The organism is Nitrospirillum guaranorum, assembly GCF_034653275.1.
Classification (GTDB): domain Bacteria; phylum Pseudomonadota; class Alphaproteobacteria; order Azospirillales; family Azospirillaceae; genus Nitrospirillum.
In genome coordinates this window covers 1,290,001-1,405,343 of sequence record NZ_JAYEES010000001.1, presented here as the reverse complement: position 1 = coordinate 1,405,343, position 115,343 = coordinate 1,290,001, and the positions used below count along the sequence as shown (strand labels likewise).

Here is a 115,343-nt window from a genome sequence, read left to right as displayed (position 1 = left end):
GCCTTGGCGGGGCGGGCCCCCTCCAATTCCTCCATCAGGGCGATGGGCTGCCAGTAGCGGCGCAGCAGCTTGCCCAGCGACGTGTCGGGGCCCGACCGGGTGATCAGCGCGTTCTGTTCGGGAGTCATGCGGTTGCTCCTGTTCTTCCTCGGTACCAGGTAGGGGAGCCAGGCGGCCCTATGTGGCGCCGCGCGCGGGGACTCCGCGCGCGGCTGGTTGTTGGCTGGATGAAAGCGGGACCCGTGCCAGTAATTCGCGGGGCCGCGTCGGGCGCTCGCGTGGTTTTCCATAGTATGCACCCAGCCCCGTACCGGGCCCGTTGCCTAATCGGCGGCGGGGCGGTGCCGAAACAAACCAGCCGGCGCGTTGTATAGGCCCCGCCGCTGACCTATGCTTTGACTGCTCGCTCTATTAGGGATGCCTCAGACCATGAGCCTGGAAACGCCTGTCACCGCCACGCGCACGTTGAAGAACATTGCGATTTTCTGTGGGTCGAATACTGGCCTGGGTGACGCGTTCAAGGATGCCGCCGCCCAATTGGGCGCCACGCTGGCGCGCCGGGGCATCGGCATCGTCTATGGCGGCACGCACAAGGGCCTGATGGGTATCCTGGCGGATGCCGCCCTGGCGCAGGGTGGGCACGTTCACGGCGTCATCACCCGCCGCCTGTTCGAGAAGGACCACCTGCATCCGACGCTCAGCCTGCATGAGATCGTGGACGGCATGCGGGCGCGGAAGGAGCGGATGCTGGCCCTGGCCGACGCCTGCATCGCCCTGCCGGGCGGCATCGGCACGACCGAGGAGTTCATGGAGGCCTGGACCCTGAACCAGCTGGGCGACATCGACAAGCCGGTGGGTCTGCTGAACGTCGGCGGCTATTTCGACGCTTTCATGGCTTTCGTCGACACCATGATCGCCCAGCGCTTCCTGCCGCCCGAGCACCGCGCCGGCATCGCCTTGGCACCCGACGCCGACGGCCTGATCGACCAGTTGGAGGTGTTCAGGAAGCCCACCGTGGCCAAGTGGCTGTAACCGGCAGCCTCTTCCCAGACGACCGGCATGAGGACCTCATGCCGGTGTAGGCTCCTACTGGAGCTTCGCTGGAGGTTGCGGGGATATCCACCCGCGTCAGCGCGTGGCAATCCACAGACTCTTCGTTTCCAGATGCTCGTCCAGATGGGTGCGGCCGTATTCGCGGCCGTAGCCGCTGGCCTTCATGCCGCCGGACGGCATGGCCGGGTCGATGGCGTTGTAGCAGTTGACCCAGACCGATCCGGCGCGCAACCGCCGGCCCAGGCGATGGGCCCGGCCCACGTCCCGCGTCCATACCCCCGCACCCAGGCCGTAGGGGGTGGCGTTGGCGCGGGCGACGACCTCATCCTCCGTGGTGAAGGGCAGGGTGGCCAGGATGGGGCCGAAAATCTCCTCCCGCACCGCGCGCATGTCGTCGCGCGCGTCCACCAGGACGGTGGGGGGAAGAAGAAGCCCTGGCCGTAGCCGGCGCCGTCCAGGCGGGCGCCGCCGCTGATGGCCGTGGCGCCGGCGGCGCGGGCGTCGTCCATATGGCCGCACACCCGCGCCAGCTGGCGGGCGGAGACCAGGGGGCCCAGGTCGGTTTCCGGGTCCATGCCGTCGCCGATACGCAAAGTTTGGGCGATGTGCGCCACCCGTTCCGCGAAGTCCCGGTGCACGGACTGTTCCACGAACAGGCGGGTGCCGGCGCTGCATACCTGGCCGGAATTGGCGAAGGCGGCGATGACGGCGGTGCGCGCCGCCGCGTCCAGGTCGGCGTCGGCGAAGACGATGTTGGGCGATTTGCCGCCCAGTTCCAGCGACAGCTTCTTCAGATTGGCGCCGGCCGCCGCCGCGATGGCGCGGCCGGTGGTGTCGGACCCGGTGAAGGCCAGCTTGTCGATGCCGGGATGGGCCGCCAGGGCGGCGCCCGCCTCCGCCCCCAACCCGGTGACGACGTTGAAGACGCCGGGCGGGACGCCGGCTTCCTCGCCCAGGCGGGCCAGCATCAGGGGCGCCAGCGACGCGTCCTCCGCCGGCTTCAGCACCAGGGTGCAGCCGGTCGCCAGCACCGGCCCCAGCTTCAGGATCGAGGCCCACAGCGGTCCGTTCCACGGGATGATGGCGCCGCAGACGCCGACAGGTTCGCGCAAGGTGCAGGCGAACATGTCGGGGTTGGACGTCTGGGCCGTCAGCCCCTCGATCCCCCGCGCCATGCCGGCGTAATAGCGCAGCAAATCCACCAGCAGGGCCACGCTGCCCCGCGTGTGCCGGATGGGGGAGCCCATGTCCAGCGTGTCGAGGCGGGCGAACTCCTCCGCGTCGCGTTCCAGCAACTCCGCCAGGCGCAGCAGCAGCCTCTGTCTGTCGGCGGGGGAGAAGCGGGGCCAGGCGCCGTCCTCGAACGCCGCGCGCGCCGCCGTGACGGCGGCATCCACGTCCATCGCCGTGCCGCGCGCGACGGTGGCCAGCAACTGGCCATTCGCGGGGTTGCGCGTCTCGAACGTCGCGCCGTCGCTTGCCGCCCGCCAATGACCGCCGATGAACAGGGCTTTGGGCTGGCCGTCCAGGAAGGGATGGGCCGGGAGGGGTTGGGCTAGGAGGGCGTCGGCCAGGAGGGGTTGGGGGGAGGAGGGCGTCATGCGCGGGGCCGGAAGCTGATGGGCTGCGCCCCTTCCCACAGGACCTTGCGGCCCAGGGCGGGCAGTTGCTCCTGACCCTCCACGATGGTCAGGAAGTGATTGCCGGCCAAGGGGCCCAGCTTGCTGGCGAAGGCGACCCCGCCATAGGCCAGCAGGATTTCCGTCTCGCTGTAGCCGCCGGGATAGAAGATGAACTGCCCCGGCGCCGGATGGCGGGTGGCGTTCTCCCACGGCAGGTCATAGGGCGTGTCACCCATGGGGATCCAGCAGCCCTCGCCGCTCCACCGCACGTGGATCAGCTTCTCGTCATAAGGCTGCATGGCCAGGAAACGGGCGCAGGTGACGGGCGCCAAATCTTCCTCCAGCCGGGCGGCGAAACGGAAACCGCCGGCGGTGATGTCGATCAGGGTCATGGGACGTCTCCTAGGGCTTGGAACTTGGTGCTTGAGACTGGGGGCTTGGGTCAGCGGGCGGCGGCCAGGCGATTGAAGCCCCGCTCCAGATCGGCGATCAGATCCTCGGGGTCTTCCAGGCCGACATGCAGGCGCAAGGATGGCCCCGGCGCCTCCCACGTCACGGCGGAGCGCAGGTCGGACGGATAGGTCGGCACCACCAGGCTTTCGTACCCGCCCCAGCTGTAACCCAGCTTGAACAGGTCCATGTGGTCCAGCATGGCGGCGAACTGCGCGTCCGTGCAGGCGTTCAGCACCACGCCAAACAGGCCGGAGGCACCGTCATAGTCGCGCGTCCAGATGGCGTGGCCGGGGTCGTCGGGCAGCGCCGGGTACATCACCCGTGCCACCTCGGGGCGCTGTCGCAGCCACAGGGCCACACGCAGCGCCGACTCCTGGTGCCGCTTCATGCGCAGCGCCAGGGTGCGCAGGCCGCGCAGGGCCATGTAGACGTCGTCCGGGCCGCCGCAATAGCCGGAGCCCGAGGCCGTCTTCTTCACGGGGATGAACGCTTCCTCCGTGCAGACGGCGATGCCCAGCATCAGGTCGGAATGGCCGGAGATGTACTTGGTGGCGGCGTTGACCGAGACGTCGACGCCATGTTCCAGCGGCCGGAAACAGACGGGCGAGGCCCAGGTGTTGTCCATGATGGTCTTGATACCCCGCGCCCGGCACAGCTTGGTGATGGCCGGAACGTCCGTCATCTCGAACGTCAGGGAACCGGGGGATTCCAGGTAGACCACCTTGGTGTTGGGCTGGAACAACGCCTCGATGCCCGCACCGATGGTGGGGCGGTAATAGGTGATCTCCACCCCGAACTTGCGTAGGAAATCCTCGCAGAAGGCGCGGGCCGGGCCGTACAGGCTGTCCACGATCAGCAGGTGGTCGCCCGCCGATAGGAAGGCGGTGAGCGCGGCGCAGATGGCGCCCAGCCCGCAGGAGGTGGTGACGGCGCGATAGCCGCCCTCCAGCAGGGTCACGGCGTCCTCGAAGGCGCGGGTCGTCTCCGTCCCCTCACGGCCATAGGTGAACCCGACATAGGCGCCCGAGGCCCGGTCCTTGCGGGTTTCCAGCAGCGCCTCGACGCTGTCGAACAGGACGGTGGAGCAATGATAGACGGGCGGGTTCACGACGCCGTGATTGGCCTTCGGGTCACGGCCCGCGTGCAGGATTTGCGTTTCGCGCCGAAAGCCGCTCAAATTGCTCATGTTTCAAGCTCTCCTTAAATCACCATGCCCTAAACGACCATACCGGCATCGACGACGATGTCCTGGCCCGTCATCATACGCCCGCCCGGGCCCAGAAGGTGCAGCATGGCGGCGGCGATGTCGTCCTCGCCGACCAGCCGCCCCAGCGCCGTGCCGGCGGTGAAGCGCTTCAGCGGCGCGTCCTCGGCCTCGCCATTGGTCGCGGCGGACTGGCGGAACAGCCGGCGCAGCCGTTCGCCGTCCACCCCGCCGGGCGATATCATGTTGATGGTGACGCCATGGGGGGCGGCGTCCAGGGCCGCGGATTTCACCAGGCCGCGCAACGCCCATTTTGAGGAAGCGTAGACGGAGAAGCCCGCGACGCCCTTGTGGCCATAGGTGCCGCCGATGACGATCACCTTGCCGCCACCGCGCGCCACCATGCCGGGCAGGGTGGCGGTCATGCCGTTCAGCACACCCAGGACGTTGGTGTCGAAGCAGTGGCGGTACGTCGCGGCGGACGTCTCCCACACCGGCTTGCGCGGCGAACTGACACCCGCGACGCAGACGGTGATGTCCAGGGGGCCCAGCCGCGCCTCCGCCTCGGCGGCGGCGGTCTTCATGGCCTGCTCGTCCGTCACGTCGGCGCTCAAGGCGCAGACCATGCCGCCCCGGGCCTGCAGTTTTTCGAACGCTTCGGCGCCGGCCTGCGGGTCGCGGCCGATGACGGCGACGGCGCAGCCGGCGTCCACCAGGGTGCGGGCCAGCGTCAGGCCCAGGCCCCGCGTCCCCCCGGTCACCAGCGCCACCTTGCCCGACAATGCCCGTTCCATGGCCCGTTCCATGCGTCCGCCCTTAAAACCCATGTTCCCCATGATGACTAATGCGCGGACCAGGCCGGCAAAAGTGATCATTTGGCCACGGCATCAGTAGAAAAAAGCACCGCCCCGGCCTCTTGCGTTGCCGTAATCATCAACAGCACCGCCCCGGCTGGCCAAGCCCGCGGTGCTATAAGACAGCTTGGCGGATAGGGAAATATGCACCACGACGTCCTGATCGTCGGCGCGGGCCACGGTGGGGCCCAGGCGGCCATCACCCTGCGCCAGCGCGGCTTCGCCGGAAGCATCGCCATCGTCGGGGATGAGCCGGAGCTGCCCTACGAACGCCCGCCGCTGTCCAAGGACTATTTGTCGGGCGCCAAGCCCTTTGAGCGCATCCTGATCCGTCCGGCCGCCTTCTGGGAGGCGCGGGGCGTCACCCTGCTGCGTGGCCGGCGGGTGGTGGCGGTGGACCCGGTGGCCCATACCGTGACCACGGCCGATGGCGGGGCTTTCGGCTATGGCCAGCTGATCTGGGCGGCTGGCGGCCGGGCCCGGCGGCTGGCCTGCGCCGGGGGTGACCTGGCCGGCGTCCACACCGTGCGCACCCGGGCGGATGCCGACGCGATGCGGGCGGCGCTGCCGGCGGTGGAGCAGGCGGTGGTGATCGGCGGCGGCTATGTCGGGCTGGAGGCGGCGGCCGTGCTGCGCGCGGCCGGCAAGCGCGTCGTCCTGCTGGAACAGGCGGACCGCGTGCTTTCCCGCGTGACGGGGGAGGCGTTGTCCCGATTTTATGAGGCGGAGCACCGGGCCCAGGGCGTGGATTTGCGCGTGGGCGCACAGGTGCGGGATATCGTCGGCGACGGGCGCCAGGCCACCGGCGTGCGCCTGGGGGACGGAACCGTGATTCCCGCGCAGATGGTGGTGGTGGGCGTCGGCATCGTCCCGTCGGTGGAACCGTTGCTGGCGGCGGGAGCCCAGGGGGGGGATGGTGGGGGTGACGGCGGCGGGGTCGCGGTCGATGCCTTCTGCCGGACCGCGCTGCCCGACATCCGCGCCATCGGGGATTGCGCGCTGCACGCCAACGCCTACGCCGGCGGCCGGCGCATCCGGCTGGAATCCGTGCAGAACGCCAATGACATGGCGATCACGGTAGCCAAGGCGTTGACTGGCGCCGCGGAGCCCTATCACGCCGTGCCGTGGTTCTGGTCCAACCAATATGACCTGAAGCTGCAGACGGTGGGCCTGTCGGCCGGCCATGACGTCGCTGTCCTGCGGGGCGAGCCGGCGGCGCGCGCCTTTTCCATCGTCTATTTCCGGTTCGGCCGCGTGGTGGCGCTGGATTGCGTCAACGCCGTCCGCGACTACACCCAGGGCCGCGCCCTGGTGGAAAGGGGTGCGCGCTGCGACCCCGCCGCCGTGGCCGACATCACAATTTCGCTGAAGGATCTGGCCGCCGCCGCGTGACCGGTTCCATTTCTCGCCTGAAGGATGAAGACACCATGCCGATCATCACCGTTGTCAGCCGGGACGGCACCGGCCGCGCCATCGAGATGGACGCGGGCATGACCTTGATGGAGGGCTTGCGCGATCATGGCTTTGACGAACTGCTGGCCATGTGCGGCGGCTGCTGTTCCTGCGCCACCTGTCATGTCTATGTCGAACCCCCGTCGCCGGCGACGGGGGAGGAGGATGACCTGCTGGCCCTGTCCGCCCACCGCCGCGACACGTCGCGTTTGTCCTGTCAGATCACGCTGACGCCCGATCACGACGGCCTGCGCGTGGAAATCCCACCAGAGGATTGATCGGTGATGTTCCTGCCGAACCAAATATTGCGGCGGCGGAATGTGGCAACAGTGATCATTCGGCCACGGCGCCGTCAGGAAAAAGCACCGCATTGCCTTGCCGTGTTGCCGTAATCATCATCACGGGCGGGCTGTTCGTCCTTGTGGATGCCGCAGCCTGATGGGGTGGGCTTGATAAATAGTCTCGGAGGTTGAAATGAGCAGAAGCGAACGCAGCGCGGACGATATCGCCGCCGCCAGCGCCATTTCGCTGGCTGAATTGCCCTTGATCGACTTCGCGCCCTTCCTGTCGGGTGACGCGGCCACGCGCCGCCGGGTGGCCGACCAGATCGCGCACGCCTGTGAGGAGATCGGCTTCTTCTATCTGGCGGGTCATGGGGTGCCGCAGGCGACGGTCGATGGCATCTTCAACCAGGCCGACGCCTTCTTCTCCCGCGACAAGGCGGACCGTCGCACGGCGATGGCGACACCGGAATGGTATCGCGGCTGGATACCGGCGCCGGAGGCCCAGCCGCTGTCGCGCAACACCCGCATGTTCGAGCAGTACCGCCTGCAGCATGAATGGCCGGCCGATCCGCGCGACATGCAGCACGCCGACATCTTCGACAAGCCCAACCGCTGGCCGGCCGACATGCCGGCCTTCCAGCGGGCCAGCGAAGACTATCTGGCGGCCATGCTGGCCTTCTCCCGCGAGTTGCTGCGCGCTTTCGCCCTGGGCCTGGGCGTCGCGGAGGATCGCTTCGACGATTGCTTCCGCCAGCCGGCCTCGCAGCTCAGCATGAACTACTATCCCCAACTGCCCCGCGACGCGCGGGACGATGTGTCCAACATGGTGGCCCATACGGACGAGGGGCCGTTCACCGTCCTGGCGCAGCAGGATATCGGCGGGCTGGAGGTGAAGCGGCGCGACGGCGTGTGGATCCAGGCGCCGCCGGTGCGGGGCGCGTTCACCATCAATGTCGGCGACATGATGATGTGGTGGTCCAACGGCCGCTTCCTGTCCAACTATCACCGCGTGCGCAATCGTGACGGCGCACGCCGCTTCTCCGTCCCGTACTTCGCCAACCCGGACCGCGACGTGATCGTGGCGCCGCTGCCCGAACTGCTGGCGGGTGCCGAGCCGAAGTACAAGCCCGTCCGCGTCGCCGACCATTTGGCCCGCTTCTATTCCACACTGTCCAAGAATCCCCATGACATCTACAACTGAGCACGGCCTGTCCATGCCCAAGGGCGCGCGCATCGGCGCCGACATAGGGGGCACCTTCACCGACATCGTGCTGGAGGTGGGCGACCGCCGGCATTCCACCAAGCTGCTGACCACCTATGACGCGCCGGAGCGCGCCTTGCTGGATGGCGTGCGGCTGCTGCTGGAGGAGGCGGGCGTCGCGCCGGCCGAGGTGTCGCTGGTGGTGCACGGCACCACGCTGGCGACCAACGCGCTGATCGAACGGCGGGGTGTGCCCACCGCGCTGCTGACCACCGAAGGCTTCCGCGATGTCCTGGCGCTGGGCAGCGAAAGCCGCTTCGACCAGTACGACATCGGTATGGAAAAGCCCCAGCCCCTGGTGCCGCGTCAACGCCGCGTCGGGGTGCCGGAACGCATGGATGCGCGCGGCCAAGTGTTGGTGCCGCTGGACGAGGGGGCCGTGCGCGAGGCCGCCGCCGTGTGGCGGACGCAGGGCATCCGCAGCGTGGCCATCGCCTTCCTGCACAGCTACGCCAACGATGGCCATGAGCGGCGGGCCGCCGAGATCCTGGCGGCGGAGATGCCGGGCGTCAGCCTGTCCCTGTCCTGCGAAGTCTCGCCCGAGATGCGGGAGTATGAGCGCTTCTCCACCACGGCCGCCAACGCCTATGTCCAGCCGCTGGTAGAGGCCTACCTGCGCCGCCTGGATGACAAGCTGAAGGCCATGGGCTTCACCTGCCCGCTGTACCTGATGCTGTCGTCCGGCGGCCTCACCACCGTCGACGCCGCCGCCCGCTATCCGGTGCGGCTGGTGGAAAGCGGCCCGGCGGGCGGCGCCATCTTCGCGGCCTCCGTCGCGGCGGAGCGGGGCGTGGGCCAGGTCGTGGCCCTGGATGTCGGCGGCACCACCGCCAAGATCTGCCTGATCAACGACGGCACACCCCAGACCTCGCAGATGTTCGAGGTCGGCCGCGCCCACCGCTTCCGCAAGGGTAGCGGCCTGCCCCTGCGCATCCCGGTGGTGGAGATGGTGGAGATCGGGGCTGGCGGCGGCTCCATCGCCTCGGTCGACAATGCCGGCCGCCTGGCGGTGGGGCCGCACAGCGCCGGCTCCGAACCGGGCCCCGCCGCCTATGGCCGCGGCGGCACCCGCCCCACGGTGACGGACGCCGACATCACCCTGGGCCGCATCGACCCCTCGCGCTTCGCCGGCGGCAAGGTGACGCTCAACGCCGGCGCCTCCCACGACGCCCTGGCGGCCCTGGGCATCTGGGACGGCAAAGCGGAGACGCTGGCCATCGGCGTCAGCGAGATCGTGGATGAGACCATGGCCAGCGCCGCCCGCGTCCACGCGGTGGAACAGGGCATGACCCTGGACGACCGCAGCCTGATCGCTTTCGGCGGCGCCGCGCCGCTGCATGCCGCGCGCTTCGCGGAAAAGCTGGGTATCCGTGAGGTCATCATCCCCTCCGGCGCCGGCGTGGGCTCCGCCATTGGTTTCCTGCGGGCGCCTGTTTCCTATGAGGTGGCACGCAGCCTGACCCAACTGCTGGACCGGCTGGACCTCGATCGGCTGAACAGCCTGCTGGACGGCATGGCGGCCGAGGCCCGAGCCCTGGTGGAGGCTGGCGCGCCGGGGGGAGCGCAAGTGGAACGGCGCACCTGCCTGGCCCGCTACAAAGGCCAGGGCTATGAGATCCCGTTCGAAATCCCCGCCCGCACCCTGGGTCTGGGGGACGTGGACCTGCTGCGCGCGGCGTTCGAGACGGCCTACCGCAGCCAATATGGCGGCGTGACCCTGGACCTGCCCATCGAGGCGCTGACCTGGCGCGTCACCGTGGGCTCGCCCGCGTGGAAGCCCCGGGCCAGCGCGGTGGTCACGGCCACCCGCGACCTGGTGGTCACCGAGCGGCGGTCGGTGATCGACCCCGACAGCGGTGCGGCGCTGCCCTTCGCCCTGGTGCGGCGCGAGGCCATGCGGCCGGGCGACCGGGTCAAGGGCCCGGCGCTGATCACCGAGCGCGAGACCACCACGGTCGTTTCGCCCCGTTTCGATGCCTGGATGGATGGCAACGGCTATCTGGTCCTGACCCGGCGTGAGGAAGGTTGATCGCCATGACGGCAGCGTTGAATGAACTGCGCACCCAGGTGATCTGGACCCGCCTGATCTCCATCGTGGAGGAACAGGCCCAGACCCTGATGCGCACGGCCTTTTCCACCACCGTGCGCGATGCCGGCGACCTGTCGGCCGCCTTGTTCGACCTTGAGGGCCGCCTGATCGCGGAGGCGGTGACGGGCACGCCCGGCCATGTCAACTCCATGGCGGCAGGCGTGCGCCATTTCCTGGCCAAGTTCCCGGTGCCGACGATGGCGGAGGGTGACCACTTTATCACCAACGACCCCTGGCTGACCGCTGGCCACCTGCACGACGTGACCGTGCTGTCGCCGGCCTTCCACCAGGGCCGTATCGTCGGCCTGTTCGGCGTCTGCTGCCACCAAGTGGACATCGGCGGGCTGGGGCAGGGGCCGGACGGCCGCTCCGTCTTCGAGGAAGGCTTGCAGATTCCGCTGATGAAGCTGGCCAGCCGGGGCGTGCTGAACCAGGATCTGCTGGACATCCTGTGCCTGAACGTGCGCACGCCCCTGCAGGTGCGCGGCGACGTGCTGTCCTACATCTCCAGCAACGAGTCGGCGTCCCGGCGGCTCAGCGCCATGCTGGCGGAATTCCGGCTGGCGGACCTGGCCGGCGTCGCCGACTACATCGTCGAACGGTCGCTGGCCGCCACCCGGGCGGAGATCGCCAAGCTGCCGCGGGGCAGCTGGACCAGCAGCCTGACCATCGACGGTTACGACCACCCCATCACGCTGCGCGCCCGCCTGACCATCGATGGCGAGCGCATCCTGGTGGACTACGAGGGTACGGACGCTTGCGTGCCGCGCGGCATCAACGTGGTGCTGAACTATTGCCGCGCCTATACCATCTTCGGCCTGCGTTGCGTCATCTCGCCGGAGGTGCCGAACAACTACGGCGCCCTGCTGCCGTTCGAGGTGGTGGCGCCAGAGGGCACCATCGTCAACGTCCAGCGGCCCTGGCCGGTGGCGGCGCGACACGTCATCGGCCAGATGCTGCCGGACCTGGTGTTCGGCTGCCTGTCGCAGGCCATACCGAACCGCGTCCCGGCGGAGGGCAGCTCCTGCCTGTGGAGTGTTCAGCTGCGCGGCCGCCAACCGGCGGATGAGGCCCATGCCGGCGACAGCTTCGACGCCATCTTCTTCAACAGCGGCGGCTCGGGCGCCCGGCCGCATCAGGATGGGCTGTCCGGCACCGCTTTCCCCAGCGGCGTGCGCGCCATGCCGGTGGAGATCACGGAAAACAGCGCCCCCATCGTCATCTGGCGCAAGGAGCTGCTGACCGATAGCGGCGGCATCGGGGAGCGCCGGGGCGGCCTGGGCCAGCGGGTGGAGGTCGCCATGCGCGACGGCAGCGCCTTCGAGGTGCTGGCCATGTTCGAGCGCGTGGACCATCCGGCCCAGGGCCGTGACGGCGGCGGCGGCGGCTCGCCCGGCTCGGTGCGGCTGGCGTCGGGCAAGGCGATGCAGGCCAAAGGCCTTCAGCAAATCCCGGCCGGCGACCGGCTGGTGCTGGACATTCCCGGCGGCGCCGGCCTGGGGGCGGCCACATCGCGCGCCGCGGATCTGGTGGTGCGCGATGTGGAGGAGGGCTTCGTCTCCGCCGAAGCGGCTGCTCGCCTTTACGGAAGCGGCAACGGCTGACCCTCGAAGGGCACCTGCTCCTCCTCCGGATAATAGTCGCCCAGCGTGGGCAGCGACCGGCAGTCGTTGAGTTCCCGGGCCATTTGCTCGGCGAACTTGGCGGCGGCCAGGGGCAGGGGGCGCCCTTTCAGCTGGCCCAGGACCAGCGGTCCATAGGTGCGGTCCAGGTCGCTGATGCGGCGCACGGCGTAGCGCGGGTCGTTGCGCCACAGGTCGGCGCCGATATCGATCTGGAAGGCGATCAGGTTGGACACCGCCACCAGGTCGCCCAGCAGGTCGAAGCTATTGGATTCCACGCCGATGGACAGCTTGGCTGAACTGGCCGCCAGGCGGTTCTCGATGATCTCGCGCCCGCCGAACGATGACTCAGGCATGGCCGTCTCGTATTCCGCGCACTCGCGCAGGCGCAGGATGTCCTTGGTCGCCAGCGGATGGTCGGCGCTCATGATGGCGACCAGGCCCTGGCCGATCGACATGATCGGGTGCAGTTCGGGGTGGCGCAGCGGGCGGAAGATCAGCACCAGGTCGATCTCGAACGCCGTCAACTGCCGCATGGCTGTCGAATGGTCCGTGACCGTGATCTTGAAACGCACGTTGGGGTGCTTCTTGCGGAAGGCGGCCACCTGGCGCAGCACGAAGCCGCGCGCCACCGCCTGGCTGCAGGCCAGCCTGACCTCGCCCCGCTGCAGGCCGGACAGCTCCTCGATCTCCGAATAGACGCGGCGCAGGTCCGCCGACTGCGAGCGGATCCAGCGGATCAGCACCTCACCCGCGGCTGTCAGGCGGACGCCGGAGGAATGGCGTTCGAAGATGGGGGCGCCCAGGTCGTGTTCCACATCCTGGATACGTCGCAGCAGGGCGGAGGGGGTGACGTTCAGGCGCTCCGCCGCCTGGCGTACCGATCCGATGCGGGCGACCTCGTTAATGTAGATCCAAATTCGCTGATTTCGCAGAGCCATGACGGGTCCCTGTTCGTTTTTGGGCTACGCCCCACCCCAGCTTTAGCACAACTGCGGCAACGGCATATCTTTAATGTCAACGGGGTGGGCACTGACCTTCCCATCTTGTTTTCCCACATTGACCTAAAAACTGCCAAATATCCATAGCCGCTACAAGTAGTATAGAGGAATGAAATGGATCTGTTCCTTAAGGGAAAAAAGATTCTTATCACGGGGGCTGGCAAGGGAATGGGGCCTGAAATCTGTCACTCTTTTGCGGAAGAGGGGGCGGATATTGCGATGCTCGGTAGGGATATGGGGCCTCTGAATATACTATCCGCCAAAATAGAAGCGCTGGGGGTGCGCGCGCTGGTGTTGTCGTGCGACGTCCTGGATGCCGGGCAGTGTGATGCCGCCGTTTCGGCAACGGTCGCGGCGTTCGGCCAAGTGGACGTTCTGGTCAACGTGGCGGGTGGCACCGGCCCGGTGGGCGCGACGGCCTGGGATACCACGCCCGAGGCGTTCGACGAGATCGTGCGCCTGAACATGACCGGCTGCTTCAACACCATGCGCGCCGTGCTGCCGGGCATGATCGCCCGCCGCTACGGCAAGATCGTCAATGTGGGCGGCACCTTCGGCCTGCGCGGCCGCGCCGGGCGCATGGCCTATTCCGCGTCCAAGTGGGGCCTGCGCGGCATCACCAAGTCCACGGCGATCGAGGCGGGGCCCCACAACATCAACGTGAACATCGTCGCCCCCGGCATGGTGGACGGCCCGCGCTTCCGCACCAAGGTCATGCCCGCCGTGGCCAAGGCGCGCGGCCTGACGGAGGAGGAGGTGATCGCGGAGCACGCGGCCGAATACGCCCTGCGCCGCATCAGCACCGCCCGGGACGTCGCCGCCGCCTGCCTGTTCCTGGCATCCGACGTGTCCAAGCAGATCACGGGCGTCGACCTGCCCGTCGATGGCGGCTGGGCCGCCCTCTGACACCCATCACCCCCCAAACTTACGCATCCTCGCGGGAAAAGCATCATGAAGGCAGACATCGTCATCAATGGCGCCACGCTGGTCACCGACAGCGCCCAGTTCCAGGCCTCCATCGCCATCAAGGACGGCGCCATCCTGTCCATCGGCGCGGCTGACAGCATGCCCGAGGCGGCGGAGGTGGTGGACGCGGCGGGAAAGTACATCCTGCCCGGCGCCATCGACGCCCATGTGCATTTCCGCGATCCTGGCTACACCCATAAGGAGACGTGGGAGACGGGGACGGCCAGCGCCGCCATGGGCGGTGTCACCACCGTGTTCGAGATGCCCAACACCAACCCGCCCACCGGCACGGTGGAAGCGTTGAACCTGAAGCTGAAGTCCGCCGAGCAAGCCTATGTGGACTTTGGCATCTATGGCCTGTTGGGGGAGGAGAACCTGGGCGAACTGGAGGCCCTGATCGAGGGTGGCGTCGCCGGCTTCAAGTGCTTCATGGGCAACACCTTCGGCAACCTGCCGTCGCCGCCCACCGGCGCCATCCTGGAAGGTTTCGAGATCGTCGCCAAGCATGGCTACCGCATCGCCCTGCATGCCGAGAACGCCTCCATCATGGCGCGGCGGTCCAAGAAGCTGAAGGAGGCCGGGCGCTGCGACCCGCTGGCCCACCTTGACGCCCGCCCGCCGGTGGTGGCGACGGAGGCCGTGTCCCGCGCCGCCATCCTGGCGGAATGGACGGGTGCGCGCATCCACATCCTGCATGTCTCTTCCGGTGACGAACTGCGGCCCCTGCGCGAGGCCAAGGCGCGGGGCGTGGACATCACGGCGGAAACTTGTCCCCACTACCTGCTGCTGGATGAACGCGCCTATACGGAGAAGAAATCGCTGATCCGGGTGAACCCGCCGGTGCGCGAGAAGACCCACCAGGACCAGCTGTGGGCCGCCGTGCAGGATGGCACCATCGACATGATCGCCACCGACCACGCCCCGCATTCGCACGAGGAAAAGCATAGGGACGACATCTGGACGACGGACTGCGGCTTCACCGGTGTGCAGACGCAGATGCCGCTGATGCTGACCCAGGTGGGGGCCGGTCGCCTGTCGCTGACCGACTATGTCCGCATGACCTCCCTGGCCCCGGCCAAGGCCTTCGGCCTTTACCCGCGCAAGGGCGCGCTGCTGCCGGGGTCGGACGCCGACCTGGTGGTCATCGACATGGAGCGCGAGACCCAGGTGGATTCGGCCAAGTTGAAGTCCAAGGGCTCCAGCACCCCCTTCCATGGCCACGCCGCGAAGGGTGCGCCGGTGCACACGCTGGTCCGTGGCCGCTTCGTCATGCGGGATGGCGCCCTGGTGACCGAGGCCAAGGGTCACGGCCGCAACGTTCGCCGCGTCCAGCAGATGCCGACGCCCAAGCCCCGCAATGTTGAAACCACGACCGCGGCCATCATCAGAAAGAAGCGCTGACCGCGCCCGGACAGTTACCTCTTTCCCGCCGCCCAGATTGCCCCTGGAAGACACAGGCGAACGCTGTCGCCGTGCCCTTTCAGGGGATGGCGTAATATGCCTTCATGAGCGCCTTGCGCTTGGCGATCATGTCTTCCTGCTCGGTGGAAAGCGGGGTGTCGGCGCAGACCAGCGGTGTGCGCCGGGCGGCGGGCGGCACCCGTGGTTCCCCCCTTGAACGACGAAGCGGCCGTTGACGAGCAGCAGTTGGACGTGTCGCTTCTGCGCGCGTCCCAGCAGCAGGGGCAGGGTGTCGGCCCTGGACGTGACGGCGTCATGGGAAAGGGCGGCGAAATCGACGCCCATGATGTCCGCCGGCGCGCCCGGCTCGATCAGGCCGCCGCCATCCTCGCCGACGATGGTGCGGCGGCCCGTCACCCACGCCCCCCTCAGGACGTCCGCCGGGGCAAGCGCGTCGCCTGACGTGGCGCCGGACAAGTGGTAGGCCAGGCGCAATTCGCGCAGCATGTCCTCGTCATCGTCCAGCGCCATACCGTCCAGCCCGAAGGCGAGGGGCGTTCCGGCCTGTTTCAACAGCCCCATGGGCGGCAGGCCGGACCGCAGGCGCAGGTTGGAGGAGGCGTTCACCACCACCGTGACGCCCCGGTCCGCCAGCAGGGCGCATTCGTCCGGTCGCAGCCAGACGCCGTGCGCCACCGTCAGATTGGGTGACAGAAGGCCGATGGCGTCGAAGTGGCGGATGATGCCATCAGGATGGCGCCGGTCCGCCCAGGTCCGCTGATAGCGCGTTTCCAGAAGGTGCATATGCACGCGGCGGCCGTCGTCCCTCGCCGCGCGGGCGATCGCCGCCAGCGTGGCGGGTTGCACCCATTGGGGGCCGACGGGGTGGTATTGCAGGGTGAACAGCGCGTGCTCGAAAGCGCGGGCCTGCTCCATCAGGGCCAGGTTGGTGGCGCAGTCGCGCATGCCGGCCTCCCGCGCGCGCAGGTGCGCGATCTCGTGCGCGTCCATGTGCGCCGCCAGGGGCTCCAGATCGCCGTAGACGAAAGGGTTGGCGTCGAAGAACGGCCAGCAGAAGGCGACCCTGACACCCACCTCCCGTGCCGCCCGCGACACCGCCTCGGCCTCCGCCAGCAGGGTTTGGCTGCTTTGGGTGTTATGGCAATGGTTGATGGCGCCGATGCCGGACAGCGCCATGCGGGAAAAGGCGATGACGGCGCACTGGTGGACGTCCAACGGCGGCTGGCGGGCCAGGTCGGGCAGCCAGGTCTCCAGCGGCTGGTCGGTGGCGCCAAAGGCCAGGGTGCCCAGGCCACGGCCATGGTCGTGGGCGTTGGCCAGGGCGGGCATCAGCAGCAGGCGGGATTTATCGGGCGTCAGCCGATCGGGGGGAATGGCCCGGACCTCGTGGATGCGGCCGTCGGCGGTGATGGTGATCTCATGCGGGCCTTCCGGCGCGTGATCGGCGGAGCGGATCACGCGCCCGGCCCGCAAGGTCACGGCATCGCGCTCTGGCATGGTCAACCCCTATGGTTTCCGGCCCTATCAATGCCCGGCTGTCGGTCCCGGCCCGCAGGGGCGGGGCGTTAAGCTTATCGGAACGAGTTTGCCCTATGGTTGCCCGTTGCGCAGCGCCGCTGTGCAGGCCCGGCAACGGCCGGTGATCGCACGGTTTTAGCAACGGGACGGTTCCGTTCTTGCAATGGCTTTGCGTGCCGTTTCCCCGGACGATGCTGATGACCAGGATTGAGAGCGCCGCCTAAAGGTTCACCAACCTCAAGAGTAAATGCGATAGACCCTAATCCCGGTACAGGCACTTGAAGTAACAAGCGTCAAACTGGTGATCGATGCGGGATGTTCGTCGATCATTGGTTGAAAATTAAAAATAAAAGGGAGCTTCAATGTTTCAGGTAAGGGGGACACTTATGTCTGTTTCCAATAAGCGAACCAATACGCCGCTGCGCAACGGCGCCGGCGCCGCCTTCCTTGCCCTGTCCTGCGCATCCATGGCGTTGGTGACCGGTCCTGGGATGGCCCAGGCTCAATCCCAGGCGCCCGCCGACGCGGACGGCTTGACCGAGATCATCGTGACCGCCCAGCGCCGCGGTGAAAGCATCAGCAAGGTGCCGCTGTCCGTCGCCTCCATCAGCCAGGATCAGATGGACAAGGAAGGCATCCGCAAGATCGACGACATCGCCCGCGTCACGCCGGCGTTGCGCTTCGCGCCCTCGGCCGGTGTCACGGCGAACAACGGCACCAACATCTACATCCGTGGCCTGGCCTCGGACGTTGGCTCCGCCACGACCGCCATTTACATCGATGACACGCCCATCCAGATCCGCAACGTCGGCTATTACGGCGGCAACCCCTATCCCAAGGTGTTCGATCTGGAGCGGGTGGAGGTTCTGCGCGGCCCGCAGGGCACACTGTTCGGCGCCGGTGCCGAAGGCGGTGCCGTGCGCTTCATCACGCCGCAGCCCAGCTTCGACAAGCTGGAGATCTATTCCCGGGCCGAGGTGGCCTCCACCTACAACGGCGCCGCCAGCTATGAGGCCGGTTCCGCGGTCGGCGGCCCGATTTCCGACACCCTGGCGATCCGTGCCAGCGCCTGGTACCAGCACAGCGGCGGCTACATCGACCAAGTGAAGCAGGGCACCAACACCGTCATCGACAAGGACGTCAATTTCAGCGACACGCGGGTCGCCCGCCTGGCGGTCGCCTGGCGGCCGATCGACGACCTGACCATCACGCCCAGCGTCTACTACCAGATGGAAAAGTCCAACGCGCGCAGCGACTACTGGGAAGGCTACGGCAACACCGGGGACGCGGACTACAAGACGGGCGTCGCCAATCTGGAACCGACGCGGGACCGCTTCACCATGCCGGCCCTGGCGATGAAGTACCGGTGGGATAACATCGACATCATCTCCAACACCTCTTACTTCGAGCGTCAGCAGAACCAGACGCTGGATTACGGCACCTATTTTTCCTTCCTGCGGTCGGGCAACCCCTTCGGCAGCTATTCCAACAAGGACCTGTCGAACACGGCCGATTACCTGACGCTGAAGCAGCGCAACCTGACGCAGGAACTGCGGGCGCAGTCTTATGATAACCAGTACGTGGACTGGACGGTGGGCGCCTACTACTCCCGCACCCGGCAGTACTTCACCAACTACACCGGCTCGGGCCGTTTTCCCGGCGTGCTGGTCAACGGCTATAAGCAGTACGACAACCGCTACAGCTACGTGAACCTGGTCTCCGCCAACGACCGCCAGTACGCCGGTTACGGCAGTGTCGACATCAAGCCGATGGAGGACCTGAAGGTCACCCTGGCGGTGCGCTACACCCTGGATGAGTTCAGCTTCACCGACACCAAGGACGGCCCCACCAACGCCGGTGTCCGCACCGTCAAGACGGTCGGGCAGAACGAGGGCGCCTGGACGCCCAAGGTTGGCGTGTCCTATCAGCTGGACACGGACCACATGCTCTACGCCTCCGCCACCGAGGGCTTCCGGCCAGGCGGCGCCCAGGCGGCGGTCGCCAGCGAATTCTGCGCCGGCGACCTGAAGACCCTGGGCCTGAGTTCCAGCCCCACCGGCTATGAGTCCGACAACCTCTGGTCCTACGAGGGCGGCAGCAAGAACAAGCTGCTCGGCGGCATGATGAGCCTGGACGCCAGCGGCTACCTGTTGAAGTGGAAGAACATCCAGCAGTCCATCCGCCTGCCGACTTGCAGCTTCTCCTACATCTCCAACCTGGGTGAGGCCACCGGCAAGGGTGTGGAACTGTCCGCCGCCATCCGGCCCGTGCACGGTCTGACCTTCGGGACGGAACTGGGCTATACCCACATCACCTATGACGAGAACATCTATGGCGGCAACAACCTTCTGCTGAAGGCGGCTGGCCAGCGTATCGGCGGGCCGCTGTGGTCGGGCCACGTCTATGGTGAAGGGGAGTTCCCGGTGAACGAGACCGTCGTCGGCTACCTGCGCGCCGACTACAGCTTCGCCAGCAAGAACATCCAGCAGAACATCCAGGGCACCTACGGCTATGACCCCGGCCTCTCCGCCCTGGGGGCCACCAACTACCTGTCCCTGCGGGCCGGGGCGCGGTTCTCAGGCCTGGACCTGTCAGTGTTCGTCGACAACGTCACCAACTCCACCGATGTGCTGGCGCGCAACCACGATGGTGTCGGCGGCACGCTGTACTACGATCAGAGCTATCGCCCCCGCACCATCGGCCTGACGGCGCAGTACCGCTACTGATGGGCATTGCCGCCGATCATGGGTGATCGGCGGCACCGTCCCACGGGCGGCGTGGGAACCGTTCCCATGCCGCCGGCCTGATCAATGTTCCCCTTATTCTTCCCGAGGCTAAAACTGGGGCGGCGGCATCCGCGATGGTGCCGCCGCCCTTTTTGTCGCTGGGGAACCCTTCAATCGTTGAAGGGAATGCCTGCTGTCGGCGCCTGCACAGGCCCTGGCGGGGTGATGTCCGCGCAGTTGCCCTTGGGTGTTTCCCCCCTCAGCAGGGCCTGGACGAAGGGCACGCTGTCGGTCAGCGATCCGTTGACGGCGCCGTTGTGGCTCAGGCCCGGATAGACATGCCATTGCACAGTGGTGCCGGCGTCGCACATGGCCTTGACGGCGTTGTACTGGCCGGCCGTTCCCGCCATGCCGTCGGCCAGGCCGGTGCCGGCGAAGATGGGTACGGTCATCTTCGCCACCGGCAGGACGAAGTTGGGCTCCATGTCCGCATCCAGCGGCGTCAGGTCCGGGACGAAGGTCTCTTCCCCCGTCAGGCCCTTTTCCTTGGACAGGGCGAACAGGTCGTGCAGGCAGGCGGTGCGCGCGGCGTCCAGCAGGGGGCGGCCCTTGGCCGTGACGAAATCGGCCGGGTCCAGTTCGGGATGCAGGGCGCGATCGATGCCGCCGATGCGCAGCATGGCGAAGCCCGGGTCCATCTGGCGCGGGTCGGTGTACTGCTCCGGCTTCTTCACATAGCCATCGCCCTGGGGGCCGGAGAAAGTGACCACGAGGCCGGTGGCGACAGTGCCCAGGACGTGCAGGTCCGGCGCATAATCGGGCGCCAGGTAGGTGGCCCCAAGGGCGGCGCCGGAGCCCTGGGATTGACCGGCGATCACCACCTGGTTACGCAGCAGGCCGGGTTTGGCCTTCAGGGCCGCGCGCACCGCGTCCAGGACGGACCGGCCTTCGGACTTCCACAGCAGGTAGGGGTGGACGCCCTTGGTGCCCAGCCCCTCATAGTCCGTGGCGACGACGGCGAAGCCTGCCTCCATCCAGCGCTGCAGATAGGCCACGTCCCGCGCCGGCTGGCCGCGCCAGGAAGGGGCGCAGACGTCGGCGAAGCCCGTGGTGCCGTGGGCCCAGGCCAGGACGGGCCAGCCGCCCCGGGGCGGTGCGCCAGCGGGCAGATAGACGATGCCGGAGACGGGCACGAGGCCGCGGCCCACGCCGCTGGTGGCGGTATACAGGAAGCGGAGCGCGGTCCCGGCCATCCTGGGCCGCGACAAGGCGGGCGGGAGCGCTTCCTCGCGCAGGGGTAGACCCGGTTGCGTGATCGCCGCGTCCCAGCGGTAAAAGGCCGAGACGCCGCCGTCGCCGTCGATGTTGGCGGCGCCATTCGCGGCCCCCCGTGCCAGGGTTGTTCCCGACATCAGGGCCAGGGAAAAGTATAGGAGCGCGCGCTTGGAAATCCTGAACATGCACTGTCCGATCTTTTTGTCGCGATGACGGAGGATCCACAGCCTATGGCCGCCGCCTCCATTCCACCCGTGTCCGTTTTCACCATGGCGCGTTGCCCAGCTGACAACGCCCCCCGCTGGATGTCGCCGGCTGGAATGTCCCCGGTTTGAACGTCCAGGTGTTGCGGTTTTTGTGAACGGGCCGGTGCTAATCCCGTACCCGGCTTGCCCGCGCGGCGCCGGGGGATCAGTGTTGAGCCCTCAAGGCAGGGTGGAGAACGGCACGATCATGGTGGTGACGGCGACGAAGCAGGGCGGATGGCTAACCATCCTGGTGGTGTACGGCATCGGCCTGGGCGCCATGTCGCTGGTCGGCATCCTGTCGCCGCTGGCGGTGCGCGTCACGGCCGACTTGCACGCCCCCGCCGCCGCCATCGGCCTGACCATCGCGCTATTCTCCCTGCCGGCCGCCGTCATGGCCATGGTGGGCGGCGGCATCGTCGATCGCGTCGGCCCGCGCCGGACCCTGGTGCTGGCCGCCCCGGTCTTGGCCCTGGCCGACGCCGTCGTCTTCCTGGCCCGCGACGTCTGGCTGCTGGACGTGGGCGTGCTGCTGGCCGGCGTCGGCTATGTGGGCGTGCTGAACGGCGGGGCCGCCATGCTGATGGGCAGCCTGGACGGTGCCATCCGCACCAAGGGCATGGCCCTGTGGTCGACCTATGCCCCGGTAGGATTCTCCGTGGGCCTGCTGGTCGCGGCCCCGTTCACCACCGCGGCCGATTGGCGGGTGGCGCCGGCGCTGCACGGCGCCTTCATGCTGTTGTGCTGCGCGGGCACGCTGATCCTGCCCCAGGTGCCGCCGCGCAAGGCGGAGGGCGTGCCGGTCCGGGGGCAAGTCACCCGCCTGTTCGCGGCCCTGCGGCGACGGGACGTTCTGCTGCTGGCGGTCAGCGCCGCCATGCCCAGCATGATCTCCTACGGCACCAGCCTGGTGGCCGCGACGTATCTGGCCAGGGTGCACGGCGTGTCTCTGGCGGCCTCCGCCAGCATCGTGGCGGTGGCCAAGATCGCCGCCGTGCTGCTGGGTGGCACCGTGACCGGCACGTTGCTGGCCCGCGACTTCCCGCCCCGGACCCTGTTCACCATCATGGTGGGCGTGGGGATGGCGGCGCAGTTCCTGCTGTTTTTCCCCGGCAGCCCGCTGACGCTGGCCGTGGTCGGGTTGATGGGCTGGTTGTTCACCTTCGGCGCCCTGTCGGGGGTGTGCATGGCGGCGATGCCGCTGGTCGCGGGCCAGGCGCTGGGCGGAGGCACGGTCGCGGGCACGGTCAACCAGTTCGTGTCGCTGGCTTCCTTCCTGACGCCCACCATTTACTTCGCGTCGTCGGCCTGGGGCGGCTATGTCGCCATCGCCCTGGCCGGGCTGGCGCTGGCCCTGGTGGCGCTGCCCGGCGTCGTGAGTGCGCGCCGGCTGGCGCCCGTGGTTTCCGCCTAAAATCAGACCGCCGTGTCGCCACCGTCCACCGGGATCATGGCCCCGGTGATGTAGGACGCGGCGGGGGAGATGAGGTAGCGGACCAGGGCGGCGGCCTCTTCCGCCCGGCCATGGCGGCGCAGGGGGATGCGGCCGTCCACCGCCTGGCGCCCGGCGTCGGCGTCCTCCTGTCCCGACCAGAAGGCCCGGGTCTGCGGTGTGTCCACCCAGCCGACCAGCGCCACGTTCACCCGGATGCCCCGGGGGCCCAACTCGGCCGCCAGACTGCGGACCAGCCCGGCCAGCCCCGCCTTGGTCGCCTGATAGGCATGGGTGAGCGGCTGCCCGCGCAGCGTGGCGGTGGAGGAGATGAAGACAATGCCGGGGTGGGCGGAGGCGCCCAGCAGGTCCAGGGCCGCCTGCGCCGCCAGGAAGGGCAGGCGCAGGTTGACGGCCGCCGCCTCGTCCCACATCGCCGATGTCCATTGGCCCACGGGGGCCGCCTGGACCAGCGAGGCGGCGACCACCACGGCGTCCAGCGCCCCTTGGTCCACGCGGACGGCGTCCACGGCGCGGGCGGGGGCTTCCGGATCAGCCGGATTCACGGGGATGTGCAAATTCCAGGGGCCGGCGGCGTCGGCGGGGCCGTCCGCCATGGCCACCCAGTCACCGGCGGCCTGGCATGCCCGCGCCACCGTCCGCCCCAGGCCGGCCGAACTGCCGATGATCAGGATGCGCGCCATGGTCCGTTTCCCGCTGGTGATGGTGTCGTACCACCCATACCCTGACCATGGTGGAAGCCCAGGGCCGCTTCGGCAACGGCCGGGGCAAAAAATAGCAACTCCTGGCAACACCCGCGCTGGATATGATCGGCCCCATGAACTTGATGTCACATCCTGATGCGACGGCCGGCGTGCCCGGTGCGTTCGATCCCGCCGACCCGGTGTCCGTGCGCCGGGCCATACGGGAGCGCCGCTTCACCGGGTTCACCAACCTGGTCGCGCGCACGGTGGTGCAGGGCAACCTCGTGGCGGTACCGGCGGCGCATGCCGACGCGTTCGAAGCCTACTGCCGCGCCAATCCGCAGGCGCTGCCCATCCTGGGTCGCAGCGCCCCGGGGACACGGAGCATCCCGTCCTTGGGCGCGGACATGGATATCGCCCGCGACACCGGCGGTTACATGATCTTCCGTGACGGGGACCTGGTGGACACGCCGGCCGACGCCAGCGCCGCCTGGCGCGACGATCTGGTGGCCTTCGTCCTGGGGTGTTCCTTCTCTTTCGAGGCGCTGCTGCAGCGTCACGGCGTCCGTCTGCGCCACCTGGATGAGGGCAACGTCTCGGCCATGTACGTGACTGACCGCGACACGGTGCCCGTAGGTCCGTTCGCCGGCAAGCTGGTGGTCTCCATGCGGGCCTTGCGGCCAGCCGATGCCATCAAGGCCACCATCCTGTCGGCCCGCCACCCCGATTTCCATGGCGCGCCCGTGTCCTTGGGCCTGCCCGCCGACCTGGGCATAGCGGACCTGGGGCGGAGCTATGGCGGCCACGGGCTGACCCGGCTGAACCCCGACGAGGTTCCGGTTTTCTGGGCCTGCGGCGCCACCGGGCAGATCGCCGCCCGCGCCGCCCGCCTGCCGATCTGCATCACGCACTACAAGGCGCACATGGTCGTCACCGACCTGCCTTTGCCGAAGGAAGATTGAGGATGAACGTCGATGAAATCGTCTCTCATTACGACACCCACGGCTACGCCGTCGTGCCGGGCCTGCTGGCCGGCCCCGTCCTGGATGAATTGCTGGAGCTGACCGCCCGGATCGAGGCGCGCGCGGCCGACAGCATCGCCGACGACGCCTGGTTCGATTTCGACCAGGACGCCGCCGGCAAGCGCACCATCCAACGCATCAAGAAGCCCAACCGTATCGATCCCTTCTACGCGCGCCTGGCCGGCCATCCCAAGATACTGGACGTGCTGAACCGATTGATCGGGACCAATATCCGGCTCAACCACACCAAGATGAACATGAAGGCGGCCAATGGCGGCGCGGCGCTGGAATGGCATCAGGACTGGGCTTTCGCGCCGCACACCAACATGTCTACCTGTGTGGCCTCCATCATGCTGGACGGCGCTTGGGCTGAGAACGGGGCCATGCAGGTCATTCCCGGCAGCCACAAGGGTCCCCTGCTGGACCACCATGACGAGGAAGGCTATTTCGCCGGCGCCGTGGATGTCAGTCAGATCGCGCTGGACAGGGCCGCCCTGCTGGCCGGCCCGCCGGGCACCGTCAGCTTCCACCATCCCATGACCTTGCATGGGTCCAGCGTGAACCGCTCCGGCAGGTCGCGGCGCATCCTGTTCTACGAATATGCGGCCACCGACGCCTTCCCCCTGTTCTACAAGGTGGATTGGGAGGAGTACGACAGCCGTATCGTCGCCGGCCCGTCCAGCAGCGAGGTGCGGTTCGAGCAGAACTACGTGAAGCTGCCGTTTCCGTCCCGTGCCGGCAGTTCCATCTACAAGATCCAGGCGGAATCCAACCGCCGCTATTTCGCGGAGGCCATGTAAGTGGCCACGCGGGAACGGCCTGTCGCCCTGGTCACCGGCGCCAGCGCCGGTACTGGCAGTGAGATTGCCCTGGCCCTGGGCCAAACCGGCTATGACGTCGCCATCGCCGGCCGCCGGACGGACGCGCTGGAGGAACTGGCCGGCCAACTGCGGGGGCAGGGGGGCGACGCCCTGGTCCTGACGGTGGACGTGCGCGACGCCGCGGCGCTGGACCAGGCGCTGACCGCCTTTCTGGAATGGTCGGACGGCCGGGTGGACGTGGTGGTCAACGCCGCCGGCACCACCGGCCCCCTGTCCCCACCCATCGGTGAGTTCAGCGTGGCGGACTTCGACAATGTCATCGCCACCAACCTCCGGGCGCCTTTCATCGTGCTGTCGCGCCTGCTGCCCGTCATGCGGGCGGCCAAGGGCGGGCGGGTCGTCAATATCGGCGGCAACCACGGGATGCGCGGCCGCGCCGGACGGTCCAGCTACAGCGCGTCCAAGTGGGGGCTGCGCGGCCTGTCGCGCAGTGCCGCGCTGGAGGCAGGGCCCGACGGCGTGACGGTGAACTATATCGCCCCCGGCCCCGTCGCCGTGCCCCGCATGAAAGCGGCTTGGCGCGCCCGGGCCGAGCAGGACGGCGTCACCGAGGATGAGGCGCTGACCCGCTACGTCGCCAACATGGGCATCCCCCTGGGCCGGCCCAGCGAGCCTTCAGACATCGTCGCCATGGTCATGTACCTGGTGGGCCCCGGCGGGCGGAACATCACCGGCCAGGAACTGGTGATCGATGGCGGGGCCACCCTTTAGCAGGCTGCGGAAAGACCCTTCCAGAGCGCAGGTCATGCCGACCCAAGAGGCTGTGAAGCGCGGGGGCGTCGGCGCCACTACGGACTGAAAGCGGAGTGGGATTGCCGGCCTCATCCATGCCGCCGCGTGCCAGGCCACCTTACACTTGGAAAGGCGCTTTCCACCGCCACGGGGGGCGCCGATGTGATGAGGCCTTTCGTGGCCTCAATTTTTCGCTTGGCACGCTTTTTGCCCAAACGTCACCGATGCGGAGCGAGACAGCCCCGCCGGGGACGTTGGAGGAAAAGCCGGAATGGCGAGCGAGACGTTTTACGAGGTGATGCGCCGACAGGGCATCACCCGGCGAAGCTTCACCAAATTTTGCAGCCTGACGGCGGCGGCGCTGGGCCTGGGGCCCTCATACGCCCAGGCCATCGAAACGGCCATGGAGACGAAGCCGCGCATCCCGGTGCTGTGGCTGCATGGCCTGGAATGCACCTGCTGTTCGGAAAGCTTCATCCGGTCGGCCCATCCCCTGGCCAAGGACGTCATCCTGTCGATGATCAGCCTCGACTATGACGACACCATCATGGCGGCGGCGGGTTTCCAGGCCGAATCCATCATCGATGAGACCATCGAGAAGTATAACGGCAACTTCATCCTGGCATGCGAGGGCAACCCGCCGCTGAACCAGGAGGGGATGAGCTGCATCATCGGCGGCAAGCCGTATCTGGAGCAGCTGAAGAAGGCGGCCGATCACTGCAAGGCCATCATCAGCTGGGGTAGCTGCGCCAGTTGGGGCTGCGTCCAGGCGGCCCGGCCCAACCCCACCCAGGCCACCCCCATCCACAAGGTCCCTGGCCTGCCGGCCAAGCCCATCATCAAGGTGCCGGGCTGCCCGCCCATCGCCGAAGTCATGACGGCCGTCATCGCCTACATCCTGACCTTCGACCGCTTCCCGGAACTGGACATGCAGGGCCGGCCCAAGATGTTCTATTCCCAGCGCATCCACGACAAATGCTATCGCCGCCCGCACTTCGACGCCGGCCAGTTCGTGGAAAGCTTCGATGACGAGGGGGCACGCCGCGGCTACTGCCTCTACAAGGTCGGCTGCAAGGGCCCGACCACCTACAACGCCTGCTCCACCGTGCGCTGGAACGGGGGCCTCAGCTTCCCCATTCAGGCCGGCCATCCCTGCATCGGCTGTTCCGAGGACGGCTTCTGGGACAAGGGCGGCTTTTATGAACGGCTGAGCGACGTCCACGGCTTCGGTATCGAGGCCAATGCCGACAAGATCGGCGGCACGGCCGCCGGCATCGTCGGCGCCGCCGCCGCGGTGCATGCCGCGGCCAGCGCGGTCAAGCGCGCCCGCTCCAACAGCGGCACGAACGATAAGAGAGAGGGACGGGAGTGATGCCCACGCTTGCGACACCCAACGGCTACCAGCTCGACACCAGCGGCAAGCGCGTCGTCGTCGACCCGGTCACCCGCATCGAGGGCCACATGCGCTGCGAGGTCAACCTCGACGGCGACAACGTCATCCGCAACGCCGTCTCCACCGGCACCATGTGGCGCGGGCTGGAGGTTATCTTGAAGGGGCGCGACCCGCGCGACGCCTGGGCCTTCACCCAGCGCATCTGCGGCGTCTGCACCGGCACCCACGCGCTGACCTCCGTCCGCGCGGTCGAAAACGCCCTGAACATCCAGATTCCGGAAAACGCCAACAGCATCCGCAACATCATGCAGCTGTCGCTGCAGGTGCATGACCATCTGGTCCATTTCTATCACCTCCACGCCCTGGACTGGGTGAACCCCGTCAATGCCCTGAAGGCGGACCCCAGGGCCACGTCGGAACTGCAGCAGGCGGTCTCTCCCCATCATCCCAACAGTTCCCCCGGCTATTTCCGCGACATCCAGACCCGCCTGCGCAAGTTCGTGGAATCCGGGCAGCTGGGGCCGTTCAAGAACGGCTACTGGACCAACCCGGCCTACAAGCTGCCGCCCGAAGCCGATCTCATGGCGGTGACCCATTACCTGGAGGCGCTGGACTTCCAGAAGGACATCATGCGTGTCCGCACCATCTTCGGCGGCAAGGACATCCATCCCAACTGGCTGGTGGGCGGCGTTCCCTGCGCCATCAACCTGGACGGCGACATGGCGGCGGGCGCGCCGGTGAACATGGCGTCGCTGAACTACGTTTCCTCCATCACCGATCGCTGCATCGAGTTCGTGGAGAACGTCTACATTCCCGACATCATCGCCATCGGCGGCTTCTACAAGGATTGGCTATACGGCGGCGGCCTGTCGAACAAGTCGGTGCTGGCCTATGGCGACATTCCCGACCGCGCCAACGACTACAGCCCCCGCAACCTGCTCATGCCGCACGGGGCCATCATCGACGGCAAGCTGTCGGAAGTGCACCCGGTCGACCTGACCGATCCCGAGCAGGTGCAGGAGTTCGTGCCCCACAGCTGGTACAAGTACCCGGATGAAAGCAAGGGCCTGCATCCCTGGGACGGCGTGACCGAACCCCATTACCAGCTGGGCCCCAACGCCAAGGGCACCAGCACCAACATCGTCCAGCTGGACGAAGGCGCCAAGTACAGCTGGATCAAGGCCCCGCGCTGGCGTGGGCACGCCATGGAGGTGGGGCCGCTGGCGCGCTACCTGGTCGGCTACATGCAGGGCAATGTCGAGATCAAGGACCAGGTCGACCGCACCCTGGCGGCGCTGAACGTGCCGCTGGACGCGCTGTTCTCCACCCTGGGGCGGACGGCGGCGCGCGCGCTGGAGGCCCAATGGGCGGCACGCAAGCAGCGCTATTTCCTGGACAAGCTGATCGCCACCATCAAGGCGGGCGACACCTCCACCGCCAACACGGCGAAGTTCGATCCCAAGACCTGGCCGTCCGAGGTCAAGGGCGTGGGTTTCACCGAGGCGCCGCGCGGTGCGCTGGCCCACTGGATCCGCATCAAGGACGGCAAGATCGACAATTACCAGTGCGTGGTGCCCACCACCTGGAACGGCAGCCCGCGCGACAACAAGGGCAATATCGGCGCCTTCGAGGCGTCGCTCATGAACACCAAGGTGGCCCGCGCGGAAGAGCCGGTGGAAATCCTGCGCACCCTGCACAGCTTCGATCCCTGCCTGGCCTGCTCCACCCATGTCATGGGGCCGGACGGGCAGGAATTGGCCGACGTCAAAGTCCGCTGAACCAAGGAGACTGATCCCATGAAGACGTTCATCACGAAATCGGTTCCCCGCGTCTCGGCGGCTGTCCTGGCGGCGGGCTTCATCGCCGCCCCGGCGTCGGCCCATCCCGGGCATGACGGGGGCTTCGCCGGCGGCATCCTCCATCCGCTGACGGGTCTGGACCATCTGGCGGCCATGGTGGCCGTGGGCCTGTGGGCGGCTACCCGGCCGGCGGCGCGCGCCTGGCAGGCGCCGGCGCTGTTCGTCGCCATGCTGGCGGTCGGTGCGCTGGCGGGCGTGGCCGGCGGCGCCTTCGCGCCCGTGGACACGATGGCCGCGCTGTCGGTGACCCTGCTGGGCCTGATGCTGATCGTGGCCCCCCTGCTGCCGGATGCCGCGGGCCTGGGCCTCATCGCCCTGTTCGCCCTGGTGCATGGCTATGCCCATGGCATGGAGGCGGGGGGCCGCCTGCTGGGCTACTTCGCCGGTTTCATGGTGGCGTCGGCCCTGTTGCACGCCGCCGGTTGGCGCCTGGGCGCCGGCCTGCTGGCCACCCGCTGGGGGCGCTTGGCCTCCGGCCTGACCTTGGGCGTCGCGGGCCTCGCGCTCGCCGCGCTGTAAGGGGGACGCGCCATGAGCGAGGCCTCCCTAGGAGCCCATAAGGCTGCAACCCATCAGGAGGAGGCGGTTTACGTCTATGAGGCGCCGGTGCGCTTGTGGCACTGGGCCAATGCCGCCGCCATCCTGGTGCTGTGCGTCACCGGCTATCTGATCGGCTCGCCCCCGCCGTCCATACATGGCGAGCCCAGTGCCCATTTCCTGTTCGGCTGGGTCCGCTTCCTGCACTTCTCGGCCGGGCAAATCCTGGTCGTCGGCTTCGTCTTCCGCTTCTACTGGTCCTTCATGGGCAATAATCATGCCCGCGAAATCTTCCGGCCGCCGGTGTGGCGCAAAAGCTTCTGGCTGGGCGTGATCCATGAGATCCGCTGGTACGCCATGCTGGAGCGCGAGCCCAAGAAGTACAGCGGGCATAACCCGCTGGCCATCTTGTCCATGCACATCCTGTTCGTGTGGGGCACGCTGTTCATGATCGTCACCGGCCTTGCCCTGTATGGCGAGGGCCAGGGGCCGGGCTGGATCCACCGGCTGTTCACCAGCTGGGTCATCCCGTTGTTCGGGCAGAGCCAGACGGTCCACACCTGGCACCACATGGCCATGTGGGTGATCGTGATCTTCGCCATCGTCCACATCTATGCCGCCGTGCGGGAGGACATCATGTCCCGCCAGTCCATCATCTCCTCCATGTTCTCCGGCTGGCGCACCTTCCGCGACGGCGGGCCGACCGACGAACACTGAGGTCCAGGCAAGTTTCCAGTCAGGAAAGGGGGCTTCGCGGCCCCCTTTTCCATTTGGAATAATGGCTTCCAATTAACCTTCCAATTGGAAAGCTTCTATCCAATGAGGCGACAGGGAAGGCCTGCCCACCCCCAGGGCTTCAGCCATTTCGGCGATGAACGGTGCGGTGGCATGCCCCTTGCTGAACACCTGCCCAACATCCGGCAAGTCGGATGACAGGGGAGTGAGAACGCGTGGAAGTGATGACCGCAAGCGGCCCCCGCGTGCTGGTGCTGGGTATCGGCAACCTGTTGTGGGCCGACGAAGGGTTCGGCGTGCGGGCGGTGGAGTATATGCACCGCCACTATGCCTTTCCCGCCCATGTCCGCCTGATCGATGGCGGCACCCAGGGCATCTACCTGGTCCAGGAAATCCGCGAGGCCGACATCCTCGTCGTCTTCGATGCCGTCGACTACGCCCTTCCACCCGGCACTCTGAAGCGGGTGGAGGGGGCGGAGGTGCCGAAGTTCCTGGGCGCCAAGAAAATCTCCCTGCATCAGACCGGCTTCCAGGAAGTGCTGGCCATGGCGGAGATGATGGGCGACGGCCCCACCCACCAATTGCTGATCGGCGTGCAGCCGGTCGAACTGGAGGACTTCGGTGGCAGCCTGCGGCCAGAGGTCAAGGCCCAGGTGGAGCCGGCCATCGCGCTGGCGCTGAACTATCTGGCGGGCTTCGGCGTCACCGCCGCTCCCCGCCCCGTGCCGCTGCCGGTGGAGCAGGGGATCGGATCGCTGGAAATGATGCTGGAACGCTATGAGGCGGAGCGTCCGGATGAGGCGGCGGCCTTCCGCGGCGGCGACGCGCGGGTGCTGGGCGCCGGCGGCTGGACCGGGCCGGCGGATTTCGAGGCGGAGATGCAGGCCCTGGTGGCCGGCCCCCTGGCGGGCGCGCCGGGGACGGGCGCCTGATGTGCATCGGCATTCCCATGCAGGTGGTGGAGGCTGGCGCCGGCCAGGCCCGCTGCCGCTCCGGCGCGGACATCCACTCCATCGACACCAGCCTGGTGGGCGACGTCGCCCCTGGCACCTGGCTCATGACCTTTCTGGGTGCCGCGCGGGAGGTGATGAGCGCGGAGGCTGCCCAGCGCTCCCTCGCGGCGCTGGCCGCCCTGGACGCGGTCATGCGCGGGGAGCCCGCCGACCTGGACGCCGCCTTCGCCGACCTGATCCGCCGCGAACCGCGATTACCCGACCATTTGCTACCCGACCATTTGCGCCCCACCCCGGAGCCTGAAGCATGAGCGATGCACGTGATGATTTTTCTCCCCTGCTGCGGTCCGTCATGGGCCGGCGCGGCTATCAGGTGGTGACGGAGGCGGAATTGGTGGAGGCCTGTGCCGGCCAGCCACTGGCCGTGCTGTTCCTGGCGGGTGACCACTGGCGGGTGGCGGAAAGCGACGACGTCGCCGCCATCCTGCCGGAACTGGACGACGCCATGGGCGGCCATGTCGTGCCGTTGATCGCCGCGCGGGCGGACGAACGCGCCCTGCAGCGCCGTTTCCGCTTCGCCCGCTACCCCACCCTGGTCTTCCTGCGCCTGGGCGACTATCTGGGCGCCATCGAGGGCATCCGCGACTGGGCGGATTACATGCGCGAGATCCCGGAAATCCTGGAGCGTGAACCCAGCGTTCCCCCGCCTTCCGCCTGCCCGCCGGCTGCGGCACCGACGCCGTGCATTGAGGAGAGAGCGATGACTGATCTTATGGCTCCCGGCGGTGGCGCCCAGGTTGGGCCCGGCAGCCAGCCCGCGGACTTCGACGGCGGCCGGCTGGATTACATGGTCATGCCCGATGGCATGGCCGTCTTCTCCGCCGCCAACGTGCCGGAGGCCGACGTCGCCCAGGCGGTGCCGCAGGGTGTTGCGGCGGGGAAGGCCATCCTGGCGGCCCTGGGCCGCGTGGTGGACGGCGCCGGCCCGCAGCAGGTGGATCTGACTTGCCTGGACGCCGCCAACCTGGCCTTCATCGACCAGTTGCTGGGCGAGGGCGAGGTTTCGGTGATGTTCGGCACCGATGTCCAGGTCCAGGAGTCCGTCCTGGCCGGGGTGTGGCGGGTGCGGGAAAGCGATGCCGCCGGCCGGCGCGTGCGCGACTATGTCGACTGCGGCCCTTTCCCCACCGGGCTGGTGGATCGCGCCTTCGACGGCGCGCGGGCCCAAGCCATCCTGCCGGAAACGGCGCGTCCCAACATCTTCAACGCGCCGCCGCTGGTCGCCGAGATCAACGAACATATCCCCGGCCTGGGTGCGGCGGACGGGTCGGGCCATGTCATCAACCTGTCCCTGCTGCCCCATACCGAGGAGGACCTGGCCTTCCTGGATGAGGCGCTGGGGCGCGGCGGTCTGGTCATCCTGTCGCGCGGCTACGGCAACTGCCGCATCCGGTCGACGGGGACGCGGGGCTGCTGGTGGACGCAGTACTTCAATTCCCAGGACACGCTGATCCTGAACAGTATCGAGATTTGCGGCCTTCCGCAGGTCGCCCTGGCGGCGGCGGAGGACCTGGCCGATTCCGCCGAGCGCTTGCGCGAGATCATGGAGATCTACCGGTGACGGATCATTTCTTCGCCGGATCGTTCGGGGGCGACGTCAGCAAGATCGGCCCCCAGACGAAGCTGGAGTGCAAGATTTGTTGGCATGTCTATGACCCGGCGGTGGGCGACACCTATTGGCAGGTGCCGCCGGGCACCGCCTTCGCGGATCTGCCGGAGCATTGGACCTGTCCCGAGTGCGACAGCGCCAAGGCCGGCTTCATGGTGATTGCTGACGAATGACCGACGCGCTCGCCCTCTCCACCCGCATCGAGGCCGCCTTCGCCCGCATCGCGGTGACGCGCATGGCCGGCGTGCCGGTCATGAACCCCGCGCTGTCAGTGGCCTTGCGGGGGCTGCATCGCCATTGCGGGCATTGGGTGGGCGTGCTGGTGACCCCCTGGTTCATGAACCTGCTGCTGGTGCCCGTGGCGGACGAAGCGCCCCGGCGGGTGGGGGAGAAGGCGGCCCTGGCGTTGCCGTCCGGCAGCTATGAGGCCATCTGGGGGCGCGAGGACGAACTGGGCGGGTATTGGAGCTGTTCCTTGTTCTCCCCCATGTTCGACTTCGTGGACCAGGAGACGGCGATCGCGACGGCCGACGCCGCCCTCATGGAGATCATGGCGATGCCCGAGGCGGGGACAGGTGATGACCCCGGCGATGACGGCATGGCCATGATCTGGGCGGGGAACCCTTCCGCCCCGCCGCCGGCCAGGCCCGAACCGTCCCCGCCGCTCAGCCGTCGGGCGCTGTTCCGCCTGGGTGAAGGGATGGGGCCATGACCCGGCCTGCCATCCTTTTGCGGTTACCCGGGGAGACCGGGGATGCGGTCACCCTGAGCTACACGCCGCGCGGGGACATCACCGGCCTGTTGGCGGCCGTGCCGGCGAAGCGGGTCCCGGCCGTGGTCCGGACGCTGTTCGCCGTGTGCGCCCATGCCCAGGGGCATGCGGCGGAGTTGGCGGTGGAGGCGGCCCTGGGCCTGGAGGCCGCGCCGGAAACCCTGGCGGAACGTGAAATCAAGACCTGGACGGAGGTGGTGCGGGAGCACGGCCTGCGCATCAGCCTGGATTGGGCCCGCCTGCTGGGGGAGGCGCCGGACCTGCCCCGTGCGCGCGCCTTCGTGGCGCTGTCCGCCACGGACGATCCCGCTGAGCTGATCACGGACGCGGTGACCGGTTTGTGCCCGGAAAGATGGTTGGCCATGACGTCCACGGGCGAATTGGCCCGCTGGGCGGGCGCAGGGCGCACGGTGGCGGCCCGCTTCATCGCCACCCTGTTCGACGCGGCTATGCTGACGTCGCTGGGGGCCGTCGATCCGGGTTCGCTGGCGGCGCGTCATGCGGGTCACCCCCTGTTGGCCCGTGCCCTGCCTGCCGGGTCGCTCATCGCGTACCACGTCGCCCGGCTCATCGATCTTTGCCGTGTGCCGGCGCGCCTGAATGCGTTGCGCACGGGTGACACCGCCCTTTTTCGCGGTCTGTCCACGGGGCCGGGCTTGGGAATGGCGTCGGTGCCCTGCGCCCGGGGCACCCTGGTCCATGAGGTCGGCGTGGTGGCCGGGCGGGTGGAGCGCTATCGTATCCTGTCGCCCACGGACCGCGTCTTCGCGCCGGGTGGGTGGGCCGAACGGCAGGTCCAGGGGCTGTGCGCCTGGCCCACCGCCGACCGCGCGCGGGGGGCGGAGGTGATGATGCTGGCGCTGGATCCTTGCGTCGACTATGCGGTCGAGGTGGCCTGATGCACGAGATGGCCATCTGCGAGAACATCCGCCTCCTGATCGAGGAACAGGCCCGCACTCAGCGCTTCAGCCGGGTGGACCGGGTGTGCCTGGAAATCGGTGCCTTGTCCGGCGTGGAGGTGGAGGCGTTGCGCTTCGGCTTCGATGTCGTCATGCGCGGCAGCGTGGCCGCCGACGCCCGGCTGGAGATCGTCGAGACGGCTGGTGCCGCCTGGTGCCTGCCCTGCGCCATGACCGTGTCCATCGGCCGGCGCTATGACCCTTGTCCCCGCTGCGGCTCGCACCAGGTGCAGGTGACGGGCGGGGAGGAAATGAAGATACGCGAACTGGAGGTGACGTGATGTGCACGGTCTGTGGATGCGGCGAGGGCCAGGTCAAGATCGAGGCCGATCCTCATGGACATGATCACCACCATGATCACGGGCACGACCATGATCATGGGCATGACCATCACCACGACCATGGCCACGCCCGCCATCACCATGATCACCATCATGGCCCGGATGGGGCGCTGGACTATGGTGCCGGGCCCGCGGGCACGGCCGTTCCGGGCATGAGCCAGGCGCGCCTGATCCAGTTGGAGGCCGACATCCTGGGCAAGAACAATGGCTATGCCGCCGCCAACCGCGCGCGGTTCGCCAAGGCCGGCATCCTGGCGCTGAACCTGGTGTCCAGCCCCGGGTCGGGCAAGACCACGCTGCTGTGCCGTACCCTGGCCCTGCTGGCGGGCGAGTTTCCCTGCGCGGTCATCGAGGGGGACCAGCAGACCAGCGCCGATGCCGATCGCATCCGGGCCACGGGCGCCCCCGCCATCCAGATCAACACCGGCAAGGGCTGTCACCTGGACGGGCACATGGTGGGCCATGCCGTGGATCACCTGAACCCGTCCGACGCCTCCGTGCTGTTCATCGAGAATGTCGGCAACCTGGTCTGCCCGGCGGCCTTCGACCTGGGGGAGGCGCACAAGGTGGCGATCCTGTCGGTGACGGAGGGGGAGGACAAGCCCCTGAAATACCCCGATATGTTCGCTGTCGCCGATCTGGTGCTGATCAACAAGACGGACCTGCTGCCCCATCTCGACTTCGACGTGGACCAGGCCATGGCCAACGCGCGCAAGGTCAATCACCGGGTGCGCCTGCTGCAGGTTTCGGCCCGCACGGGCGAAGGCATGGCGGCCTGGCTGGACTGGATCCGGGGCGCCCGCCTGATGGCGCTGTCCGGCCGGCCATCGCAGGCGGCGGAATAGGGGGCGGGATCATGTGCCTGGCCATACCCGCGCTGGTGACGGCGTTGCATGACGGCGCGATGGCGAGCGTCTCGGTCGGCGGCGTCGCCAAGCAGGTCTCCGTCGCCCTGTTGGAGGAAGTCGCGGTCGGTGACTACGTGCTGCTGCACGTCGGCTACGCCCTGCACCGCGTCAGTGAGGAAGAGGCGCGGCGCACCCTGGCCATGATGGCCGAGGCGGGGCTGCTGCAGGCCGAGGTGGCTGACATGGCGGGGCGGCCGGAAGGCGCGGGGGTGGGGGCATGAAATACGTCGACGAATTCCGCGACCGCGACCTGGCGCGCACCCTGGCCACCGCCATCGCCGCGGCGGCTGACCCGGCGCGCGATTACAACTTCATGGAATTTTGCGGCGGGCACACCCACGCCATCTTCCGCTATGGCGTGCAGGACTTGGTGCCGGCCAACGTGCGCTTCGTTCACGGCCCCGGCTGCCCCGTCTGCATCCTGCCGGCCCGCCGCCTGGACGACGCCATCGAGTTGGCGGAGCGGCACCGCGTCATCCTATGCAGCTACGGCGACATGCTGCGCGTGCCGGGCACCGGGCGCCGGTCGCTGCTGAAGGCCAAGGCTGACGGTGCCGACATCCGCATGGTCTATTCGACGCTAGACGCGCTGGACATCGCCCGGGCCAATCCGGGGCGCGAGGTGGTGTTCCTGGGGATCGGGTTCGAGACCACGACCCCGCCCAGCGCGGTGGCCATCGCCCAGGCCCAGGCGGAGGGCATCGCCAACTTTTCCGTCTTCTGCAACCACGTGCTGACCCCGCCGGCCATCCGCCACATCCTGGAGGCGCCGGAGATCGACCCCAGCCAGGCAGCCCGCCTGGATGGCTTCCTCGGCCCGTCGCACGTCAGCGCCGTCATCGGCTCCCGGCCCTATGAGTTCCTGGCCGCCCGCTATGCCAAGCCGGTGGTCATCGCGGGCTTTGAGCCGCTGGACGTGATGCAGTCGGTCCTGATGCTGATCCACCAGGTGAACCAGGGCCGCGTGGCGGTCGAGAACCAATACACCCGGGTGGTGACGCGGGACGGCAATGCCAAGGCGCAGGAACTGGTGGCCCGTATCTTTGAGCTGCGGCCCAGCTTCGAATGGCGCGGCCTGGGCAGCGTGCCGGACAGCGCGCTGGCCATCCGGGCGGAGTATGCCGCCTTCGACGCCGAGAAGCGCTTCACCCTCAGCGAAAAGCAGAGCCGCGAGACCAAGTCCTGCGAATGCCCGGCCATCCTGCGCGGCGTGAAAAAGCCGAAGGACTGCAAGCTGTTCGGCAAGGCCTGCACGCCGGAAACGCCCATGGGCGCCTGCATGGTCTCCTCCGAAGGGGCGTGCGCCGCCTATTGGACCTACCGGCGGCTGGAAACCCTGGCGGAGATGGCGGCCGAATGACCACCCCATCCCCCGATCTTTCCGGTGCCCCTGACCTTTCCGGAACCGTGGACATGAGCCACGGCGGTGGCGGCCGGGCCATGGCGCGCCTGATCCGCGATATCTTCCTGCGCCACCTGGCCAACCCCCTGCTGGACCAGGGGCATGACGCCACCTGCCTGGACCTGGGTTCCGGCCGTATCGCCGTGACGACCGACGCCCACGTCATCTCCCCCTTGTTCTTCCCCGGCGGCGACATCGGATCGCTGGCCGTGCACGGCACGCTGAACGATCTGGCCATGGCCGGCGCCCGCCCGGTGGCGCTGACCGCCGCCTTCATCATCGAGGAAGGCTTTGCGCTGGCGGACCTCGACCGCATCGCCGCCAGCATGGGGCGGGCGTCCCGCGATGCCGGCGTGCCCGTGGCGACCGGCGACACCAAGGTGGTGGAGCGTGGCAAGGGCGACGGCGTCTTCATCACCACCAGCGGTGTCGGCGTGGTGCCTTCGGCCGTCGACATCAGCCCGCGCCGCCTGCGCCCGGGACAGGCCATCCTGCTGTCGGGCCCCATCGGCGACCATGGCATCGCCATCCTGTCCAGGCGCCAGGGCCTGGAATTCGGTACCGAAATCAGGTCCGACAGCACCGCCCTCCACCGCATGGTGGCCGATATGATCGCGGCCGTCCCGGGCATCGCTATCCTGCGCGACCCCACCCGGGGCGGCCTCTCCGCCACGCTGAACGAGCTGACCAACGCCGCCGGCGTGGGCATGCTGCTGGATGAGCGGGCCATTCCGGTCCGGCCCGAGGTGGCGGCGGCCTGCGAACTGCTGGGCCTCGATCCCCTCAACGTCGCCAACGAGGGCAAGCTGGTCTGCGTCTGCGAGCCGGAGGATGCGGAGACCCTGCTGGCCGTGATGCGCAACCATGCGGAAGGCCGTGACGCGGCGCGGATCGGTCATGTTACCGTGGACCGGCCCGGTTTCGTCCGCATGACGACCGCCATCGGCGGCCAGCGCGTGGTCGATTGGCTGTCGGGCGAACAGCTGCCGCGCATCTGCTAGCGGAGAGGAGCGATGGCCGAGTCTTCCACCGATCTGCCCACCATCCTGATCGTCGATGACGAGCTGCGCTCCCTGGAATCGCTGCGGCGCATCCTGGAGGAGGATTTCGACGTGCTGACCGCCGCCAGCACCGTCGAGGCCGAGCGGCGCTTGGCCGACAATCTGGTGCAGGTGGTGCTGTGCGACCAGCGGATGCCGGACCGCACCGGCGTGGAGTTCCTGACGGAGGTGAAGGAGCGGTGGCCCGATGTGGTCCGCATGATCATCTCCGGCTACACGGACGCTCACGACATCATCGACGGCATCAACCAGGCGGGCATTTTCCAGTACATCACCAAACCCTGGCACCCCGAGAACCTGCTGTTGACGCTGAAGGGGGCCTGCCGCCTCTACACGTTGCAGCGGCAGAACGAGCTGCTGGCGGTCGAGATGAAAATGCTGCCGGCCGCCGCGTCCCGCGTGGTGGGGGAGCGGAAGGAGAAGCTGCGCCGCGCCTACAGCTTCGACGACGGCATCGTCCGCGCCAAGGGCAGCCCCATGGATGTGGTGTGCGGCAGCCTGGCCCAGGTGGCGCCCTTCGACGTGCCGGTCCTGCTGTTCGGTTCCTCCGGCACGGGCAAGGAGCTGGCGGCGCGCGCCCTGCATTATGGTTCCCTGCGCTGGAACCAGCCTTTCGTGGTGGAGAACTGCGGCGCCTTGCCCGACGAACTGCTGGAGAGCGAGCTGTTTGGGCATAAGAAGGGCGCGTTCACCGGCGCCATCGAGGACCATGTCGGCCTGTTCGAACGGGCGGACGGCGGCACCGTCTTCCTGGATGAGATCGGCGAGGTCTCCCCCGCCTTCCAGGTCAAGCTGCTGCGCGTGCTGCAGGAAGGGGAGATACGGCCGCTGGGCGGTTCCCGCACCCGCAAGGTGGACGTGCGGGTGATCGCCGCGACCAACAAGGATTTGGAGGAGGAGGTGCGGGCCAAGCGCTTCCGCGCCGACCTGTTCTACCGCCTGGCCGGGATGATCATCCGCTTGCCCGACCTGAAAGACCGCAAGGGCGACCTGCCGCTGCTGGTGGGGGCGCTGCTGGACCGGGCCATGGCGCAGATGGGCAAGCGTGTGCCCGGCATTTCGCCGGAGGCGCTGGACTGTCTGGCCCGCTACGACTGGCCTGGCAATGTCCGCGAACTGCAGAACGAGGTGCAGCGCCTGGTGGTACGCGGTACCGAGGGGCGGCGACTTGAGGCGGATTTGCTGTCCCCCCACATCCTGCGGGCGGAGCCGCAGGGGGCCGGGCCCCGCGAGGACGATTTCACCGATATCGCCGGCCTGGCCGGCGACCTGCGCGAGCGGGTCAGCGCCATGGAGGCGCGCATCATCCGCGAGACGCTGATCCGCCACCGCTGGAACAAGAGCCAGGCGGCGCGGGAACTGGGGCTGTCGCGCGTGGGGTTGCGCGCCAAGCTGGAACGCTATGGGCTGGAGAATGTCCACCCTTTGGCGCCCCCTGCGGCATCCAAGCGCATGGCGGGGGGCTGAGCCATGGGCAGCCACGACACGCTGCCATTCGGCGACGCGCCGCCCGACGCGGATGGCGAGGGCGAGCAGCTATGGATCGACGTCATCCGCCGCATGGATGTGGTCTACAGCGACCTTGTGGCCTCGCAAGTGGCGCTGGAGGAACAGAACCAGCGCCTGCAGCAGGCGCGCGACTTCATGCAGTCGGTCCTGGGGGCCATGAACGACGTGCTGATCGTCTGCGATGCCGCCGGCGCGGTGCTGCGGGTCAACGCCGCGCTGACCACGGCCTTGGGACGGGAGGAGGGCGACCTGTTGGCTGCCCCCCTGCTGGACCTGTTCGACCCCGCCGACCATGCCGATATCCGGGCCTGCCTCGCCAACGGGCAACCGATCGAGGACAAGAGCTGGCACCTGTTGGCCGCGGATGGCCAGCGGGCGGCCGTGTCCGTCAACGGCGCCCCCCGCCGCGACGCCCGGGGCCGGTACGCCGGCATGGTGCTGGCCGGCCGGCCCATCGGCGAACTGCTGCGCGCCTATCGGGACCTGGACAAGGCCCACCAGCGCCTGCGCCAGACGCAGCAACAGCTGCTGACCTCGGAAAAGATGGCGGCGCTGGGCCGGCTAGTGGCCGGGGTGGCGCACGAACTCAACAATCCCATCAGCTTCGTCTTCGGCAACATGTACGCGCTGAAGCGCTACGGCGCCGCCATCACCGGTTATCTGGCCGCCATCGACGCCGGCAAGCCGCCAGCGGAACTGGCGGCGCTGCGTGACAGCCTGCGCATCGACAAGGTGCTGGCCGACATCGGTCCCCTGGTGGACGGCACCCTGGAAGGGGCGGAGCGGGTGCGCGATATCGTGCAGGATCTGCGGCGCTTCTCCTCCAACCAGCGGGAGGAGCCGGAAGCGTTCAACCTGGTGCGCCTGATCCACACCGCCATCGACTGGGTGATCAAGGCCCAGCGCACCAAGCCGGAACTGCGGCTCGACCTGCCGCCGCAGGTGGAGATCGTGGGCCGCAAGGGGCAACTGCATCAGATTCTGGTCAATCTCATGCAGAACGCGGTGGACGCGGTGGAGGGGCGCGACGGGGCGCTCATCCGGATCGCGGCGGGGCAGCAGGATGGCTGGGTCGTGCTGACGGTCAGCGACAACGGCCCCGGCGTGCCGCCGGAAAACCAGAACAAGATCTTCGAGCCCTTCTTCACCACCAAGCCCATCGGCAGCGGCACGGGGCTGGGGCTGTATGTCAGTTACAACATGGCGGAAAAGTTGGGGGAAGCCTGAGTTATGCGGACGCGGAGGGGGGCGGCGCCACCTTCACCCTCAAGGTGCCGGTCGATGACCGCGGTATCTGACCCCGCCCGCCCGCTGCGGCTGTTGTGGCTGCAATCCGGCGGTTGCGGCGGCTGCACCCTGTCGCTCCTGGGGGCGGAGAAGCCGGATCTGCTGACCGCGCTGGCCGCAGCCAATGTCGAGTTGCTGTGGCACCCGTCCCTCAGCGAGGCGACGGGCGGCGAGGCGCGGGCCATCCTGGAGGCCGCGGCCGGGGATGGGCCGCCGGTGGATATCCTGTGCCTGGAGGGATCGGTCATCAACGGGCCCGCTGGGACCGGGCGCTTTCACCTGATGGCCGGGACGGGCAAGCCGATGCGCGACTGGATCGCCGCCATCGCCAGCCGCGCCGGCTATGTCGTGGCCGTGGGCAGCTGCGCCGCCTTCGGGGGCGTCACGGCCACCGGCGGCAACGAGGTGGAGGCATGCGGCCTGGCCTACGACGGCACCCGCGCCGGCGGCCTGCTGGGGGCGGACTTCCGGTCCGCCCGGGGCTTGCCGGTCATCAACATCGCCGGCTGTCCCATCCATCCCGGCTGGTTCACCGACACCCTGCTGCAGATCGGTGCGGGCACCTTGACCGCAACCGACCTGGATGAGTGGGAGCGCCCGCTGGCCTACACCGCCCATCTGGTCCACCACGGCTGTGCCCGCAATGAATTCTATGAGTTCAAGGCCAGTGCCGAGCAGCCGGGCGACCTGGGGTGCATGATGGAGAACCTGGGATGCAAGGGCACCCAGGCGCGGGCGGACTGCAACATCCGGCCGTGGAATGGCGGCGGCTCCTGCCTGGACGGCAACTACGCCTGCATCAATTGCACGGCGCCGGGGTTCGAGGAGCCGGGCCACGCCTTCGCCGTCACGCCCAAGGTGGCCGGCATACCCATCGGCCTGCCGACGGACATGCCCAAGGCCTGGTTCGTGGCGCTGGCCTCCCTGTCCAAGGCGGCGACGCCCAAGCGGCTGCGCGACAACGCCGCGCGGTCCACGCCTGGCCTTCTTCCCCATGACAAGCGCAAGGACAGCGCATGAGCCGCCTGATCGTCGGTCCGTTCAACCGCGTCGAGGGGGACCTGGAGGTGCGCCTCGACATCAGCGCCGGGGTGGTGGCCGGCGCCCGTGTCGTCTCCCCACTCTATCGCGGGTTCGAGGCCATGCTGGTGGGCAAGCCGGCGTTGGACGCGCTGGTTTACGCGCCGCGCATCTGCGGCATCTGTTCGGTGTCCCAGTCGCTGGCCGCGGCGCGCGCGCTGGCGGCGACCGGTTCCGTGCCGCTGCCCGCCAATGGCGGCATGGCCGTGAACCTGATTCATGCGGTCGAGAACGTCGCCGACCACCTGACGCACTTCTATCTGTTTTTCATGCCGGACTTCGCCCGCGCCGTTTACGCGGGCGAACCTTGGCATGCCGACGCGGCTGGGCGGTTCGCGGCGGTGAAGGGCGATGCCGCGCGGGACTTCCTGCCCGCCCGGACGGAATTGATGAACCTGCTGGGCATCCTGGCCGGTAAGTGGCCCCACACTCTGGCGATCCAGCCCGGAGGATCAACGCGCGCGGTATCACGGGCCGAACTGGCGCGGCTGGGCGCCCTGCTGGCCGGCTTCCGCCGCTTCCTGGAACGCGTCCTGTTCGCCGATGCGCTGGAGGCGGTGGCGGCTTTGTCGACCCGCGACGCCTTGCTCGCCTGGGCGGAGGCGAGGGCCGTGCGGGGTGATTTCGCCCGCTTTTTTCTGCTGTCACAGGCGACGGGCCTGAACCGCTTGGGCCGCACCGACCTGCGGCACATGAGTTTCGGCGCCTATCCGTCATCGGATGGGCCCTTGTTCCCGCGGGGCCTGTTCAGGCGGGGCGTCGGTGGCGTCCTGCCGGTGGATCGCATCACCGAGGATGTCAGCCACGCTTGGTATCAGGCCGCCCCAGACGGGGCGCCGCGGTCCCCGCGCGACCCGGGGATGCCGCCCGATGCCACGCGGGATGACGCCTATTCCTGGTGCAAGGCGCCGCGCCTGGAGGGCGAGGTGGCGGAGGTGGGGGCCCTGTCGCGCCAACTGGTCGCCGGGCACCCGCTGCCGCGCGACCTGGTGGCGCGCGATGGGGCGACGGTGGAGGCACGGGTGGTGGCGCGGCTGCTGGAGACCGCGCTGGTCACCATGGCCATGGAGCGCTGGGTGCGCGCCATCGATCCGGCGGCGCCCTTTATCGACCATACCCCCCTGCCGCCGGCGGGTGAGGGGGCTGGCCTGACGGAGGCCGCCCGGGGCTCGCTGGGCCATTGGGTGAGTATTCAGGGCGGGCGCATCGCCAACTACCAGATCATCGCCCCCACCACCTGGAACTTCTCCCCCCGCGATGCCGCCGGTACGCCCGGGCCCTTGGAGCAAGCGCTGCGCGGCGCCCCCGTGCGGGAGGGGGAGACCGAGCCGGTGGCCGTGCAGCACATCGTCCGCTCCTTCGATCCGTGCATGGTCTGCACGGTGCATTGATGGCGGCGCGTCGCATCCGCGTGCGGGGCCTTGTGCAGGGGGTGGGGTTCCGGCCCCATGTCTGGCGCCTGGCGCGGGCGCTGGACATCGCCGGCAGCGTCGCCAACGATGGCGAGGGTGTGATCATCCATGTCTGGGGCCATCCCGCAGCGCTGGACAGCTTCCAAGACCGGCTGCGCGGCGAGGCGCCGCCCTTGGCGCGCATTCATACCATCGAGACTTGGCCGCACGACGGGCCGGCGCCCCTGGGCTTCACCATTGCCGCCAGCGCCGCCGGAACGGTGCGGACGGGCATCGTGCCCGATGCCGCCACCTGTCCCGCCTGCCGGGCGGAACTGTTCGATCCCGCCGACCGGCGCCAGGGTTACGCCTTCGGCAACTGCACCCACTGCGGGCCCCGGCTGTCCATCGTCAGCGCCATTCCTTATGACCGCGCCAACACCGCCATGGCGGCGTTTCCGATGTGCCCGGACTGCGCCGCCGAATACGCCAACCCCGCCGACCGCCGCTTCCACGCCCAGCCGACGGCCTGCCCCGCCTGTGGCCCCCGGCTGTGGCTGGAACCTGCCCCGGACGCGGGAACGGACCCGCTGGATGCGGTCGCGGCGCTGCTGCGGGTCGGCGGCATCGTCGCCGTCAAGGGCATCGGCGGCTTCCACCTGGCCTGCGACGCCGCCAACCCCCACGCGGTGACGGAACTGCGGCGGCGCAAGGCGCGCGACGCCAAGCCCTTTGCCATGATGGCCCGGTCGGTGGACGAGGTTGGGCGGTATTGCCAACTGGACGACACGGCCCGCGCCCTGCTGCTGTCGCCCGCGGCGCCCATCGTACTTTTGCCCAGGTGGCCCGATGGCCCGCCGCTGCCGGATGGATTGGCGCCGGACCAGGATCATTTGGGCTTCATGCTGCCCTATACGCCGGTGCACCACCTGCTGATGGCACGCTTGCATGGTCCCGTGGTGATGACCTCGGGCAACCGGTCGGATGAGCCGCAGGTGACCACCAACGAGCAGGCGCGGGATCGCCTGGCCGGGCTGGCCGATGCCTGGCTGATGCACGATCGTGCCATCCTCAACCGCCTGGACGACAGCGTCGTCGCCGCCACCGGTGGCGCGCCAACCATCCTGCGGCGGGCCCGGGGGTACGCCCCGGCGCCATTGTCCCTCCCGCCCGGGTTTGATGGCCTGCCGCCCACCTTGGCCATGGGCGGCGAATTGAAGGCCACCTTCTGCTTGTTGCGGCAGGGACAGGCCATCCTGTCCCAGCACATCGGCGATCTGGAAAACGCAGCCGCCTTGGATGATTACCAGGCCATGGTGCGCCTCTATCGCGACCTGTTTGATTTCACGCCGGAGGTCATCGCGGTCGATGCCCACCCGGACTATCTCTCGACCACGTTGGGCGCCACGCTGGCCCGGGAGTGCGGCGCACGGCTGGTGCGTGTCGGGCACCATCATGCCCACATGGCCGCGTGCTTGGCCGACGCCGGCATCGGGTTGGCGAAAGGTGGGGAGGGCGCTTTCGGCCTGATCCTGGACGGCCTGGGCCTGGGTATCGACGGGACGCTGTGGGGCGGCGAAGTCCTGCGTGGGGGATACCACGGCGTGACGCGCGCCGCCCACATTGCTCCCGTGGCCCTGCCGGGCGGCGCGGCGGCGATGCGGGAGCCCTGGCGCAATCTGGTCGCCCAGCTGCGCCACGCCTTCGGTGACGCCTGGCGACACCAGGCCGCGCCCGTTCTGAACCAACTGCCTCCGGATGCGCGGGTGGCCGTGCTGGAGCGCATGCTGGAAACGGGCACCAATGTGCCGCCCTGTTCCTCGGCCGGCAGACTGTTCGACGCGGTCGCGGCGGCACTGGGCATCCACCCGATGCGTATCGGACATGAGGCCCAGGCCGCGATGGCGCTGGAAGCCCTCGCACGGCCCCATATGGCATCGGTTCGGCCCTATCCGGTGGCCCTGGGCGGGGGTGATTCCGTGGTCGTGGGATGGCTCCCGCTGTGGGAGGCGCTGCTGGCCGACCTCCGTGCTGGGGAGGCGCCGGGGCTGATAGCCGCGCGTTTCCACATGGGTTTCGCCGAGGCCGTGGTTGCGGCGGCGGCACGCCAGGGCGCTGGCGCCGGATCCCTCGTGGCACTGTCCGGCGGGGTTATGCAGAACCGCATCATCCTGGATGAACTTCAGACCCGTGTGCGCGCCATGGGTGGCCGGCCGGTGACGCACCAGCGGGTACCAGCCAACGATGGTGGGCTGGCTCTGGGGCAGGCGGTGTTGGGGGCGCTCAGCACGGCCACGGGGGAAGGCACCGGGCAGCCAACCTCCTGACTTCCGAGGCCAACAGGCTGTTGGCGGGGCACCTTCCGCGGCTTGAAACTGTCCACCCCAAGGGGCGCACTCTAGGGGCAAGTGCCCCTTCATCCTTTCCCTGCGGCCCGGCCCCGACCGTTTCCATGAAGTGGCTTTCCATGAAGGGGGGCTTTCCATGGCAAGGGCATGGACGGGATCGCCTGCCTGGGGACGGCCTACCCAAGCTGGGCCGCTGGGGCTTCCCGCATCGCTCGGAGGTGTGTATTCCGCCTATCCTGTTGATACGCACTCCGTGGCATTTATAAAATAATAAATAAGCCTATTATCCCCCCAGTACAGATTATCATCTGTAATAAAAATAGCGCATCAGGGTGTTTGTGTCGCTGATATGGCGTATTTGTGAGCTATATTAAAAATAAAAGTCAGCCCATTCGCGCCATAAGACATCCATGTTTTGGGGGATTTTATATGGAAAGCTTAAGAAATCACATTCTGCCCGTATTGCGGAACATGCCGGCTGGCCCGTTTCGTGCCCCGTTGCTGAGGGCCTTCGCCAACAACGAGGTGGAGTTCGCCACCATTGAGCATGGTTTTCGCGATCTGACGTCGCGCCGGCATGATCCCGAGATCCTGCGGCGGTTCTTCGCGAGTTGGAGTCAGACCAACAACAGCGCCATGACCGTGGCCGGCATCAGCAACCGGCTGACCCTGAAGCTGCACCGCGGCGAACCGGTGCTGGACCCGCAATACCTGCTGCAGTCCCTGGTTTCCCTGCACCGTATCATCGACGAAGACTTGGCGGTCACGCACAAGATCCTGCATTCCAAGATGTTCCACATCATGGCGACCGACATCGTCGGCGACGACGCCTGGTTGCAGAACCGCTATATCGACCGCAGCGCGACAGATTTCAAAACCTGGAAGGACCACATGTCCTTGCGTGAGCCCGACATCGCGCTGGGCTTGCTGACCACGCTGGTGCACGAGATCTACACGCATGGCGAGGTGGAGTTCATCCTGCCGCTGTTCCGGCAATGGCTGATTGAACACTTTCACTATAGTGAAGAGGACACCGCGCGTCCGCTGCGCTGGATCGCCGTTCATTGCGGCGGGACCGAGAAGAACCACTTCTTCCACGCGGTGAACACCCTGGACCACTATGCGCGGGCGTTCGAGGTCAACTGGGACGACTACGACCTGCATGGCATCGCGGCGCAATACCTGAGCAGGAAGGCGGAGGTCCTACGGGTTCTGTTTCCCCGCGATGAATGACGGCCTTCGCCCCATCTTGGTGGAAACCAACGGCGCCCAGGGCGTGAAGGCGCCGCTTCCCATGGTCGGCGGGTTGCGCCATGGGGAGGTGTGTTCCGATCGCGTGGTCGTTCTCCCGGCGGCCTACCGCGACCAGATGCGCACGCTGGCCGGCTTGCTCGACGTGGCCTTGCGGGCGGTGGTGCAGCGGTATTTCCTCGACGCCCGCATCCGGACGATCTATTCGCTTCCGCCGGAGTTGGAAGACATCCTGCGGTTGGCGGCACCCACCCCCTATCGCGTGGGTTGGTACAGGCCCGACTTCATCCTGGACCGGGCCGGAACGGCCCGCATTTGTGAAATCGGCGCCCGCTATCCGTTGAACGGCTGGATGGTTAGCCGCGCATGGTCGGGTGGCCAGGCGGATTTCTGGGACGACTTGTGCGCGCCCTATGAGCCCGGGAGCACCGTGGCACTGGTGCACGGCCAGGAACCCAGCGGCGAGATCGATTGCCTGTCCGATTATTTGCGGCAGGCCGGCGTCGGTTTCATCGCCGCCCGGCCGGAAGACGTGAGTGTACGCGCCGGGGCGCTGCATGCCCATGGCCGCCGGCTGGACCATCTGATCCTGCAACTGGACCGCAACGAGCTGCCGATGCTGGCGCGCGATGTCCTGGCCCATCTCATCGCCCACGGCCCCTATTTCAACGACGTGCGCACCGTGATCCTGGTGCATGACAAGCGCGTGCTGACGGTGCTGTCCGACGACGCCATCATGCGCGATGCCATGCCGGCGGACCTGTATCGGCGGTTGCGCCCGCACCTGATCACCTCGGTCTGCGCCCGTTCGCCGGCGGAAGCCGAACGGTTGTTGGGGGGCGAGGGGGACTGGATCGCCAAGCCCAGCAGCGGCGGCCGCGGTATCGGCGCGCTGGTGCGCTCGGCCTGTGGTGAGACGCATTGGGCGGACCGGGTGCGGCGCGACTGGCCGCACTTGATGTTCCAACCCTATCTGGAACAGCTGGACTTCGTGGATCCGGATTTCGCCCACCCCATTCACATGGTGGGCATGCTGCTGTGCCGCGACGCCGTGTGCTACGGCAACGGCATGTTCCGCGGCTCTAACGACGCGGTGATCAACCTGCATCAGCAGCGGGGGAAGCTCTATCGGTGCGAGGCGGCGCCATGAGCCTTTCGGTCGTCATTCCCCTGCACAACAAGCAAGACTATATCGACGAGGCCCTGGCCTCCCTGGCGCGGCAGACGCAGTTGCCCCACGAGGTGATCGTGGTGGATGACGCTTCGACCGACGACGGCGCCGCGCGGGCGGAAAGCGGCCTGCGTCGCCTGGCCCGGCAGGGCGTCGCCCGGACGGAGTTGTTGCGCTTGCCTGTCAATGGCGGGCCCAGCGCGGCGCGCAACCGCGGCCTGGAACGTGCGGGTGGCGCCGTGCTGGCGTTCCTGGACGCCGACGACCACTGGCGCGACGACTGCTGCAGCGAAATCCTGCGCTGCATGCGCGGTCACGCCCTGGACCTGCTGGTGCTGGGATTCGAGACATCCGCCCAGGGCGACTATTTCCCGGACATGGGCGCCCTACGGGATGAGGTCGTGCCGCTGGACGGGACGCTGCACCGGTTGCCCCGTGTGACGTCCAGCGCCAGCCACCTGGACTTTTTCATGGGGCGGGCCAGCAACGTGGCCGTGCGCCGTGGCGCCATCGGCGACGCGCGCTTCGCGGAAGGCCGCCACGTCAACGAGAACATCGACTTCTGGTACCGGGTCGCCAAAGACATCGCCAAGGGTGGCGGCATCCCCGCCCCGGTGGGTTTGCTGGCGGAGCCGGTGATCCGCTATCGGATTTTGCCGGACAGCCTGTCGCACCGGCGGTGTGAGGATTGGCGCCAGCTGCAAATCCCGCCCAGTCTTGAGCGCTTCCGCCATAGCGACGATGCCGACGACCGCCGGCTGTGCCGCACGCTGGGACGCCGCTGGCTGACCTTCGCCATGGAAAGCCTGCCGGATGATGCCCAGCGTGCCGCGTTCTGCGGCGCCAATGGCGCCTTGCTGGCGCATTTCGACATCGACCTGCCATTGCTGTGGAGGGCGGCATGAGCCCGGACTCAGGCTGGATCGGCAAGGAAGGGGGCCAGGGTGCCATACCGGACGGCATGATGGCCCATGCGTTCGAAAGGGCGCGCCATCATCCCTTCTGGCGGCACCTCTATCGGGATTGCGGACATTGGCGTGACGCGCCCGTGTGCCAGAAGGGCGATTTGCTGGCGGCCCTGGACGGCTTCTCCCCCGCGCGGGAAGAGCGGGGGATTTACCTGGTGCGCTCCGGCGGCAGCGCCGGCGGCGGGCCCCTGATCTTCCCCGTCGATATCGCGGAGAACCACGCCCAGCGTCAGGCGCTGGCCGAGCATCTGCTGGCCCGGGGGGTGTTCGCGCCCAACTCGGTGGTGCTGAACCTGTTCGCCTATTCCGGTCTCTACCGCACGGCGGCGATCGTCGATGATTTGCTGGAGCGCTGCTACGCCACCACCGTGCCCATGAGCGCGCAATCACCCCACAGCGACATGCTGGCGGCGGCGGAGATGTTCCAGCCGACCCATCTGGCGGGCACGCCGTCCATCCTGACGCTGCTCGCCAACTGGTGCGAGGAAACCGGCAAGCCGCCGCCCCGCATCCCGCAATTGCTCTACGCGGGCGAACTGATGCGCGACAGCGTGCGGGAGCGCCTCTCCCGCATCTTCGGCATACAGCGCATCTGGTCCCTGTACGGTGCCGCGGAAACCGGCATCTGGGCGGTCAGCGACGCCACCGCCACCCCGGGGGTGTTCAGCACCCTCCCGCAAATCGTGGTGGAGATCATCGCCCCAGACGCCAGCCGCTTCGGGGAGATCGTGGTGACCAACACCTGGCGCCGACGGTTTCCCTTGTTCCGTTACAGCCAGGGTGACGTGGGCCGTATCGTGACCCACGGTGGCCAGCGCATGCTGGAGGTGAGGGGGCGCCGGCCGCGCACCTTCCGCTTTTATGAGATCACCCACGACGACAGCGGTTTCGCCGCCGTGGCCGAGGGCTGTGCCGCCTGGCAGGCGGTGCTGGAGTTCGGCGCGGACGGCTGCGACCGGCTGGGCCTGCATGTGGTCTGCGACGACCCGGCGATCCTGCCGGCCATTGCCGAACGGCTGCGCCGGCACATGAAACAGGATGAGGGCGGCGACACGACCTACGTGCGTGCGGTGACCCTCGCCGATCTTCATATCGACCCCACGACCGCCAAGACGGCGACGCTTGTCGACCGGCGACGGTGACCCCAGGGAGGGGTGTCATGGAAAAACTGAGCAATCTTCTGGTCTATGAATGGGACTCGTGGCGCGGCTACCTGATCAGCCACCTCGCCGGCGCCCATTGCGCGGCGCAATGGGATGATGACTGGGACGTGCTGGACGCGGCCTGCGGGCCCCGTATCGACGCGGTCCTGTTTCACCACCGCCTGTCGCACGCGGCCTTGTTTCCCCGCCAGCGCCCGGTGTTCGAGCGCAAATTGGCGCAGCGGGGCATCAAGGTCCTCAACGCCGGCCTGGCCGACATGCGCAAGCGCACCCTGCATACCATGCTGGAGAATGCCGGTCTGAGAAGCGCCCGCGCCGCCCCCGACGGCCCGGACGATCAGTTCCTGTTCGTGAAGACGGATCTGAACTATGGCGGTGAGGCGGAACGGGCGCTGCCCGCCTTCCTGCAAGGCCAGTTTTCCGCCCCCGCCGACTGCCCCATTCGCGGGTGGGACGATTATCGTCTGCTGCGCCGCGACGAGCTTCCGCCCGACTGGTGGAACAATCCCCACCTGGTCATCGAGAATTTCATCGCCCACGACGACACGATCTATCGCATTTACGGTTGCGGCGACGCATTGGTCTGCATCCGCGCCCACAGCCCCGACCTGATCAAGAAGGAGATGGAGCGGCCGGGCGACCGCTGGGTCTGTATCGATCGCGGCCAGCTGGCCACGGTGGGCGGCGACCATGGCGGCTTCCCCACGGATATGTGGCGGCAGCTGGCCGGCTTCGTCGCGCGATACCCTTTTGATTATTTCTGCCTGGACGTCATCCATGACGGCACGCGGCATACCATCATCGACCTGAATCTGACGCCCTATTACGCGACGCACGCACCGACGGCGGAATGGTTCGCCTTCCTGCGGCACGGCCTTCAGCAACGGCTGGCCTCGCCAACCCTGGTGGGGGCCGTGTGATGAAAACCGTATCCGTCCTGATCGCCGCCTTCCGCGCGCGCCGATGGCTGGGCGATTGCCTGGATGCGGTATTTTCCCAGGCGTTGCCGGATGGCTGGCGCCTGCAGGTGCTGCTGGGCGTCGATGGCTGCGACGATACCCTGGATTACCTGGCGACGGCGCCATATCCCGCCGCACAGGTGGTGCACCTGCGGCGCAATCGGGGCACCTACGTCACCTTCAACACCCTGATGCGGTACGCCGAGGGCGACCTCATCGCCCGCTTCGATGCCGATGACGTGATGCTGGACGACTATCTGCGCCGGCATATCGAGGCGCTGGAGGAAGGCGCGGACCTCACCCTGTCATGGAGCGTGTACACGGACGAAAGCCTGCGGCCCACGTCCATCGTGCCCGCGCTGCCGGATTACCGGCCCGAGAACGGCCAGAGGCGCAAGGGCACGGACGGCCAGTTCGTGGCCAAGCGGCACGTCTGGGACGCGCTGGGCGCGTTCCGCGCCTGGCCATGCGGCGCCGATACGGAGTTCGTGATCCGCGCGCAGGCGTCCGGCTTCCGCACGGTGGTGCTGGAAGACTTCCTCTACCTGCGCCGCACACACGGCGCGTCGCTCACCACCCACCCCGGAACGAACTACGAGTCCGATGTGCGGATGCGCTTGCAGGAACTTACCATCCAGTACCGCGAGGAATATTCGGCGGGAACACGGGCGGTCATGGTCGAGGCGGAAACCGAGCCCACCGCCGCCCTGCTTGGGCGGGCCCCTGGGCATGGTGGCTTTTGCTGGATGACGGCGGTCTGACGGCGTCGCAGACCGAGGCCTGTGTAACGGGAAAGACATTCGCGAATGAGCTACAACTTTAGAATAGTTTTGTCGCGACAGTTGTAATATGAGGCTATACTCACGCCAATACGGTAGGGGAAGCGGCCGTAAGCCCCGCCGAAAAGTTGATGTGGCCACAAAAGGGGCCGTCTTCTACGACAGCAAGGGTCTGCCCGTGAAGGTCAAGCGCTTTCAATTCGGTGACTGGCAGGTGGACGCCCAGGCTTGCGTCCTGTGGCGTGAGGACGCCGCAGCCCAGTTGCAGGTTGAGCCGCGGGCCATAGATGTCCTATTGGCCCTCTGCCTGGACCCCGGCAAGATTCTGAGTGCCGACGACCTGCTGCACCTGTGCTGGGATGGTATCGCCGTGGGCGAGAACCAGGTGCACAAGGCGGTGGCGCAACTGCGCAAGGCCTTGGGCGACAGCGCGACCGCACCCCGCTACATCGAGAATATCCGCAAACGTGGATATCGGACCGTCGCCCCGGTGATCCTGGCGCCGCGTCGGGACACGGATGCCGCGACGGAAGCGTGGGGGCGGGAATCCCCCTATGTCGGCCTGGAGCCTTTCGGGGCGGCCCATGCGTCAGTGTTCTTCGGGCGCGACGCGGCGGTCGCCCGCCTGCGCGATGTCCTGGCGGGACAGGCGGCGGCGGGCAGGGCCTTCGTCCTCATCCTGGGCGCCAGCGGCAGCGGCAAGACCTCCTTGGTCCAGGCCGGCCTGCTGCCGTCCCTGGCGCGCGAGGGGGACGCCCGCCAAGTCATGGGCGCCACCGTCCTGGATTTGGGTACCATCGGCGCGGTGCCGCTGCCCACGGCGCTGGGGGGCGCCCTGCTGGATCTGGACCGGGATGGCGAGCCCCTGTTCGCGGGCCGCGGCGCCGAGCAGTTGGGCCAAAGCCTGATCGAAGAGGGGCAGGGTGCCAGGGATGTGATCCCATCGGGCGTGGTGGCTTCCGCCCGCGACCGGTTCATCCTGTTCATCGACCGGCTGGAGGCGCTGTTCAGCGGTGCCTTCGCCAGCGGTTTACAGCGGCGGCAGTTCCTGACGGCGCTCGATCGCCTGGCGCGGGGCGGTCAGGTCATGGTCATCGCCGCCTGCCGCAACGACTTCTATCCCGAGGTGGCGAAAGAGCCACTGTTGATGGCGGCCAAGGAGGCGGGTGGCCATTTCGACCTGGCACCCCCCAGCCGGGCGGAAATCGGCCAGATGATCCGCCTGCCGGCCGAGATCGCCGGCCTCAGTTTCGGTGGCGACCCGGATGGTAACGAGCGTCTGGACGACCTGCTGTGCGACGCCGCGGCCAGCAGCCCGGACGCCCTGCCGCTGTTGCAGTATACCTTGCAGCAGCTCTACCTGCTGCGCAGCCCGGCGCGTGAGCTGACCCTGGCGGCCTATCGCGGCCTGGGCGGCATCGAGGGGGCGATCGGCCAGCGCGCGGAGACGACGCTGGAGGGCCTGCCGGCCGGCGCCCGGGCGGCGCTGTCCCGCATCTTCTCCGTCATCGTGGCCGTCAGCGCCGTCGATGACACGGTGCGCGGCCTGCAGGCCCCCTGGTCGGACTTGGCGACGGATGATGAGCGCGCCCTGGTCCAGGCCCTTGTGGATGCGCGGCTGTTCGTCAGCCGGGTGTCGGAAACCCAGGCCGTCTTCGGCGTGGCGCATGAAGCGCTGCTGCGGCAGTGGCCCCGGGCGGTGGCCTGGATCGCCGAGCACAGGCAGGCCCTGCGCGCCCGCAGCCAGCTGGAAGGGCTGGCCCGCCTGTGGATGGCGGAAGGGCGCCGGGCCGACCGCCTGCTGCGCCCGGGCAAGCCGCTGGAAGAGGCGCGGGATCTGGTGGGCAAGGGCATCGTGCCCGTCGGTGCCGAGGTGCAGGCCCTGGTCGCCGCCTCCGGCCGCCACGCCAAGCGGGCGGATCGCCTGCGCCTGAGTGTCCTGGCCGGCGTCGCCGCCATCGCCCTGGTCGCCGCCTTCCTGGGCCTGCGCGCCAGCCGGGCGGAGAAGGTGGCGGCCCTGCGCCTGCGCGAGGCGGAGGACCTGGCCGACTATATGCTGGATGATCTGGCGGAAAAGTTGCGGCCCCTGGGCCGGCTGGACCTGCTGGATGGTGTCGCGCAGAAGGCGCTGGGCTACCTCACCACCGACGACCCCGGCCGCATCCCCGGCGCCGCCCGCCTGCGCCAGGCCAAGGCGCTGCAAACCCTGGCGGATGTGGACCGTTCCCGCGGCAATGTCGATGCCGCGCTGAAGGCCCTGACCCAGGCGGAGACATTGCTGCAGGCCAACTTGGCGGAAGGGGCGGTGGATGCGGAGACGCTGAAGGTCTCGGGCACGGTCGCCTTCTGGTTCGGTCAGATTGCCCTGGACCAGGGAAACCTGGACGAGACATTGCGTCGTTTCATTCAATATCGAGGCTTCGCCCAGCGCCGGATGAACGCCCAGCCCGGCGAGCCTGATGCCTGGATTGAATTGTCCTATGCGCTCAGCAGCTTGAGCGCCGTACAATTGCGGGAAGGGAATGGGGATGCCGCTGCGGACAATCTCAGCGCGTCGATCGCGCTGAAGCACCGGGCCCTGGCGGCCCAGCCGGAGAATGTGTCCCTGCTGGCGGAATTGGCAAACAGCCTTTCCCTGCTGGCCGATGCGCAGGCTGAGCGAGGCCGGCTGGAGGCGGCGACCGATCTTTATGATCAGCAGCGCGATGTGTTGGACGATGTGCGCCGCCGTCAACCCGATGCGCCGGTTTGGGCGTTCCGGCTGGCGACCGCTGACCGGTTGAAGAGTGCCCTCCTGCAGGCTCAAGGCAAGACGGAACTGGCGCTCGGCGTCCTGGATCGGGCGGCGCAGCAAATTGAGGATGCCCTCCGCAAGGAGCCGGAGAACCGCCGTTGGCAGGTCATCCGAACAGAAATCCTTTTACTGAAAGCGCGGGCGGAGTTGGCCCTGGGGAGGGTCTCAAACGCGTTACCGGACATTCTCGGCATTGAGGTCAAGATCAACCAGCTGCTCCACGTCAATCCAACGGACGATTTGGCGCAGCGCCAGAAGGCCGAAGTCCTGCTGCTTCACAGCTACGCCTTGATGGCGGGGGGAGACTTGGAGGCCGCAAAGCAGAAAGTCAACGAAGCCGCTGGCATTGCCCGGACGTCGGTGGATCATGACCGGCAGGACAAGCTTCGCTCCATCCTTCTCTCCAAGACCTTGTTGGCCAATGCCGAGATCGCCCTGAGACAGGGCGCCGGCGTGGCCGCCAGGCAGGCCTGCCTGGACGCGGCGGGCGTCCTTCGAGGCATCGCCCCCTCAAGCAGTGATTTCCGCATCCTCGACCCTTGGGTCCGCGCCAACCGGTGCGCTGGGGACGAAGAAGGGTTGGCCGGGGCGGCAGCCCAGTTTCTCGATCGTATTGGCTATCGAGATATTGAATATCTTGAATCCCTAACCAGAAATAAGGAGTAGGAAAATGACATGCCCGCCTGGAAGAATAGAAATTAATGTCCGAATAGAGGAAGTTTCTAAGGATAATTACGTCTGGTATTATAATGATCTCACAGCAGGTAATTTTTCCGTACGCGTGCCGAGCCACGTCGGCCGAATAGTTTTCCGTCTCGACGTTGACTCGGCCCGGCGGTACGTCTTCGACCCCCCCGATATTGAATCAGTGGGCGGCTGTGAGGACTTGACTACCCACCCAGCCACGGTCAGGCCCGATCATGTCATCGTTTATGATGACCAGCAGAATTGCGGGTATGTCACCGTTGGCAAGGTTTTCCTCAACGTCCAACATGTGTTGAGTGGGCTCGGCGATCCCGTCACTCCGGTGAAGCTGAGGTCGTCGGATCCGGAGGTAACCAATACCGGTGGCATCACCGACCCGCCCCCAAGGCGGTCGATCTGACGTGAATGGCGGCCCGGGCTTCCCCAAGCCCGGGCCGTTTTTCTTCCGGGCAGGCAAGTCGTCTATTGGACTATTCCTTATGTATCTCAATAGGTTAAATTCCAGAAGGATAACAGAAGGAAGAATTCTTCCGGTCGCTGGCAGGGTGTGTGGGCCGTTGGCGCGGGGGGCGTCACGGCGATGACAACCCACCCATGAGCCAGCAGCCATGCACCGCTATACCGCCCGGGAACGCCAAGTCCTGGACCTGACCGGACAAGGTCTCACCAGTTCGCAGATCGCCGCTGCGCTGGGCGCGTCGGAACTGACCATCCGAAAGCACCGCTCCAACATCATGCGCAAGGCGGGGCTGGCCTCCACCGCGCAACTGATCGCGTATGCCAGCGCTGCGGTCGCTCCCGTTGCTCCGCCGCCGCCGCTGGCCTGGGACGCCCTGGGGCCCCGCGAGGCGGAGGTGGTCCGCTACGTCGCGGCCGGCCTGACCAGCAAGGAGATCGCCCGCCTCATCGACATCAGCCCGCGTACAGTCCAGAAGCATCGAGAGCGCGCGCGAGAGAAGCTGGGCGTGCACACGCTTCAGGAAATCATCATCCGGGGTCAGGTACCTGCGGCTTTCCAATGCGGCTAGAGCATTTCTGTAAATCGGCTCAATCCGGTGACCCTGCTGACTGCAATAAATTCAAATGGATACCACACTGATCGGCGTCCGGGCTTCAAGCCGTTTAACATTATAACTGGCAGAAAACGAAATGACGTCCAAGACTGGCGCCGATTAGGTGCGGCATCTCCTTGCCGTATTCCTGCCTCTGTTATACTAGTCCAATCGATGCCATTATATGTCCTTCAATCCGATTATTTATCATCGGATGGCCCGCCCCGTATGGGGATCGATGGTCATGGGAGAAGCGCCAGGAAGGGCGACTACCGCTGTGGCGCGTTTGTTCTACAGACAGGTTCTCGGCCCGTAATTACTCTCACGCGAGATCGGCGAACAGGACATGCGGCAGGTTGACCATCAACCACCGTATGCCTGACCGCAGGTTCCACATTCTTCCGGCATGTTTGCAATCACTTTGACCAATCTCAAGGTGGTTGGATGTGACGAACGAAAAGAACGCGAAGGCGGCGGGCCGGATCATCGCCAAGGCTTGGACCAATGAAGGGCTCAGGGCGCGGTCGTTGGCCGATTCCGACGCCGTTCGGGCCCTGGCGCTACCCGCCTGGCAGATCCGCCCGATGAAGACCTGGATAATTCCGGGGGTGCGAAATGAGGGGGTTATTGCTGCTGGAGTGTTTGAGCCAAAAGGGAATGGGCAAATGCTGAATGAAGAAAATGCCAAGGTCGCCGGCCGGGTCATTGCCAAGGCCTGGGCGGATGAGGGTTTCAAGGTGCGGCTGCTGGCTGATCCGGCTGCGGTGCTGGCGGCGGAAGGGGTCGACGTTCCCGCGGGACTCCGCCTGTCGGTCGTGGAGAACACCGAGGCTAGCTACACTCTGGTGCTTCCCGCCCGTCCGACCGACTTGTCGGACGAGGAGTTGGATGGCGCTTCCGGCGGCTGGTGCTGGTACTGCGAACTCAGTCTCTGACGCCGCGTCTGATTTCATCTGTCCCTTGCGCCTGCGTCGAAGGAGGGTGGGGATGATTAGGTGAAGAGAACGGGAAGGTCGTCGGTCTGACGGCAACGGCGGGCTGGCGCCTATCGGTTTCGGCGGCGCGCGCGCCTGACTATGGATGCCCGCCACCGGTGCGCCTTGCCGCGGCATCCGCAGGGCTCCGGAGCGGAATAAACAACCCGATTTCCCGTAAGGAGGCGCTGGATGAGTGTGGTCATCCGAGCAGCTTAACCAATTGGTTCAGCCCACCCCACCCGCGCGCGGGTGGGCCCTGGGCATGGTGCTGGCCTGGGGTGTGTTCGGCACGGCGCCGTCTCACATGACGGATAGTAGTGTGCTGATCCATGAGGGCTGAACCTTCAACACAGTCCTCATGGTAGTGGTCTGAATGCGTATGCGGAAGGTGTTATTGGTCAAGCTCAAGATTTCATCTATGGTACTAATCTATATTACATAAGAATAATACATGGGTTTGTGCCAGGAGTCAGGAAGAGCCTATTTGGATTTTTAAGTTAAACCAGCCTATTAGCGGATCTGGGCCGATAGTTTAAGGCGGCGATTTTCTGCGGGGGCGAGCAAAAAAGTGTGGGGGCAGGGATGGGGCTGCGAGGGGCTGGCGGGGCTGACACCTGTCCGCAAGAGATACAACATAACCACCGGCTGCGGCTCGCTCGCGCCCGGAGAGTTTTTCTGGCTGGCTCCTCGCTGGCGGTGGTGGCCGTCGGGATGGCGGCTTCCCGGCCGGCACGGGCCATCGACGCCTACACCACCTTCAGCGGCAACTTCACCAATGGCTGGACCCTTTCCGGCACGACCTTGGCAGGATCCGGCACGGTCGCCGTCTGGCTGCAAGGCGCCACAATCACGCCGTTTGTCGAAAACGGCACCCTCGCGACCGGCGTGGGTGGCATCCTGCTCACCAACGGGTCGACCATCGGCACCCTGCGCAACAACGGTGTGATCAGCGGCACCGGCTACGCCGTCTCCATTTCCGGCGACAGCACGCTCGGGACGATCAGCAACAACGGCACCATCGTCAACGCCATCATCAACAACGGCACCCGCGACCTTGTCCTGACCGGCACCGCCTTGGGCACCTATACGGGCCTCGGCGGCAGCCAGGGCACCATCACCAACACCTTGAGCAACGTGGTGATGGCCGGCGGCCGTATCCTGCTGAACGATGCCGTGAACGTCGGTGGCCACACCCTGTTCAACACCGGCGCCTCCGTCACGCTGACTACCCTGGTCAACGTCACCGGCGACTACAGCCAGACCGCCGGCACACTGGTCTTGGGCGCCAGCGGCCAGTTGGCGGTCAGCGGCGCGGCCAGCATGACGGGTGGGTCCGTCACCGCCAGCCTGTCCGGCGTGCCCACTGGTGCCACCTACCTGGCGGGCCAGGCGCTGTCCACGCTGGTCGCCGCCAGCAGCGGCACCTATTCAGGCGTGAACGTCAGCGTCATTGGCGGTATCGCCAACCTTTCCATCGGCGGCGGCACCATCGGCGGCAATCTGGTGGCCCAGGCCACCAACGACTATATCGGCGCCAGCACTGCCAACCTGACGCTGACCGGCACGGTCACCGCCGGCACCTTCGCCGCGTATGTCGCCGACGGCGTCAGCATCGGCACCCTGGTCAACGCCGACACCCTGATCGCCGGCAGCATCGGCATCCAGGTGGGCAGCGCCACCATCGGCGCTCTGGTCAACGCCGGGCTGGTCGACGTCTCATCCATCGCCGTCGGCACCACCCAGGCCGGCATTCACCTGACCAGCGGCGCCACGGTCGGCACCGTGTCCAACACCGGCACCATCGTCGGCTTCCTCGGCATCTGGGACGAAAGCAATTCCGTCAGCCTGGTGTCCAACAGCGGCACGATCTCGCTCACCGGCAACCAGGGCTACGGCATCTACACCGCCGCCACCCTGCCCACCATCGTCAACAGTGGCACCATCGTCAGCGGCAACGGCGGTATCGGCATCTATGATGCCGGCTTCATCAACACGATCCGCAACAGCGGCCTTATCGCCATGGGTGCCGGCACGGGCGTGCGGGTGCAGTTCTGGCCCCTGGACACCCTCGTCAACAGCGGCACCATCGTCGCCAACACCGCTGTCATGCTGGCGCTGGGCGCGTCCATCTCCGGCAGCTTCGTCAATTCCGGCCTGGTCGCCGGCGACGTGGTCAACGGCAACGACAGCTTCGTCTACGGCAACCTGACCATCGTGGGCGGCACGGCCGGCACGGTCGGCACCTTTACCGGCTATGCGACCAACAGCCAGGGCACGATCAGCAACACCAAGAGCAATCTGGTCTTCGCGGGCGGCAGCCTGCTGCTGAACGACAGCATCAACGCCAGCGGCCACACGGTGCTGAACAATGGCGCCGGCGTCACCTTGGTCAACACCGTCACCCTCACCGGCGCCTATGCCCAGACGGGCGGCGGCCTGACGCTGGCCAGCGGCGCGCAATTGCTGGTCAGCGACAGCGCCAGCCTGACCAACGCCCAGGTCGGCGTGACCGGCCTGCCCGCCACCGCTAACTACGTGGTGGGATCGCCCACCACCCTGGTGGCCGGGGGCACGGGGTCTGACTACACCGGCGCCACCATTTCCATCGCCCCTCTGACCGGGGCTGCCGTCACCGGCGGCAACGACGGCCAGAACCTGCTGCTGATCGCCAGCAACGACTATATCGGCGGCACGCTGGCCACGCTGACCAACAGCGGCAGCCTGTCGGGCGCCACGGTGGTCTACATCGCCGCCACCGGCAGCCTGGGCCAGCTGGTCAACATCGGCACGCTGACCGGCGACATCCGGAACCTCTCGGCCAATACCCTGTCCATCAGTGGCGGCGCGGGCGGCGTGGTGGGCACGCTGACGGGCGGCACCCTCGCCAACAGCCTCAGCGAGGTGGTGCTCAGCGGCGGCAGCCTTCTGCTGGACGATGCGGTCGACGTCAGCGGCCACACCTTGACCAACAGCGGCGCATCCGTGACCCTGGCCAGCGTGGTCGGCGTCACCGGCAACTACACGCAGACGGCGGGCACCCTAATGCTGCAGCCGGGCGCGGAACTGGTGGTCAGCGGCGCGGCCGCCATGACGGGCGGCAGCGTCATCGCCACGCTGTCCACCCCGTCGGCGGGCGCGACATACCTGGTGGGCGACGCGCTGTCGACCCTGGTGTCCGCGGCCAGCGGCGCCTACACCGGCCTGAGCGGCACGGTGGACAGCGGCCTCGGCCCGTTGACGGCTACCCTGGGCACCGACGGGGCCAACCTGCTGGCGGTGGCCTCCAGCGACTACATCGGCGCCAATGCCGCCAGCCTGACGCTGACCGGTACCGTGGATACCGGCGGCATCGCGGCCTATGTCGCCGATGGCGCTTCCATCGGCACGCTGGTCAACCGGGGACACCTTACCGCCGGTACCGTGGGGGCGGGGATAGATGTGCGGGCCGCCACCATCGGCAGGCTGGTCAACGACGGGTTGATCGATGCGCGCGTGAGCGCCGCCACCACCCAGTTCGGCATCCGCCTGGGCACCGCCGCCACCATCGGCACGGTGTCCAACACCGGCACCATTCTGGCGCACGTCGGCATCCTGAGCCAAAGCCGCGCCGCCACCTTGCTGTCCAACGGTGGTCTGATCGCCGTGGGCGGCAGCGGCTTCGGCATCGTCAACAACGCCACCGTCGCAACGGTCAGCAACAGCGGCACCATCGCGGCCACCGCCGGCGGCGTCGGCATCTACAACGTCGGGACCGTTGCCGCGGTGCTGAACAGCGGGTTGATCACCGTCAGCGGCGGCACCGGCAACCAATATGGCATCCTGCAATCGCAGTTCACCATGGGTACGGTGGTCAACAGCGGCACCATCCTGGCGCCCGAGGCCGTGGCGCTGGTCTTCGGCGGCAGCATCGGCACGCTGGTGAACACGGGCCTGATCGCCGGCAACATCGTCAACGGCACCCTGAACGACAGCTTCTCCTATGGCGGCCTGACCATCGCGGGCGGCAGCGGCGGCACCATCGGCACCTTCACTGGTTACGCCGCCAACAGCCAAGGCACCATCAGCAACACCTTCAGCAACGTGGTCTTCACCAGCGGCGCCCTGTTGCTGAACGATGCTATCGATGCCGCCGGCCATACGGTGCTGAACACCGGCGCCGGCATCACGCTGGCCAATACCGTTCGCATCACCGGTGACTATGCCCAGACGGGCGGCAGCCTGAGCCTGTCCAACGGCGCCCAACTGCTCGTCAGCGGTGCGGCCAGCCTGACCGGCGCCCGGGTCAGCTTGAGCAGCCTGCCGACGCAGGCCAACTACGTGGTGGGCGCCCCGACCACGGTGGTGGTGGGCGGCGCCGGTTCCGATTACACCGGCGCCTCCATAACGGTGGCGCCCCAGACGGGCATCACCCTCGCCGGCGGGAATGACGGCACCAATCTGCTGCTGATGGCGCAGAGCGACTATGTTGGCGACACCCTGGCCACGCTGACCAACGGCGGCAGCCTGTCGGGCGCCACGGTGGTCTACATCGCCGCCACCGGCAGCCTGGGCCAGCTGGTCAACACCGGCACCCTGTCGGGTACCATCCTGAACCTGTCGGCCCACGACCTGTCCATCATGGGCGGGACGGCCGGCACGGTGGGCGTGCTGACCGGCGGCACCATCATCAACACCCTTGCCAACCTGGTGCTGTCCGGCGGCCTGCGCCTGGGCGAAGGCGTGAACGTCAGCGGCCACACCCTGGTCAATGCGGGCGCCACCCTGACCGTACCCGGCAACATCGGCGTGACTGGCGACTACGCGCAGACCGGCGGCACGCTGGTGCTGGGGGCCGGCGGTGGCCTGGTCGTCAGCGGTACCGCCAGTATCACCGGTGCCGCGGTGATTGGCACCGTGGCCTTCAGCTACGCCAACACCTATCTACTGGGCGATGTTCTCACCACCCTGGTTTCCGCCGCCAGCGGCACCTATTCCAGCCTGACCGGCACCCTCGTCGGGACGCTGGGCGGCGTGACGGCCAGCATCGGGACGGCCGGCGCCAACCTGGTGGCCGTGGCCGGCAACTATTACATCAACAGCAATATCGGCAGCGTCGGCAATACGGGCACCGCCACGGGCCGCACCGCCTTTTATCTGAACGGCGCGCTGGGCACCTTGGTCAACAGCGGCACGCTGACCGGCACCGCCGTTGGCATCTCGTCCCCCAACAACCGGGGTATCGGCCTGCTGGACAACAGCGGTGTGATCGACAGCGATACCATCGGCATCGGTGTCGGCAGCATCGGCACCTTGCTCAACCGCGGTACCATTTCCGCCCGGACCGCCATCATCGGTTCCAATTTCAACTCCATCGGCGCTATCGACAACCAGACCCCGGGCCTGATCAGCGGCAAGACGGCTTTATACCTTAATGGCACCGTGAGCCCCATCGGCTCGATCAACAACAGCGGGACGATCCTGGGGCAGTCCTACGGACTCTATAACAGCGGCAACATCACCCGGCTGACCAACAGCGGCACCATCGCCGCCACCGTGACCTCCGGGCTCGCCGTCAATAACAGCGGCAGCATCGGCACCTTCGGCAACAGCGGGAGCATCACCGCCGTCCGGTCGGACATGATCAACAGCGGCGCCATCGACACGTTGACCAACAGCGGGTTGATCGGTGGCGGGACCAACGTCGCCCTGCGCAACTACGGCACCATCAACACCCTGACCAACAGCGGCACCCTGATGTCCACCAACGGGGTGGGCTTCTATAACGACCGCACCGTCGGCCTTCTGGACAACGGTGGCACGATCAGCAGTGGCGCGACCTTCGCCCTGGCTGATTCCGGAACCATCGCCCGCCTGGCCAATTCCGGCACCATCACCGGCCCCGGTTTCGGCGTTGGCATCTTCAACGGCGGGAAAATCGACACCATCGTCAACGCCGGGTTGATCAAGGGCGGTACCGCCCTGGACATTTTCGTGGGCAGCCAGGTGGACCTGCTGGTCAACAGCGGCACCATCGCCGGCGACATCTACAACAACTTCGACCCATCCAATGCGGGGCCGGGAACGCTGGCGGCCGTCCTCACCATCGCTGGGGGCACCGGCGGCACCATCGGCACTCTGACCGGCGTCAACCTGACCAACCAGGGCCGCATCACCACCAGGTACGCCGACGTGGTCTTCGCCGGCGGCGGCCTGCTGTTGAATGACAGCATCACCACCAACGGCTTTGCCGTGCGCAATATTGGCGCCGGCATCACGGTCGCCAACACCGTCAACATCACCGGCGACTACATCCAGATGGGGGGCAGCCTGGGCGTGGCGGTCGGCGGCGGCCTGCTGGCGGTCAGCGGCAGCGCCAGCCTGACCAACGGGCAGGTGCAACTGGTGGGGGCCGCCACCAACAATTATTTCCAGGGCGGCACAGTGGGAACCCTGGTGACCGGCGGCGCCGGGTCGGACTACGCCGACGTGACGCTCAGCGGCGATGGCGCCGGTCTCAGCCTGGCCGGCGTCACCATCGGCAAAAACCTGATCGCCGTCGTGCGGAACGACTACATCGGCGGCACCTACGCCAGCCTGGGCAACACCGGGACGCTCAGCGTCCAGAACGGCGCCGCCGTCTATGTGGCGCAGACAGGCACCCTGGGCACCTTGGCCAACACCGGCGGCGTGATCAGCAGCGTCGGCAGCACCGCCGTCGCCAACCTGGGCACCATCGGCACGCTGTCGAACAGCGGCACCATCACCGGCGGCCGGGTCGGCCTTTACAACACCGGCCTCATCCATACGCTGACCAACGACGGCACCCTGGGCGGCCTGTTCGCGGACGGCGTCATCGACATGGCGGTTAACAGCGGCACCATCGGCGGCGCGTTCGATGTCAGGGGTACGCTGGGCCTGCTGTCCAACAGCGGCACCATCGGCACGCGGATTTATGTGGAGCAGACCGGGGGAATCGGCACCTTCATCAACAGCATCGGCGGCGTGATCAGCGGCGCCGCCAGCGGCATCGGGAACGCCGGCTCCCTGGGCACCCTGGTCAACCGAGGTTTGATCAGCGGCGCCCAGTACGGCGTCTTTTTCTCCAACGCCGCGGGCACGGTGATCAACAGTGGCACCATCCAGGCCACCGGTGCCGGCGGCACGGCCCTGTCCGGTTCCTTCGGCACCATCCTGAACAGCGGCCTGATCAGTGGCGCCAACGCCCTGTCCCTCACCAGCCAGCCGGACTTGCTGAACAACAGCGGCACGATCCTGGGCGACATCCAGGCCACGTCCGGCACCCTGACCATCACCGGCGGCACCGGCACGGTGGCGGGCACCTTCAGTGGCGCCACCGTGACCAACCGGGGCACCATCACCGTCACCAGCGGCAATGTGGTGATGGCGGGTGGTAACATCCTGCTGAACGACAACGTCGTCGTCAGCGGCCACACCCTGATCAACAGCGGCGCCAACCTTCAGTTGGCCGGCGCCGTCAGCGTCGCGGGCGGCTACAGCCAGACGGTCGGCACCCTGGGCGTCACGGTGAACAACGGCCTGACGGCCAGCGGCGTCGCCAACATCACCGGCGGCACGGTCCTGGCCTCCCTGGCCGCCACCGGCAACTATCTGGCGGGTACGCTGGGCACCCTGGCGGCCGGCGCCAACGGGTCCGGCTACGGCGCCAGCGTGGTCTCCGCCTTGACCGGTCTGGTGGGCAGTGGCGCGTCCAGCGGCGGCACCCTGCTGTTCGTGGGTGGCAATGACTATATCGGCGGCGCCTATGCCACGCTGAGCAACAGCGGCAGCCTGTCGGCCGCGACGGCCGTCTACATCGCGGCCACCGGCAGCCTGGGCAATCTTTCCAACACCGGCACGCTGGCCGGCAACGTCCGCAACCTGTCAGCCATCGACCTATCCATCACCGGCGGGGCCGGCGGCACGGTGGGCACCTTCACCGGTGGCACCCTGATCAACACCCTGTCCAACGTGGTGCTCGCGTCCGGCAATGTGCGCCTGGCCGATGCCGTCGATGTGACCGGCCACACCCTGGTGAACAGCGCCGCCGCCGTGACCCTGGGCGGCACCGTGGCCGTCACCGGCGATTACAGCCAGACGGGCGGCGGCCTGCGGGTGGGTATCGGCAGCGACCTGCTGTCGGTCACCGGGGCGGCTCGGTTCGCAGGCGGCGGCGCCACCGTTACCGGTTTCTCTGCCACCGGCAACTATATGGCCGGCAGCATCTTTGGCACCCTGGTGCAGGGTGGGGCGGGGTCCGACTATAGCGGCCTCGGCATCACCGACACGGTGACCGGCTTCGGCCTGGGCGGCACAGTGACGAACAACGCCCTGCAGGCCGTGGCGCTGAACGACTATGTCGGCGGCACATTGGCCGCGCTGTCCATCACCAATGCCGTCAGCAACGCCAGCACGGCGTTGTATGTCGCCTCCACCGCGTCCATAAGCGGCACGCTGACCAACAGCACCTCGCTGGTGGGTCAGAACGCCGGCCTGCGCAATTTCGGCACCATCGGCGCGCTGCTGAACGACGGGACGATCGCCGGCGGCGCCTATGGCCTGCGCAACAGCGGCGGCGCCATCACCTTCCTCGGCAACCACGGCACCCTGGCGGGCCAGACGGCCGGCCTGGCGGTGGACGGCGGCAGCGTCATGTTCGCCCTGAATGACGGCAGCATCGCCACTGTCGCCATCAGCGGCGGTGGTTCGGTGTTCGCGCTGGGCAATATCGGGCGGATCAGCGGCGGCGTCCAGGTGCGGGACGGCGGCACGCTGGGATCCATCCTCAACTTCAACAGCGGTGTGATCAGTGGCGCCACCGCGCTGAGCATCGGCGCCCAAGGCCAGTTCTTCGCACTGGCCAACGGCGGCACCATCGCCGGCAACATCATCAACAACGCCACGGCCACGCCCAACCTGACCATCACGGGTGGCACTCTGGGCAATACCACCATTGGGACCGGCACCTTCACCGGTGCCGCCCTGACCAACCAGGGCATCATCACCAACACCCTGGGCAACGTCATCTTCGCGTCCGGCGACGTGCTGCTGAACGACAGCGTCAATGTCGGCGGCAACACGGTACGGAACATCGGCGCCGACCTGACCCTGACCGGCGCCGTCAGCGTCACCGGCAACTATGCCCAGACGGGCGGCACCCTGGTCCTGGTGACAGGCGCCGGTGAGCTGTCCGCCAGCGGCAGCGCCAGCCTGACCAACGGGCAGGTGCAGCTGATCGGTGCCGCCGCCGGCAATTACCTGCAGGCCGGCACGGTGGGGACACTGGTTGCCGGCGGTGCCGGCTCCGACTACGCCGGCGTGGTGGTGACCGATGACGCCATCGGCCTGACCCTCAGCGGTGCCATCGCCGGCACCGCCCTGGTGGGGGTGGCGCGGAACGACTATATCGGCGGCACCTACGCCAGCCTGGGCAACACCGGGACGCTCAGCGTCCAGAACGGCGCCGCCGTCTATGTGGCCCAGACAGGCACCCTGGGCACCCTGGTCAACGCCAGCGGCGTGATCAGCAGCGTCGGCAGCACCGCCGTCGCCAACCTGGGCACCATCGGCACGCTGTTGAACAGCGGCACCATCACTGGCGGCGGGGTCGGCCTCCATAACACCGGCCTCATCCATACGCTGGCCAACGATGGCACCCTGGGCGGCCTGCTCGCGGACGGCGTCATCGATACGCTGATCAACGGCGGCACCATCGGCGGCACGTTCGATGTCAGCGGCACGCTAGGCCTGCTGTCCAACAGCGGCAGCATTGCCACCCGGATCCATGTGGAGCAGACGGGCGGACTTGGCACCGTCGTCAACAATGTTGGCGGTCTGATCAGCGGTGCCGCCAGCGGCATCGAGAATGCCGGTTCCATTGGTATCCTGATCAATAGCGGCACCATCCTCGGCACCACCAACGCCGGCATCGGCGGCGCCGGCGCCATCGGCCTGCTGTCCATCACCAGTCTGGGCGTGGTCGGCGGTGGCGTGGTGGGTGTGGATGCCGGCATCCTGGGCACCCTCATCAACCAGGGCACCATCGCCGGCGGCAGCATGGGCATTTCCGCGGGCACCATCGGCCTGCTGGCCAATGCCGGCATCATCAAGGGCGACGTGGCCACCTCGGGCGACCTGACCGTCACCGGCGGCAGCGGCACGGTGATGGGCATCTTCACCGGGGCTACCCTGGGCAGCCAAGGCGCCCTCAGCATTGCCGGCGGCAACCTGGTGCTGGCCGGCGGCAATGTCCTGCTGAACGACAGCGTGCGGGCAGCGACCGTGGTCAATACCGGCGCCTATTTGGCGTTGGCCGGCGGCACCAGCGTCACGGGTGCCTACAACCAGACGGCGGGCACCCTGGGTGTCACCGTGGACCACGGCCTGACGGTCAGCGGCGTCGCCGGCATCACCGGCGGCACCGTCCTGGCCACCCTGGATGCCACCGGCAACTATCTGGCGGGTACGCTGGGCACCCTGGGGACCGGCGGCGCCGGTTCCAACTACAGCGGTGCTGTGGTGGCCTCCGCCCTGACCGGTCTGACCGGCAGCGGGGCGGCCAGCGGCGACAGCCTGTTGTTCGTGGGCGGCAACGACTACATCGGCGGCGCTTACGCCACGCTCAGCAACAGCGGCAGCCTGTCGGCCGCCACGGCCGTCTATATCGCCGCCGCCGGCAGCCTGGGACGGTTGGCCAACAGCGGCACGCTGGCCGGCAACATCCGCAACCTCTCATCCTTTGATCTGTCCATCAGCGGCGGGTCCGGCGGCACCGTGGGCACCTTCAGCGGCGGCACCATCGTCAACAGCCTGTCTAACCTGGTCTTCGCGTCCGGCGATGTGCGCTTGGCCGACGCCATCGACGCCACCGGCCACACGGTGGTGAACAGCGGCGCCAACCTGACGCTCGGCGGTACCGTCGCCGTCACCGGCGACTACGACCAGACGGGCGGCAGCCTGCGGTTGGGCATCGGCAGCGACATGCTGTCCGTCACTGGGGCGGCACGGTTCACGGGCGGCACCGCCACCATCACCAGCGCGTCGGGCACCGCCAACTATATGGCCGGCAGCATCCTGGGGCCGCTGGTGCAGGGCGGTGCGGGGTCCGACTATACGGGCCTCGGCATCACCAATCTGGTGACCGGCTTCGGTCTGGGCGGTACGGTGGCGAACAACGCCCTGCAGGCTGTGGCGCTGAACGACTATATTGGCGGCACGCTCGCCACGCTGTCCATCACCGGCGCGGTCAACAACGCCAGCACGGCGCTGTATGTGGCCACCACAGCGTCGCTGGGCACCTTGACCAACAGCACCACGCTGGTCGGCCAGAACGCCGGCCTGCGCAATGTCGGCACCGTCGGCGCGCTGGTGAATGACGGTTCCATTGGGGGCGGCACCTATGGCCTGCGCAACAACGGCGGCCTGATCACTTTCCTCGACAATGTCGGCACTCTGACAGGGCAGACCGCCGGCTTGGCCATCGCCGGCGGCGCGGTCGCCTCCGCCCTGAACGTCGGCGGCATCGCCACCGTTTCCATCGGCGGCACCGGTACGCTGCTTTCCCTCGACAACCAGGGCCAGCTCAGCGGCGGTGTCCTGGTGACCGGAGGTGGGCGCCTCGACACCCTGGGCAACAGCGGCACCATCGCCGGCGATATCCGGGTGGCCGCCGGCACCCTGACCATCGTCGGCGGCAGCGGCGCTACCCAGGGCACCTTCACCGGCAGCACCCTGGGCAGCCAGGGCACCATCGCCGTCGGTGGCGATGTGGTCCTGGCCAGCGGCACCATCTGGCTGAACGACGGCATTCAGGCCACGGGCCATACCGTGGTCAATGCCGGCGCCAACCTGCAGCTGGCGGACGCCGTCAGCGTCACTGGCGCCTACAGCCAGGCGGCCGGCATCCTGGGGGCCACCGTGAACAATGGGCTGACGGCCAGCGGTGCGGCCAGCATCACCGGCGGTACCGTCCTGGCCACCTTGGCCGCCACCGGCAACTACCTGGCAGGTACGCTGGGCACTCTGGTGGCCGGCGGTAACGGGTCAAACTACAGCGGTGCCACGATCAGTTCGGTCCTCACCGGCTTGACCGGCACCGGTGCCGTCAACGGCGACACCCTGCTGCTGGTGGCGGAGAACGACTATATCGGCGGCGCCTACGCCACATTGACCAACAGCGGCAGCCTGTCGGCTGCCACGGCCGTCTATATCGCGGCCGGCGGCAGCTTGGGCCAACTGGCCAATACCGGCACGCTGGCCGGCAACATCCGCAACCTGTCGGCCGTGGATCTCTCCATCGGCGGCGGGGCCGGCGGCACGGTGGGCACCTTCACCGGCGGCACCATCGTCAATAACCTTTCCAATGTGGTGTTCGCGTCCGGCGATCTGCTGCTGGCCGACGCCATCGATGCCACCGGCCACACGGTGGTGAACAGCGGTGCTGCCTTGCGGCTGTCCAGCCAGGTCAGCATTACCGGCGCCTACGCCCAGACCGGCGGCACCCTCAGCATTGACCCCGGCGCCGGCCGCCTGGTCGCCAGTCAGGCCATCGTCGTCAGCGGTGGCATGGTTCAGGCTACGCTCAGCGCCGGCGGCACCTATCTCTATGGCAACGGCTATACCCTGATGCAGGCTGGCGGTGGCATCGACCTCAGCGGCGCCAATCTCATCACCGCCCTGGCCGGCTTCGCGGGCAACACCACCATCGTGACGGTGGCGGGCACCAGCGCCTTGCTGCTACAGTTCGCCAACGACTATATCGGCGGCGCCATCGGCAACGCGTCGAACAGCGGCACCATCACCGGCGTCCGCACCGCCGGCTACGTTGCCGCCACCGGCAGCGTCGGCACCTTGTCCAACACCGGCCTGTTGTCGGGCGGTGTGATCGGCGTCGCCAACAACGGGGTCGTCGGCACCCTGGTGAACGACGGCACCGTCATGGGGTCCAGCAGTGCGGCCGCCAACGCCGGCACCTTGGGCACCCTTGCCAATAGCGGCACCATCACCGGCGGCCGTGACGGTTTCCACAATATCGGTACGGCCGCCCTGGTCAGCAACACGGGCCTGATCAGCGCCATGTCCCGTGCCGGCCTGTACAATGGCGGCGGCATCGCCACCGTTTCCAACAGCGGCACCATCACCGGCACCGTCGGCCTCTACAACAGCGGCACGCTGGTGGTTCTGATGAACGCCGCCGGCGGCACCTTGGCGGGTGTCACGGCGCTGTACAATGACGGCACCCTGGGCACCATCGCCAACAGCGGCGTGATCCGCGGCGCTATCGTGAACGACGCGGCGCAGGACCTGGTATTCACCGGTGCCGGCGGCGGCCTGGGCACGCTGACGGGCCAGTCCGGTATGGGCACGATCACCAATACCCGGGGCAACGTGGTCTTCGCGGCCGGTGCCCTGCTGCTGGACGATGATCTCGCCGCCACCGGCCATGCCGTGGTGAACAGCGGCGCGACCCTGGCGCTGGCCAATGCCGTGACGGTCAGCGGCGATTATAGCCAGGTCGGCGGCAGCCTGGTGCTGACGCGGAATGACACCCAGGCGGCTGAACTGGTGGTCAGCGGCACCGCCACCGTCGGCGGCACCGTGCTGGCCAGCCTGTCGTCCACCGCCAACTATCTGGTGGGGACCAGCACGCTGCTGCGGGCGGCCGGCGGCGCCACCGTGACGGCACAGCTGCAGGTCAGCGGCATCACCGGCCTGTCCGCCGCGCAGGGCACCGTCAGCAATGGCCTGACCCTCACGGTCGGCAACGATTATGTCGGTGGTTCGCTGGGCAGCGTTACCAACAGCGGCACCCTGTCGGCGGCCACCGCCATCTATGTGGCCGGCAGCGGCACCCTCGCCACCCTGGTCAACAGCGGCCTGCTGACCGGCACCGCCCATGCCCTGGTCAACCTGGGCAGCCTGGGCACCATCGCCAACAGCGGCACCATCGCCGGCGATATCCTGGACAACGGCGCCGGCGCGCTGGTGATCACGGGCGGCGCCGGCACCCTGGTCGGCACGCTGACGGGCCGGTCCGGCATCGGTACGCTGACCAGTACCGGCGGCGACGTGGTCTTCGCCGGCGGTACCCTGTTGTTGAACGATATGATCGCTGCGGCGGGCCACACGGTGTCCAACACCGGTGCCTCGTTGCACCTGGCCAACACCCTGACCATCATCGGCGACTACCGCCAGACCAGCGGCAGCCTGCTTCTGGACGCCAACCAACTTGTGGTCACCGGCATCGCAGCACTCAGCGGTGGCACGGTGGCGGCCTCGGTCTCGGCAGCCAGCAACCAATTGGCGGGCGGCGTGCTGGGCACCCTGGTCGTGGGTGGTGCCGGTTCCAGCTATACCGGGCTGACGGCCCTGGTGAACGTGGCCAGCGTGGGCGTGACGCTCAGCACCGTCACCATCGGCGGCAATGTCGACCTGCTGGCCATGATCGCCAACAACTATGTCGGCGACACGCTGGGTAGTCTGGGCAACAGCGGGGTGATCAACGCCCCGACGGCCGTCCATGTCGCCGCCGGCGGCACCATCGGCAGCCTGTTCAACACCGGCACCCTGATCGGCACCATCGCCGTGATGAACCAGGGCCAGGTCGGCAGCTTCAGCAATGACGGCACCGTCCTGGGCAGCGTCGCCGGCATCAGCAACAGCGGCACCATCGGCACCCTGGGCAATGCCGGTACCGTCACGGGCAGCGTCACCGGCCTGGGCAACCAGGCGGGAGCCAGCATCGGTACGCTCAGCAACAGCGGCACCGTCGCCGGCCAGATGGCCCTCTACAACGCCGGCACCATCGACGTCTTCGTCAACACCGGATCGCTGATCGATGCCGGCGCGCCTACGGCCGCCGGCCTCTACAACACCGGCAACATCGCCACGGTGCTGAACGGCGGCACCATCCTGGGCGCCACCTATGGCGTCTACAATGCCGGCACCATCGGCACGCTGGCCAACAGCGGCCTGATCACCGCACCTACCGCCCTCTATCTCGACACCAGCGCCAGCCTGGGCGTTCTGGCCAACAGCGGCACCGTCACCGGCAACATCCTGAACTTGTCGGCCAACACCCTCAGCATCACCGGCGGCAGCGGAACGGTCGTGGGCACGCTGACCGGCTACACCGCCGGCAGCCAGGGCACCATCACCAACACCCTTGGCGACGTGGATCTCGCCTCCGGCAACCTGCTGCTGAACGACGCCGTGAACGTGACCGGCCACACCCTGGTCAACAGCGGCGCCTCGGTACTCCTGGACAGCCTGGTCAGCGTCACCGGCAACTATAGCCAGAGTGCGGGCACCCTGACCCTGGACATCGCCAGCGGTGGGGCCCTGGCCGTCAGCGGTGCCGCCAGCCTGAGCGGCGGCACCGTGCTCGCGGATTTCGCGTCCACGGGAAACTTCCTGGCCGGCAGTGCCACGACACTGGTCGCTGGCGGCGCCGGGTCCAGCTACCTCGGCGCGGTGGTCCAGGGCAGCCTCACCTGCCTGGTGGTGAGCCAGGGCGTGGTGGGCACCAACCTGCTGGCGGTGATAGGCAACGACTACATCGGCGGCACGCTGGGCACCTTGGCCAACACCGGGACCCTCACCGCCGCCACGGCCGTCTATATCGCGGCTAGCGGTACTCTGGGCACGCTGGCCAACAGCGGCGCCCTGATCGGCGACCTGCTCAACAGCAGCAGCCATGATCTGGTGATCGCGGGTGGCAGCGGCACGGCGACAGGGTTATTCAGCGGCGGCACCATCCGCAACAGCCTGAGCAACCTGACCTTCGCCAGCGGCGCGGTCGGCCTGGGCGATGCCATCGACGTCACCGGCCACACGGTCGCCAACAACGGCGCCAGCCTGACCCTGGGCAGCGACCTGGCCGTGACGGGCAACTTCAGCCAGACGGCCGGCACGCTGTCGGTGGCCGGCCATGGCCTGAACGTCAGTGGTGCCGCGCAGGTGACGGGCGGTGTGGTGAATGCCGGCTTGAGCGGTGCGGCCAACCACCTGGTGGGCGACAGCACCACCCTGGTCCAGGGCGGCGCGGGTTCCAGCTACGCCGGCGCCACGGTGACCAGCGGCCTGGCCGGGCTGTCGGCCATCGGCACCACCAGCGGCACCAGCCTGCTGGCCGTGGCCGGCAACGACTATATCGGCGCCAGCCTGAACACGCTGAACGTCACCGGTACCTTGAGCAACACGGCGGGTGGCGCCACGGCGCTGTACATCGCCTCCACCGGCATGCTGGGCACCCTGGCGAATAGCGGCACGATATCCGGCAACATCACCAACGCCGGCGGTACCGGCCTGTCCATCACCGGTGGCGCGGGCACGGTGACCGGCACCCTGACGGGCCAGAACGGCGCCGTCGGCACCATCACCAGCACGCTGGCCAACGTGGAACTGGCCGGCGGCAACCTGCTGCTGAACGACCAGGTGAATGTCGGCACGGGCACGCTGGTGAACAGTGGGGCCAACGTGCTGCTGACCAACGCCATCAGCGTGACGGGCAACTACAGCCAGTCGGCGGGCACGCTGGCCATGGGCATCGGCAGCGGCACGGCGGGTGAGCTGCTGGTCAGCGGCGACGCCGCCTTCACCGGCGGCACCGTCGCCGTGACGGCGCTGTCGGGCAGCAACCTGATCGCGGGCCAGAGCTACACCATCGCCGAGGTGGGTGGGACCCTGACCACCAGCGGCCTCAGCGCGGCCGCCAGCGGCTTCAGCGCCACGCTGGGCAGTGGCACGAACGGATCGGCCACCGACCTGCTGCTGACGCTGCTCAGCGACTATGTCGGCGGCACTCTGGGCACCCTGACCAACAGCGGCACCATCAACGCCGCCACGGCGGTGCTGATCACCAGCGCCGGCAGCCTGGGCACCCTGGCCAACAGCGGGGCCATCATCGGCAACGTGGTCAACAATAGCGCCAATGATCTGGTGGTCGTGGGCGGCACCGGCGGCGCGGTGGGCGGCTTCTCCGGTGGCACCATCCGCAACAGCCTGAGCAACCTGACCTTCGCGTCGGGTGCCGTCAGCCTGGCCGACGCCATCGACGTGACCGGCCACACGGTGGCCAACACGGGCGCCAGCCTGACGCTGGCCAGCGACGTGGCGGTGACGGGCAACTACAGCCAGACGGCGGGCACGCTGTCGGTGGCCGGGCATGTCCTGAGCGTCAGCGGGGCGGCGCAGGTCACGGGCGGGGTGGTCAATGCCGGCATGGCGGGCACGGCCAACTACCTGGTGGGCGACAGCGTCACCCTGATCCGGGGCGGCGACGGCTCGACCTACACCGGGTCCACGGTGGTCAGCGGCCTGACGGGCCTGGACGCCACGGGTGCCGCCAGCGGCAGCAACTTGGCAGCCGTGGCGGGCAACGACTACATCGGCGCCAGCCTGGCCACGCTCAGTGTGACGGGCACGCTGGCCAACAATGCGGGCGGCGCCACGGCGCTGTACATCGCCGGCACGGGCACCCTGGGCAGCCTGGCCAACAGCGGCCTGATCAGCGGTAACATCACCAACGTCTCCGCCCGGGATCTGACCATCACCGGTGGCAGCGGCACGGTGGTGGGCAGCTTCGGCGGCGGCAGCATCCGCAACACGGGCGCCAACGTGGTGTTCGCCTCGGGCGCGGTGGCCCTGAGCGACCAGATCGACGTGGGCGGCACGCACACGGTCAGCAACATCGGGGCGGCCATCGTGCTGACCACGGACGTGGGCGTCACCGGCACCTATGCCCAGAGTTCCGGCAGCCTGACCGTGAACGGCCATGTGCTGACGGTCAGCGGCCCGGCGCTGGTCAGCGGCGGCACGGTCAGCGCCGGCGTCTCCGGTGTGGGCAACTATTTCGTCGGCGATAGCGTGACCATGATCCAGGGCGGGGCGGGCTCGTCCTACACCGGGGCCGTGGTCACCAGCGGCTTGACGGGCCTGGACGCCAAGGGGGCGGTCAGCGGCAGCAACCTGCTGGCGGTGGCGGGCAACGACTACATCGGCGCCAGCCTGACCACGCTGAACGTCACCGGCACGCTGGCCAACACGGCGGGCGGCGCCACGGCGCTGTACATCGCCAGCACGGGCACGCTGGGCAGCCTGGCCAACAGCGGCACCATCAGCGGCAATGTGGTCAACACCAGCACCCGCGACCTGACCATTAACGGCGGCGGCAACGGTGCCGTGGGTCGCTTCACCGGCGGCACCATCACCAACACCGGGTCCAACGTGGTGTTCGCGTCCGGCGCCATCAGCCTGGGCGACACCCTCAACGTGGCGACGCACACGGTCAGCAACGCCGGCGCCAGCATCGCGCTGGCCAGTGACGTGGCGGTCACGGGCAACTTCAGCCAGAGCAGCGGCACCCTGACCACGGGCGGCCATGTGCTGACCGTCAGCGGGGCTGCCAACGTGACGGGCGGCGTGGTCAACGCCGGGGTCAGCGCGGTGGGCAACTACTTGGCGGGCGACCGGGTCACCCTGATCCAGGGCGGCACCGGCTCCAATTACGCCGGGGCCACCGTCACCAGCGGCATCACCGGTCTGTCGGCCACGGCCGTGACCAGCGGCAGCAACTTGGCAGCGGCGGCGGGCAACGACTATATCGGTGCCAGCCTGGACACGCTGACCGTTACCGGCACCTTGGCCAACACGGCGGGTGGCGCCACGGCGCTGTACATCGCAGGATCCGGCACGCTGGGAACCTTGGCCAACAGCGGCACCCTCAGCGGCAACGTGGTGAACCTGTCGGCCAACGACCTGGTGGTCGCGGGCGGCACGGATGCCGCACCGGGCGTGTTCACCGGCGGCACCATCACCAACACCCGCTCCGACCTGCGCTTCGTGCGCGGCGTCATGATGTTGAACGACCGCATCAACGTCGGCAGCCACGGCGTGTTCAACAGCGGGGCCACCCTGCTGGTGAACAGTGCCGTGAACATCACCGGCAGCTACAGCCAGACGGCCGGCAATCTGGTCATCGGTGTCAGTTCCACCACCAGCTACGGCACCCTGGTCATCAGCGGCAGCGCCAACCTGACGGGCGGGTCGGTGACCCTGACGGCGGTCAACGGCGGGCAGCTGTCGGCGGGCAGCTACACCATCGCGTCGGCCGGCTCCACGCTGACGGCCAGCAACCTGACCCTGACGGCCGCCGGCTACACCGTCACCAGTTCCACCATCACCGCCAACGGCGCCACGGACCTGATCCTGACGCTCAGCGGCGGCAGCGGCGGCACCACCGGCCCCACGGGCCCGACCAGCCCCACCCAGCCCAGCACGCGCTACACGGCCGTGGGCTTGGCGGCGGGCGGGCCGGGGGTGGGCACCGGCCGGGCGCTGGATGTCATCGCCAACAGCGATACGGCTGCGGCCCAGGCCTTCCAGGCGGCGGTGCTGACCCGCCTGTCCAAGCTGTCGGGCGAGGCGCAGCAACTGGCGGTGACGCAGTTGTCGCCCAGCCAGCTGACGCCGCAGATCAACACCTTCTCCGTGACACCCTTCACCAACGCCATCAGCCAACACCAGCAGCATGCGGCGGCGTATATGGATGGCCCAATGGGGGATGTAAACGGCAAGGGGGCGGCGGCCGGCTCCGACGGTCAGCAGGGGGCGGTGTGGGGCGAGATCCTGGGCGGCGGCGTACTGCGCGGCAACAACGCCGACGCGGCGGGCTACAGCGGGACCACGGCCGGTCTGGTGCTGGGCGTCGACTGGTACGCCAACGACGATGTCATGGCGGGCCTGGCCTTCAGTTGGCTGAACGGCTCGGTCAATGGCGAGGGCAGCGCCGCCGGCAGCCAGACCAAGGCGGCCAGCTACCAGCTGACGGCCTACAGCGTCTGGCGGCCCGACTGGGCGGACCATCGCCTGTCGGTCGAGGGCCAGGCCAGCTTCGGCTACAACCACTACGACCAGCGCCGGTGGATCAGCTTCCTGGGCGCCCGCGCCAACGCCAACTATGGCGGGGAACAGTATCTGGGCAAGGTGACGGTGGGCTATGACCTGCCGGTCTCCGCCAGCTTCACCCTGACGCCGCAGGCCAGCCTGCGGGCCGTGCGCCTGACCAACCACGCCTATGACGAGCATGACGCCGGCGTGGCCAACATGGCGGTGGGCGCCCTGAAGGTGGACAACCTGACGCAGGAGCTGGGCGCCAAGCTGTCGGGTACTATAGGGACGGCATGGGGCCGGCTGCTGCCGGACCTGCGCCTGACCTGGGTGCACGACTATTTGAATGGACCCATCGCCACCACCAGCGTCCTGGCCGGCACCAGCTTCGTCAGTAGCACCGGCCGCACCGCGGCCGATGGCCTAGGCATCGGCGTGGGGGCCACCCTGGACCAGGGCGACGGCTTCAAGCTGCGGCTGGAATACTCAGGTGAGCTACGCCGCGACTACCAGAGCCACGCCGGGGTGTTGCATGCCACCTTTGACTTCTGAGCGAAGACGCGCTCCGGTTACTGTCTCCTCCATCATCTGCGAATTGGCACTGAAGTTGGCCTTCAGCCGAAAGTGGGGCATGTCATCTGGAATGATATGATTGGTGGTATCTCTGCACCGATTTACGCCGAAAGCGGATGATCCCCATCCTGATCCATATCCGCACCCGCTGCCTGGCGGACTTCGGGGATCCGGCCCGGCATTCAGGCGAAGAGTATCTCTACGTCCTGACGGGTGCCGTCACCGTTCATACGATCTGCCTGGACAGCACCATGGCGCACGTATACGCGGCGGCCGGCTGCGAAGAGGCCGTGGCCCTGTGCCTGTGCTCCAGCCCCGACGAGCGCCTGCATGACGAGTTGATGGCCTCCCCGACATCATGATCATGCCGCCCCTGGAGCTTGGCCCAGGGACGGCGTGCCGGTCAGAAATAAGTCCGGTAGGCATCCACCACCGTGTAGTCGTCATCGACCACCAGCAGCAGCTGCCACTTGTCCAGCGTGGTGCAGGGATGGGACACGCCCAGGCCGACACGATCGCCCACCTTCAGGTCGGCATCCACCGGGATGCGCGGGTAGGCGTGCTGGTCATTGACGCCGACGACTTCCCATACCATCCACCGATGCTGGCGCTGCGCCGCCACGTGGGCTGCTGCCGGATTGGATGACACCGGGATAAGGTATTGATCCAACCGGGGGACGAAACTTGGAGCGCAAACAGTACAGCCGCGAATTCAAGATCGAAGCGGTAGGGCTTAATCGAAGAGCGTGGTGTCAGCGTGGCGCAGGCTGCGCGGGATCTTGGGGTTCACGTGACCATGCTGCGCAAATGGGCGCGGGCGCTCGGCCGGGCCGGTGTCCCCTCTCTGCCGGTCACCGGCGGTGCGGCTATTCGGCCAGCCAGGCCGTGGCGCCGATTGATTTCGCGAGCGGCAGGGTGATCGTCGCGACCGCGCCGCCGGTCGCGCCGTTGACCAGGCCCAGTTGGCCGCGGTGCTTGTCGACGATGGTCTTGACGATGCTGAGGCCGAGGCCCGTCCCCTGCACGGCGCCGACATTGCCGCCCCGGTAGAAACGCTGGCCGATAAGGGGCAGCTGATCGGGCGGGAACCCGATGCCGTTGTCGCTGACGGTGACGGCAACCGCGCCATCGCATCTCACCTCCACGCGGACCGGCTGGTCGGATGGCGAGAATTTCAAGGCGTTGTCCAGCAGATTGCCGATCGCCGCGGCCAGCATCTCGCGGTTTCCCCGGACCATGGCCGGAGTTTGGGGCAGGGTGGCGGCGATGCGCCCATCCTCATATTTGTGCGCCAGCAGGCGCATGAGGTCGCGGACGATGCGGGCGATGTCCACCGGCTCACCATCCGTCACCTCCAGGGCCACGCGCTCGGCCATGAGCAGGTTGTCCATCAGGCTCCGCAAGCGGTCGACGGTGGACCGGATCGTGCCCAGGCGGCGCGCCACCTGCGGCTGCGCGGGATCGAGCAGTTCAAGGCTCATCTCCGCCGATCGGTTGATGACCGCCAGGGGCGTGCGCACCTCATGCCCCAGCATGGCCAGGAACTGGCGCAGCTGGGCGTGCATGTCGCGTTCCGCGGCCAGGCTCAGGGTCCGCTGCTTCAGGTCGGCGTCCAGCCGCGCGCCGACCATGATCATGATGGAGAAGAAGGTCAGTGTCATCACCACCGCGCCTTCCAGATGGAACCACGGCAGCACGCGGGGGAGAAGACGAAGGAGGGATCCGGCTCCAGTTGGGCGGCGACCATGCGCGCGACCAGGACCGTGATGTGCAGGACCAGGGTGACGATCAGGCAGATGCGGGCGCTGTTGACCTGGGACCGGTTGCGGATGACCTCGACCAGCAGGCGCGCGTAAAAGCCGATGTAGATCAGCGTGGCGGCCACCACGCGCGAGGGGACGTCCCCTGGCGCCATCCACAGCATCAGTTCCCACAGCGCGGCGGTGAACGCCGTCAGGCCCAAGACCAGGCCGCGCCGGGACGTGCCGCCCGCCAGCACCACCATTCCGTCGGTCACCAGCCCGATCGCCAGCACCAGGGCCGCGTTGCTCGCGGTGACGACATGGGGCCCCCGGAACAGCATCAACGCGAATCCCGCCGTCAGTGCCAGGCAGCCGGTTGAGATCGCGATCAAGCCATGCAGATCGCGATAGGCGCGCCACAGCACGAAGGCGGCGATACAGTTCACGGCCGTCAAAACCTCGACGAAGACCATGGACGTGGCGATATCCAGCATGATGTCCTTCCGTCAGCCGGCCTTCCGGCTCACCGCAGGCGAAGGGTGGCGGCGAAGCTGTACCCCCTGCCGTATACGGCGCGGACCGGGGCTTCCAGCCCCGTCCTGTCCTCGATCTTCTGCCTGAGGCGCCGGACCATGGCGTTCAGGCTGCCCGGCGAGAAGTCGCCACCATCCCCTAAGCCTTCCGCCAGCCGGGCGTGGTCGCAGACCGTCGTGCCAGCCTCCGCCAGCAAGGCCATGAAGATCATTTCCTTGGGTGTCAGCGGCACGCTTTCGCCGCCGGGTGCGGCCAGGTGCCGTCCGCGCTGGTCCAGCATCCATTCCTGTCCCGCTTCCGCGCCGGAGGGTGGCGGGCTCTCGGGCAGCCGCTTCAGCACATTGCGGATCGTGAACTCAATCTCGCGCAGGCTGGCGTGTTTCACCAGGTAAGCGTCGCTTCCAGCCTCCAGCGCTTGCAGCTTGTCTTCCAGATCCTGGTGGGCGGTCAGGACGACCACGCCGCAGTGCAGGCCCCTGCGGGCGCGGATCTCGGACAGCAGCCGCACGCCATGTCCATCGGGCAGCCCAAGGTCCAGGACGATCAGGTCGAAGGTGTCCGCCGCCATCCGATGCAGGGCCTCGGCCAGCGTGCCGACGCCGGTGGCGGCATGGCCCTTCGCTTCCAGGAAAGCGACGAGGTCATCCCGTAAGGAGGCTTCATCCTCGACGATCAGCAGGCGCGACATTTCCGTACCTTTCCGCCGGTCCGCAATCGTCTGGCGGGGCACCAGCGGCGCCGGCCCGGGCTCTTCCACCGCATCGCATGTACCCGTCCATGCCCTGCAAGGGCAAGGACATCGATCGATCCATGGGATTTTTGGCCATGGTGTCTTCAGCTGGATGACTTTTCGTGAGTAAAACAATCAATTCTGATGAAGTGACATCAGAATTGTCATTTTTGACTAACGCCAAGAACACAATATGATAATCCGCATCATTATTTGACTACATTGCGCTATTGAATATGTACTAAGGGCTCAGTTATTGTCCGGTCCGCTATAAATATCAGATATTACTGCCACCTGGTGGTGATGATCGAAATTCGCAGCGGGCGGCTATTCCGCTCGGCGGCTGCGTGTGCGCCTGGTTCGGGGGAATGGTCAAGATGCTGGATGGAAATGTGACTCGCGGTGCCGCTTCCCTGCGGCGCTCGTTGCTGGCCGGTTCCTCGCTGCTGATGCTGGGCGTCGCCGTCGCGGTCCCTCGGCCGGCCGACGCGGCCCAGACCATTTCCAACGCGACCTCGAACCTGCTGATCAACCAGTCGCTGGATCTGCTGACCATCACGGGCGCCGCGACGGTCAGCGGGTCGATCGCGGCCAGCGTCAACGGCGACATCACCATCGGCACCATCGCGAACGCGGGATTGGTGATCGGCACCAGCGTCGCGCTGCAGGTCGGCAACTCTTCCGTCTCGGCCAATCCGACTGTCGGCCTGGTCAGCAATACCGGGTCCATCGTGGGCAGCCTGGGCGGCCTCGCGATTTATGGTTCCACCGCCAGCATCGGCAACGCCGGCTATATCGCGGGCGGGTTTTTCGGTTTCGGGAACGGCGGCGGCATCGCCACCTTCACGAACAGCGGCACGGTGGCCGCCCCCGTGATCGGCGTCATGAACGTCGGTTCCATCCAGACGCTCGCCAACACGGGCGTCATCGGCGCCGACGCCGTCGTCGGCCTGGCCAATTACAGCGCCACCGCATCCATCGGTGTGATCAACAACCAGGGCACGATCCTGTCGGGATCAACGTCCATCGGCTCGTCCGGCGCGGCCGCGGTATTGAACGCGGGCACCATCGGCACCCTGAACAACAGCGGCGTCATACTGGCGCCCACCCCGGCCTCGACGGTTTCGGGCGCCTTCGTCGGCATCAACATCACCGGAACCGTCGGCCGGATCAACAACAGCGGGCTGATCCAGGGGCGCACGGCGGTTTTCGTGGATGGAACCGGGACCCTGGGCGCGTTGGTCAACACCGGCACCATCGCCGGCATCATCCTGAACGGCAGCTCCCAGGCGCTGACCATCGCCGGCGCCACCACTTCCGGCGCGTTCGGCACCCTGACCGGCACCACCGTCGGCAGCCGGGGGGTGCTTTCCAGCTATGGCGGCAACATCGTCCTGTCCGCCGGCAACCTGCTGCTGAACGATGATGTCCAGGTTTCCGGCCGCGCGCTCAACAACATCGGCGCCGTGCTGAAGCTGGCGGCCAACACCAGCGTTACCGGCACCTATCTGCAGAGCGGCGGCACGCTGGACCTCAGCAACGGCTCCACCCTGACCGTCAGTCGCGCCGCCAGCATCACCGGCGGTACCATCATCGCCTCGGTCGGCGGCGGCGCCAACGTCAACTACCTGTACGGCCAGACCATCGGGTCCACCCTGGTGCAGGCGGGCGCGGCCAGCAATTACGCCGGTGCCACCATCCAGAGCACGCTGTATGGCCTGGCGCTGGCGGGCGCCACCGCCGGACAGGCCTTGCAGGCCCAGGTGGTCAACGACTACATCACCGGCACGTTGGCCACCCTGACCGAAACCCATTCGATCACGGCGGCCACCGGCATCTACGTGTCCAACGCCGGCGTCGTGGGAACCCTGGCGAACAGCGGCACCCTTGTCGGCAGCGGCACCGGCCTGCAGAACCGGGGCAGCATCACCCAGCTGACCAACACCGGGACCATCCAGGGCCACCGTGGCCTCTACAACATCGGCACCATCCAGACGCTGACCAACACCGGGCTGCTGGCCGCGTCCGGGAGTTCCATGGCGCTGTACAACCAAGGCTCCGTCGGCACCCTGGTCAACAGCGGCACCATCAGCGGCAAGCTTGTTTACTACCCGGCCTCGGCCACGCCGCTGACCATCGTCGGCGGCAATGGCGGCACCTTCGGCACATTCAGCAACGGTTATATCCAAAGCGCCGCGAACCTGGTTCTCGCGTCCGGCAACATCAATTTGGCCGAAAACGTCTATTTCACCAGCCCGACGCTGACGGCCATGAACGCCGGCGCCAACCTGCTGGTGAACAGCGCCGTCACCATCACCGGCGGCTACAGCCAATCGGCCGGCACGTTAGCGCTGGGCGCGGCGGCGGCGCTGTCCATCAGCGGTGCCGCCAGCATCACCGGCGGCACCATCTCGGCCATCTCCGCGGTGGCGGGCAACTACCTGGCCGGCACGACGTCGACCCTGCTGTCCGCCGCCGGCGGGTTCAGCTACAGCGGCGCCACCCTGGTGATCGGCACCGCGACCGGCCTTAGCCGCACCGGCACCGTCATCGGCAACAACCTGCTGGCGGTCGCCCTGAACGACTATATCGGCGGGACGCTGGGGTCGCTGTCCAACAGCGGCAGCCTGGCCGCCAAGACGGCGGTCTATGTGGCCGCCGCCGGCATGCTGGGGACGCTCCGCAACTCCGGGACCCTGTCGGGCACCTCCTATGGTGTCGCCAATACCGGTGTGACCGGCACGCTCAGCAACAGCGGCGTGATCACGGGCACCACGGCCGGCCTGTTCAACAACGCCAACGTCATGACCCTGGTGACGAACCAGGCGGGTGGCACCATCGCTGGCACCGTCGGTATCAAGAACAGCGGACTGATGCAAACCGTTAGCAACGCGGGCTTGATCAGCGGCGCGCAGGTTGGCCTGCTCGACAGCGGCGCGATGATCCTGGTGTCAAACCAGGCGGGCGGCACCATCACCGGCGGTACCGCCATCAGCATCAGCAACGGCGTCCTCTACACGCTGACCAACAGCGGACTGATCGCCGGCACGACCATCGGCATCAACCATCGGGGCGGCGGCCTCCAGACCCTGACCAACAACGCCGACGGCACCATCACCGGTGTCACCGCCCTTTATGCCTTCAGCAATGTGGACACGCTGGTCAACAACGGCCTGATCACCGGCACGGCCGTCGCCATCGGCAACCACAGCGCCCTCCAGACCCTGATCAACAATGCCGGCGGCACCATCGTGGCGCCGACGGTGCTCTACAGCGACAATTACGTCGGAACCATGGTCAACAGCGGCGTCATCGCCGGCAATATGGCCCTGGTTTCCGGCGCGCCGCTCACCATCAGCGGCGGCGGCGGCGCGGTGATGGGCACCCTGACGGGCGTGTCCCTGACCGGCCAAGGCACCATCACCAGCGCGGGCACCATCGTCTTCGCCGGCGGCAACCTGCTGCTGAACGACAGCATCAATGTCGGCACGAACGCGGTGTCGAACGCCGGTGCGTCGCTGTCCCTGGCCAGCATCGTCAGCGTCACCGGCACCTACGCCCAGTCGGCCGGTACGCTTGACATCGCTGGGGGCGCGGCGTTGGTGGTCAGCGGCGCCGCCAGCATCACCGGCGGCACGGTGACGGCCCACGCGGCGGCCGCCACGAACTACCTGGCCGGCGATCAGGTCGATACCCTGGTGGCGGCGGGCGCCGGCTCCCGCTATGCCGGCGCCACGGTGGTCAACGCTTCCGCCGGTCTTGCGGGCGCGGGCACGATCCTGGGCGACAACCTCGTGCTGATGGCCCGGAACGACTATGTCAGCGGCACGCTGGCGACCATCGACAACACCGGCAGCATTGGCGGCGTGGCGACCGCGGTCTATGTCGCCAGCGGCGGCTCCTTGGGCCGTCTGGCCAATAGCGGCCTGATGAACGGCCTGAATTACGGCGTGAACAACAAGGGTGTCATCGGCACGTTTGCCAACGATGGCAGTATATCCGGTGGTTCCTATGCGGTTAGGAACACCGGTCGCATCGGGACGCTCACCAACACCGCCGTTCTATCCGGCGATTTCAACGGCGTAATCAATGACGATGGTGGCTCCATCGGCTTGTTCGCGAATAGCGGTACCGTTCTGGGCGTACGGAAGGCTCTGTACAACTACGGCAATATCGACACCATCGCCAACGCCGGCTTGATGTACGGCGGCCAGTCCGCGCTCATCAATTTCTCAGGCAGCATTGGCGCCATCATCAACAGCGGCACCATCATCGGCCATTCCGGCTCCGCGCTGTACAACTATGGCAGCATCGGAACCATCGCGAATACGGGTCTCATTTCCGGCGTCACCGCACTCAACAATATCCACGGCATCGGTACCATTGCGAACAGCGGGACCATCAGCGGTGCCACCGCGCTGTATATCGCTGATACCGGCACCCTCGGCATCCTGGCCAACAGTGGCCTGATCGCCGGTAATCTGGTGAATGACAGCGCCAACGCCCTGACCATCACCGGCGGTGCCGGCACGGTGGTGGGCACCCTGACGGGCGCACTCAGCGGCACCGTCAGCACCCAGGGCACCCTCACCAGCACTTTGGCCAACGTGGTGCTGGCTGGCGGCAATCTGTTCTTGAACGATCAGGTCACGCTGGGCGCGGGCACGCTGATCAACAGCGGCGCGTCGCTACGCCTGACCACCATCATCAGCGTGACGGGCGGCTACGGCCAGTCGGCTGGCACGCTGAATTTGGGCCTCGGCGCCAACCTGGCGGTCAGCGGTGCCGCCAGCATCAGCGGTGGCGTGGTCGTGGGCAGCCTGTCCGGCGCCGGCAACTACCTGGCCGGCAATGCCGCCGTCGCCCTGGTGACCGGCGGCGCCGGGTCCAGCTACGCCGGTGCCACGGTGGTCAGCAACGTGGCGGGGCTTGAGAGCGCCGGCACCACCACCGGCACCAACCTGGCGCTGCTGGTGCTCAACGACTATGTCGGCGGCACCTTGGGCACGTTGTCGAACAGCGGCACCGTCAGCGCGATCAACGCCGTCTACGTGGCGGCGGGTGGCAGCCTGGGCACCCTGGCCAACAGCGGCACGCTGTTGGGCGGAAACACCGGCCTGCTCAATTATGGCGCCATCGACTCCATCGCCAACGGCGGCGGCGACACCCTGGGTACCGTCCTGGGCGGCGTCGGTGTCTTCAACTACGGGACCGTCGGCACGCTGATCAACTATGGGCTGGTGCGGGGCACGGTCGCCGCCGGCATCCATAACTCCGTCATGATCTCGGCCCTGGGCAACGCCGGCACCATCGCCGGCGCGACGGAAGGCCTGTTCAACGAGGGGACCATCGGCCTGGTGGCCAACATCGGCCAGATTGAGGGCGGCGCGGGCGTCAGCAACACCGGCACCATCGGTATCCTGTGGAACATGGCGGGCAGCATCAGTGGGGTCACCACGGGTGTGCTGAACTACAGCAGGCTGGGCACGCTGCTCAACCAGGGCGTCATCAGCGGCCATTCCATGGGCGTGATCAACGTCAACACCCTGGGCGCGCTGGTCAATGCCGGCACCATCTCCGCCCACGGCAGGGCGCTGTACAATATCGGCACCGTCGGCGCGCTGGCCAACACGGGCCTGCTGACCGGCGCCACGGCGATCTACAACGACGCCACCGGCACGCTGGGGACCGTCCGCAACAGCGGCACCATCGTCGGCAACATCGTGAACCTGTCGTCGGCCGACCTGGTATTGGCGGGCGGGGACGGCACGGTGGGCACACTGACCGGCGGCGGCATCGCCAACACGGCGTCGAACGTGGTGTTCAGCTCCGGCACCGTCGGCCTGGCCGATGCCATCGACGTCGGCGGCCACACCGTGGTCAATGGCGGCGCCACCCTGGCGCTGCTGAGCGGCGTCAGCGTCACCGGCAACTACAGCCAGGCGTCGGGCACGCTGGCGCTGGGCACGTACAGCCTGGTGGTCAGCGGCGTCGCCAGCATCAGCGGCGGCGCCATCACCACCACCCAGGTGGACGCCGCCGGCAACTATCTGGTGGGCAGCGGCACCGGCACCCTGGTGCAGGGCGGTCTGGGTTCCAGCTACACGGCGGTCGGCGTGCTGTCCGGCATCACCGGCCTGACGCTGACCACCAGCATCGCCACCATCGGCTCGACGGTGGACCTGTTGCTGGCCGGCGCCAACGACTATGTCGGCGGCACCCTGGGCGCGGTGAACAACACCGGCACCATCAGCGGGGTGAACACCGCGCTTTACGTGGCGGCGACCGGCAGCCTGGGACGCCTGTCCAACAGCGGCCTGCTGGAGGGCACGCGCTACGGCATCCATAACCTCGGCACCGTCGCGGTGGTCGACAACACCGGCACGGCCACGGGCATCGTCGGGCTGTACAACCAGGGCACCATCGGCACGGTGCTGAACCGTGGCGGCCTGCTGGATTATCCGGAGGTGGCGGCCGCGGGGCTGAACAACGCCGGGACCATCGGCATCGTGGTCAACGGCGGCACCATCAGCGGCGCCAGCCACGGCCTGTACAACCGCGGCACCCTGGGCACGCTGGTGAACAGCGGGCTGATCAGCGGCGCCACGGCCCTATACAATCGCGGTACCCTGGGCACGGTGGCCAACAGCGGCACCATCGCCGGCAACATCGTGAACACCAGCGCCCAGGCCCTGGTCGTGGCGGGGGGCGCCGACGGTGCCGTGGGCACGCTGACCGGCGGCAGCATCGTCAGCACCCTGGGTGGTGTGGTCCTGGCGTCCGGCGCGCTGCTGTTGGCCGACAACGTCACGGTGGACGCCGCCACGCTCGGCAACACCGGCGCCAGCGTGACGCTGGCGGCCAACCAGACGGTCACCGGCAACTATGCGCAGACGGCCGGCGCGTTGGCGCTGGCGGGCCACACGCTGACGGTGTCGGACGCGGCCAGCATCAGCGGCGGCACGGTGGCGGCGGGCCTGTCCGCCACGGCCAACTACCTGGCGGGCAGCGGCACGACCCTGGTCAGCGGCGGGGCCGGGTCCAGCTATGCCGGCGCCGTGGCCACCAGCGGTGTCGCGGGCCTGGCCACGACCAGCGGCGCCAGCGGCAACGCGCTGGTGCTGACGGCGGTGAACGACTACATCGGCGGCGGCCTGGCCAGCCTCAGCAACACCGGCGCGCTCAGCGCCGCCACCGCGGTCTACATCGCCACGACGGGCAGCCTGGGCGGCCTGGCCAACAGCGGCACGATCAGTGGCAACATCGTCAACGCCTCGGCCAACGCGCTGACCATCACGGGCGGCGCCGGCGCGGTGGTGGGCACGCTGACGGGTGGCACGATCCGCAGCACGGGTGCCAATGTCGTGCTGGCTGCGGGCAACCTGCAGCTGGACGACGCGGTCAATGTCGGCGGCGGCACGCTCAGCAACACCGGCGCCTCGGTCAGCCTGGCGCAGACGCGGACGGTGACCGGCAACTACAGCCAGGCGGCTGGCACGCTGGCGCTGGGCGACAACACGCTGGTGGTGACCGGGGTGGCCAGCCTGACGGGGGGCACGGTGTCGACCACCCGGCTGGTGTCGGCCTCGGCCAACTACCTGGTGGGCGATGCGGCCACCCTGGTGCAGGGCGGTCTGGGGTCCAGCTACACCGGCGTCGACGTCGTCTCGGGCATCACCGGCCTGGCGCTGGCCAGCAGCACGGCGACCATCGGATCGACGGTGGATCTGCTGCTGGGGGTGGTCAACGACTACGTGGGCGGCACCCTGGGCAGCCTGAACAACACCGCCACCCTCAGCGGCGTGAAAACGGCACTGTACGTGGCGGCGTCCGGTTCCCTGGGCAGCGTGTCCAACAGCGGCGCACTCAATGGTGACCTCTATGGGCTGAACAACCTGGGCAGCATCGGCACGGTGGTGAACAGCGGGCTGATCACGGGCCCTACGGCGCTGTACACCAGCGGCAGCCTGGGCACTCTGGTCAACAGCGGCACCATCGCCGGCAACGTGGTCAACACCAGCGCCAACGACCTGGTGCTGATGGGCGGCGGCAACGGCGCGGTGGGCACCTTTACCGGCGGCACCATCACCAGCACCGCCGCCAACGTGGTGTTCACCAGCGGCGCCATCAGCCTGGCGGACGCCATCAACGTGGGCGGCCATACCGTCAGCAACACCGGCGCCAGCCTGATGCTGGCCGGCGACGGGACGGTGACGGGGGCCTACAGCCAGACGGCGGGCACCCTGGCCGTGGCCGGCCATGTGCTGGAGGTCAGCGATGCCGCCCGCATCAGCGGCGGTGTGGTCGATGCCGGCCGGGCCGCCACGGGCAACTATCTGGTGGGCGACGGCGCGACACTGGTCAGCGGCGGCGCCGGTTCCAGCTACGCGGGCGTCACGGTCGCCAGCGGCGTCACGGGCCTGGGCGTCATGGGCACGACCAGCGGCACCAGCCTGCTGGCGGTTGCAGCCAATGACTACATCGGCGGCACGCTGTCCAAGCTGGCGGTCACCGGTACCCTTTCCAACATCGCGGGTGGAGCCACCGCCCTCTACATCGCCACCTCGGGCACGCTGGGGAAACTATCCAACAGCGGCGCCATCGTTGGTAACGTCGTCAACCTGTCGGCCACCGACCTGTCCATCACGGGCGGAAGCGACGGGACGGTGGGACGCTTCACCGGCGGCACAATCGCCAACACCGCGTCCAATGTCGTATTCGCCAGCGGCGCCATCAGCCTGGCGGACGCCATCAACGTGGGCGGCCACACTGTCGGCAACACTGGTGCCAGCCTGACCCTGGCCGGCAACGTGGCGGCGACGGGGGGCTACAGCCAGACGGCGGGTACCTTGGCCGTGGCCGGCCATGCGTTGGGGGTCAGTGGCGCCGCCCGCATCAATGGCGGCGTGGTCGATGCCGGCCTGGCCGCCACGAGCAACTACCTGGTGGGCGACAGCGCGACGCTGGTCAGCGGCGGTGCCGGTTCCAGCTACGCGGGCGCCACGGTCACCAGCGGCGTCACGGGCCTGGGCGTTAGCGGGGTCACCAGCGGCGGCAGCCTGCTGGCGGTGACGGCCAACGATTACATCGGCGGCACGCTGTCCAGCCTGGCGGTCACCGGCACTTTGGCCAACCAGGCGGGCGGGGCCACGGCCCTGTACATCGCCTCGACCGGCAGCCTGGGCAGCCTGGCGCTCACCGGCACCATCGCCGGTGACATCACCAACCTCTCCGGCACTGAGCTGATCGTCAACGGCGGCACCGCCAGCGCGCCGGCCACGCTGACCGGCGCCGGCAGGGGCAGGGGCACCATCACCAGCGGCCTGGCCAACCTGCGTTTCGCCGCCGGCACCGTGCTGCTGAACGATGCCATCAACGTGGGCAGCCACGGCGTGGTGAACAGCGGCGCCTCGCTGCTGGTCAACAGCGCCGTCAACATCACCGGCAGCTATACCCAGACCGCCGGCACCCTGGTCATCGGCGTCAGCAGCACGACCAACTACGGCAGCCTGGTGATCAGCGGCAGCGCCAGCCTGACGGGCGGCACCGTCACCCTGAAGGCGGCCAGCGGCGGCGTCCTGTCCACCGGCACCTACACCATCGTGTCGGCCGGGTCGGGCCTGTCGGTCAGCGGCGTCACCTTCAACGCCACCGGCTATACCGTCACCTCCTCCACCGTCGCCGTCGGCAGTGTCACCGACCTGCTGGTCAAGGTGTCCAGCATCGCCAACTATACGGCGGTGGGCACGGCCCAGGGTGGGGCGGCGGTGGGCACCGGCGCGGCCCTGGACCAGATCGCGGCCATCGCGGCCTCGTCCGGCTCGGCCACCTCCCCGGCGGCGCAAAACTTCGCGCAGCAGGTGCTGACGCCCCTCGCCACCCTCAGCGCCACGGCGCAGAAGGTGGCGGTGGCCCAGCTGTCGCCCAGCCAATTGACGCCGCAGTTGGGCACCGCCGCCGTCACGCCCACCACCACCGCCATCAGCCAGCACCAGCAGACGGTGGCCGGACTGATGGACGGGGGCGGCGGGGCGGCGGCCGGCTCCGGCGGTCAGCAGGGGGCCATCTGGGGCGAGATCCTGGGGGGCGGCGTGCTGCGCGGCACGACCTCGGATGCGGCGGGCTATCGCGCCAGCACCTCCGGCCTGGTGTTGGGCGCCGACTGGTTCGCCGATCCCGAGATCATGGCGGGCCTGGCATTCAGCTGGCTGAACAGCGGCTCCGTCGGTCAGGACGTCATGGCCGGCAGCCTGACCCAGGTGGGCAGCTACCAGTTGACGGCTTACAGCGTGTGGCGGCCTGACTGGGCCGACCAGCGCCTGTCGGTCGATGGCCAGATCGGCTTCGGCTACAATCACTACGACCAGCGCCGGTACGTGGCCTTCCTGGGCGCCCGGGCCAACGCCAATTACGGTGGCGAGCAGTACCTGGGCAAGGTGACGGTGGGCTATGACCTGCCGGTGGCGTCGGCCCTGACCGTGACGCCGCAGGTGAGCCTGCGGGCGGTGCGCCTGACCAACCACGCCTATGACGAGCATGACGCGGGCGTCGCCGACATGGCGGTCGGCGCGGTGAAGGTTGACAGCCTGACCCAGGAGGTGGGGGCCAAGGTGGACCTGGCCTTCACCACGGGCCTCGGCCGGTTGGCGCCCGACCTGCGGGTGGCGTGGGTGCACGACTACCTGAACGGCCCCATCGCCACCACCGGCGTGCTGGGCGGTGTCAGCTTCGTCAGCACCACCGGCCGGCCGGAAGCCGATGGCGTGGCGCTGGGCCTCGGGGCGACCTTGCAGCAGGGCGATGGTGTCAGCCTGCGGCTGGAGTATACGGGCGAACTGCGCCGCAGTTACCAGTCCCATGGTGGCGTGCTGCGCGCCAGCTGGGCTTTCTGATGCTTGATGTGGACCGCTGCCGTATTGGCGTACGCCGGGATAAGGTGTGTCCTGCGCCAGGTCGCTCCCTACGCGGGGGCGTGGATTGAAACGCCGTCTCGGTCGGCGACCAGGCGCGGCGCTCCCGGTCGCTCCCTACGCGGGGGCGTGGATTGAAACCTCTTGCGCCCGGTCCAGGGCCGCCAGGATCCGGACGTCGCTCCCTACACAGGGGCGTGGATTGAAACGAGCGTCAAGTGCGGCACGCCCAGCAGCTGGCCAAGGTCGCTCCCTACGCGGGGGGCGGGGGCGTGGATTGAAACGAGCCCAACATCCTTGTTTTGGGCAAGTGCCTACGGCTCCAAGCGCGACAGGGCAGATTAAAGCGAAGGTGGAATGGGCTCTCCACCGTTCGTATATTGTCGATATGTTCAGCGGCGGCCTCCCTCGTGCCGGCGACGCCTCGGTTGACAGCTGATGGCGTGTGGCTGCACAACTCTTGAGTTGTATATTGTCTGCGGTGTATCTCGTATGCCGGCTGCTCCGTTCGATGGTCCGCTGCTTGCCCATTCGGGGCTGGGCCCTGATGGCGCTGATGGAGAGCCGTTGGCCCATCACTTGTCCGAGGTCGGCGACCGCGCGGGTGGACACGCCGACATATTCGGCATGGGGGCCGCCGCCCGGGCCATGGGGTGCCTGCATGACCTGGGCAAGGCCGCCCCGGAGTTCCAGCTTTATATCCGGGGGCGGGGCTCCAGCCCCGATCATTCCACGGCGGGCGCCGTCGCGGCCCTGAATGCTTACGGCAAGCGTTGGGGCAAGCTGATGGCTTTCGGCATCGCCGGCCATCACGCCGGCCTGGCCAATGGCGCGGCCGAGAGCGACCTGACGCCTTTGGTTCAGCGGCTGGAAAACTTCGGGACCCCTCCGGGCTTGCCGGAGGGCGTGGACTTACCCGACCCCACGGTGGTGCGGCGCAGCCTGGAATCCTTCAGCGCCTTCGGCAAGGCGCTGCTGGCGCGCATGCTCTTCTCCTGCCTGGTGGATGCCGATCGCCTGGCGACCGAAGGGTTCTACGCCCGACTGCACAAACAGCCGGTGGAACGGGGATGCGCCACGTCCTTGGCGACGTTGCGGGATCGGTTGGAAAGCCATCTGGCGGCGAAGATGGTCGCGGCCCGGGAGAGGGACGTTCCCACCGAGGTGGATCGGCTGCGCGCCAACGTCCTGGCCACCGTCCGGGATCGTGCCCGCCTGCCGCCCGGCCTGTTCTCCCTGACCGTGCCCACCGGTGGCGGCAAAACCCTGACTTCCCTGGCCTTCGCGCTGGACCATGCCTTGGCCCACGGCCTGCGGCGGGTCATCCATGTCATCCCCTTCACCTCCATCATCGAGCAGACGGCCGATGTGTTCCGTGGGGCGTTGGATGACGCTGACGCGGTGTTGGAGCACCACAGCGCCTATGACCCGGATGCCCGGCGCGACGCCGGGGATCGTGCTCTCCCCGCGGGCAAGGGCCTGGACGATGAGGCGCGGGACGGCGCGCGCAAGGTCCGATTGGCGGCGGAGAACTGGGACCGGCCGGTGGTCGTGACCACCGCCGTGCAGTTTTTCGAAAGCCTGTTCTCCAACCGGCCCGGTCGCTGCCGCAAGCTGCACAACATCGCGGGCTCCGTCATCGTGTTGGATGAGGCCCAGACCCTGCCGGTCAAGTTCCTGCTGCCCTGCCTGGAGGTCATCCGGGAACTGGCCGGCCATTATCGCTGTTCGGTGGTCCTGTGCACCGCCACGCAGCCGGCCGTCGGCCGGCGCCCCGATTTCCCCCGGGGGCTGGAAAACGTCCGGGAATTGGCGCCGGACCCGCCGGCCCTGTACGGGGCGTTGAAGCGGGTGCGCGTGCGCGTGGAACCCAACCCCCTGGATGTGGAGACGCTGGCGCGACACCTGGCGGCTGAACCGCAGGTGCTGTGCATCGTCAACAACCGCCGCCATGCCCTGGACCTGTTTGAGGCCCTGCGGCGGGTGCCGGGGGAGGGGGGCGCGGTCCGGCTATTGACCACCGGCCTGTGCGCCGCCCACCGGCGCCGGGTGCTGGCGGAGATCCGGGACGACCTGGCCCAGGGCCGCCCCATTTGGCTGGTGGCCACCTCCCTGATCGAGGCCGGGGTGGATGTCAGCTTCCCCGCCGTCTGGCGCGCCATCGCCGGGCTGGACAGCGTGGCCCAGGCGGCGGGGCGCTGTAACCGGAACGGGGAATGGGGGGTGGGCGGGGGCCGCGTCGTGGTCTTCATGCCCGCCGACCACCCCGATCATAAGCCGCCGCCGGCCTTGCGCGAGTATGTGGACGCCGCCGCCCCGTTCCTAATGGGGGCCGGTGATCCCCTGTCGCTGGACACCATCGAAGCCTACTTCCGTGAGCTGTATTGGCGCCGCGACGGCTCCGGTGGACTGGACGGCGCGGAGGTGGGCGGGCGGCGGGGCGTTCTGCCGGCAGTGGAGGAACGGGCCGGCAAGCTGGACTTCCCCTTCGCCGATATCGCCGCCGCCGTGCGCCTGATCGAGGACACCCAGGTGCCTATCATCATTCCGTATGGTCCAGAACGGGGCCGGGTCACGGAACAGCTTGAGCGCCTGGAATGGGGCGCATCGCCCGCCGCCGCCGCCCGCGCCCTGCAGCCGTTCCTGGTTCAAATCCCGCACCGCGCGCGGGCCGACCTGGTGGCCCGGCACGCCGCCAGCCCCGTCAAACCGGACCTCTATAGCGACCAGTTCGTCCTGCTGGTCAATGAGGACCTTTACGATGAGGTGCATGGCCTGCGTTGGGCGGACCCGTCCTTCCGCCGGATAGATAGCAGCCTGTTCTGATTGTAGATGCAAAGAGATGGGGCGGGCGCCGCCCGCCCCTTTTCGCACCCGAACAACAACAAGTTTCCACAGACGTGTTTCAATCCACAGCCGACCACCGGCTGACCGGTTCGCTACCAACAGCATCTATGCTGTGGGGTCAAGCTACCATCGGCCGGCCTGTGATGGCAAACTTCACGTCAGTGGAACTTGTGTATTCGGGTTGCTATTGACGGTAGGGTGGATGCGACATAATAAGGTGGAGGCGCCAGCGTTTTCCCCGCAGGCGCCTCCTGCCGCCACCCCAGAAAGCCCCATAACGTCAGAAAGGAGGTTAATTCACGGTGTGGAAGACCCGAGCCAGATTAGCATGAGGCGGAGTTGGGCCGCCTGAGAAAAATAATGTCCCAACGACACCTGTTTTAGGCGCTGCGGGCAGGTTGTCCGCAGCGCACTTTTCTATTGATATTATTGATAAATATACTACTATAAGTAGTTTCTATGTGAATGGCGCCTCTTAAGTCTATCGAAATAATAGGAACCGGCATGCCTTTCGGAGTGCGAATACGCGTCAGCGGGCGCCATGCCTGCTTTTCCCGACCGGAAATGAAGACGGAGCGCGTTTCCTATGACGTCATCACGCCGTCGGCAGCGCGGGGTATCCTGGAGGCCATCCACTGGAAGCCCGCCATCCGCTGGACCATCGACCGCATCCATGTGCTGAAGCCCATCAACTTCCAATCCATCCGCCGTAACGAGGTGGGCGGCAAGATTCCGGTCAGCAGCGTGCGCGCCGCCATGAAGGCTGGGGCCGTCCATGACCTGCGTCTGGTGGTCAACGATGCGCGCCAGCAACGGGCCGCCACCATTCTGGTGGATGTGGATTACGTCATCGAGGCCCATTTCGACCTGACCGACCGCGCCGGCCCCGACGACACCCCCGCCAAGCATCATGAGATGTTCAGGCGGCGTGCGGCCAACGGCCAATGCTTCCACCAGCCTTGCCTGGGCACCCGCGAATTCCCCGCCGACTTTCAGCTTTGGACCGATCCCATCCCGGCCCACGCCTTGCCCGGCGACCAGGCGAACAAGGACCTGGGCTGGATGCTGCTGGATATCCACCACACGCCGACGAAGGGCGGGGGCCATGTCTGTGATGACGGCTGTGTGCCCCATTTCTTTCCCGCCCGGCTGAAGGACGGCATTCTGGCGGTGCCGCGCCTGGATGCGGCGGAGGTGCGGTCGTGACCATCCTGGCGGCGCTGAACCGGCATTATGACCGATTGGCCGACCAGGGCTTGGCGCCGCTGTTCGGCTACACCACCGAGAAGATCGGCTTCTGCCTGCTTCTGGCGGATGACGGTACTTTGGTCCGTGCCGTTGATTTGGGCGCCGCCGAAGGCCGCAAGCGGGTGGAGCGGCCCACGCCGGTGCCCAAGCCGCCCAAGCGCACCAGCGGCGTCAGTCCGGCCTTTGTCTGGGACAACAGCAAGTACGTGCTGGGCCTTACCCGCGACAAGGACGGCCAGACCATCCTGCCTTTCCCGGCCCACCAGGCGGCGTTCCGGGACCGGCATGAGCGGGCCTTGGCCGACAGCAACGACTCCGGCCTTGTGGCCCTGTTGATCTTCCTGCGGAATTGGTCCCTGGACGACTTCGCCGGCAGTGGCTTGCCCCCTGACATCCTGAACGCCAACATCGTCTTCGCCCTGGACAGCGACTATCGCGACCAGCACCGCTTCCTCCACGACCGCCCAGCCGCCCGCGCGCTTTGGGCCCGGGAAATGGCGGCGGAGGCCGGCAGCCCGCGGATGTGCCTGGTCACGGGCGAGATGGCGCCGCCGGCGCGTCTGCACCCGGCCATCAAGGGCGTCTGGGGGGCGCAAAGTTCGGGCGCCTCCCTGGTCTCCTTCAACCTGGACGCCTTCACCTCCTACGGCAAGGACCAGGGCGCCAACGCCCCGGTGTCGGAGGCTGCGGCCGCCGGCTATGGCGCGGCCTTGAACGCACTCCTGGAAAAAGGCAGTCGCAACCGCGTCCAGGTTGGCGACACCTCCGTGGCGTTCTGGGCCGACGCGTCTGGCGTTGGGGCCGATGCCGCGCGACGGGCGGAGGAGGCCGCCGCCGGCCTTTTGCTCTTTGAGGACGAAGAGGACGACGATGTCGGCCCCACGGATGAGGAGGAATCCGTCGAGGTCCGGGATCGGCTGGAGGACATATCCCACGGGCGTCCTCGTGCGCGTCTGGCCGCCGATGTCGATCCCAATACGCGCTTCTATCTGCTGGGGCTGGCCCCCAACGCCGCGCGGCTGTCCGTCCGGTTCTGGCATGACACGACCTTCGGCCCCTTTGTTGAGGCGCTGTCGGCCCACTGGCACGACCTGCGCATCGACCCGCCCGCCTGGAAGGGGCCACCCAAGTTGCAGGCCCTGTTGTACCCCACGGCGGTGCAGGGCAAGGCGGACAACATCCCGCCGCTGCTGGGCGGGGAGTTGATGCGCGCCGTGCTGAACCCCAACCAGGACTATCCGCGCACGCTGTTGTCCGCCGTGCTGCAACGCATCCGCGCCGGGGATCAGAACAACATGCCCCGGGTGTTCGCCGCCCGTGCCGCCATCTGCAAGGCCTGGTTGGCCCGCCACCACCGCCTTGCCCACCCCGACCGTCGTCAGGAGGATTTCCTCGTGAGTCTGGACCGCGCTGAAAAAGACCCGGCCTATCGCCTGGGCCGTTTGTTCGCCGTGCTGGAGGGTATCCAGTTCAAGGCCTTGGGTACCGTCAACGCCGGCATCCGCGACCGCTATTTCGGCGCCGCCTCGGCGACGCCCGCCGCCGTGTTCCCGCTGCTGCTGCGGGGCAGCAACCACCACCTGTCCGTCCTCCGCAAGAAACCGGCCACGCGGGGCTTGGCCGGCTGGTTCGAGAGCCAGATCGGCGAGATCGTCAACGAGTTGGCGCCCGATCTGCCGCGGCACCTGGGCCTGGAAAGCCAGGGCCGGTTCGTCGTCGGCTACTACCACCAGCGCAGCGACCGCGCCAAGCCCGCCACCGAAGAAGCGACCGAGCTCGCCGCCGACCAGGAGCCTTGATCCATGACCGCGCTCACCAACCGCTATGAATTCGTCTTCCTGTTCGACGTCACCAACGGCAACCCCAACGGCGATCCGGATGCCGGCAACCTGCCGCGGCTTGACCCGGAGACCAACCGGGGACTGGTCACGGACGTCTGTCTGAAGCGCAAGATCCGCAACTACGTGAACCTGGTCCAGGACGGGGAGCCGGGCTTCGGCATCTATGTCCAGGAAGGGGCGATCCTGAACGAGAAGCATCGAGAGGCCTACAAAGCGGTGCGGCCGAACGACGACGCGGTGGCGACCGCCAAGAAGCTGTCGCCCAAGAACGCGGAGGAAGAAACGGCCGTCCGAAGCTTCATGTGCCAGAATTTCTACGATGTCCGCACCTTCGGCGCCGTGATGGGCACGGGCATCAACTGCGGGCAGGTCCGTGGACCGGTCCAACTGGCCTTCGCCCAGTCGGTGGAACCCGTCCTTCCGCTGGAAATCTCCATCACCCGCATGGCGGCCACGGCCGAGGGCGAAGCCAAGAAGGGCGATGATGGCGAGGACGGGCGGCGCGACAACCGCACGATGGGCCGCAAGCACATCATCCCCTACGGCCTCTATCGCGCCCATGGCTATATCTCGGCCAAGCTGGCGGAACGCACCGGCTTCGGGGAAGCGGATCTGGAGCACCTGTGGCAGGCGCTGGAGCAGATGTTCGACCATGACCGTTCCGCGGCACGGGGGGAGATGGGCAGCCGCAAATTGATCGTCTTCCGTCACGCCAGCGCGCTGGGCAACGCCCCCGCCCCGGCCTTGTTCGAGCGGGTGGCGGTCCGCCGGCGTTTCAAGGGTGAGGATTACGCCTTGGATGGGGCGGGGTTGGACAACTTGCCGCCGGCGCGCAGCTTCGCTGATTACAGCGTCGCCGTGAACCGTGACGGGCTTCCCGCCGGGGTTGAGATCATCGAGCGGCTTTGACGCCATCAAGGGGCCGGCACCATGGACGATGAGGAACCCATCCCTCTGTCGGCCCTTCAGCATCACCTGTTCTGCCCCCGGCAGTGCGCCCTTATCCATGTGGAGCGGCAATGGGCGGAAAACGCCAGCACCGCCGAGGGCCGGCTTCTGCATGAGCGGGTGGACCAGCCGGGGCGCTCCCACCGCGACCGCGTCCGTACCGTGCGGTCCCTGCCTTTGCGCTGTCGCCGGCTGAACCTGATTGGCGTTGCCGACGTGGTGGAGTTCCAGGCGCCCGATCGTCGTCCCTATCCGGTGGAATTCAAGCGCGGGCGGCCCAAGGCGCACCGGGCGGACGAGGTTCAGCTTTGCGCCCAGGCGCTATGCCTGGAGGAGATGTTCGGCCAACCGGTGATGGAAGGCGCCCTGTTCTATGGCGAGAAGCGGCGTCGCATGCCCGTTGCCTTCGATACCGATCTGCGGACCCTGACGGAGCGGGTGGCGGCGGACGTTCGCGCCATGATCGACCAAGGTCGGACGCCGCCTCCGGTCCATGAGCCAAGCCGGTGCCGGCAGTGCTCCCTTGTCGACCTCTGCCAACCCCGGCGCTTGGCGGCGCCGCCCTCGGTGGCGGACTGGCTGCGCCGACACTTGCGGGACTGATCCCCATGCGCCAGCATCTCAACACCCTGTTCGTCACCACGGAGGGCGCCTGGCTGCGTAAGGACGGTGCCAACATCGTGGTGGAGGTGGAGGCCCGCGAAGTGGGCCGGGTGCCGGCCCATATGATGGGGGGAGTCGTCTGTTTCGGCCGGGTGGGAATGTCGCCGCCCCTGATGGCGTTCTGCGCGGAGCAAGGCATCGCCGTCAGTTTCCTGTCGGAGCACGGAAAATTCCTCGCCCGGGTGGAGGGGGCCCAATCCGGCAACGTCCTGCTGCGTCGCCAGCAATATCGCCTGACGGATGATCCCGCCGCCTGCGCGGCCCTCGCCGGAAGCATGATCGCGGCCAAGGCCGCCAACCAGCGTACGGTGTTGCGCCGTGCGTTGCGCGATCATGGGGATGCGCTGCCACAATCAGCCAACGCGCGGATTGACGACGCGCAGCGCCGGCTGGGGGACGCCGCGCGGCTGGCCGCTCAGGCCACCGACCTTGATGTGGCGCGTGGCTATGAGGGCGAGGCCGCGAACGCCTATTTCGGCGTTTTCGACTTACTGGTGCGCCGTGACGAGGCCGCGCTCCGCTTTGGCGGTCGCTCCCGCCGGCCGCCCTTGGATCCGCCGAACGCTTTGTTGTCCTTCCTCTACGCCATGGTGGGCCATGACTGCCGTTCGGCGCTGGAAACGGTGGGCCTCGATCCCCAAGTGGGGTTCCTGCACCGGGACCGGGCGGGGCGGGCTGGGCTGGCCTTGGATCTGATGGAGGAGTTGCGGCCCATCCTGGCCGACAGGGTGGCGCTCAGCCTGATCAACCGCGGCCAACTCTCGCCCAAGGATTTCGAGACCCGGGACGGGGGCGCCGTCCAGCTGCGCGATGATGCCCGCAAGCTTGTCCTGACCACTTATCAGGAACGCAAGCGGGACGAGATCACCCACCCGTTTCTGGATGAGAAGGTGACGTTGGGCCTGGTGCCCCATCTCCAAGCCCGCCTGCTGGCCCGGCATCTGCGGGGCGATCTGGACGGCTATCCGCCTTTCCTTTGGAAATGATTCCCCTGCGGCAGGGCGCCCTATGTTGATGCTGATCACCTACGACGTGAACACTGAGGACACCGCCGGCCGCCGCCGCTTGCGCCGTGTGGCGCGGGCCTGTCAAGACCATGGGCAGCGCGTACAATTCTCCGTCTTCGAATGCGAGGTCGACCCCGGGCAATGGGTCGCCCTGCGTGCCCGGCTGATCGCGGAAATAGACCCCGCGACGGATAGCCTGCGTTTTTACCACCTGGGCGCCAACGCCCAGCGGCGTATCGAGCATATCGGTGCCAAACCAGCCCAGGATCTGGGCGGCGCCTTGATCTTTTGACGCGCTCTCGCCGGGCGACCGAGATCGCGCGAACCAGAAGCACACATCTATTTCCTGGGAGGTTCGCGCGCCGAATTTTCCAGCCGTTGTCAGGGCCTTACTGTAAAATGGTCCGCCGGCTCGTGAGTGGCGATGCCCGGCAAGGCGAGGTTCGCGTAGACCAAGTGGTTTTATGTTCTTGGACAAGTGCATAGACTGACACAGCCGCCCTCCGTGCGAGGGCGTGGATTGAAACGCCATCTCCTCGGTGATCATCTGGCGCTTTTCCTGCCGCCCTCCGTGCGAGGGCGTGGATTGAAACGGTCCACCGATGAGCCGATCGGCACGGTGGTGACGCCGCCCTCCGTGCGAGGGCGTGGATTGAAACCTGACCGAAGGACCGACGGATCGGCGGTACCACGTCAGCCGCCCTCCGTGCGAGGGCGTGGATTGAAACCACGCCCTTGATCTCTCGCGGCCGTCGCTGCTGGTGGCCGCCCTCCGTGCGAGGGCGTGGATTGAAACAGAGTATATCCGTCTGCCAATCCAGGTGGGCTGGCCGCCCTCCGTGCGAGGGCGTGGATTGAAACGCCGCGACTTGCTGGTTGGCGAATGGATATTTGCCGGCCGCCCTCCGTGCGAGGGCGTGGATTGAAACACCACGACCTGGCCGGCATAGACGCCCTGTTGCAGGCCGCCCTCCGTGCGAGGGCGTGGATTGAAACTGCCCGGGGGCGACCCCCAGGTCAAGCTGAGCGAGCCGCCCTCCGTGCGAGGGCGTGGATTGAAACCGAGCCCGGGGGCATCGCCGTGACCTTGGCCAGGCGCGCCGCCCTCCGTGCGAGGGCGTGGATTGAAACCCCTGTATCGGGATCATGTGAGACGGCCTGCACGGCGCCGCCCTCCGTGCGAGGGCGTGGATTGAAACAAAACGACACCGTGTCGCTTTGGTCGTTCACCAAGGGCCGCCCTCCGTGCGAGGGCGTGGATTGAAACCTGGACGATCTGGGCGCGTGGTTGGCCTATGACGACGCCGCCCTCCGTGCGAGGGCGTGGATTGAAACTGGATTGGGATATCGTCCAGATTGAGGGCGCGTTGGCCGCCCTCCGTGCGAGGGCGTGGATTGAAACACGGCGGAATGGCCCAATCTTCTGACCGAGCCTGAGCCGCCCTCCGTGCGAGGGCGTGGATTGAAACTTGAGCGCGCACGATGGTCAGCGTGTCGCCGCTGGCCGCCCTCCGTGCGAGGGCGTGGATTGAAACCAGACGCATACCTCGGAGTGCAGGATCCATCCGGGCCGCCCTCCGTGCGAGGGCGTGGATTGAAACCGCGCCACAGACGCTCCAGGGCCTGCGCAGCGCGCGCCGCCCTCCGTGCGAGGGCGTGGATTGAAACACCAATCGTAATCCCCGATGTCCTTGGGCGCGGCAGCCGCCCTCCGTGCGAGGGCGTGGATTGAAACTGAGACAGTGCAAAGGCTGCATCCGGCCGCCATGCCGCCCTCCGTGCGAGGGCGTGGATTGAAACCCCACTGCGGGCGAGGCCAAGGCGGAATTTGTCGGGCCGCCCTCCGTGCGAGGGCGTGGATTGAAACCGCACCGGAGAATCCCTGTGGCCCGAAATGCGGCGCGCCGCCCTCCGTGCGAGGGCGTGGATTGAAACATGTCATCGCCTGGGCAGTCGTAATCGCCCGTGTGGCCGCCCTCCGTGCGAGGGCGTGGATTGAAACTCGACCGTCGATGGCGGAACGCAGGCCGTGCTGGGGCCGCCCTCCGTGCGAGGGCGTGGATTGAAACGCCAGTGGATTTCGGTGCCGCCGGGTTGTTTGATCGCCGCCCTCCGTGCGAGGGCGTGGATTGAAACGGTGAGCACGCCCCGCGCCCGCTGGACGGCGAAAGGCCGCCCTCCGTGCGAGGGCGTGGATTGAAACTGGTACTCGAACGCGCCCAGCGTGCGCTGCGGCCCGCCGCCCTCCGTGCGAGGGCGTGGATTGAAACGGCAGCAGCGGCAACGCCGCCCTGGCCATGCGGCCGCCGCCCTCCGTGCGAGGGCGTGGATTGAAACATTCTGAAGCAGCTGGGTGCGCTCTATGGCGTTACGCCGCCCTCCGTGCGAGGGCGTGGATTGAAACATTGGTGGGCATCAACGGAACCACCGCGCGCAGGAGCCGCCCTCCGTGCGAGGGCGTGGATTGAAACAGCCGCTGAGCGAGGCGGAGATTTCCACGGTTAGGGCCGCCCTCCGTGCGAGGGCGTGGATTGAAACGTCAAATCCTGGGAAGGGCTTCGCCTGACCGCCTAGCCGCCCTCCGTGCGAGGGCGTGGATTGAAACGCGGCTAGCGGCCAGGGTGATGCCGCATGACCACCGCCGCCCTCCGTGCGAGGGCGTGGATTGAAACGCCCCCTGTTCGGCAGCAGCGGCAACGCCGCCCTGCCGCCCTCCGTGCGAGGGCGTGGATTGAAACTATGCCGACACACGCCTGGAGCTGAGCCCGCTGGCCGCCGCCCTCCGTGCGAGGGCGTGGATTGAAACCTGATGGGCGTGGCCAGCAAGGCGGGGGCCCTGCGGCCGCCCTCCGTGCGAGGGCGTGGATTGAAACGCGATCTGGCTGGCCCACCGCGCCGTGACGCTGGGCCGCCCTCCGTGCGAGGGCGTGGATTGAAACTGGCCTATACCGACATGCACGCCGAAGGCTGAAAGCCGCCCTCCGTGCGAGGGCGTGGATTGAAACTGTCATGCCGATTACATCGAGCACCCGGTCCGTGGCCGCCCTCCGTGCGAGGGCGTGGATTGAAACGGCTTGGGTGTACTTCTTAACGGTCATGGCTATTGCCGCCCTCCGTGCGAGGGCGTGGATTGAAACAAGCTCTACTCGCACGGTGGCCGGAACAAAGACCGCCGCCCTCCGTGCGAGGGCGTGGATTGAAACGCCCAGTATGCAGGAAGACTGTCCGTACGAGGTTGCCGCCCTCCGTGCGAGGGCGTGGATTGAAACGTCGCACATACGCTGTGCCGTCCCGTAAGTGCAGGCCGCCCTCCGTGCGAGGGCGTGGATTGAAACTGCACCGTCTCCCGCATGTGGAAGCGGGGCTTCAGGCCGCCCTCCGTGCGAGGGCGTGGATTGAAACGACGTTCAGGGGCGCACCATCTTGATCCGGCGCGGCCGCCGCCCTCCGTGCGAGGGCGTGGATTGAAACCTCTGCATCGTCCTCGGGGTTCACGATGAAGGTGGCCGCCCTCCGTGCGAGGGCGTGGATTGAAACTATCCCTGTGCCGGGCCGATTGGTCCGGCCGGGGTTGCCGCCCTCCGTGCGAGGGCGTGGATTGAAACTCTTGACGATGTACGCCGCCAACGTATCCCACCCAGCCGCCCTCCGTGCGAGGGCGTGGATTGAAACACCGAAACCCACGTAATTCCGCGTGGGCTTCGCGGCCGCCCTCCGTGCGAGGGCGTGGATTGAAACATAGCCTGACCGATCGGGAACCCGGGGCCCACCTGGCCGCCCTCCGTGCGAGGGCGTGGATTGAAACGATGATCTGCGGTTTCTTCGCGTGGCCGTTGCCGGTGCCGCCCTCCGTGCGAGGGCGTGGATTGAAACTGCTCTGGCGGGATGGACCGACTGCCCCCGGCGGCCGCCCTCCGTGCGAGGGCGTGGATTGAAACTTGATCGTCGCGAGGTGTTCCTCCATGCACCTGAGCCGCCCTCCGTGCGAGGGCGTGGATTGAAACGGCACGTCCCCGTGGGGGATCGCGCCAACCGGAAGGCCGCCCTCCGTGCGAGGGCGTGGATTGAAACGGTGACGAGTGATGGACGGCGCGCCCGTCCGGCTCTGCCGCCCTCCGTGCGAGGGCGTGGATTGAAACGTCATGCCGGGGATCGGGAGCGCCTGGCCCGTCAGGCCGCCCTCCGTGCGAGGGCGTGGATTGAAACAGTCGCTCACGCGGCCCAGCCGCTACCCCGGGCGGGCCGCCCTCCGTGCGAGGGCGTGGATTGAAACACGAGCGTCGGCGCGGGCAGCCTGGACGCGGCGACGCCGCCCTCCGTGCGAGGGCGTGGATTGAAACAGCTGCTCATCAGCGTAGGCACGGCATTCCGTCGGCCGCCCTCCGTGCGAGGGCGTGGATTGAAACGCGCTCCGGGCCTGGCCATTTGGCGATGTCGGTCTTGCCGCCCTCCGTGCGAGTGTGAATCAGCACCGAAGTGGGACCCCGGCCAAATGAGGCCCAACATGCTGATGCACCAGCAGGATCTGCCCCGCAGTGGGGTTCCGAGCGGCGCCGGTCGGGTCTACGCTTTTCCATAGATTTTATTAAGTTTTTCAATACCTGCCCTGGTCATGAAGGAGGGCCCCTTTGGTGCCGGCTCACAGCCAAGGCGCTGGAGATGGAGAAGCTCAAGATCCAACTCGCCCGCTTGCGGCGGATGCAGTTCGGTTCGTCTTCCGAGAAGATCGCCCGCGAGATCGAGCAGCTTGAGCTGTCGCTGGAGGACCTGGAGGCCACAACCGCCGCTGAAATGATGATGGTCGGTGCCGACCTGTTGCCGACGGCACCGCTTGAGAGGGCGCCCGAGGCCCGCACCAGGGCTGGCCGGCGCAAGCTGCCGGAACACTTGCCGCGTACCGAGATCGTGCATGCGCCGCACGACGCCTGTCCCTCGTGCGGCGGTGCTGCACGCCGACGACACGCCGGTTCCCGTGCTTGAGCCCGGGCGAGGCAAGACCAAGACGGGACGGTTGTGGGTCTACCTGCGTGACGAACGCCCCCATGCCGGACAAGGCCCGCCGGCGGTGCTGTACCGCTACACGCCCGACCGCAAGGGCGAGCATCCGCAACGGGAACTGGCCGGCTTCCGTGGGCACCTGCATGCCGATGGCTATGGCGGGTTCGATGCCCTGTACGACGGCGGCAGGATCGCCGAAGTGGCCTGCATGGCGCATGTGCGCCGCAAGTTCTTCGACGAACACGTCGAAACCGGCTCTCCCTTGGCCGCGGAGGTGCTCAAGCGCATCGGGGTGCTGTTCGACGTCGAACGTTCCCTGGTCGGCCTGTCGGCCGAGGAACGCAGCCTGCTTCGCCAAGCCAAGGCTCGGCCAGCCCTGGACGAACTGGCCGCCTTCCTCGATGCCACGCTGCTGCGCATCCCCGGCAAAGGCGACCTGGCCAAGGCCATCCGCTACGCCCGCTCGCGGTGGATGGCGCTGACGCGCTATGTGGACGACGGCCGGCTGGAGCTCTCCAACAACGCCGCCGAGCGGGCGATCAGGCCCCTGGCCATCGGAAGACGCAACTGGATGTTCGCCGGTTCCGACGCCGGTGGGGAAAGGACCGCCGCGATCTACACCATCACTCAGACCACCAAGCTCAACGGCCTCGATCCCCAGGCCTATCTGCGCGACGTACTCGACCGCATCGCCGACCATCCCATCAACGGCATCACTGGGCTGCTACCCTGGAACATCGTCCAGAGGCCCTGAGCCGCGCGCGGATCAACCAGAGCAGGCCGTAGCCGTCAGACGACGCTTACAATCCGCTCTATCATGAACAGGTTACGAGCCAGCTGCGATCAGGGCTGATCGCAGTTGGCTCTATGTCATCTCATTTAAGAGACGATCTCCACATAGCGGGCGGGATGTCACCAACCTCAAAGAGGGAAGTGGGATCCATCTCGGTCAAGCCACGCTGGCATCATAGGGGTTGTGTAGGCGGGCGCCGAAGGCCGCGTTCAGGTTGGCTGGCGGTGGTGCTTCAGCCTGCGTCGAACTAAAATAATATGGACCGACTATTGTTTTAGGTCGCCATCGATTGGATGAGCCTGCAAATGGCGGGGTGATTTTCCCCAGAAGTTGGAGTGCGCCCCTTGGGGTGGACACCGCGGGTGTAAAAGATTGACGGTAACGTCGGGCCTTGCAGGAATGGGGTCATGGCGAAGCACCGAGTTCATAGCATCGCGTTCAAACGCCAGGTTGTCGCCGAGTACGCGGCCGGGGAAGCCCTGTACGGCCTGGCGAGGCGGCATGGCATCTGCCGCAACCTGATCCGGGTTTGGGTGGCCAAGGCGGAGACCGGGGAATTCGACGAGGAGGTTGAGGCGTCGAACCTGCTGGCGGAATACGAAGGGCGGATCGCCGCCCTGGAAAGGCTGGTCGGCCGGCAGGCGCTGGAGATCGAGTTTCTAAAGGGGGCGCTGAAGCACGGACGGTCCAGCAAAAGCGGGACTACATCCGTGATTGCCGGCCCGCCGGCCTCAGCGTCGCCGAAGGCTGCCGGCTGATGGGCATCGCACGCTCCACCTACTATGACGTCCCCGTCGAGACGGATGGCGACGCCATGATCCTGGGCCGGATGAAGGCCATCTGCGCCGAGTTCGAAAGCTACGGCTATCGGCGGGTTGGCGCGGAACTGCGGCACCAGGGGCTCGTGGTCAACAGCAAGAAGGTGCGCCGGCTCATGCGCGAGCATGATCTGCAACCCCGGCACCGGCGGCGTTTCGTCGCTACGACCGACAGCGACCACGACGAGCCGATTTTCCCGAACCGCGTGCCGGACATGACGCTCACCGGGCCCGACCAGCTCTGGGTCGGCGACATCACCTACGTCGCCGTGGCGGTCGGCTTCGTCTACGTGGCCGTAATCCTGGATGCCTGGTCCCGCCGCGTCGTGGGGTATGCGATCAGCCGCTCCATTGACGCCCGGCTTACGATCGCGGCCCTGAAGGCCGCCATCACCGCGCGAAGCCCTCCCGCCGGGTGCGTCCAACACACCGGCCGGGGCAGTCAATATGCCAGTGCCGTCTACCGCAAGATCCTGGCTGACAACGGCTTGGTCGGATCCATGAGCCGGCGCGGCAACCCGTATGACAACGCGAAAGCCGAAAGCTTCATGAAGACGCTGAAGGTCGAAGCCGTCTATCCCATGGCCTACGAGACCTTCGATGACGTCGTGGCCGATCTGCCACGCTTCATCGACCAAGTGTACAATGCCCGGCGCCTTCATTCAGCGCTGGGCTATCTCAGTCCCGTCGCTTTTGAGGAGCAACACGCCCGACCGCCTGTCAATTCCGCAGCTTGAAACTGTCCACCCCAAGGGGCGCACTCCAAGCAGCGTTGCCGAAAATAGAGACGTTATCAGCCCACTCGCTTCTTGTGGCCGTTTCTCTCCCCGCTTCGTAGGCTGAAGCCAGCGCATTTGTGCAAGGGGACATGAAATGACCGGCTGTCAGTATATCCACATCCAGTCTCACCCGTTGTTTCGATCAAAAAAGGCCGGGCCAAATTCCACGCGCCCGCTCGATGAGGTCATCGCAGAAGCGGCAAGGGTGCCAGGCAATTGCGGGCATGTCGCTTCACCCCTGCCTCCGCGTGTCCATGGCCTTCCCCTAACTGAGCTCATAAATGAAATCGGAAATAGAGTGTTGGAAGCTGGTCGAATAGCCGGCAGGAAAATTAGGAAAGATCGAAGGGTTTTCATGTCCATGGTGTTAAGTTATCCGCTTCCAGCGCATCAAGTCGCTGATGCAGATTTGGAAAAATGGATACGCTTATCCATTGATTGGGCCATATTTTGGGCCAAGGCGCATCGGTTGGATTTTCGCACTTCAGTCCATCATAAGGACGAACCTTACCCACATATGCACCTCTACTTTCTGCCGCGACCTGAGGACGGCATGAGGGCGGATGATTGTCACCCTGGGAAGGTGGCGAAAAAGCTGGCGGAAGACCAGGCTCGAAATGAGGGAATTATCGGCAAGAATATCACCCGTGCCGGCAATAAAGCCTACAAGGCCGCGATGGTAGCTTTCCAGGATGAATACTGGGAAAAAGTGGGTATCGTCGTGGGACTTACCCGCACAGGGCCCCGCCGGCGGCGACTTAGTCAAGGGGATTGGCAACGCGAAAAGGCCAGCGCGGCCCGATTGGCCAAAGCGCGTAGCGAGGCCGCGGACCTTGTGACCCGCGAGGCCGCGCTGGAGGTAAGGCAGCGGGAATTGCAAGAGCGGGAGACTGCCTTTGAGCAACGTATGACCCTGGAGCAGTCATGGACTGCCGATCAACTCAGAGGGCTGGAGGTGGGCCGCGCCGCCGTCAGTGGTGCCCTGAAGGCGATGGCCAACGACCTGTCCCCCAGTGTCGCGGAAGAGGTCAAGCGGTTGTTGGAGCAGGCCGGGGATATCACCTCGACCGTAGCCGTTCTGAAGGCGACGGCAGGCAGGCAGTTGAGAGCGTCCCGTGCCGGCGATGAATTGGACATGGACGGATGAGGCCTTCAGTCGCATTCAATCGCTGGGCGAGGCTGGATAGGATCGTTCACCATCTGGGCTCGGGCCCTGGGCGGGCGGCCTGCGGTAGCCCTGGCGCAACGGCTGATGGTGCCGGTGAGTAACGACAGCCGCTGCGCGTTGTTCGCCGCCGGGGCATTCCCAGAGCCGTGCCGCCCACCGTTATCGGTGTCAATGACTGGGCTTGGCGGCGCAATCAGCGCTACGGAATCCTGATCTGTGACCTGGAGCGCCACCGGACCGTCGCGTTGTCGCCGGATCGCAATCCGGCAAGCGTCTAGGCTTGGCTGGAAGGCCAGTCCCAGGTCAGTACCGTCGCGCGGGGTGGAAGCCGGCCAGCGCGGCAACGTCCCGCTGCACCGGCGCGAACACCGTCAGATTGATGATCCTGGGGCGGGTGCCGTCATCGCCGGCGCCATCGTGGCCACCAAGCCCGCCAACCGCCGTACGGTGCTGCGTCGGGCCTTGCGCGACCACGGCGACATGATGGCGGCACCGGGTCGCGCTCGGATCGATGACGCCCAAAGCAGGCTGGGCGATGCCGCCCGGCTGGCGATGCAAGACACGGACCTGGTGCGGGACCATGAGAGCGACGGCGCCAACGAATGCGAGGTAGAACCGGCGCAATGGGCGGCCCTGCGCAGGCGTTTGGTCGGGGAAATAAACCCGTCATCCGACAGCTTGAGGTTTTATAATCTGGGCGCCAATGCCAGTCGGCGTGTGGAGCACATCGGCGCCAAGCCCGCCCAGGACCTGGATGGCCCTCTGATCTTCTGATCGACGCGCGGACAGGACGCGCTTGGGCAAAGCCCGCGCGAACCCCAAGCCCACACGAGATTCCCGGCAGGTCCGCGCTGACTAATATGAATTATAATTCAAAGGCCTGGATAAAGCCGCCGGCAATGGACACCCTCTGAGCGACGTCTGCGAGGCAAGGTTCGCGCCGCTCGGCCTCTGGCCTGTTCTTGGACAAGTGCATAAACTGCCAGAGTCGCTCCCCACACGGGAGCGTGGATTGAAACTGATGGTGTGACCGCCACCCCTCTAGCGGTCGATGGTCGCTCCCCACACGGGAGCGTGGATTGAAACAGGACGATGGACGCCATTTAGATCAGCTCCTCGACTGTCGCTCCCCACACGGGAGCGTGGATTGAAACAGCCTCTATCCGCTCTGCTGCATCGGTGAGGCACGTCGCTCCCCACACGGGAGCGTGGATTGAAACACCGTGGTGATGATCCATTCCACCGGGCTGTAGCGTCGCTCCCCACACGGGAGCGTGGATTGAAACGAGATGCGGAACTTGCTCATTACGATCCGCCATGTGTCGCTCCCCACACGGGAGCGTGGATTGAAACCTCGACCCGGGCTGCCGTGATGCTGCTGGCGGGGGTCGCTCCCCACACGGGAGCGTGGATTGAAACCGGCTGTCGTCGACCCGGTCCTTCCGAGCCATACGGTCGCTCCCCACACGGGAGCGTGGATTGAAACCTTGCCGTCGCAGGTGGCGCCCATGGCGCGGGCGGTCGCTCCCCACACGGGAGCGTGGATTGAAACGTCGCCCTGGGGGGCGCCCTGGCGGCAACCGTCCTGGTCGCTCCCCACACGGGAGCGTGGATTGAAACAGTCGCAGCTTGGCCGCAACCTCACGGATCGTGGGTCGCTCCCCACACGGGAGCGTGGATTGAAACCCGTCAGAATGTGGATCAGGAACCGCGTGAGCATGTCGCTCCCCACACGGGAGCGTGGATTGAAACGCGTCAGCGGGTTTCCATGGTTTTCCTCCCCAAACGTCGCTCCCCACACGGGAGCGTGGATTGAAACGCTGGCATGGGCGGGGCGTGCCAGGGCCTGGAGGGTCGCTCCCCACACGGGAGCGTGGATTGAAACCTGCGCCGGGTCAAGGCGGACGTCGGCTTGGAGCGTCGCTCCCCACACGGGAGCGTGGATTGAAACCTTTCCACCTCGAACTGCCGCATGAGATCAGCGGCGTCGCTCCCCACACGGGAGCGTGGATTGAAACCTCATGAGAGGGAAGTCATGACACGACGGATCAATCGTCGCTCCCCACACGGGAGCGTGGATTGAAACCTCGCCGGCGCCGTCGTCACCCTGGCCGGCGGCAGTCGCTCCCCACACGGGAGCGTGGATTGAAACATTCGTCAGGTACTAGAGAGACTGGCTGAGAGCGAGTCGCTCCCCACACAGGAGCGTGGATTGAAACTTCAGCGGGTTGATCAGGGCCATTTTCAGGCCCGTCGCTCCCCACACGGGAGCGTGGATTAAAACCTGAACGGGAACTACGTCGAAACCATCGGCGGCAAGGTCGCTCCCCACACGGGAGCATAGATGGAAGCGATGGACGGATCACACCCAACCGAACTGCAGCTGCCCCCCTGTTTGGGGCCAGCGGCAGGTGAGCGTTGGATGAATACTGCTGGCCTCGGGACATGACCGGCCCTCTTCGGCCGGCCCCCGGACGGCCGGTTACCCCGCGATCTCGATGCCTCCGTCAGCCGCAAAGCGTCGGCCGAGACCGTTCATCCGCATGACGTCGAAGATCAATGGTAGCAACAGCAGACCAGCCCCAAACGCCAAGCAACCCAGAAGGGCAAAGACGATCAGCGCGGCGAGCGGCTGCGCCCCCGGAAGTGAGTAGTAGAGCTTGCCGGAGGCATTCCGAACAGCCAGAACAAGCGCCTTGTTGGCCGATGGCCGGAAGACGTAGAGGGTGGTGTTCCGCATGTGGCTTTCTTGGACAAAGACGTCCAGGACGTTAGGGACTACGACACCGCTCAGGATGGTGTCGTCCACCTGCATCATCGAGTAGGTGCAGGAATTTTGCTCGATCGTGGAATTACCCAGCCGGCGCAGCTGACCGGTAACTTGCTGCAATTGGGTCATGATGGTTCTCCTCTCCAAAATTGCGTTCAGGAGTCGCTGATAAGAGCCCCGGGATGGCTGGGGGCGCATCGAACGGAGATTTTCGGGAAGGGGAGAGACCAGCCGTGGGGACCTGGCCGTATCAGCCCTTCACGTACCGTATTCGGTGCTCGGCAGAGAGCTCGACCGAAATCTCGCCCTTCCCGGTCACACTGACCGGTAGGGATATTCCTGGCTGGAGTTGGACGAACCATCGATCGCCATCGTGGGTGTAGGACTGCACAGGAATAGCAGTGGTGAAGCCGTCCGGCGTCACAAGACTTTTTTCCTGAAACTCAATGATCTCTCCCAGTTGGCCAGCGGCCATCCGCTGCTCCGTCGTGGCGCCGGGGGCCATCTTCCACCTGCCGATCAACGGATTCTTGTCACCGCACCCGCCAAGCGCGAGCACAGACGCCGCCATGATAGCGGCCGCGAAAATGCGACCCGAGGAGCGAAAGGAGAAGGTCATGAGTGACTTCCGATAATCGAAGGATTGGCAAGCTGACGAAGCAAAATCCGTATTTTAATGCGGATTCAAGTGATATTACCGCATATAAATCGGTTCCGACAACCCCTTTTTCCGCACATCATGCGTCTATGGACGTGAGAACTCGTGTGGCGATGCGGATTAAAGCCATCCGCAAACGGCGGGGCCTAAGTCAGGAGGCCCTGGCTGCTCTTATTGATCGTTCGCCGGATGCCATTTCCAACCTGGAGCGGGGCGTGTCGACTCCGGCCTACGACACCCTGGACTTGCTGGCCAAAGGCCTGGGCGTGCCGCTCGCGGAGTTCTTTGTGGAAGAGGGTGACGACCCCCGGCGCACGGAAGCGATGGCGCGGTTGAATGATGCCGCCCGGCAATTGGACAGCCGTCGGTTGGCAACCGCAGCCGCGATCGTGGAGCTCCTTGCGGCTGAACCCTTCAAAGAAGCATAGCAGGCTGCAACCGTATTTCGGGCTGGCGGGGCTTCTGACTATTTGACCTTCGCGTGCGTGCCTGACCTACCCGCGCTTATACGGGCGCAGATGCAGCAGATTGATTGGCAGCTTGACCTTTTCGATGACCCGCTTGGCCTCGGCCTCGCTCAATTCACGGCCATAGCCGGCGCCTACGCTGTCCCCTTCATGGCCGAACACCTTGTTGATGAGCTCGGGATGCAGGTCCGCTGCCCGCAGCGCCTGCCTGAAGGAGTGGCGAAAAGAATAGGCGACCAGCGCCGGGTCGGTGAGGCCGATATCATCCAGGTAGCGGTTCAGCCATTTGGACCAATCGGCGGAGGCCTCGGGGCCTTCCAGCATCTTCCGGCCCCGGCGCTGCTGCGCCTTGGTCCAATCATCCAATCCAATGCTCCATAGCTCCGGCAGAACGGGAACGAGCCGCGGGCCCGCCGACGTTTTGGTGGCATGCCGGAAGTCGAAGCACCTGACGGTGCCGCACTCGACCAATTCCGCGGGCAGGGCGGCGATCTCCTCAGTTCGGGCGCCGGTGGCCAATGCGATGAGGAAGAACCAATAGGGTTCATCCCGATACAGCCTGGCGCCGGGTTTGGACCGACGCCTCATGGATTGGCAGCCGGTGAAGAGGGGGCTGTTGAAAATAGTCTTGAGCTCGTCGGGCCGAAAACCCCGGCGCGCCGTCTTGGCCATCCGCTCTTCGCGCGTCTCGGCACGGGGCTGCACACCGTCCGTCGGATCGGTCGTGATCAGATCGACGCCGACGGCCCATTTGAAATAGGTCTTCACGTGGCCCAGCAGCTTCTTGATGCTGGCCAGGGACATGTGGCTGCGCCCGGTGCGGTTGATCGGCTTGTCGCGTAGGTGCTGGGCGAAGCGGGTGATGTCGGCCTTGGTGACCGCACCGATCGGCTTGGTGCCGATTAGGGCCGCCAACTCGCGGAAGGCCTGCTGGTAGGAAACTTGGGCGCCCTCGCCAATACCGGGCCTGTCCGCCAGGAAGCGGGCCCAGTGGCTGTCCCAGGAGGGCGCCGGGATGGCAGGGGCCTCATCCGGCTGCCCGCCCATGGCCGTTCGCAATTCCCGGCCGACGGCGACCGCCGTTTCCGCCTGTGCCGCCAGCAGGTCGCGCGAGGCCAGCCAGAGCTCGAAACCCTTCTTCAGGGCCGCCCCGTTCTGAACGGCGACATTCAGCGTCTTGGCCAGGACTTCCTGCCTTTCCAGGGCGGCCATCACATCCTTGAGTTCGCGTGCATGGACGCGAAGCGTCTCGCCCTGCCGCTCTTGGGCATAGACGGCCTCGACCTTGCCCTGCAGCCGGGCATCGAACGTTGCCGCGAACCGGGTTCGGTCCTCCGACGACAGGGCCGCCAGGTCCTCAAGGGGAATGGTCTGGAGCTCGTCCAGCGACATGCTGTCCAGACGCTTGCCCAAGGCTGCCAGAATATCCATGCGCAGATCATGCCATGCCCGGCGCAACCGCGCCAAGGCGGGCGGAACGGCATCGCGCGCCTCCCGCGGATTGGCGGTCTTGAGGCTTTCGACATGGTGCCGGCGCCGCAGCAGCGGCAACAGGTCCGCCGGCGTGCGGACCTTCAGAAAGTAGGTCTGGCGCCGCAGTGTCGTGTAGGGAATGCGGGGCAATTCGAGGCCTCGTCCGTGTGCCACAACCGTGTGCCACAACGCTTTTCGGCGATCCTGGAATTGCTGAGCAACATCAACAGCTTATGAGCCGGATGGCGTCCCCTAGGGGATTCGAACCCCTGTTACCGCCGTGAGAGGGCGGTGTCCTAGGCCTCTAGACGAAGGGGACGAGGCCGTGTGAGGGCGGTGATGTACGCGAGCGGCGCGGGGAGGTCAAGGGGTTTGTTGAGGACTTGGGGGAGGTTGGCTGGGGTGGGGCCGTGGGGCGGGACTGTGGGGCTGCGGGGGTGGGGAAGGGTGGGGTGGTTGGGGGGCATGGGACGGCGAAAAGTGGGTTGGGGCCCTTATCCACGCGTGTGCGCGAGCATATATAGGGGTTCCTGAGCTTGATCAAAAATCGTCATGTGACTGCAAAATTCCTGTAGACAGGGGGTGGTTGGGGTCACTATAACCCCGTTCACCGACGCGGCGGGCGACAACGAACGGCGCGACGGCGAAGCG

The 115,343-nt window shown here is 67.2% G+C and carries 73 protein-coding genes, 1 tRNA gene, 3 pseudogenes and 2 CRISPR repeat arrays (1 of these 79 running past the window's edge); of the genes and pseudogenes, 60 read left to right on the top strand and 17 right to left on the bottom strand.

The genetic code is table 11. The annotated features are described in order from the left end of the window. Nucleotides 1–128, bottom strand: the 5' portion of a protein-coding gene (locus UAJ10_RS05595) for an aromatic ring-hydroxylating dioxygenase subunit alpha (protein ID WP_322914362.1). Its footprint begins 1,201 nt before the window's first position; the window shows 128 of its 1,329 coding nt (coding positions 1–128); its start codon is at nucleotides 126–128; its stop codon lies off the left edge, out of view. Nucleotides 129–429: 301 nt separating this feature from the next. Between UAJ10_RS05595 and UAJ10_RS05590 the strand changes: the two genes are divergently transcribed. Continuing rightward, a complete protein-coding gene (locus UAJ10_RS05590) occupies nucleotides 430–1,032 on the top strand; it encodes an LOG family protein (RefSeq protein ID WP_322914361.1) in 603 nt (200 codons plus the stop codon). Between the two features lie 96 nt (nucleotides 1,033–1,128). Here the strand turns inward: UAJ10_RS05590 and UAJ10_RS05585 are convergent. The 4 genes and pseudogenes from UAJ10_RS05585 to UAJ10_RS05570 form a co-directional block, all read right to left on the bottom strand. Continuing rightward, nucleotides 1,129–2,654 (bottom strand): annotated as a pseudogene (locus tag UAJ10_RS05585) (aldehyde dehydrogenase family protein). Continuing rightward, nucleotides 2,651–3,067 (bottom strand): DUF3830 family protein, encoded by a 417-nt coding sequence (locus tag UAJ10_RS05580; RefSeq protein ID WP_322914360.1) that lies wholly within the window; start codon nucleotides 3,065–3,067, stop codon nucleotides 2,651–2,653. The pseudogene UAJ10_RS05585 and the gene UAJ10_RS05580 overlap by 4 nt, the downstream one beginning before the upstream one ends. Before the next feature lie 50 nt (nucleotides 3,068–3,117). Then, nucleotides 3,118–4,314: a cystathionine beta-lyase gene (gene metC / locus UAJ10_RS05575; RefSeq protein WP_322914359.1), complete on the bottom strand. Its 1,197-nt coding sequence runs from the start codon at nucleotides 4,312–4,314 to the stop codon at nucleotides 3,118–3,120. A 29-nt stretch (nucleotides 4,315–4,343) separates the two neighbouring features. Then, a complete protein-coding gene (locus tag UAJ10_RS05570; RefSeq protein ID WP_322914358.1) occupies nucleotides 4,344–5,126 on the bottom strand; it encodes an SDR family NAD(P)-dependent oxidoreductase in 783 nt (260 codons plus the stop codon). 204 nt (nucleotides 5,127–5,330) lie between these two features. On the opposite strand from UAJ10_RS05570, the gene UAJ10_RS05565 reads away from it, so the two are divergent. From UAJ10_RS05565 to UAJ10_RS05545, 5 genes are all read left to right on the top strand, one after another. After that, nucleotides 5,331–6,578, top strand: coding sequence for an NAD(P)/FAD-dependent oxidoreductase (locus UAJ10_RS05565; RefSeq protein WP_322914357.1), 1,248 nt, complete (start codon nucleotides 5,331–5,333; stop codon nucleotides 6,576–6,578). Nucleotides 6,579–6,613: 35 nt separating this feature from the next. Then, the gene (locus UAJ10_RS05560) at nucleotides 6,614–6,916 is read left to right on the top strand and encodes a 2Fe-2S iron-sulfur cluster-binding protein (RefSeq protein WP_322914356.1); all 303 of its coding nucleotides are present in this window, start codon (nucleotides 6,614–6,616) and stop codon (nucleotides 6,914–6,916) included. Nucleotides 6,917–7,112: 196 nt separating this feature from the next. After that, on the top strand, nucleotides 7,113–8,123 hold the full coding sequence (locus tag UAJ10_RS05555; protein ID WP_322914355.1) for an isopenicillin N synthase family dioxygenase: 1,011 nt from the start codon (nucleotides 7,113–7,115) through the stop codon (nucleotides 8,121–8,123). Then, on the top strand, nucleotides 8,107–10,212 hold the full coding sequence (locus UAJ10_RS05550) for a hydantoinase/oxoprolinase family protein (RefSeq protein WP_322914354.1): 2,106 nt from the start codon (nucleotides 8,107–8,109) through the stop codon (nucleotides 10,210–10,212). Before UAJ10_RS05555 ends, UAJ10_RS05550 begins: the two co-directional genes overlap by 17 nt. 5 nt (nucleotides 10,213–10,217) lie before the next feature. After that, a complete protein-coding gene (locus UAJ10_RS05545) occupies nucleotides 10,218–11,876 on the top strand; it encodes a hydantoinase B/oxoprolinase family protein (protein WP_322914353.1) in 1,659 nt (552 codons plus the stop codon). Here UAJ10_RS05545 and UAJ10_RS05540 read toward each other — a convergent pair. After that, nucleotides 11,855–12,835, bottom strand: coding sequence for a LysR family transcriptional regulator (locus UAJ10_RS05540; protein ID WP_322914352.1), 981 nt, complete (start codon nucleotides 12,833–12,835; stop codon nucleotides 11,855–11,857). The genes UAJ10_RS05545 and UAJ10_RS05540 overlap by 22 nt on opposite strands. A 174-nt stretch (nucleotides 12,836–13,009) precedes the next feature. On the opposite strand from UAJ10_RS05540, the gene UAJ10_RS05535 reads away from it, so the two are divergent. Beyond that, a complete protein-coding gene (locus UAJ10_RS05535) occupies nucleotides 13,010–13,801 on the top strand; it encodes an SDR family NAD(P)-dependent oxidoreductase (protein WP_322914351.1) in 792 nt (263 codons plus the stop codon). Nucleotides 13,802–13,846: 45 nt separating this feature from the next. After that, entirely contained in the window at nucleotides 13,847–15,262 is a 1,416-nt protein-coding gene (gene allB / locus UAJ10_RS05530) for an allantoinase AllB (protein ID WP_322914350.1), read from the top strand. Nucleotides 15,263–15,388: 126 nt separating this feature from the next. Here the strand turns inward: allB and UAJ10_RS05525 are convergent, their stop codons facing one another. After that, entirely contained in the window at nucleotides 15,389–16,780 is a 1,392-nt protein-coding gene (locus tag UAJ10_RS05525) for an amidohydrolase family protein (protein ID WP_322914349.1), read from the bottom strand. Between the two features lie 407 nt (nucleotides 16,781–17,187). Between UAJ10_RS05525 and UAJ10_RS05520 the strand changes: the two genes are divergently transcribed. After that, nucleotides 17,188–19,527 (top strand): TonB-dependent receptor, encoded by a 2,340-nt coding sequence (locus UAJ10_RS05520; RefSeq protein WP_322914348.1) that lies wholly within the window; start codon nucleotides 17,188–17,190, stop codon nucleotides 19,525–19,527. 170 nt (nucleotides 19,528–19,697) lie between these two features. Here the strand turns inward: UAJ10_RS05520 and UAJ10_RS05515 are convergent, their stop codons facing one another. Further along, nucleotides 19,698–20,987: a lipase family protein gene (locus tag UAJ10_RS05515; RefSeq protein WP_322914347.1), complete on the bottom strand. Its 1,290-nt coding sequence runs from the start codon at nucleotides 20,985–20,987 to the stop codon at nucleotides 19,698–19,700. Between the two features lie 232 nt (nucleotides 20,988–21,219). Here UAJ10_RS05515 and UAJ10_RS05510 point away from each other — a divergent pair, with 232 nt between their 5' ends. Next, entirely contained in the window at nucleotides 21,220–22,461 is a 1,242-nt protein-coding gene (locus UAJ10_RS05510) for an MFS transporter (RefSeq protein WP_322914346.1), read from the top strand. A 2-nt stretch (nucleotides 22,462–22,463) separates the two neighbouring features. On the opposite strand, the gene UAJ10_RS05505 is transcribed toward UAJ10_RS05510, so the two are convergent. Next, nucleotides 22,464–23,183, bottom strand: a complete 720-nt coding sequence (locus UAJ10_RS05505) for an SDR family NAD(P)-dependent oxidoreductase (RefSeq protein WP_322914345.1) — start codon at nucleotides 23,181–23,183, stop codon at nucleotides 22,464–22,466. Nucleotides 23,184–23,317: 134 nt separating this feature from the next. Between UAJ10_RS05505 and UAJ10_RS05500 the strand changes: the two genes are divergently transcribed. The 35 genes from UAJ10_RS05500 to UAJ10_RS05330 all read left to right on the top strand — a co-directional run bounded on the left by UAJ10_RS05500 (nucleotide 23,318) and on the right by UAJ10_RS05330 (nucleotide 78,660). Further along, entirely contained in the window at nucleotides 23,318–24,145 is an 828-nt protein-coding gene (locus UAJ10_RS05500) for a D-glutamate cyclase family protein (RefSeq protein WP_322914344.1), read from the top strand. A gap of 2 nt (nucleotides 24,146–24,147) precedes the next feature. Beyond that, nucleotides 24,148–25,005, top strand: coding sequence for a phytanoyl-CoA dioxygenase family protein (locus UAJ10_RS05495; protein ID WP_322914343.1), 858 nt, complete (start codon nucleotides 24,148–24,150; stop codon nucleotides 25,003–25,005). Continuing rightward, nucleotides 25,006–25,797: an SDR family NAD(P)-dependent oxidoreductase gene (locus UAJ10_RS05490; protein WP_322914342.1), complete on the top strand. Its 792-nt coding sequence runs from the start codon at nucleotides 25,006–25,008 to the stop codon at nucleotides 25,795–25,797. A gap of 292 nt (nucleotides 25,798–26,089) precedes the next feature. Beyond that, entirely contained in the window at nucleotides 26,090–27,190 is a 1,101-nt protein-coding gene (locus UAJ10_RS05485) for a hydrogenase small subunit (RefSeq protein ID WP_322914341.1), read from the top strand. Next, complete coding sequence (locus UAJ10_RS05480; protein WP_322914340.1) at nucleotides 27,190–28,989, top strand: nickel-dependent hydrogenase large subunit; 1,800 nt, start codon at nucleotides 27,190–27,192, stop codon at nucleotides 28,987–28,989. The genes UAJ10_RS05485 and UAJ10_RS05480 overlap by 1 nt, the downstream gene beginning before the upstream one ends. Nucleotides 28,990–29,007: 18 nt before the next feature. Then, complete coding sequence (locus UAJ10_RS05475) at nucleotides 29,008–29,589, top strand: HupE/UreJ family protein (protein WP_322914339.1); 582 nt, start codon at nucleotides 29,008–29,010, stop codon at nucleotides 29,587–29,589. A gap of 12 nt (nucleotides 29,590–29,601) precedes the next feature. After that, nucleotides 29,602–30,324, top strand: coding sequence for a Ni/Fe-hydrogenase, b-type cytochrome subunit (gene cybH / locus UAJ10_RS05470; protein WP_322914338.1), 723 nt, complete (start codon nucleotides 29,602–29,604; stop codon nucleotides 30,322–30,324). Nucleotides 30,325–30,566: 242 nt separating this feature from the next. Further along, on the top strand, nucleotides 30,567–31,274 hold the full coding sequence (locus UAJ10_RS05465) for a HyaD/HybD family hydrogenase maturation endopeptidase (protein ID WP_322914337.1): 708 nt from the start codon (nucleotides 30,567–30,569) through the stop codon (nucleotides 31,272–31,274). Further along, nucleotides 31,274–31,606: a HypC/HybG/HupF family hydrogenase formation chaperone gene (gene hypC / locus UAJ10_RS05460; RefSeq protein WP_322914335.1), complete on the top strand. Its 333-nt coding sequence runs from the start codon at nucleotides 31,274–31,276 to the stop codon at nucleotides 31,604–31,606. Before UAJ10_RS05465 ends, hypC begins: the two co-directional genes overlap by 1 nt. After that, nucleotides 31,603–32,916, top strand: a complete 1,314-nt coding sequence (locus tag UAJ10_RS05455) for a hydrogenase expression/formation C-terminal domain-containing protein (protein WP_322914334.1) — start codon at nucleotides 31,603–31,605, stop codon at nucleotides 32,914–32,916. The genes hypC and UAJ10_RS05455 overlap by 4 nt, the downstream gene beginning before the upstream one ends. After that, nucleotides 32,913–33,137 carry a rubredoxin gene (locus UAJ10_RS05450; protein WP_322485394.1) on the top strand — a complete coding sequence of 75 codons (225 nt, stop codon included), beginning with the start codon at nucleotides 32,913–32,915 and terminating at the stop codon, nucleotides 33,135–33,137. The genes UAJ10_RS05455 and UAJ10_RS05450 overlap by 4 nt, the downstream gene beginning before the upstream one ends. Continuing rightward, on the top strand, nucleotides 33,134–33,676 hold the full coding sequence (gene hybE / locus UAJ10_RS05445) for a [NiFe]-hydrogenase assembly chaperone HybE (protein WP_322914333.1): 543 nt from the start codon (nucleotides 33,134–33,136) through the stop codon (nucleotides 33,674–33,676). The genes UAJ10_RS05450 and hybE overlap by 4 nt, the downstream gene beginning before the upstream one ends. Beyond that, nucleotides 33,673–34,635: a hypothetical protein gene (locus tag UAJ10_RS05440; RefSeq protein ID WP_322914332.1), complete on the top strand. Its 963-nt coding sequence runs from the start codon at nucleotides 33,673–33,675 to the stop codon at nucleotides 34,633–34,635. Before hybE ends, UAJ10_RS05440 begins: the two co-directional genes overlap by 4 nt. Continuing rightward, nucleotides 34,635–34,976, top strand: coding sequence for a hydrogenase maturation nickel metallochaperone HypA (hypA, locus tag UAJ10_RS05435; protein ID WP_322914331.1), 342 nt, complete (start codon nucleotides 34,635–34,637; stop codon nucleotides 34,974–34,976). Before UAJ10_RS05440 ends, hypA begins: the two co-directional genes overlap by 1 nt. Beyond that, nucleotides 34,976–35,881, top strand: a complete 906-nt coding sequence (gene hypB / locus UAJ10_RS05430; protein WP_322914330.1) for a hydrogenase nickel incorporation protein HypB — start codon at nucleotides 34,976–34,978, stop codon at nucleotides 35,879–35,881. The genes hypA and hypB overlap by 1 nt, the downstream gene beginning before the upstream one ends. Before the next feature lie 11 nt (nucleotides 35,882–35,892). Next, nucleotides 35,893–36,165: a HypC/HybG/HupF family hydrogenase formation chaperone gene (locus tag UAJ10_RS05425; RefSeq protein ID WP_322914329.1), complete on the top strand. Its 273-nt coding sequence runs from the start codon at nucleotides 35,893–35,895 to the stop codon at nucleotides 36,163–36,165. Next, nucleotides 36,162–37,304, top strand: a complete 1,143-nt coding sequence (hypD, locus tag UAJ10_RS05420; protein WP_322914328.1) for a hydrogenase formation protein HypD — start codon at nucleotides 36,162–36,164, stop codon at nucleotides 37,302–37,304. The genes UAJ10_RS05425 and hypD overlap by 4 nt, the downstream gene beginning before the upstream one ends. Further along, nucleotides 37,301–38,347 (top strand): hydrogenase expression/formation protein HypE, encoded by a 1,047-nt coding sequence (hypE, locus tag UAJ10_RS05415; protein ID WP_322914327.1) that lies wholly within the window; start codon nucleotides 37,301–37,303, stop codon nucleotides 38,345–38,347. The genes hypD and hypE overlap by 4 nt, the downstream gene beginning before the upstream one ends. A gap of 12 nt (nucleotides 38,348–38,359) precedes the next feature. Continuing rightward, nucleotides 38,360–39,874 (top strand): sigma-54-dependent transcriptional regulator, encoded by a 1,515-nt coding sequence (locus UAJ10_RS05410; protein WP_322914326.1) that lies wholly within the window; start codon nucleotides 38,360–38,362, stop codon nucleotides 39,872–39,874. A gap of 3 nt (nucleotides 39,875–39,877) precedes the next feature. Next, entirely contained in the window at nucleotides 39,878–41,143 is a 1,266-nt protein-coding gene (locus UAJ10_RS05405; protein WP_322914325.1) for a sensor histidine kinase, read from the top strand. A 54-nt stretch (nucleotides 41,144–41,197) separates the two neighbouring features. Then, nucleotides 41,198–42,223 carry an NADH-quinone oxidoreductase subunit B family protein gene (locus tag UAJ10_RS05400; protein ID WP_322914324.1) on the top strand — a complete coding sequence of 342 codons (1,026 nt, stop codon included), beginning with the start codon at nucleotides 41,198–41,200 and terminating at the stop codon, nucleotides 42,221–42,223. After that, nucleotides 42,220–43,674: a nickel-dependent hydrogenase large subunit gene (locus UAJ10_RS05395; RefSeq protein ID WP_322914323.1), complete on the top strand. Its 1,455-nt coding sequence runs from the start codon at nucleotides 42,220–42,222 to the stop codon at nucleotides 43,672–43,674. The genes UAJ10_RS05400 and UAJ10_RS05395 overlap by 4 nt, the downstream gene beginning before the upstream one ends. Beyond that, on the top strand, nucleotides 43,674–46,001 hold the full coding sequence (hypF, locus tag UAJ10_RS05390; protein WP_322914322.1) for a carbamoyltransferase HypF: 2,328 nt from the start codon (nucleotides 43,674–43,676) through the stop codon (nucleotides 45,999–46,001). Before UAJ10_RS05395 ends, hypF begins: the two co-directional genes overlap by 1 nt. A 450-nt stretch (nucleotides 46,002–46,451) precedes the next feature. Further along, the gene (locus tag UAJ10_RS05385) at nucleotides 46,452–47,255 is read left to right on the top strand and encodes a hypothetical protein (RefSeq protein ID WP_322914321.1); all 804 of its coding nucleotides are present in this window, start codon (nucleotides 46,452–46,454) and stop codon (nucleotides 47,253–47,255) included. Beyond that, on the top strand, nucleotides 47,248–48,423 hold the full coding sequence (locus UAJ10_RS05380) for a hypothetical protein (protein WP_322914320.1): 1,176 nt from the start codon (nucleotides 47,248–47,250) through the stop codon (nucleotides 48,421–48,423). Before UAJ10_RS05385 ends, UAJ10_RS05380 begins: the two co-directional genes overlap by 8 nt. Then, nucleotides 48,420–49,349, top strand: a complete 930-nt coding sequence (locus tag UAJ10_RS05375) for a glycosyltransferase family 2 protein (protein WP_322914319.1) — start codon at nucleotides 48,420–48,422, stop codon at nucleotides 49,347–49,349. The genes UAJ10_RS05380 and UAJ10_RS05375 overlap by 4 nt, the downstream gene beginning before the upstream one ends. Then, nucleotides 49,346–50,554: an AMP-binding protein gene (locus UAJ10_RS05370; RefSeq protein WP_322914318.1), complete on the top strand. Its 1,209-nt coding sequence runs from the start codon at nucleotides 49,346–49,348 to the stop codon at nucleotides 50,552–50,554. The genes UAJ10_RS05375 and UAJ10_RS05370 overlap by 4 nt, the downstream gene beginning before the upstream one ends. A gap of 17 nt (nucleotides 50,555–50,571) precedes the next feature. Beyond that, nucleotides 50,572–51,495: a hypothetical protein gene (locus UAJ10_RS05365; protein WP_322914317.1), complete on the top strand. Its 924-nt coding sequence runs from the start codon at nucleotides 50,572–50,574 to the stop codon at nucleotides 51,493–51,495. Then, entirely contained in the window at nucleotides 51,495–52,295 is an 801-nt protein-coding gene (locus UAJ10_RS05360) for a glycosyltransferase family 2 protein (RefSeq protein ID WP_322914316.1), read from the top strand. Before UAJ10_RS05365 ends, UAJ10_RS05360 begins: the two co-directional genes overlap by 1 nt. 151 nt (nucleotides 52,296–52,446) lie before the next feature. Further along, nucleotides 52,447–55,773, top strand: coding sequence for an nSTAND1 domain-containing NTPase (locus UAJ10_RS05355; protein WP_322914315.1), 3,327 nt, complete (start codon nucleotides 52,447–52,449; stop codon nucleotides 55,771–55,773). A gap of 4 nt (nucleotides 55,774–55,777) precedes the next feature. Further along, on the top strand, nucleotides 55,778–56,212 hold the full coding sequence (locus tag UAJ10_RS05350; RefSeq protein ID WP_322914314.1) for a hypothetical protein: 435 nt from the start codon (nucleotides 55,778–55,780) through the stop codon (nucleotides 56,210–56,212). Nucleotides 56,213–56,420: 208 nt separating this feature from the next. Further along, a complete protein-coding gene (locus UAJ10_RS05345; protein ID WP_322914313.1) occupies nucleotides 56,421–56,840 on the top strand; it encodes a response regulator transcription factor in 420 nt (139 codons plus the stop codon). A gap of 689 nt (nucleotides 56,841–57,529) precedes the next feature. Continuing rightward, complete coding sequence (locus tag UAJ10_RS05340; RefSeq protein WP_322914505.1) at nucleotides 57,530–57,799, top strand: NHLP leader peptide family RiPP precursor; 270 nt, start codon at nucleotides 57,530–57,532, stop codon at nucleotides 57,797–57,799. A 753-nt stretch (nucleotides 57,800–58,552) separates the two neighbouring features. Beyond that, nucleotides 58,553–78,277 carry a hypothetical protein gene (locus UAJ10_RS05335; RefSeq protein WP_322914312.1) on the top strand — a complete coding sequence of 6,575 codons (19,725 nt, stop codon included), beginning with the start codon at nucleotides 58,553–58,555 and terminating at the stop codon, nucleotides 78,275–78,277. A gap of 137 nt (nucleotides 78,278–78,414) precedes the next feature. After that, nucleotides 78,415–78,660: a cupin domain-containing protein gene (locus UAJ10_RS05330; protein WP_322914311.1), complete on the top strand. Its 246-nt coding sequence runs from the start codon at nucleotides 78,415–78,417 to the stop codon at nucleotides 78,658–78,660. A 41-nt stretch (nucleotides 78,661–78,701) separates the two neighbouring features. On the opposite strand, the gene UAJ10_RS05325 is transcribed toward UAJ10_RS05330, so the two are convergent. Further along, a complete protein-coding gene (locus UAJ10_RS05325; RefSeq protein WP_322914504.1) occupies nucleotides 78,702–78,920 on the bottom strand; it encodes a hypothetical protein in 219 nt (72 codons plus the stop codon). Nucleotides 78,921–78,982: 62 nt separating this feature from the next. Between UAJ10_RS05325 and UAJ10_RS05320 the strand changes: the two are divergent. After that, a pseudogene (locus UAJ10_RS05320) lies at nucleotides 78,983–79,115 on the top strand (transposase); the annotation flags it as partial. 49 nt (nucleotides 79,116–79,164) lie between these two features. Here the strand turns inward: UAJ10_RS05320 and UAJ10_RS05315 are convergent. The 3 genes from UAJ10_RS05315 to UAJ10_RS05305 are packed head-to-tail and all read right to left on the bottom strand — an operon-like array spanning nucleotide 79,165 to nucleotide 81,262. Then, nucleotides 79,165–79,959 (bottom strand): sensor histidine kinase, encoded by a 795-nt coding sequence (locus UAJ10_RS05315; RefSeq protein WP_322914503.1) that lies wholly within the window; start codon nucleotides 79,957–79,959, stop codon nucleotides 79,165–79,167. Then, nucleotides 79,959–80,534, bottom strand: a complete 576-nt coding sequence (locus tag UAJ10_RS05310) for a hypothetical protein (RefSeq protein WP_322914310.1) — start codon at nucleotides 80,532–80,534, stop codon at nucleotides 79,959–79,961. The genes UAJ10_RS05315 and UAJ10_RS05310 overlap by 1 nt, the downstream gene beginning before the upstream one ends. A 29-nt stretch (nucleotides 80,535–80,563) precedes the next feature. Next, complete coding sequence (locus tag UAJ10_RS05305; RefSeq protein ID WP_322914309.1) at nucleotides 80,564–81,262, bottom strand: response regulator transcription factor; 699 nt, start codon at nucleotides 81,260–81,262, stop codon at nucleotides 80,564–80,566. Nucleotides 81,263–81,681: 419 nt separating this feature from the next. Here UAJ10_RS05305 and UAJ10_RS05300 point away from each other — a divergent pair, with 419 nt between their 5' ends. The 13 genes and pseudogenes from UAJ10_RS05300 to UAJ10_RS05240 all read left to right on the top strand — a co-directional run bounded on the left by UAJ10_RS05300 (nucleotide 81,682) and on the right by UAJ10_RS05240 (nucleotide 110,098). Continuing rightward, nucleotides 81,682–92,196 (top strand): hypothetical protein, encoded by a 10,515-nt coding sequence (locus UAJ10_RS05300; RefSeq protein ID WP_322914308.1) that lies wholly within the window; start codon nucleotides 81,682–81,684, stop codon nucleotides 92,194–92,196. A gap of 585 nt (nucleotides 92,197–92,781) precedes the next feature. Continuing rightward, on the top strand, nucleotides 92,782–95,040 hold the full coding sequence (locus tag UAJ10_RS05295; RefSeq protein WP_322914307.1) for a CRISPR-associated endonuclease Cas3'': 2,259 nt from the start codon (nucleotides 92,782–92,784) through the stop codon (nucleotides 95,038–95,040). A gap of 486 nt (nucleotides 95,041–95,526) precedes the next feature. Continuing rightward, the gene (gene cas5c / locus UAJ10_RS05290) at nucleotides 95,527–96,267 is read left to right on the top strand and encodes a type I-C CRISPR-associated protein Cas5c (RefSeq protein WP_463667858.1); all 741 of its coding nucleotides are present in this window, start codon (nucleotides 95,527–95,529) and stop codon (nucleotides 96,265–96,267) included. After that, nucleotides 96,264–98,108 carry a type I-C CRISPR-associated protein Cas8c/Csd1 gene (gene cas8c / locus UAJ10_RS05285; protein WP_322914305.1) on the top strand — a complete coding sequence of 615 codons (1,845 nt, stop codon included), beginning with the start codon at nucleotides 96,264–96,266 and terminating at the stop codon, nucleotides 98,106–98,108. The genes cas5c and cas8c overlap by 4 nt, the downstream gene beginning before the upstream one ends. 3 nt (nucleotides 98,109–98,111) lie before the next feature. Continuing rightward, a complete protein-coding gene (gene cas7c, locus UAJ10_RS05280) occupies nucleotides 98,112–99,059 on the top strand; it encodes a type I-C CRISPR-associated protein Cas7/Csd2 (RefSeq protein WP_322914304.1) in 948 nt (315 codons plus the stop codon). A 21-nt stretch (nucleotides 99,060–99,080) separates the two neighbouring features. Further along, nucleotides 99,081–99,701 carry a CRISPR-associated protein Cas4 gene (gene cas4 / locus UAJ10_RS05275; RefSeq protein WP_322914303.1) on the top strand — a complete coding sequence of 207 codons (621 nt, stop codon included), beginning with the start codon at nucleotides 99,081–99,083 and terminating at the stop codon, nucleotides 99,699–99,701. 5 nt (nucleotides 99,702–99,706) lie between these two features. After that, nucleotides 99,707–100,747, top strand: a complete 1,041-nt coding sequence (gene cas1c, locus UAJ10_RS05270) for a type I-C CRISPR-associated endonuclease Cas1c (protein WP_322914302.1) — start codon at nucleotides 99,707–99,709, stop codon at nucleotides 100,745–100,747. Nucleotides 100,748–100,775: 28 nt separating this feature from the next. After that, a complete protein-coding gene (cas2, locus tag UAJ10_RS05265; protein ID WP_463667857.1) occupies nucleotides 100,776–101,060 on the top strand; it encodes a CRISPR-associated endonuclease Cas2 in 285 nt (94 codons plus the stop codon). Nucleotides 101,061–101,263: 203 nt separating this feature from the next. Then, nucleotides 101,264–105,174: direct repeats of the CRISPR family, unit length 32 nt; unit sequence GCCGCCCTCCGTGCGAGGGCGTGGATTGAAAC. A gap of 178 nt (nucleotides 105,175–105,352) precedes the next feature. Beyond that, nucleotides 105,353–106,520, top strand: a pseudogene (gene tnpC / locus UAJ10_RS05260) (IS66 family transposase). 446 nt (nucleotides 106,521–106,966) lie between these two features. Next, nucleotides 106,967–107,317 carry a transposase gene (locus UAJ10_RS05255; protein ID WP_322914300.1) on the top strand — a complete coding sequence of 117 codons (351 nt, stop codon included), beginning with the start codon at nucleotides 106,967–106,969 and terminating at the stop codon, nucleotides 107,315–107,317. After that, nucleotides 107,266–108,114, top strand: coding sequence for an IS3 family transposase (locus UAJ10_RS05250; protein ID WP_322914502.1), 849 nt, complete (start codon nucleotides 107,266–107,268; stop codon nucleotides 108,112–108,114). Before UAJ10_RS05255 ends, UAJ10_RS05250 begins: the two co-directional genes overlap by 52 nt. A gap of 397 nt (nucleotides 108,115–108,511) precedes the next feature. Next, nucleotides 108,512–109,303, top strand: a complete 792-nt coding sequence (locus UAJ10_RS05245; RefSeq protein ID WP_322914299.1) for a plasmid recombination protein — start codon at nucleotides 108,512–108,514, stop codon at nucleotides 109,301–109,303. Between the two features lie 237 nt (nucleotides 109,304–109,540). After that, the gene (locus UAJ10_RS05240; RefSeq protein WP_322914298.1) at nucleotides 109,541–110,098 is read left to right on the top strand and encodes a CRISPR-associated endonuclease Cas1; all 558 of its coding nucleotides are present in this window, start codon (nucleotides 109,541–109,543) and stop codon (nucleotides 110,096–110,098) included. Nucleotides 110,099–110,311: 213 nt separating this feature from the next. After that, nucleotides 110,312–111,676: a CRISPR direct-repeat array (repeat unit 32 nt; unit sequence GTCGCTCCCCACACGGGAGCGTGGATTGAAAC). A 130-nt stretch (nucleotides 111,677–111,806) separates the two neighbouring features. Here the strand turns inward: UAJ10_RS05240 and UAJ10_RS05235 are convergent. Beyond that, nucleotides 111,807–112,223, bottom strand: a complete 417-nt coding sequence (locus UAJ10_RS05235) for a hypothetical protein (RefSeq protein WP_322914297.1) — start codon at nucleotides 112,221–112,223, stop codon at nucleotides 111,807–111,809. 121 nt (nucleotides 112,224–112,344) lie between these two features. Then, a complete protein-coding gene (locus tag UAJ10_RS05230; RefSeq protein WP_322914296.1) occupies nucleotides 112,345–112,713 on the bottom strand; it encodes a hypothetical protein in 369 nt (122 codons plus the stop codon). Between the two features lie 2 nt (nucleotides 112,714–112,715). Between UAJ10_RS05230 and UAJ10_RS05225 the strand changes: the two genes are divergently transcribed. Beyond that, a complete protein-coding gene (locus UAJ10_RS05225; protein WP_322914295.1) occupies nucleotides 112,716–113,180 on the top strand; it encodes a helix-turn-helix domain-containing protein in 465 nt (154 codons plus the stop codon). A gap of 66 nt (nucleotides 113,181–113,246) precedes the next feature. On the opposite strand, the gene UAJ10_RS05220 is transcribed toward UAJ10_RS05225, so the two are convergent. Both UAJ10_RS05220 and UAJ10_RS05215 read right to left on the bottom strand, forming a co-directional pair. Continuing rightward, on the bottom strand, nucleotides 113,247–114,842 hold the full coding sequence (locus tag UAJ10_RS05220; RefSeq protein ID WP_322914294.1) for a DUF6538 domain-containing protein: 1,596 nt from the start codon (nucleotides 114,840–114,842) through the stop codon (nucleotides 113,247–113,249). A 93-nt stretch (nucleotides 114,843–114,935) separates the two neighbouring features. Next, nucleotides 114,936–115,011 (bottom strand) — tRNA-Glu (locus UAJ10_RS05215). Between the last annotated feature and the right edge of the window lie 332 nt (nucleotides 115,012–115,343).

What these genes read in the sequence shown, in the direction of transcription:
- UAJ10_RS05590 (WP_322914361.1), top strand. Translation starts at nt 430, where the DNA reads ATGAGCCTGGAAACGCCTGTCACCGCCACGCGCACGTTGAAGAACATT.
- UAJ10_RS05580 (WP_322914360.1), bottom strand. Translation starts at nt 3,067, where the DNA reads ATGACCCTGATCGACATCACCGCCGGCGGTTTCCGTTTCGCCGCCCGG.
- metC (WP_322914359.1), bottom strand. Translation starts at nt 4,314, where the DNA reads ATGAGCAATTTGAGCGGCTTTCGGCGCGAAACGCAAATCCTGCACGCG.
- UAJ10_RS05570 (WP_322914358.1), bottom strand. Translation starts at nt 5,126, where the DNA reads ATGGAACGGGCATTGTCGGGCAAGGTGGCGCTGGTGACCGGGGGGACG.
- UAJ10_RS05565 (WP_322914357.1), top strand. Translation starts at nt 5,331, where the DNA reads ATGCACCACGACGTCCTGATCGTCGGCGCGGGCCACGGTGGGGCCCAG.
- UAJ10_RS05560 (WP_322914356.1), top strand. Translation starts at nt 6,614, where the DNA reads ATGCCGATCATCACCGTTGTCAGCCGGGACGGCACCGGCCGCGCCATC.
- UAJ10_RS05555 (WP_322914355.1), top strand. Translation starts at nt 7,113, where the DNA reads ATGAGCAGAAGCGAACGCAGCGCGGACGATATCGCCGCCGCCAGCGCC.
- UAJ10_RS05550 (WP_322914354.1), top strand. Translation starts at nt 8,107, where the DNA reads ATGACATCTACAACTGAGCACGGCCTGTCCATGCCCAAGGGCGCGCGC.
- UAJ10_RS05545 (WP_322914353.1), top strand. Translation starts at nt 10,218, where the DNA reads ATGACGGCAGCGTTGAATGAACTGCGCACCCAGGTGATCTGGACCCGC.
- UAJ10_RS05540 (WP_322914352.1), bottom strand. Translation starts at nt 12,835, where the DNA reads ATGGCTCTGCGAAATCAGCGAATTTGGATCTACATTAACGAGGTCGCC.
- UAJ10_RS05535 (WP_322914351.1), top strand. Translation starts at nt 13,010, where the DNA reads ATGGATCTGTTCCTTAAGGGAAAAAAGATTCTTATCACGGGGGCTGGC.
- allB (WP_322914350.1), top strand. Translation starts at nt 13,847, where the DNA reads ATGAAGGCAGACATCGTCATCAATGGCGCCACGCTGGTCACCGACAGC.
- UAJ10_RS05525 (WP_322914349.1), bottom strand. Translation starts at nt 16,780, where the DNA reads ATGCCAGAGCGCGATGCCGTGACCTTGCGGGCCGGGCGCGTGATCCGC.
- UAJ10_RS05520 (WP_322914348.1), top strand. Translation starts at nt 17,188, where the DNA reads ATGTCTGTTTCCAATAAGCGAACCAATACGCCGCTGCGCAACGGCGCC.
- UAJ10_RS05515 (WP_322914347.1), bottom strand. Translation starts at nt 20,987, where the DNA reads ATGTTCAGGATTTCCAAGCGCGCGCTCCTATACTTTTCCCTGGCCCTG.
- UAJ10_RS05505 (WP_322914345.1), bottom strand. Translation starts at nt 23,183, where the DNA reads ATGGCGCGCATCCTGATCATCGGCAGTTCGGCCGGCCTGGGGCGGACG.
- UAJ10_RS05500 (WP_322914344.1), top strand. Translation starts at nt 23,318, where the DNA reads ATGAACTTGATGTCACATCCTGATGCGACGGCCGGCGTGCCCGGTGCG.
- UAJ10_RS05495 (WP_322914343.1), top strand. Translation starts at nt 24,148, where the DNA reads ATGAACGTCGATGAAATCGTCTCTCATTACGACACCCACGGCTACGCC.
- UAJ10_RS05485 (WP_322914341.1), top strand. Translation starts at nt 26,090, where the DNA reads ATGGCGAGCGAGACGTTTTACGAGGTGATGCGCCGACAGGGCATCACC.
- UAJ10_RS05480 (WP_322914340.1), top strand. Translation starts at nt 27,190, where the DNA reads ATGCCCACGCTTGCGACACCCAACGGCTACCAGCTCGACACCAGCGGC.
- UAJ10_RS05475 (WP_322914339.1), top strand. Translation starts at nt 29,008, where the DNA reads ATGAAGACGTTCATCACGAAATCGGTTCCCCGCGTCTCGGCGGCTGTC.
- cybH (WP_322914338.1), top strand. Translation starts at nt 29,602, where the DNA reads ATGAGCGAGGCCTCCCTAGGAGCCCATAAGGCTGCAACCCATCAGGAG.
- UAJ10_RS05465 (WP_322914337.1), top strand. Translation starts at nt 30,567, where the DNA reads ATGACCGCAAGCGGCCCCCGCGTGCTGGTGCTGGGTATCGGCAACCTG.
- hypC (WP_322914335.1), top strand. Translation starts at nt 31,274, where the DNA reads ATGTGCATCGGCATTCCCATGCAGGTGGTGGAGGCTGGCGCCGGCCAG.
- UAJ10_RS05455 (WP_322914334.1), top strand. Translation starts at nt 31,603, where the DNA reads ATGAGCGATGCACGTGATGATTTTTCTCCCCTGCTGCGGTCCGTCATG.
- hybE (WP_322914333.1), top strand. Translation starts at nt 33,134, where the DNA reads ATGACCGACGCGCTCGCCCTCTCCACCCGCATCGAGGCCGCCTTCGCC.
- UAJ10_RS05440 (WP_322914332.1), top strand. Translation starts at nt 33,673, where the DNA reads ATGACCCGGCCTGCCATCCTTTTGCGGTTACCCGGGGAGACCGGGGAT.
- hypA (WP_322914331.1), top strand. Translation starts at nt 34,635, where the DNA reads ATGCACGAGATGGCCATCTGCGAGAACATCCGCCTCCTGATCGAGGAA.
- hypB (WP_322914330.1), top strand. Translation starts at nt 34,976, where the DNA reads ATGTGCACGGTCTGTGGATGCGGCGAGGGCCAGGTCAAGATCGAGGCC.
- UAJ10_RS05425 (WP_322914329.1), top strand. Translation starts at nt 35,893, where the DNA reads ATGTGCCTGGCCATACCCGCGCTGGTGACGGCGTTGCATGACGGCGCG.
- hypD (WP_322914328.1), top strand. Translation starts at nt 36,162, where the DNA reads ATGAAATACGTCGACGAATTCCGCGACCGCGACCTGGCGCGCACCCTG.
- hypE (WP_322914327.1), top strand. Translation starts at nt 37,301, where the DNA reads ATGACCACCCCATCCCCCGATCTTTCCGGTGCCCCTGACCTTTCCGGA.
- UAJ10_RS05410 (WP_322914326.1), top strand. Translation starts at nt 38,360, where the DNA reads ATGGCCGAGTCTTCCACCGATCTGCCCACCATCCTGATCGTCGATGAC.
- UAJ10_RS05405 (WP_322914325.1), top strand. Translation starts at nt 39,878, where the DNA reads ATGGGCAGCCACGACACGCTGCCATTCGGCGACGCGCCGCCCGACGCG.
- UAJ10_RS05400 (WP_322914324.1), top strand. Translation starts at nt 41,198, where the DNA reads ATGACCGCGGTATCTGACCCCGCCCGCCCGCTGCGGCTGTTGTGGCTG.
- UAJ10_RS05395 (WP_322914323.1), top strand. Translation starts at nt 42,220, where the DNA reads ATGAGCCGCCTGATCGTCGGTCCGTTCAACCGCGTCGAGGGGGACCTG.
- hypF (WP_322914322.1), top strand. Translation starts at nt 43,674, where the DNA reads ATGGCGGCGCGTCGCATCCGCGTGCGGGGCCTTGTGCAGGGGGTGGGG.
- UAJ10_RS05385 (WP_322914321.1), top strand. Translation starts at nt 46,452, where the DNA reads ATGGAAAGCTTAAGAAATCACATTCTGCCCGTATTGCGGAACATGCCG.
- UAJ10_RS05380 (WP_322914320.1), top strand. Translation starts at nt 47,248, where the DNA reads ATGAATGACGGCCTTCGCCCCATCTTGGTGGAAACCAACGGCGCCCAG.
- UAJ10_RS05375 (WP_322914319.1), top strand. Translation starts at nt 48,420, where the DNA reads ATGAGCCTTTCGGTCGTCATTCCCCTGCACAACAAGCAAGACTATATC.
- UAJ10_RS05370 (WP_322914318.1), top strand. Translation starts at nt 49,346, where the DNA reads ATGAGCCCGGACTCAGGCTGGATCGGCAAGGAAGGGGGCCAGGGTGCC.
- UAJ10_RS05365 (WP_322914317.1), top strand. Translation starts at nt 50,572, where the DNA reads ATGGAAAAACTGAGCAATCTTCTGGTCTATGAATGGGACTCGTGGCGC.
- UAJ10_RS05360 (WP_322914316.1), top strand. Translation starts at nt 51,495, where the DNA reads ATGAAAACCGTATCCGTCCTGATCGCCGCCTTCCGCGCGCGCCGATGG.
- UAJ10_RS05350 (WP_322914314.1), top strand. Translation starts at nt 55,778, where the DNA reads ATGACATGCCCGCCTGGAAGAATAGAAATTAATGTCCGAATAGAGGAA.
- UAJ10_RS05345 (WP_322914313.1), top strand. Translation starts at nt 56,421, where the DNA reads ATGCACCGCTATACCGCCCGGGAACGCCAAGTCCTGGACCTGACCGGA.
- UAJ10_RS05340 (WP_322914505.1), top strand. Translation starts at nt 57,530, where the DNA reads ATGCTGAATGAAGAAAATGCCAAGGTCGCCGGCCGGGTCATTGCCAAG.
- UAJ10_RS05335 (WP_322914312.1), top strand. Translation starts at nt 58,553, where the DNA reads ATGGCGGCTTCCCGGCCGGCACGGGCCATCGACGCCTACACCACCTTC.
- UAJ10_RS05330 (WP_322914311.1), top strand. Translation starts at nt 78,415, where the DNA reads ATGATCCCCATCCTGATCCATATCCGCACCCGCTGCCTGGCGGACTTC.
- UAJ10_RS05315 (WP_322914503.1), bottom strand. Translation starts at nt 79,959, where the DNA reads ATGACACTGACCTTCTTCTCCATCATGATCATGGTCGGCGCGCGGCTG.
- UAJ10_RS05310 (WP_322914310.1), bottom strand. Translation starts at nt 80,534, where the DNA reads ATGCTGGATATCGCCACGTCCATGGTCTTCGTCGAGGTTTTGACGGCC.
- UAJ10_RS05305 (WP_322914309.1), bottom strand. Translation starts at nt 81,262, where the DNA reads ATGTCGCGCCTGCTGATCGTCGAGGATGAAGCCTCCTTACGGGATGAC.
- UAJ10_RS05300 (WP_322914308.1), top strand. Translation starts at nt 81,682, where the DNA reads ATGCTGGATGGAAATGTGACTCGCGGTGCCGCTTCCCTGCGGCGCTCG.
- cas5c (WP_463667858.1), top strand. Translation starts at nt 95,527, where the DNA reads ATGGCGCCTCTTAAGTCTATCGAAATAATAGGAACCGGCATGCCTTTC.
- cas7c (WP_322914304.1), top strand. Translation starts at nt 98,112, where the DNA reads ATGACCGCGCTCACCAACCGCTATGAATTCGTCTTCCTGTTCGACGTC.
- cas4 (WP_322914303.1), top strand. Translation starts at nt 99,081, where the DNA reads ATGGACGATGAGGAACCCATCCCTCTGTCGGCCCTTCAGCATCACCTG.
- cas1c (WP_322914302.1), top strand. Translation starts at nt 99,707, where the DNA reads ATGCGCCAGCATCTCAACACCCTGTTCGTCACCACGGAGGGCGCCTGG.
- cas2 (WP_463667857.1), top strand. Translation starts at nt 100,776, where the DNA reads ATGCTGATCACCTACGACGTGAACACTGAGGACACCGCCGGCCGCCGC.
- UAJ10_RS05255 (WP_322914300.1), top strand. Translation starts at nt 106,967, where the DNA reads ATGGCGAAGCACCGAGTTCATAGCATCGCGTTCAAACGCCAGGTTGTC.
- UAJ10_RS05245 (WP_322914299.1), top strand. Translation starts at nt 108,512, where the DNA reads ATGTCCATGGTGTTAAGTTATCCGCTTCCAGCGCATCAAGTCGCTGAT.
- UAJ10_RS05235 (WP_322914297.1), bottom strand. Translation starts at nt 112,223, where the DNA reads ATGACCCAATTGCAGCAAGTTACCGGTCAGCTGCGCCGGCTGGGTAAT.
- UAJ10_RS05230 (WP_322914296.1), bottom strand. Translation starts at nt 112,713, where the DNA reads ATGACCTTCTCCTTTCGCTCCTCGGGTCGCATTTTCGCGGCCGCTATC.